A 112140-nucleotide genomic window follows, 5' to 3' on the forward strand; every position below is an offset into this window, starting at 1 on the left:
GCAACGGCACCACGACGAAGCCGCCGCCGAAGCCGAACAGCACGGCGGTGATGCCGGTCATGCAGCCGAAGAGTGTCAGTAAGAGGTAGAACATCGCGCATCGTCCAATGGTGGGGAGCGGTCGACGATAAAGCGGTGCCGCTTGGCCTGCTTCAGCAAGTCAGCCAATAATGCTCGCGTTTACGCCAACTGCTGGATATCGCCCGATGCGCAATGTTTCGATCAATCTGCTGGACGACACTCCACGACCGGTGGTGGCGATCGGTACGGATTATTCCCACGGTCATGTGTTGCCCCTTCATACACATCGACGGGCACAACTCCTGTATGGCGCCACTGGCGTGATGCAGGTCAGCACCCACGATGGCAGCTGGGTGGTGCCGCCGCAACGGGCGGTGTGGATCCCGGCCGGGGTGGCTCATGAGGTGTTGATGCTCGGGGTGAGTACGCGGAGTTTGTACATCGAGCCGGCAGCGGTTGATCTGGGGAGTCGTTGCCAGGTGATCAGTGTGTCGCCGTTGATGCGGCATCTATTGATGGAGGCTGTAGAGGTGCCGTTGGCCTACGATGAGTCCGGGCGCGACGGTGTGCTGATCGACTTGTTGCTGCACGAACTGGCCCGTAGCGCTCATCTGCCGCTGCATATTCCGCTGCCCGTCGAAGGACGATTGCTCGGGTTGTGTCAGACGTTTCTCCAGCAGCCCAACATCCATCAAGCGCCGCAGTACTGGGCCGATCAGTTGCACATCAGCCTGCGCACCTTTAACCGCCTGTTTCGCCAACAGACCGGCCTGAGTTTCAGCCAATGGCGCCAGCAAGCGTGCGTGGTGCTGGCCCTGGCGCGACTGGCGGTGGGGACGCCGGTGACGCGGATTGCCGTGGACTTCGGCTACGACAGCCCGGCGGCGTTCTCGACGATGTTTCGCCGGGTACTGGGGCAGGCACCGTCCGTCTGGATGGATGCGGCGAAATAGCACAAATCAAAAAATGCGTTTGATCCGGGATCAAAACAACTGTACAAAAACACAGTACATTTTGAATCAGCACTCTCGAGCCCGGAGAACACCATGGCCTCTCTTGCGATGAAAATCACCCTGGAACGTATCGCCCTCTTCCAATTCACCCCGGCCCACAGCGCCCAGGCCCGAGCGATGCTGGGTTGGAGCGTGGAAGAACTGTCTCGGGAATCCGGGGTGTCCGTGGACGCCATAGAACGATTCGAGGCCGGACGCGACGTGCTGGATGTCACCCGACTGGCGTTGGCGTATCGGTTTGAATCTGAAGGACTGGTGTTCTTCCCCGGGTTTGCGCCAGGCAGGGGGATGAATGTGAAGGGGGCGACACCCAATCCGGTGGCGCGGCCGGATTATGCGATGGTTGAGTGAGGTGTCCGCAGATGAGTGATATCGATGCAGGGGCCGCGCGAGCCAAAGCCGAATACGTGATGAAAATAGGCATGCTTCTGAAAGCCGGTGAACTAAGCAATGCCGAAGCGGCGCAGAAGCTTGGGCTGTCTCAGGCGGATCTCGATGAAGTGCTTCGAGGACAACGTCGCGATGTGACCATGGCAAAGATCTCGGGGCACCTGAATCAGCGACAGGATGAGCCTCGCTAACGGAGTGATGAGACCCGGGCCGCCTCCATGGCAGGCGGCTCGGTCCCACATCATCAAGCGCTCTACGCCGTCACCTGATCGCCAACGCTTTCCAGTTCCGACCACCACGGGCTGCCGCGCTGCGGATACATCACGTTGAACGCCTCGCCCATCTGCGGCGTGCTGATCGACACGTTCCGCTCCCAGGCCAGCGCCAGGATGCGATCGAAGGGTTCGTACCAGGCGTGCATCGACAGGTCGAAGGTGCCGTTGTGAATCGGCAGCAGCCAGCGCCCTTTGAGGTCGATGTGCGCTTGCAGGGTTTGTTCGGGTTGCATGTGCACGTGTGGCCATTCGACGTTGTAGGCACCGGTTTCCATCAGGGTCAGGTCGAACGGGCCGTACTGTTCGCCGATGCGTTTGAAGCCGTCGAAGTAGCCCGTGTCACCACTGAAGAAGATCCGGGTGTTGCCGTCGATCATCACCCACGAGGCCCACAGCGTGCTGTTGCCATCGAACAGGCCGCGACCGGAGAAGTGCTGCGACGGTGTGGCGATGAATTGAAGGCCATCGACTTCAGTGCCCTGCCACCAGTCCAGTTGGCGAACTTTGCTGGCATCGATGCCCCACTTGATCAGGGTATCGCCCACACCTAACGGCGTGAGGAAGTATTTGGTCTTGTCCGCCAGTTTGAGCACCGCGTTGTAATCAAGGTGGTCGTAGTGGTCATGGGACAGGATCACCGCTTCAATCGGCGGCAATTCTTCCAGGCTGATCGGCGGCTGGTGGAAACGCTTGGGGCCGGCCCATTGCACGGGGGAGGCGCGCTCGGCGAATACCGGGTCGGTGATCCAGAATTTGTCTCGCAGTTTGAGCAGTACCGTGGAGTGACCGAGGCGGTAGACGCTGTGGTTCGGAGCGGCGATCAGCGCGGCCTGGGTCAGGGTGTGCACCGGGATGGCAGCACTCGGGCGGGTGCTGCGTGGTTTGTGGAAGATCATGTTCCACATGATGCGCAGCATTTTGCGAAAGCCTTCGCGCTGGACCGGTTGGTGATTTCGGAAATGCCCTTCTACCTGACGAGAGGCTTCAGGTCGGATGGCGATTTGTGCAGAGGAATTTGTATTGGCCATGAAGGAATGACTCCAGAAAAACCGCGCGATTCACGGGTTTCCGCTTTGGGACGTTAAATGGCCAAGGCACGCACGCATCAGCCGAAGATCTGTTTTTAGCCGTGCAGGATTAACAGCGGATTACACTGCACAGTGTAGTTTCTAGGTTGCATCAATCCTGATGACAAGTAAACTGCCGAGTGTAATTCCCACCTTTTCCTGCCGAAGCGTACTTATGACAGCTCCACAACGCCTGACCGACCGAAAACGCGAAGCCATCATCCAAGCGGCGATTGCCGAATTCCGTACCAACGGTTTCGAGATCACCAGCATGGACAGGATCGCCGCCACGGCAGGTGTGTCGAAGCGCACGGTGTACAACCATTTCCCGAGCAAAGAAGAGCTGTTTGCCGAAATTCTCAACCAGTTATGGGCGCGGGTTACGGAAGAACAGGACACCTCGTACCGCCCTGACCTGCCCCTGCGCGATCAGCTTCGGCAGCTCCTGTTGGCGAAAATGCAGATGATGGGTGATAACAATTTTCTCGACCTGGCGCGGGTCGCCATAGCCGCGACCATCCATTCCCCCGAACGTGCGCAGAACATGATCACCCGCATGGGCGAACGCGAAGAGGGCCTGACCCTGTGGATTCGCGCCGCCCAGGCCGATGGCCGACTGAAACCGGTCGCCCCGGAATTTGCTGCACAGCAGGTTCAGGGTTTGCTCAAATCCTTCGGGTTCTGGCCGCAGATTTCCATGGGCCAGACCGGCCTTTCGCCCGAGGTACAAAGCACGGTCGTCGAGTCGGCCATGGACATGTTCCTGGCCTGCTACCAGCTCTAGAACAAGTCCTGCCACGCCTGCGCCCGTGTTAAATGGCTCCCAAGGACACTGATTATTCCCGTTGGAATAAATGACAATGTCAGCCGCTTTACCGATGAACGGTAACTCTGAATAAAACACGGCAAAGTGTTTCAGAATGAATCTGGCGCAGGGAATTATGGAAAACCAACGCGGCAAGGGCCTTTCGTTTGCCCGACGCATCTACATGCCCAGAACGGTCGGTCTGGGCATCGGCTGTATCTGTGTGACCGCCGCGCTTTATCCATTGAACCTGCCCGGCTGGGTCTGGGTGCTGATGCTGCTCAATGGCTTCGTCTGGCCACATCTCGCCTACCAGATGGCCACCCGGTCACCGTTTCCCTATCGCGCCGAACGCCGCAACATCATTTGCGACTCGCTGTTCGGCGGCTTCTGGGCGGCTGCCGCTCAGTTCAACCCGATCGTGACCGTCACCATTCTGTCCATGATGACGATGAACAACGTCGCCGCCGGTGGCCCGAGGTTGTTTCTGCACGGCGCCCTGGCGCAAATAGTCGGCGTCATTGTTGCCTGGCTCCTGTTCGGCATCGGCTTTACCCCGAGGGCCACACCGATTCAGGTGTGGGCTTGCCTGCCGTCGCTGACTCTTTACCCGTTGGCAGTGGGAATGGTGTGTTATCGACTGGCGTTCAAACTCGCCGAACACAAACGCACCTTGAGCGCGTTGAGCCGCACCGACAGCCTGACCGGCCTGCTCAACCACGGCGCCTGGAAAGACCTGTTGCACGTCAAGTTCGAGCAATGCCGGCAGAACCAGGTCGCGTCGGTGATTGCCCTGATCGACATCGATCATTTCAAGGCGATCAACGACACCTACGGGCATATCGTCGGCGATACGGTGCTGCGGCAATTGAGCGTGGAGCTCAAGCGCACCCTGCGTGACAGTGATCTGGCCGGCCGCTATGGCGGCGACGAGTTCTGCGTGATCCTGACGAACATGTCATTGCAGCAAGCCAGGGAAGCGATGGAACGTTTGCGCGAAGTGCTCAACGAATATCGCCACCCGCACGCGCCCGAACTGCGCATCAAGCTGAGCATTGGCCTGGCCGCGTACCAAACGCCTTTCGCCGACGCGATTGCCTGGCTCAACGACGCCGACAAAGCCCTCTACACCGCGAAAAACACCGGCCGTAACAAGATCAGCATGGCGTCGAGTCATTCAACATCGATTCAGCCAATCGACGCTTACGCAGGACTATAGTGATCCCAAGTCCCGATTCCCTGCCGAGCGCACCATGAATTCCACCAAGTCCGACACCCAACCAGCCGCCCCCGTAGATCACCTGCGCTTCCACCGCCCTCACGCTCATCTGGCGCCGACCTTCGGTAATGACAAATTCGCCCTGCGCGCCGAGGCGTTTGCACGGTTCTTCGGCACGCCGACGTTTCTCGGGGCGCAAACCCTGATCGTGGCTATCTGGATCGGCGTCAACCTGGCGGGCGTGACTCACTTCGATGTCTACCCGTTTATCCTGCTCAACCTGGCCTTCAGCCTGCAAGCAGCCTACGCCGCGCCGTTGATCCTGCTGGCCCAGACCCGTCAGGCCGCGCGAGACAAAGCCCAGTCTGACGCCGACGCGCAACACCGCGAAGCCTTGGCCGTCGCCAACAGCGAGCGCCAGGCGCAGGCTGCGCAGAACACCGCGCAATTGCTGGAACTGCTGGAACAGAACACCCGCCTCACGGAATTGACCAAGGCCTTGACCGAACGCATCGAAAACCTGACGTCGGAAATGCATCAGCACTTTGTGCGCAAGGTCGAACCCAAAACGTCGATCTAAGGCAAGCGCAGCGCTCGCCCCAGCTCGTCAAACAACGTCACCACCGAGCGCAAGGCGCGGCAGTCCGGACGCGTCAGCAACCATAGCGCCGTGTCGCAGCCCTGCAACGGCCCGGTCAACGGTTGCAAACCCTCGTCGATCAGAAAGTCCGGCAATGCCGCGACGCCAAGCCCCGCCCGCACCAACCCGGTCACCGACAACAAGCTGTTGCAGCGATAACCCGGCACCACGCCGGGCCATTGCTGGCGGCGCCAGGCGATGGTCGGGTGGTCCGGCAGGAAGTCGTCCGGGGCGATCCAGGTCAGCGCTGCCAGATCGGTGGGATCGACGGTGTTCAGATAGGCCGCACTGCCACAGACCCGGTACGACACCTGCGCCAGGCATCGGCCGACCAAGTGTTCGGGCGGTGTGCGAGTCAGGCGCAGGGCGATGTCGGCATCCCGGCGGCTGAGGTTGGCGAAGTCGTTGGAGGTGCTGAGTTCGATGTTCAGCGCCGGGTAGGCCGGCATGAACTGCGCCAGCGCCGGCAGCAGCAACTCTTGAAGGACGGAGTCGGTACAGGTCAGGCGCACGGTGCCACTGATGATTTCACCACCCTGCTCCACGCCGACACGCGCCGCGTCCAGTGCCTGTTCGGCGCGTTCCGCCTGTTCGGCCAGGGTCTGGGCCAAGGTCGTCGGCAGATAACCGGCGCGGCTCTTTTCGAACAATTGTTGACCTAGCGCGGCTTCCAAGCGGCGCACGGCCCGGAACACCGTCGAGACGTCGACCTTTAAGAGCAGGGAAGCCCGGGCCAGAGAGCCGCCGCGAACCAGGGCAAGGATCAGGGCCAGGTCCGGGTAGTCCAGCCGATAGTGCGTCGGTGCATTGATCAATTGGGGTAACGCCAATATTGAGTGCGCGAACGCCAATCTATAGTGACTGCCAGAAACGAACAACCTCGCCACAGGTTTGGTCGCCATTTTGCAGATCTCAGCCGACAAGGAAAATCACATGGACTCTGTTTCTCCTGACCATCCCATCCGCATCGCCCTGATCGGCGATTACGACCCGCAAGTCACCGCCCATCAAGCCATCCCCATTGCCCTCGGCATGGCCGCCGAACACTCGGGCCGGGACGTGCAATTCCAATGGCTGGCCACCGACCGCATCCATGCCGGTACGCCGCTGGAGCACTTCGATGGCTTCTGGTGTGTGCCTGCCAGCCCCTATCGCGACATGGACGGCGCATTACGCGCGATCCGTTTTGCCCGCGAACACCAACGCCCCTTCCTCGGCACCTGCGGTGGTTTTCAACACGCAGTGCTGGAATACGCGCGCAATGTGTTGGGCTGGGCCGATGCCGAGCACGGCGAGACATCCCCCGACGCCGCACGGGCGCTGCTCACGCCGCTGACCTGTTCGCTGGTGGAGGCCGTCGACAGCATTCACCTGGTTGAAGGTTCGTTGCTCGCCACGGCGTATGAAACGTCCGAGATTCACGAAGGCTATCGCTGCCGCTACGGTGTGAATCCGCAGTTCGAGCAGGCGCTGTTGAACGGGCAACTCAACGCCGTGGGTCACGATTCGAATGGCGATCTGCGGGCGCTGGAACTGCAAGGTCATCCATTCTTTGTCGCGACCCTGTTCCAGCCGGAACGTGCTGCGCTCAAAGGAACGTTGCCGCCATTGGTGGCAGCCCTGATCGATGCCTGCGCGAGGCAGAAAACATGATCGCCCCGCCCCCGTTATCTCGGTTTAACCGCGGAAAAGATCGCAGCCTTCGGGTGTACACATCCCCGGTAGGCGCTGCCGAACGCTGCGATCTTTTGACGTTACCCCCGAACCAAACTGCGCACCGCCGAAATCTCCGGCACTTCCAGCCGGTTCATATACACCCGCAACGGTTCGGTGATGTTGATCCGGTCATCGATATTCTGATCCAGCAACAGCTGAATCAGCTCGCGCTTGAGGGTCATCGCCTGCTCGGGCCCCGGTGCCCAGACGAATTCGCTGGTGGGGATGATGCCGTCATCCGCCACGTCCATGCCGAAGGCGTCTTCGCTGAAGCGCACGATGTACTGGCCGGTCTTGCGATTGAGGCCGACGAAGCCCTTGAGTTGGTCGGCGGCCTGGCAGATGAGCTGGGAAGTGATGCGCATATAAACCTCACAAAAGGTCGCAAAGGGACCGGTGATCGATGGTTTACACGCAAGGGCTGGGGAACGGGTTTCCCTCTGCCGGGGAAACTGCCGGGGCCAAGAGTACTGCAAAGAACCGCACAAAAGCGCTGAAAAAAATCGCTTTAAACACGTTTATGTCGGTCTGGCGATGGCGCTCCCGGCGCTCAGTTGTTAAAAGGTACGTCTTTGAAAACCTCTGCGAAAGGACCTCGACCATGCCTGCTACCTTCACCAAGAGCGCCTTGGTACTGAGCCTGTTGCTCGGCCTCGGCCAGGCACAGGCCGCCACCCAGCCCAGCCCCACCGCGCGTGCGACCACGCTGGGCATCCCGCATCCGGCCGTGATTGCCCACCGTGGCGCGTCCTTCGATGCCCCGGAATCCACCGCCGCGTCCTACAAACTGGCCCGCGACCTGGGCGCCGACTACCTGGAAATGGACCTGCAGCGCAGCAAGGACGGCGTGCTGTTTGCCCTGCACGACAACAACCTGCAGCGCACCACCGACGTCGCCACCAAGTTCCCCGAGCGCAAGGACGCCCCGGCCAATCAGTTCACCATCGCCGAGCTGAAAACCCTCGACGCTGGCAGCTGGTTCAACACCGCTTACCCGGATCGCGCGCGTCCTTCCTACGTCGGCCTGAAAATCCTGACCCTCGATGAAATCATCGACATCGCTCAGGGCAACCCGCTGCACAAACCCGGCCTGTACATCGAAACCAAAGAGCCGAAGCAATTCCCCGGCATCGAGCGCGACCTCAAGGAAAAACTCCAGGATCGCGGCTGGCTTAGCCCGGTCGGTTCGAAACTGGCGAAAAGCGAGATTGCGGTCGGCCAGGGCAAAGGCAAGGTCGTGCTGCAAACCTTCGAGAAGAGCAGCCTCGAACTGCTGCAAAAAGAAATGCCGAACGTGCCGAAGATCCTGTTGCTGTGGGTCGGTGACGGCAGCATCGAGCCGAAATCCAAAGTGACCTTCGCTGAGTCCGGCGACAAGGACAAAGCCACTTACTACGCCAAGCAAGAGCCGAAAAGCAAAGCCGAATTCCAGCAATGGGTCGAGTACGCCAAGGCCCAGGGCGCGATCGGCACCGGTCCTTCGGCCGCGTTGACCAAGGGCGGCGATCAGAGCTACTCGGACCTGGTCAAGCCATGGATGAACCAGTTCACCCACGATCAGGGCCTGCTGGTGCACGTCTACACCATCGACGATGCGGTGGATTATCAGAAAGTCATGGACGCCGGTGTCGACGGTATCTTCACCAACCGCGCCAGCGAATTGCTCAAGTTCTACAAACGCCCGGCGGCGGGCACCGTGGCGCAATTGCTGCAGAACAACGGCTACTGATCGGCGCACCGCATTAACGCCTTCGCGAGCTTGCTCGCGAAGGCCGTTTTTAAGGGTGAATTAAGTTGCGCCGGTTAACCTGAGCCCACTTAAACAGATCACCCCAAGGAAAGACTTTTATGAAAACCCTGACTGCCCTGTTCACCGCCGCTGCCCTGACCCTCACTGCCGGTATGGCCCAGGCTGACATCCGCGTCGACCAGATCCCTGAGCTGGTCAAAAGCGGCAAGATCAAGCCACTGGAAGAAATGAGCCAGGCAGCGCTGAAACTGCATCCGGGTGCGACCATCACCGACACCGATCTGGACAACCACTTCAACGGCTATGAATACGAAGTCGAGCTCAAAGATGCCAAAGGCGTTGAATGGGACGTGGATTTCGATGCCGCCACCGGCAAAGTCCTGAGCAACAAACAAGACACATAATCCCCCAATCCCTGTGGATCGCCGCCATCCCTGTAGGAGCGAAGCTTGCTCGCGAAGGCGGCAGCACATCCAGCATTGATGTGACTGACACACCCCAATCCCTGTAGGAGCAAAGCTTGCTCGCGATAGCGGTGAATCAGGCGACATCAATGTTGGCTGATCGTCCGCTTTCGCGAGCAAGCTTCGCTCCTACAGGGGTTATGCGAAATCCAAAAAAACGCACGATCATCCGGTCGTGCGTTTTTTTGTGCCTGCGCGCGCCAGGATCGCTAGAATCCGTCCACGGCGTTCAAGCAGAGAACAAGAAACATGCAAACAGCGGCAGCAGACATCACCACCATCGGCCGCATCAGCGCCGTGCCGGCGATTCTTCAGGTGATCCGGGAAATGACCGGCCTGCGCTTTGCCGCCGTGGCCCGTGTCACCGAGGATTCCTGGACGGCCTGTGCCGTGCTCGATCAACTGGACTTCGGCCTCAAGGTCGGCGGCGAACTGGATGTGGTCTCCACCCTGTGCCATGAAATTCGCCAGGCCCATGTGTCGGTAGTGATCGACAAGGCCAGTGAAGACCCGCTGTACCGCGATCATCACACCCCGCGCCTGTACCAGTTCGAAAGCTATATTTCGGTCCCGGTGTTCCGTACCGACGGGCGTTTCTTCGGCACCATCTGCGCCCTCGACCCTAACCCCGCCGAGCTCAAGAGCAGCGCGATCCAGACCACCATGGAGTCGTTCGCCAGGGTGCTGTCGCTGCAGATCGAGGCCGAAGAAAACCTGCAACAGACCGAAGCGGACTTGCAGCAGGAACGGCAAACCGCCGAACTGCGCGAACAGTTCATTGCCGTGCTCGGCCATGACTTGCGCAACCCGCTGTTCGCCATCAGCGCCGCCGCCGAAATGCTCCAGCGCAAATCCCCCAATCCGGCCAGCGACAAACTGGTGCAGCACATCCTCACCAGCGCCCGACGCGCCGCGCAATTGGTGGACGACGTGCTGGACTTCGCCCGTGGCCGCCTGGGCAATGGCATCCCGCTCGATATCGCGACCTGCCCGGACCTGGGCGATGCGCTACAGCATGTGATTTCAGAGATCCAGGGCGTGCACCCGCAACGGGTCATCCGCGCGTCGATCGGCGAGCTGCGAGACGTCCAATGCGATCGCGAGCGTGTCGCGCAATTGCTCTCCAACCTGCTGGCCAATGCTATTGCCCATGGCGATGTCCGAGGTGACATCGAAGTCATCGCGCAGGTGGATCAGGGCGCCTTGATGCTGGCGGTGAAAAATCAGGGGACGATCCCCGAAGCCGTGCTGCCCCATCTATTCCAGCCCTACTCGCGACCGACCCGCGACACGCCCCAGGCCGGCCTCGGGCTGGGCCTCTACATTGCCAGTCAGATTGCCCAGTCCCATGGCGGCCAACTGCACGTGGCGTCCACGGCGCAGAGCGGCACGCTGTTTACCTTCAGCCTGCCGGCCGCGAGTTAAGCCGACGTACTGACCATCGACCCGGACGTGCTGCTGCCTTCCTGCTGCAACGCCTGCAACAACGCCGCCGTAGCGGTCTGCAATGAACCCGAGGTGGTTGCGATCTGCGATTGCGCGGCGGCCACATCGGCGGCTTTGGCATCGGCGCTTTCCTGCTTGGCCTGAGCGGCTTGCAGTTGCTGTTGTTGTTCCTACAATTGCTTTTGCAGCTCGGCGATCTGCTTGCGCAAGTCCTTCACCGCGTCGGATTCCGTGCTGCTGCTCGAACTGCCGCCACCCGCCGCCGGCGCCGTACCGTTCGCGGAAGTCTTGGAGGTATCGCTGGAGGCAGCCGCCGTCACGGAGGTCGCGTCGTCGGTGCTGTCGCTGATCGCGGTTTTGCTGGTCTGTGTTGAAAGGGTCTGGTTGATGGAAACCGAGGTGATGCTAACCATGGGATTGATCCTAGGTGGGTTCAGGTTAAACCCATCATCGACATCCGCTGGCCGCACTTGAGATCGACTGTGTACCGGTTTGGTAAGCGAACCGGTACACAGTGTTTTTGCTTAAGCGCTCAGACGCGCCGTCACTTCATTCAACTGCCCCGACAAGCCGTGCAGGTTGTGGCTCGCCGCTTCGGTACGTTGCACGTTGTCCAGGTTAGTACTGGCGATGGTGGTGATCTCGGTCAGGTTGCGCGAGATGTCTTCGGCCACCGAAGTCTGTTCTTCGGCGGCGGTGGCGATCTGGCGGTTCATGTCGCGGATGGCTTCCACGGCATGGGTGATGCGCTCCAGCATCGCGCCGGCCTCGGTCACTTGCGCGACACTTTCTTCGCTGCGCGACTGACCGCTTTCAATCGCCTGGGCTGCGTCCACCGCACCGGTTTGCACGGTCTGGATGATCTGGTTGATCTCGATGATCGACGCCGCCGTGCGCTGGGCCAGGCTGCGCACTTCGTCGGCCACTACCGCAAAGCCGCGTCCGGCTTCACCGGCACGGGCCGCTTCGATGGCGGCGTTGAGCGCCAGCAAATTGGTCTGCTCGGCGATGCCGCGAATCACTTCCAGCACTTTGCCAATGCGGCCGCTGTCGGTTTCCAGACGACGGATCACCGTGGCCGTATTGGCGATTTCGCCGCGCATTTGGGTGATGGTGTGAATGGTGCCCTGCATGACCTTTTCGCCTTGCTGGGCGGACTGGTCGGCATCGTCGGCGGCGCGTGCCGCATCCGCGGCGTGACGCGCCACTTCCTGAGCCGTGGCGGACATTTCGTTCATCGCCGTGGCCACTTGGTCGGTGCGGTTGAACTGTTCGTTGGTGCCGCTGGCCATCAGGCCGGCGATGGCGTTCAACTCGCCGCTGGCGCTGTCCAGGTCCTTGGCGCTGCGCTGCAAACGGTTGAAGGTTTCGGCGAGGAAGTCGCGCAGTGTGTTGGCGGCCATGGCCAGTTTGCCCAGCTCATCCTGACGGGTGCTGGCCACGCGGTCGGCGAACTTGCCCTGGCTCAGTTGCGCCACGTAGTCGATCAGTTTGCGGATCGGGTCCACCAGGTTGCGGTTGATCAGCCACAGGCTCAACAGGCCGATCAACAGACCCGAGGCGAGCATCACGATAATCCCCAACATCACCGTGCGCTCGGCACCGGCGCTGATCAGCGCCGATTGCTCGCTGCCCTGCTTGCGCAGTTCGCCGACCAATTCGCTCATCTGATCGCTGGTGGCGCGGTCCACGCCTTTGACGGCGGTGTCGCCAGCGGTTGGGTCGGCACCGGCGGCGACGTAGGCATCGCGTCCTTTCTGGTAGGCGCTGCCCAACTGACGGTGTTCGTCACGCAGGCGTTCGATGCGGGTCTTGAGTTGGCCGTCCAGGCCTTTCTGGCTGGCCAGTTCGCCGAGGATGCCCTGCACGTCGCGCTGGCGGTCTTCGAATTGCTTCCAGTATTTATCCAGGTCCGCCGGCTGCTTGCCGCGCAGCAGGACGTTTTTCCACTCCTGAACCTGCACCTTGAATTGCAGGTTGGCCTCATCGATCAATTGCGAGGTGTGCAACGGCCCGTCGATCAGATTGGCGTAGCTTTGCACGCCGCTGGACAGGAAATGAAAGCAGGCCAAGGCGATCAGCAACATCGCCAGCAGGCTGCCGCCGAGCAATGCGAGGATTTGGGCTCTCAGGGATTTTTGCAGCATCGAGTGATACTCATGACAGGAGATAGGCACGCCTGGTTGGGCGTGAAAGACGTCCAAACTTCCCTGTCTGCGGTCCCGGCTCGTGGCCGAAGCCGCGCAACCTAACACCTGCGTCATCGGCGTGCCAGAGCGGTTCTTGAATCAATTCCGATCATCGGTAGCGCACACGTTTGCGCGCCACGCAACTGTCACAAAACCGTCAAGAGACCTTGCGATGATGCGGCTCAAGTGAACCTGTGAAACCCGCGACAGGCACTTCCTCCCAGCGAGACCTCATGAACCACAGCATCGATCACACTCACCGCGACACTGACTTGTTCGGCTTGCTGTACGGCTTCCGTTTTCGTCCGGGTGAGCGCGGCCGGGAGATCGATTCGGCTGAGGCGCTACGCTGTTTGCAACAGTCTGAAGACAGCGACGAATTCCTCTGGCTGCACCTGAACCTGGCCCACGCCGCGTGTGAGCGCTGGATGAAAAGTCATCTGGAATTGCCCGAGGAGTTTTTTGAGGCGCTGCACGAGGGCTCGCGTTCGACGCGGATCGAGCATGTGGATTCGGCATTGCTGGCGGTGGTCAACGATGTGGTGTTCAACCTCAGCAGCATGGTGTCCTCGGATGTCTCGACGCTGTGGGTCTGCGCCCGCAGCAAATTGATCATCAGCGCGCGCCTGCAACCGCTGCACTCGGTGGATAAGTTGCGTTCCTCGGTGAAGGCCGGCGAATGCTTTCGTTCGCCGCTGGAATTGCTCGTGCACCTGCTGCGCGATCAGGGCGAAGTGCTGACGCAGATCGTGCGCAAGACCAGCCAGAGCGTCGATCAGATCGAAGACGAATTACTCTCCTCGCGACTGTCGACCAACCGTGCCGAACTGGGCGCCAATCGTCGGGTGCTGGTGCGCTTGCAACGGCTGCTGGCGCTGGAGCCGGGGTCGTTGCTGCGTTTGCTCAATCGGCCGCCGCAATGGCTGCAGAAGGAGGACGTGAAGGAGTTGCGCAAGTCCACCGAGGAGTTTGCGCTGATCATCAACGACCTCACGGCCCTGGGTGAACGGATCAAGCTGTTGCAGGAAGAAATCGCCGCCAACCTCAACGAACAGAGCAACCGCACGCTGTTTACCCTGACCGTGGTCACGGTGCTGGCGTTGCCGATCAACATCATTGCCGGGTTTTTCGGGATGAACGTGGGTGGGATTCCGCTGGCGGGGGACCCGGAGGGGTTCTGGATCCTGGTGGCGCTGGTGGCGACGTTTACCGTGCTGGCCGGGCGTTGGGCGTTTCGCAAGCGCCAGGATTATTAACGCACCCCATTCCTCTGTAGGAGCGAGGCTTGCCCGCGAATGGAACGCCTCGGTCTATCTGAATGACCGCGTTATCGTTCTTCGCGGGCAAGCCTCGCTCCTACAGGACGTTGATCGTTCCCACGCTGTTGATCGTTCCCACGCTCCGCGTGGGAATGCAGCCAGGGACGCTCCGCGTCCCAAAGCGGACGCAGAGCGTCCGGGGAGGCATTCCCACGCGGAGCGTGGGAACGATCAGTAGGTAAAAAACCCCAAACACTGACCCACCGCAGTCTCTCTGTCACATTTTGAAACGATCATGGGCGACACTCCTTCCCTCATCAGGATTGTCCGTGATGGCTACTCCTTCCTATACCACTGCCCAGGCGCCCGTCAGCGGCAGCAGCGCCAGACCGCAGCTCAATAAAAAACCCGGCCTGTTCACCCTGGTAATTTTCTTCGGGGTACTGGCCAGCGGGTTGTTGTTCACCGCTTACAGCCTGATGCACGACATGCACGAACTCGGCACGGTGGTGACCACCTGGACCCCGTTTCTGCTGCTGGGTGTGGCGCTGCTGATCGCCCTGGGTTTTGAATTCGTCAACGGCTTCCACGACACCGCCAACGCCGTGGCCACGGTGATCTACACCAACTCGCTGCCACCGAACTTCGCGGTGGCCTGGTCCGGGTTCTTCAACTTCCTCGGCGTCTTGCTGTCCAGCGGCGCGGTGGCGTTCGGCATCATCGCGTTGCTGCCAGTGGAACTCATTCTGCAAGTCGGCTCCTCCGCCGGTTTCGCGATGATCTTCGCCCTGCTGATCGCCGCGATCCTGTGGAACCTCGGCACCTGGTGGCTGGGCTTGCCAGCCTCGTCGTCCCACACCCTGATCGGTTCGATCATCGGCGTCGGCGTGGCCAATGCCCTGATGCACGGCCGCGATGGCACCAGCGGTGTGGATTGGGCACAAGCGACCAAGATCGGTTACGCGCTGCTGCTCTCGCCCTTGGTCGGCTTCGGTTGTGCCGCGCTGTTGCTGCTGGCGTTGCGCGCCTTCGTCAAGAATCGCGCGCTGTACAAGGCACCGGAAGGCGACGCACCGCCGCCATGGTGGATTCGCGGCCTGTTGATCCTGACCTGCACCGGCGTGTCCTTCGCCCACGGTTCCAACGATGGCCAGAAAGGCATGGGCCTGATCATGTTGATCCTGGTCGGGACCCTGCCAATGGCCTACGCGCTGAACCGCACCATGCCCGCCGATCAGGCGTTGCAGTTCGCCGCCGTGGCCGAAGTCACCCAGCAAGCCTTGGTCAAAGCATCGCCGCAGCCGGCCCCGGCGGATCCACGGTCGATCCTTTCCGACTACGTACGCAGCAAGGAAGCCACGCCACAATTGGTCCCCGCCCTCGCCGAACTGACCGGCCGTATCGGCGCCGAGGTCAAGGGCTACGGTTCGCTGTCGAAAGTCCCGGCCGAGGCCGTGGGCAACGTGCGTAACGACATGTACCTGACCAGCGAAACCATTCGCCTGATGGACAAGAACAAGGTCGGCAACTTCGACGCCGACACCAGCGGCAAGCTGCAACTGTTCAAGCAACAGATCGACAACTCCACGCGCTTCATTCCGCTGTGGGTGAAGATCGCCGTGGCCATCGCGCTGGGGTTGGGCACCATGGTCGGCTGGAAGCGCATCGTGGTGACGGTCGGTGAAAAGATCGGCAAGACCCACCTGACCTACGCCCAGGGTGCATCGGCGGAAACCGTGGCCATGCTGACCATCGGCGCCGCTGACATGTTCGGTTTGCCGGTGTCGACCACCCACGTGTTGTCCTCGGGGGTGGCCGGTTCAATGGTCGCCAATGGCGGCGGCTTGCAGATGAAGACCATCCGCAACCTGCTGATGGCCTGGGTCCTGACCTTGCCGGCGGCGATCCTGTTGTCGGGCAGTTTGTACTGGTTGTTCACCAAACTGTTCTGACCCGCCCGGACCTGTGTAGGAGCGAGGCTTGCCCGCGAAGGCTGCTTAACATTCAACGTAAATGTTGACTGATAGACCGCTTTCGCGAGCAAGCTTCGCTCCTACAGGGGTCAGTGGGTTGCCTGGATAACGTGTTCCAGCCACTCCATGAAGGCCCGCACCCGCAACGGCAAATGCCGCTGCCGCGCATACAGCAGTGATACGTCCATCGACGGGGCTCGCCATTGCGGCAGCACCTCCACCAGCTCCCCCGTGAGCAGATACGGCCGCATGCCATGCAACGGCGCCTGGATCAAACCGAAACCACCCAGGCACGCCGATTCATAGCCATCGGAGTTGTTCACCGTGATGCTGCCGGCCATCGGCACGCGACGGGTTTGCCCCGCCGCCTCGTACACGAATCCTTCCGAACGTGAACCCAGCACACCGACGTAATGCACCAGCCGATGCCGGGCTAAATCATCGAGGTGTTCCGGCACGCCATAACGCTCCAGGTACGCCGGGCTGGCGCAGTTCACCATGGAAAACTCGCACACCCGGCGCGCCACCACCGAGTGATCCGGTTGCGCCCCGACCCGCACCACGCAATCAAACCCCTCGCTGAGCAAATCGACCCGGCGGTCGGTGCTGCTGATCTCCAGTTCCAGGTGCGGATGCTTGGCCATGAACTCCGGCAGGCGCGGCATTACGAAGCGCCGCGCCATGATGCTCGGCATGTCGATGCGAATCCGCCCCGCCAGCGAGGCCTCGTCCTGCTTGAACAGGCCTTCGATTTCATCCATGTGCGACAGCAGATCCTTGCTGCGCTCGTACAACGCCAAGCCATCTTGGGTCGACTGGACCTTGCGCGTGGTGCGTTGCAGCAGGCGTGTGCCGAGCAGGGTTTCCAGGGCCTGGATGTGCTCGGACACGGTTGAGCGAGGCAGGCCAAGGCTCTCGCCGGCGAGGGTAAAACTCGACATTTCGCTGACACGGACGAAGGTGCTCAGCAGTTCCAGCTTGTTCATGGGCCGACCTATATTGTTCGGATTAACCGACCAGTGATTCCGATTGACTCCTGTTTATCACTGCCAGGCGGATAAATACACTTCCTCACATCGCTCACCCACCGCTTGAGGAAATCCCATGAACCGTAAAATCGCATTGATCACTGGCGCCAGCCGCGGCCTGGGCAAAAGCACCGCGCTGCACCTGGCCACCCAAGGCATCGACGTCATCGGCACCTACCACAGCCGCGCCGATGAGGCCCAGGCACTGGTCGCGGAAATCGAAAGCCTCGGTGGCCGCGCCGCCATGCTGCAACTCGACGTCGGCCAGAGTGAAAGCTTCGCCGCCTTCAGCAGCGAAGTCGCCAAGGTGCTGAAGAACCACTTCGATCGTCAGCACTTCGACTTCCTGGTCAATAACGCAGGGATTGGTGTGCACGCCAATTTCGTCGACACCACCGTCGAGCAGTTCGACTTGCTGGTAAATATCCATTTCAAAGGCCCGTTTTTCCTGACCCAGAACTTGCTGCCGCTGATGAATGACGGCGGGCGCATCGTCAATATTTCCAGCGGTCTGGCGCGCTTCAGCCTGCCGGGTTACGGCGCTTATGCGGCGATGAAAGGCGCGATGGAAGTGCTGACCCGGTATCAGGCCAAGGAACTCGGCGAGCGCGGGATTGCGGTAAACATCCTGGCACCGGGGGCCATCGAGACTGATTTTGGCGGCGGCGCAGTGCGAGATATCGCTGTGGTGAATCAGATGGTGGCGAGCAACACAGCGCTGGGTCGTGCCGGTCAGCCGGATGATATTGGAGCGGCGATTGCGCTGTTGCTGTCGCCGGGCGGCCAGTGGATCAATGGCCAGCGCATTGAAGCGTCGGGTGGGATGTTTTTGTAGGAGCGAGGCTTGTCCGCGATGGCACTTGTTGACTGAATGACCGCCATCACTTGTAGGAGCGAGGCTTGCCCGCGAAGGCGTCGTCACAGCCACTATCAATGTCGGACGTGATGGCCTCTTCGCGGGCAAGCCTCGCTCCTACACGCGAATGCGGTGCGTCAGTCAACATAGATGTTGAATGTGCCGCCGCCTTCGCGGGCAAGCCTCGCTCCTACACGCGAAGGCGGTGTGTCAGTCAACATAGATGTTGAATGTGCTGACGCCTTCGCGGGCAAGCCTCGCTCCTACAGGTTTAACGCGCCAGCAGTTGTTTGAGCACGGTCAACAACTCGACCCGGCCTTTGCGCGGTTCGCCTTCAAACTCGATCCAGCCTTCATTGAAGCCATCGAGCATCTGCATCCGTGGCAATGGATGGCGCATCCCCTGACGTTCAAACAAGCCCTGCCAAGTCTGCCGTGGCACGACGTGCATGCGCACCGGTTTACCCAGCAATTCGCTGAACCCGGCACCCAGTTGCAGCGGCGTGATCCGTTGCGGGCCTTCCAGTTCGACGACCCGTTGACCGTGCCAATCCTCTTGCAACAGCTCGGCGGCGACGCGACCGACATCGGCGGTGGCGATCATCGGCACCGGTTTATCCAGCGGTTGCAGGAAGCTCGGTATCCCGCCCGAACCGACGGCGTGCTCGACATCCCATAACGCGTTTTCCATGAACCAGGCCGGCCGTAACAGGGTGACGGGCAAGGCCAGCTCACTCAACGCCAGCTCCAGCAAGCGCAATTGATTAAGCAGGTTTGGTTGGGAAGCCTGAGCGCCGATGGTCGAGAGGCCCACGACTTTACCCGGCTGTGTAGCTTCCAGCGCCGAACGGATGTTCTCCACCACTTGCCGGGTTTCCGGGAAACCTGGAGACGGGTCGAAATTCGACGGCATCATCACGAACACGCCTTTTACGCCGGTAAACGCCTTGATCATGGCGTTGCGGTCATCGACATCCGCCACCGCCACCTCACAGCCCTGCCGGACCCACACCGCACCTTTATCCAGACTGCGCACGACCGCGCGTACCGGATGCCCGGCGGCCAGCAACGTCCGGGCGACCGCGCCGCCCACTTTCCCGGTAATGCCCATGACTGCGTACATCAGCTGTTCTCCTGCGCGATGGCGACGGTTGTCGCGATGGACGCAATTATTGGGCGCAGGGCGGACATTCTCCGATAGCATGAATGTCATTGGACAAATGATCGGGGGTCATCAATGAGTTTTGATGCGAGCCTTGCCAGCGGCATGGGCGTGTTCAGCGCGGTAGTCGATGGCGGCAGTTTCGTGCGGGCGGCCGAGGCGCTGGAGCTGACGCCGTCGGGTGTCAGCCGCGCCATTGCCCGGTTGGAAAAGCGCTTGGGCATCCGGCTGTTCGACCGCACCACGCGCACGGTCACGCTGACCGATGAAGGCCGGCGCTTGCATGGCGAAATCGCGCCGCTGCTGGCCAGTCTGGAAGAAGCCGCCAACTCGGCCTCGACCAGCGCCACCCAGGTGCGCGGACGGTTGCGGGTGAACATGGACCCGTATTTTTCACGGCTGATTCTGGGGCCGAAGCTGGGGCAGTTCATGGCGCGCTATCCCGAGCTGTACCTGGAGCTGCAAACCCGCGATCAGCTCGGGGACATGGTGGCGGAAGGGTTTGATCTGGCCGTGCGGTTCGGCCATCCACAGTCGTCATCGCTGGTGGCGCGCAAATTGTTGGAGGTGCGCGTACTGACCCTGGCGTCGCCGGCGTATCTCAAGCGCCACGGCCGACCGCTGGCACCGCTGGACATGGAAGACGAGCGACACACCTGCGTGCAGTTCCGCGACCCGCAAACGGCGCGGCCGTTTGGCTGGGAATTCCATCGCCCAGGCCGCGCGGTGCTGCATGTGCAGCCGCATTGCCGGTTGCTGGTCAATGACGTCGGCACGTTGCACAGCGTGTGCGAAAGCGGCGAGGCGATCGCCCAGGTGCTGGATTTGGGGATCGCCCCGGCGTTGGCCGAAGGCCGCTTGGTGGAGTTGTTTCCCGATTGGCCGGACGAGCGATTTCCGTTGTATGCGCTGTACCCGTCGCGGCATTTGCCGGCGGCGAAGGTGCGGGCGTTTTTGGGGTTTGTGAGTGAGTTGTGTGCCGGATGATTCCTTTGTCGCCGCGATCCCTGTGGCGAGGGAGCTTGCTCCCGCCCGGCTGCGAAGCAGTCGTAAAACCATCAACGCGGTTCCTCCGATAAACCGCGTTTTGCCATTTTGGGACCGCTTCGCGCTCCAGCGGGAGCAAGCTCCCTCGCCACAAAAGCTACCCGGCGTCAGCGGATTGCCCGGCCCATCAACAACCGCTCCCGCACCACGTCATACCCCCAGTGGTAAACATAGGTGTACGGCAGGAAGAACAACAACACGCCAATGTCGAGCAAGAACGCCTGCCACAGGCTGATGCTCAGCCACCAGGCAATCAGCGGCACGCCCATCACGATCAGGCCGCCCTCGAACAGCAGCGCATGCACCACCCGCACCCAGGCGTTGCGCACGATGTCGTAGCGCTTGAGCAACCGGTCAAAGAACCCGTTGAACACCACGTTCCAGCCCAGGGCCAGGGCGGCGATGGCCACGGTGGCGACGCCCATTTCCAGCATCGGCTTATCCATGACCCAGGCCAGCAACGGGGTGCAGATCAGGACGGCCAGCAGTTCGAAACCGATGGCCTGGAAAATACGTTCAGTAATGGATTTGTTGGCATTCATGGCCAGACTCCCTGAGTGACTGTGGTTGCCATGTTCTGTCAGCACACCGATACTTCATAATCAATAACCATCGATCAAGGCGATAGTTCATGGCCTCTCACGAAGTGTTGCTGGCATTTGTCCAGGCCGCGACCCAAGGCTCGTTTTCCGCGGCGGCACGCAAACTCGGGCGCAGTCAGTCGACGATCAGCGCGGCGGTGGCGAGCCTGGAAATCGACCTCAACCTGACCCTCTTCGACCGTAGCAGTCGCAAACCGAGCCTGACCCCGGCCGGGCACGTGATGTTGCAACGGGCCGAAGACATCCTCGCCGCCACCAGTCGCCTGGAAATGACCGCCAGCCAATTGTCCCAAGGGGTCGAGCCGAAACTGACGGTGGCGATTTCCGACACCTATCAGTCGGATCGTTTCGAAGCGGCGCTCAGTGCCTTTGAACAGCGCTACCCGGACCTGGAGCTGGAATGCCTGATCGCCGAATGCGATGACCTGGTGGCACTGGTGCAACGGGGTCGAGCGCATGTTGCCTTCGCCGAAATGCAGGACAGCTATCCGCCGGACCTGGTCAGTTCGACCGTCGACGAACGCACGGAAATTGCGCTGTTCGTCGCGCAAACCCACCCGTTGGCAACGCAGCGCGGGATCGATCAGGACGTGCTGCAACAGCACCGGGAGTTGCGCCTGGCGACCATCGTCAACCCGTATGAAAGCCGGGCGAAGGGCCGGGTCTGGTCGGCGCCGAGTTACCTGATGCTGCTGGAAATGGCCCAGGGCGGCTTCGGCTGGGCGCCGCTGCCGCGCTGGCTGGTGGGACGGTTTGGCGCGGGGTCGCTGGTGGAGCTGGAGGTGCGCGGCTGGCCGAAACCTGTGTTTGTCGATGCGCTGTGGTCACGACTGCACCCGCCGGGGCCGGCGGGGAGTTGGTTGCTTAGCAAGATGTTGGAATAGATCGCCCCCCTGTAGCAGCTGTCGAGCACCGCGAGGCAGCTGCTACAGGGGATTCTTAGGCCATGATCGTTCCCACGCTCCGCGTGGGAATGCCGCCAGGGACGCTCCGCGTTCCGCTTCTGGAGGTGACGCAGAGCGTCACGGGATGCATTCCCACGCGGAGCGTGGGAACGATCGGTCATTTCAATTCTTGCAGGCGCCCCTCGATAAACCGCCGCTCCGGCGCTTGCTGCGTCAAATCCAACGCCCGCTGATACGCCGCCCGTGCCTCTTCCACCCGCCCCAACTGCCGACAAAACTGTCCCCGCGCCGAATGCGCCAGGTGGTAATCCTGCAACTCGCCCCGGGCCAGAATCCCTTCCACCACCCTCAACCCCGCCAACGGCCCATCGCGCATGGCCAACGCGACCGCACGGTTGAGTTCGATCACCGGCGACGGCACTGCCCGCAGCAGCAAGTCATACAGGCCGACAATCTGCGGCCAATCCGTCTCCCCCGCCGTCAAGGCTTCGGCATGCACCGCCGCAATCGCCGCTTGCAGGCAGTAAGGCCCGAAACGCCGCAGGGTCAGCGCGCGCTCCACCAGTGCACAGCCTTCGGCAATCATCTCGGTGTCCCACAACGAACGGTCCTGTTCATCCAGCAGGATCAACTCGCCGTTTTCAGTGCTCCGGGCCGGGCGCCGGGACTCGTGCAACAGCATCAACGCCAGCAACCCCATTACCTCCGGCTCGGGCAACAACTCCACCAACAAACGCCCGAGGCGAATCGCTTCGCGGGTCAAATCTTCCCGAGTCAGTTCCGCGCCGATGGACGCCGAGTAACCTTCGTTGAACACCAGGTAAATCACTCGCAACACGCTGTCGAGGCGCTCGGGCAATTCCGCCAGGGACGGCACTTGATAAGGGATTTTCGCATCACGGATTTTCGCCTTCGCCCGTACGATGCGCTGGGCGATGGTGGCCGGCGCCGAGAGGAAGGCGCGGGCGATTTCTTCCGTGGTCAGGTCGCAGACTTCCCGCAGGGTCAGCGGCACTTGGGCATCTGCCGCGAGGGCCGGGTGACAGCAGGTGAAGATCAGGCGCAGGCGATCGTCTTCCACGTCTTCGTCACTCCAATCGGCCTGTTCCAACTCTTCCAATTGAGCGATCAGCAGCGGCCGCGACGCCTTGAACCGAGCACGCCGGCGCAACACATCGATGGCCTTGAAGCGCCCGGTGGAGACCAGCCAGGTGCGCGGGTTGTCCGGCACACCGTCACGCTGCCAGCGCTCGACCGCGACGAAGAACGCCTCGTGCAAGGCCTCTTCGGCGAGGTCGAAATCGCCGAGCAAACGGATCAGTGTCGCGAGGATTCGCCGCGAGTCTTCGCGATAAACCTGCTCGACCCGCGCCTTGACCGACTCGGCGGACATCAGTCCGGCATGCCTTCGGTCACCAGTGTCACCAATCGATCGAGGCTCTGCCCCCAACCGTCATGGAAGCCCATGGCCTCGTGAGCCTGGCGATCCTCTTCGCTCCAGTGCATGGCGCGGGCGGTGTAGAGGGTTTTTCCGTCCCGGTCTTCGAGGGTCACTTCGGCGCTCATGAACGGTTTGCCTGACGGAATCCAGCCGGGGATAAACGCGTCGGTGAACACCAGCCGCTCCGGCGCGACGATCTCCAGGAACACGCCCATGGTCGGGTATTCGCTGCCGTCGGGGGCGCGCATCAGGGTGCGAAACTGGCCGCCGACCCACAGGTCCATTTCGCACTCTGGCGTGGTCATGCCGTGGGGTCCCCACCACTGCACCAGCAAGGCCGGCTCGGTCCAGGCGCGGAAAATCTTGCGGCGTGGCGCGTCGATCAAACGGCTGATGGACAGTTCGAATTCGGCAGGCTGTTTTTTAAAGGGTTGCGGGCTCATGCAGATCTCCTGTTTGTTTTGATTGTTCAGGGATTCAACTGGCGAACGGGACGCACCTCGACACAGCCGACCCGGGCCGCCGGGATGTCGCCGGCGACCTGGATGGCTTCGTTGAGGTCCTTGGCATCGATCAGGTAGAAGCCGGCCAACTGCTCCTTGGTTTCGGCGAACGGGCCGTCGGTGATCGACAATTTGCCGTTGCGCATGCGCACGGTGGTGGCGGTCTGCACCGACTCCAGCGCTTCGGCGGCGATCATCCGGCCACTGCCCTGGATCGACTCGGCATAGGCCATGCACTCGGCGTCTTCGGGGCTGTCGGGCAGCGAATGCAACGCCTGTTCGTTGCTGTAAACCAGGCATAGGTATTTCATGGGGCGCTCCGTGATCGGCTGATCAACTATGGCTGCTGTTGGGCGGGTTGGCCGGTTTTCCGACGAACAAGCCCGACGTTCAGGGTTCGAGGCCGAACAGGGCGGTGCCGCTGGCCATGTCGAACGGGGCCGACCAATGTTCATGGACGATCTGCCACAACCCCGCCTCTTGCCGGTAGCACTGGGTCACGCGCATCCAGCAGGCCTGGGTTTCGCCCTTGTCGTTGGTGCCGCCGCAATGGGCCAGCCAGTGGGCGAACGCGATGTCCTGCGAAGACACAATGTCGATCTGCGGGAATTCGAAAATGTGCGGGCCGGGGCACATTTCCATGCATTCCTGCCAATGCGCGCGGTAGGCCGCCTTGCCTTTGAATTGCAGGGCCTTGACCGCGTCGAAGGAGACGATGTCGTCGGCATACAGGGCCATGAATTTTTCCACGTCCTTGGCAATGACGGCCTGGCGGTAGCTTTCGATCAGGTTATGGATTTGGGGGTGCGCGTTCATGGTGGTTCTCCGTGGTTTTTGTTGTGAAGACACCTTTAGTCGTTCGGCGTAACGTTGAATCGACACCTGAAATAAAAATAATCCAGCCACGCAAACTCGCTAGAATCCGAAGCCCGTTTGCAGTGGAAAAAGGACACTCCAGTGACAGCCCTACTCGTGCCTTACGAAAGCCTGAACGCGCTCCAGCGCCAGCAGGTCGAGGCCATCGAAGTTCACAAAGAACAAATCAAGTTTTCCGGCGACATCCACGGCGCGTTGCACTCCCTGCTGTCCAAACCCGGTCCCGGCGTCAAAGGTTTTGCCTTGCTGGTCGAGGACATTCCCGTCGCCTTCCTGCTGCTCAAGCGCCCACCGGCATTACCGGCCTGGGCGAATGAACACAGCGCCACGTTGCACGCCTTGCAAGTCGATCAACGCGCCCAGGGCAAAGGGTATGGCAAGGCCTGCCTGCAAGCGTTGCCCGAAACCGCACGTCAGGCATTTCCGGAAATTAAGGGGATGGAGTTGTCGGTCGATGCCGACAATGAATCAGCCATCGCGCTGTACACAAAATACGGCTTCGTCGACAGCGGCGAGGCGTATAAGGGCCGCATCGGTTACGAGCGGCGGATGGGTCTGGTTTTCTGAATCGTTGAGGGAATAACGATGGTCAATTCAATCGAAGCACTGGAAGCAATTTACGGCCAACCCCACGACCGCGCCGTGCGCAAGCAGATTCCGTTTCTGAACGAGGACTATCAGGCGATGGTTCGCGCCTCGCCGCTGATCATCATCAGCTCGGTCGGCCCGGACGGCATGGATGGCTCACCCCGGGGCGATGCGCCGGGGTTTGTGCGGATCATCGATGAACGCACCCTGGCGATCCCGGATCGTCCGGGCAACAACCGCATCGACACCCTGCGCAACGTGGTGCTCGATTCGCGGGTGTCGCTGCTGTTCATCATCCCGGGGATCGGCGAGACCTTGCGCGTCAACGGCACCGCCCAGATCAGCGCCGAACCTGCGCTGCTGGAGAGTTTCGCCGTGAACGGCAAACCGGCGCGCACAGTGCTGCTGGTGACGGTGGAGGCGGCGTATTTCCACTGTTCCAAAGCGATTGTGCGTTCGCAACTGTGGAACCCGGAACGCTATCTGGACCGCTCTGCCCTGCCGACGGCGGGGGCGTTTCACAAGCGGCTGAACGATGGGCAATTTGATGCCGAGACATATGACCGGGAAGCGCCGGCGCGGGTGCGCGATAGTCTCTATTAGAGATTGAGATCTTCCGATCGCCTTCGCGGGCAAGCCTCGCTCCCACAGGTCCTGCGCGAATCCTGTAGGAGCGAGGCTTGCCGCGAAGGCAATTTCAGCCGCACCGAATCAATCAGAGCTCAAGCACCATCTCATGCCACGCCATCCCGCCATGGTCCGACGCCGATGGCTTGATGTAGGCGAACCCGAACCCGGCATACAGCGGAATATGCCGTTCCTTGCACATCAGATGAATGCTGGCCTTGCCCCTCCCGCGCATGCGCTCGATGAATTCGCCCATCAAGCGTTTCGCCAGACCCTGCCCCTGATAATCCGGGTGCACCACCACGGACATGATCACCACGTGCGGGCCTTTCGGGTCGTGGCCGATCAGTTCCTTGAACGCTTCGTCCGACATTTCCACTTCAAACGCCGCACCGGAATTGATGAAACCGGCTACAACGCCGTCGACGTCGGCCACGATGAACCCTTCGGGCCAGGTGGCGATGCGGGTGGCGATTTTTTCCCGGGTGGCGGCTTCGTCGCCTTCGTAGGCAACGGTTTCGATGGCGTAGCAGCGGTCCAGATCAGCAGGCGTGACGTGGCGGATGACGGTGTTCATGGCAGCTCGGATTCAGCGTTGGAAAGGTGGCCGATGATAGAGGAATAAGGTGTTCATATCGATCACCGCTGGCGCCGTAAAGCCTGCGTATAGACGCTGTCATTGCTCGTCCAAGCGGATTATTGATAGGCCCTGTCTCTGATCATCCATAGGGGAACACACCATGAGCAGCGTTCAGATCGGCCTTCTTATGCTGTTGGGCATCAGCGCGTTTGGCTTTATCACCTTGTCCATCGACCTGTTGCGGGCGCGACGGATGAAGCAAGGTAAATGACGAGTCGAGAGGCGGACCCGCGGTCCGCCTCTCGTTGCGATCATTCGGGTTTGAGTGGCAACCAGATTTCCAGCACACCGGTGTTGAGCTTCGGGTTGAAGTCCTCGCTGTAGCGTTCGAACTCCGGGGCGTCTGCCGCAGCGCGACCGGACTGTGGCAGCCAGGTTTTCCAGATGTATTGAAAGGTATGGGGCAAGGTGTCCAGCGAGCCCTGGTGTTCGAACACCGCGTAATGCTGGGGTTGGACCTCGACCCAGCGGTACTTGTCGGGCAGATCGTCGAGCTTGCTGATTTCCACGCCGGCGATGTATTCGAACCCGCCCATGCCGTCGGGATTGCAGCAGATGCCGTAGGTCACTTCGCTTTTCTGCCCGGGAATCTTGCCAATCTCGGGAATGAATTTATCCCAGAGGTCGGGGATCTGTTTCGACGTTTCCTGGGTAAATCGCCCGCCAAGCCCGGCAATGAGCAGGAAATGTCCGTTCTCAAAACGTGGCTCGGCCGGTTTGACGCCTGATTGCTCATCCATGACTCAACTCCTGGTACAAAAAAGTGGGTTCGGCTGGGAGTATAGAGGCCCTGCCCGATTCTCCCAGTCACAGGCCCGGAACCTGCCCGACGGCAGTCGCGCCGATAAACTCGTTGTAGCCCGATAGAATCACGTAAACCGCGAAATAGCAGAAGATCGCCGCCGATGCCATGTAGGAGTAGCGCAACAGCTTGTCGCCCAGCAACTTGCCGCCATGGCTCGCGGCGAAGCACAGCGCGACGCACCAGAGCACTCCGGCGCAGAGAAAACCGCCCAGGAACAACGCCGAACTGAGGGCGCCACCGCCACCGGAACGCGCGATCAGGGTACCGCCGACGGCAGCGAACCAGAGAATCGCGCTGGGCGAGGACATGGCGAGGAAGATCCCGCGAAAAAACTCACGCCGATGGGAGTTGTTTCCCACCTCCGCGCCTTGGGCCAGCACCGCTTCGTGGTGGATCGCCGAGTAAATCATCTTCGCCGCGAAGTACAGCAGCAACGCCGAACCGCCGATCCACAGCACCCAGCGCACGGTTTCGTATTGCAGCAAAACCGTCATCCCGGCCAGGGCCAGCACGGCGTAGATCAGGTCGCCGACGCAGGTCCCCAACCCCAGGGCAAAGCCTTGGAAATAGCCGCGTTGCATGGCCAAAGTGATCATCGCGATGTTGGCCACGCCAATGTCCAGGCACAGCGAAAGGCTCAGCAAGAAGCCACTGCTAAATTCCATCAACCCGTTTCCTTCGGAAAAATTTGTTTACAGAGTGGCTGGACAGTTTGCCACAACAGCCCTTACATTCCGCCACAGGCCACCGCAGTGGCCAGCGTCGCTCGGACGGTTCCGGGCGCTCACGTTATCCGAGGCACCAATGGCTAACCCAGGTTCGCCGCGCCGCTTTGCGCGCATAGATCGACTCCCCCCTTACGTTTTCAACATCACTGCCGAGCTGAAGATGGCCGCCCGTCGTCGTGGCGAAGACATCATCGACTTCAGCATGGGCAACCCTGATGGCCCGACCCCGCCGCACATCGTCGAAAAACTGGTGACCGTCGCCCAGCGCGAAGACACCCACGGTTATTCGACGTCCAAGGGCATTCCGCGCCTGCGCCGGGCGATTTCCAACTGGTACAAGGATCGCTACGCGGTCGACATCGACCCGGAAACCGAAGCCATTGTGACCATCGGTTCCAAGGAAGGCCTGGCGCATTTGATGCTGGCCACCCTCGACCAGGGCGACACCGTTTTGGTGCCGAACCCGAGCTACCCGATTCACATCTACGGTGCCGTGATTGCCGGCGCCCAGGTGCGTTCGGTGCCGCTGATTCCGGGCGTGGACTTCTTCGCCGAACTGGAAAGCGCGATTCGCGGCTCGATCCCGAAACCGAAGATGATGATCCTCGGCTTCCCGTCCAACCCGACCGCCCAGTGCGTGGAGCTGGATTTCTTCGAGCGCGTGATCGCCCTCGCCAAGCAGTACGACGTCTTGGTGGTGCACGACCTGGCCTACGCCGACATCGTCTATGACGGCTGGAAAGCCCCGTCGATCATGCAAGTGCCCGGCGCCAAGGACATTGCGGTGGAGTTTTTCACCCTGTCCAAGAGCTACAACATGGCCGGCTGGCGCATTGGTTTCATGGTCGGCAACGCCGAACTGGTCAACGCCCTGGCGCGGATCAAGAGTTATCACGACTACGGCACCTTCACCCCGTTGCAGGTCGCGGCGATTGCGGCGCTGGAAGGCGATCAGCAGTGTGTGAAAGACATCGCCGAGCAGTATCGCCAGCGGCGCAACGTGCTGGTCAAAGGCCTGCATGAACTGGGCTGGATGGTCGAGAATCCGAAGGCGGCGATGTACGTCTGGGCGAAGATTCCCGAAGCGTATGCGCACCTGGGCTCGCTGGAGTTCGCCAAGAAAATGCTCGCAGAGGCGAAGGTTTGCGTCTCGCCGGGCGTAGGATTCGGGGAATACGGGGATGATCATGTGCGCTTCGCGCTGATCGAAAACCAGGACCGGATTCGTCAGGCCGTGCGCGGGATTCGCGGGATGTTCAGGGCAGATGGGTTGGTCACCAAAACCAACGCCTGACACATCAAACACCCACAAAAAAACCGCATCGCTGCGGTTTTTTTGTGCCTGATCGTTCCCACGCTCCGCGTGGGAATGCATCCCGTGACGCTCCGCGTCACAGTGGACGCGGAGCGTCCATGGCGGCATTCCCACGCAGAGCGTGGGAACGATCAGGTAGGTTGGTGTAATCCCTGTAGGAGCGAGGCTTGCCCGCGAAGCTTTTAGACAACCAGCGACAACAGCAGGATAAAGCCCAGCGCGACCACAGACAGGATGGTTTCCATCGCCGTCCAGGTTTTGAACGTCTCGACCACGGTCATGTTGAAGTACTGCTTCACCAGCCAGAAACCCGCGTCATTGACGTGGGACAGCACCAGCGAACCGGCACCGGTGGCCAGCACCAGCAGCTCACGGTTCACGCCCGGAATCATCCCGACGACCGGCACCACGATGCCCGCGCCAGTAATGGTCGCCACGGTGGCCGAACCGGTCGCCACGCGAATCACTGCGGCTACCAGCCACGCCAGCAGGATCGGCGAGATCTGGGCGTTCACCGCCATGTGGCCGATTACGTCACCCACACCGCTGGTCACCAGCATCTGCTTGAAGCCACCACCGGCACCGATGATCAGGATGATCGCAGCGGTCGGCGCCAGGCTCGAGTCCAGCAGTTTCAGGATCTGCTTGGAGCCGATGCCCTGACGATGGCCAAAGGTGTACAGCGACAACAGCAACGCCAGCAGCAGCGCCGAAATCGGGTGACCGATCAGGTCCATCCAGCTGCGGAAGAAGTGCCCGTCCGGCAGTGCGACGTCGGCAAAGGTTTTGAGCAACATCAGGAACACCGGCAGCAGCACGGTAACCAGCGTAATGGTGAAGCTCGGCAGGGTCGTGGCTTCTGGCTCACGGGCCAGTTGATCCACCAGTTCCTGATTGGCATGGCCGGGAATGTACTTGGCGATGAACGTACCGAAGATCGGACCGGCAATGATGGCGGTCGGCAGCGCAACGATCAGGCCGTACAGGATTGTTTTACCGATGTCGGCACCGAACACGCCGATCGCCAGCAACGGACCCGGGTGCGGTGGCACCAGGCCGTGTACCGCCGACAGACCGGCCAGCAACGGGATACCGATCTTGATGATCGACACGCCGGTACGCCGGGCGACGATGAACACCAGCGGGATCAACAGCACGAAGCCGATTTCGAAGAACAGCGGAATGCCGACCAGGAACGCCGCGAACATCATCGCCCACTGCACGCGCTCTTTGCCGAACGCGCGAATCAGGGTTTGGGCAATCTGATCCGCCCCGCCCGACTCGGCCATCATTTTGCCGAGCATGGTGCCCAGCGCGAGGATGATCCCGACAAAACCGAGCACCCCGCCAAAGCCGTCCTGGAACGCTTTGAGAATGGTGCCCACCGGCATGCCGGAGGTCAGGCCGAGGAAGCCGGCGGCGATGATCAGGGCAATGAATGGATGCAGCTTGAACTTGGTGATCAGGACAATAAGTCCGATCACGGTAACCACCGCGTCTAGCAGCAGGAACGACTCGTGGGACATGCCAAACATTAGGGGTGTCTCCTGATTGTTGTTGTTATTAAAGCGGGTAATTCGCAAGGCATAAGGACAACGCTATCTCTTGGAGGAAGACTCATACCGCGAGCTTCAAGCCGTGTTCAAGCCACCAGACATGTGCCTGTTTGGCCAATTGCTCGACGCTGTGGTTCGAAGCGTCCAGGGCCAGGGTCAGCGGCTCGCCAACGGGGGATTCAAGGGTCGCGAACTGGCTGTCGATCAAGGTCGACGGCATGAAGTGGCCCGGGCGGTGGGACACACGCTCGGCAGCGACTTCAGGGGTCAGTTCAAGGAACACGAAGCCCAGGCCCGGCAAGGCACTGCGCAATACTTCGCGGTAACTGTGTTTGAGGGCCGAGCAAGTCAACACCGGGCGCTCGCCCTTGGCGTCAACGCGGCGCAATTCATCGCACAGGCTGTCGAGCCAGCCGGCACGGTCTTCGTCGTTCAGGGGGATTCCCGCGCTCATCTTTTCGATATTGGCGGCAGGGTGGAAAGTGTCGCCTTCAATGGCAGTCGCGCCGCTGAGCTGGCACAAGGCTTCGCTGACGCAAGTCTTGCCACAACCGGCAACGCCCATGATAACCAGGGCGGTGATGGGATGATTCATGAAACACCTCAGCGCGCAGACAGCGCTACCTTTGCTACGTGAAACTCTAGTGCAAAAGTAGAAGTTGCCGACGCCTTCTTGTCATTTTTGTGGGTTGCAGCATGTTCGCTCACGAGGCCAAAAAGCGAGGTTCAGGCAAAACTCGCTTACGCATTTGCAGCTGCTTCGGGACAGCGCTACCTTAGTGCCTTGAATTTTGTTTGGCAAGCCGCCCCGATGACCACCCCTAAAAACGATAAAAATCCACGCACCACTGGCCGCCCTACCCTCAACGAAGTCGCACGCCTGGCCGGCGTCAGCCCGATCACCGCCTCCCGGGCCTTGCGCGGGGTCAGCACCGTGGCCACCGAACTGGTGGAAAAAGTCCAGAAAGCCGCGGCTGAACTGAATTACGTGGTCAACCCCGCCGCTCGCGCCCTGGCCTCGGCCCAGAGCCATTCGGTGGTGGTGCTGGTGCCGTCGCTGTCCAACCTGCTGTTCATCGACACCCTGGAAGCCATTCATCAGGTTCTTCGCCCCAAGGGCTTTGAAGTGCTGATCGGCAACTTCCATTACTCGCGCGATGAAGAAGAAAACCTGCTGCGCAACTACATGGCCTATCAGCCGCGGGGCTTGTTGCTGACCGGCTTCGACCGCACCGAAAGTTCGCGACGGATGATCGAGGCGAGCAACATCCCCTGCGTGTACATGATGGAACTGGACAGCGCCGCGGGCCTTAATTGCGTGGGGTTTTCGCAACTGGCCGCCGGTGAAACGGCCGCCGAGCATTTGCTGTCCCGTGGACGTAAACGCCTGGCGTACATAGGCGCGCAACTGGATCAACGCACGTTGCTGCGTGGCGAAGGCTTTCGCAAAGCCCTGCAAAAGGCCGGTTTGTACGACCCGGATCTGGAAGTGCTGACGCCCCGTGCGTCCTCCGTCGGTTTGGGTGGCGAGTTGTTCTTGCAACTGCTGGCCACCCACCCCGAGGTCGATGCGATCTTCTTCGGCAACGACGACCTGGCCCAAGGCGCACTGCTGGAAGCCATGCGTTGCGGGATCAAGATCCCCGAGCAAGTGGCGATCCTCGGCTTCAACGACCTGCCGGCCTCGGCGCACATGGTCCCGCGCCTGAGCAGCATCAGCACCCCGCGCGAAGCCATTGGCCGGCGTGCGGCGGAACAGATGTTGACGTTGATGGCGGGCAACACCGTGGCTAAACCGGTGCAGGACATGGGGTTTGAGCTGAAGGTGCGGGAAAGCACCTGAGCAAAACCGCAGCCATTGTGGCGAGGGAGCTTGCTCCCGCTGGGCGGCGAAGCGGCCCCAATTCTGACGCTGCGGTTATCAGAAAAAACCAGTCGTCTGATATAGGGCTGCTACGCAGCCCAACGCGAGCAAGCTCGCTCGCCACAGGTCAGTGGTCAGTCTTGTGGGTCGAGGTTATCCAGCGCTCGATTCACCGCCATTTCCGCCGACAGGATGATCTGAGCAATGCCCAGCGCCGTGTTGCGATGAGGGTTGTCCAGTAAGGTCGCGAAGTCATTGATCATGACATTGGCCGAAGCCAGGGATTCGCAGGCGTGGGCCAGCAGGGTTTCGTTGTTGAGGTCAGTCGAGATGCTGAACATGGGACTGATTTTGCGCGGCGGGTTGGGAGTCGGTTTGAACATGGTGATGCTCCTAGAGTGATGGAGCTGCCACGATTCGCTGCTAGACGAATAAGGTGACAGCCGTGCGCGGGCTAGCAGACCAGGACTCTAGAACCCGGTAGATCCGAAGATCTTCCCACGCACAGCCGCCATAACGTGAACGGGCCACGAACGGTGAACGCATGCGTCTAAAGTACCCGGGCTGCTAGACCCGATCGCTGAATTGGCAGCGACACGGGAACAATAAAATCCGGGCACCAGACGCACAAGCCGGCGGATTCTGGCGTAGTTGTAGGCAATGGAGCAAGAAGCTGTAGCCTTTTGAAACCTGCCGAAACTGCTTTCCTACAGACCTTTCCTACACATCAAATCGACCACTATCACTGTGGCGAGGGAGCTTGCTCGCGCTGGGCTGCGAAGCGGCCCCAAAAAAGCAGAGGACTGCTGCGCAGTCCAGCGCGAGCAAGCTCGCTCGCCACAGGTTATGCGTCGGACATAAGGCCAACGAACGCCAACGCACCTTTCTGCAACGGCTGGCTCTTGAGCCACACCGCGTGCACCGGCAGGACCAATCCGTTTTCGATGTTGCGAAAACGCAGACGCTTGAGCCGTCCAGCATCGAGCAACGGCTGCACCACCGATAACGGAAAATTCCCCCAGCCCAGCCCCGCCTCGACCATTTCCAGCGCCGCCGCCAATGTATCCGTACGCCAGTAGGATTCGGCCACCAGCGGCCGGGTTTCGCTGATCGGCAAATCGCGGCTGGCGACGACGATTTGCCGCACATGCACCAGGTCTTCCAGAAACAGATCCTGCCCCTGAACCAGCGGATTGTCCGCCGCCAGCGTGGCGATCATCCGTTCCGTGCCGACGAACTGGAAACGCTCCAGCACGTTCATGCTCAACCCCGCAAACGCGAGGCACACGCTGACCCGGCCGCTGTGCAGCAGCGCCAGCACATCATCCTGCGGCGCGCTGAGCACTTCGATTTCCAGGAGCGGATGGCGCTCGGCAATGACTTTGATCGCCGTCATCAAACGGGACTTGTCGATGTCCGCGACAACGCCGATCGACAGCTTGCTCTCCAGCCCCAACGACAACTCGACCGCATGCACCTGCAACTGCTTGAGCTGTTCAAAAATCAGCCGGGCATGGGGCACCAGCGCGCTGGCCATCGCCGTCGGCACCGGTTCGCGATGGCTGCGGTCGAACAGCGGATAACCCAACTCGGCCTCGAGATTGCCGATGCCCATGCTCACCGCCGACGGCACTTTGCCCAGCGCCCGGGCAGCGGCGGAAAACGAGCCGCGCTCGATCACCGCGAGAAACAATTCGATGCTGTCGCTGTTGAAATTCATCCACTGTCCTATCAATAAAATTGAAAGCTTCTGACTTTTTCTGTCAGCCCTATTGAAGCTATCTTTCGCCGCCTTCGCCAGTGCTGCTGGCTCAAGTCCGCAAGAAAGAGGCAAACCCCATGCAAGGCGTTAAACGCAAACTGGTCTACGTGTCGCTGTATGAAGTGATCGGCATGACCTTCTCGGCCCTGGGCCTGGCGCTGTTGTCCGGTACGTCGCCAGGCAGTACCGGGCCGTTGGCGGTGATCATCACCACCCTTGCCGTGACCTGGAATTTCATCTACACCTCGCTGTTCGAACGCTGGGAAAGCCGCCAGCCTTCGCGCACCCGCACCGTCAGACGGCGCATCGCCCATGCCGTGGGTTTTCAACTAACCTTGATTGTGTTCCTCATTCCGTTGATCGCCTGGTGGATGAACATCAGCCTGGTGCAGGCATTTTTGCTCGACCTGGCGCTGATCATTTTCATCCCGTGCTACACCTTCGCCTTCAACTGGTTGTTTGATCGCACGTTTGGTTTGCCAGCGTCGGCGCTGCCGGATCCCGCTTAGTGGTAGATTCCCGAGGCGTCGATTCGCTAAAGGAGTAGCTCCATGGAACATGCACTGAAGATTCTCGGTAAGGCGTCGTCCATCAACGTCAGAAAAGTCCTGTGGACATGTGAGGAACTGGGCGTTGCCTACGAGCGTGAGGATTGGGGCAGCGGTTTTGCCTCGACCCACAGCCCCGAGTTCACCCGCCTCAACCCCAACGCCCAGGTGCCGGTGATCATCGATGACGCCGGGGTGTTGTGGGAATCCAACACCATTTGCCGCTACCTGGCCGGCAAGCATCACCACCACGAATTGCTGCCCACCGAACCGGCTGCACGGGCACGGGTAGAGCAATGGATGGATTGGCAGGCCACCGAGCTCAATCGGTCGTGGAGTTATGCGTTCACCGCGCTGGTGCGCAAGGATCCGGAGTTCCAGGACCCGCATCAGATTGCCGTCGGTGTGAACGACTGGAACCACAAGATGAGCATCCTTGAGCATCAGCTCGCGGCTACCAAAGCGTATGTCGCCGGGCCACGGTTCACCCTGGCCGATATCGTTATCGGTCTGTCGGTCAATCGCTGGCTGATGACGCCGATGGAGCGGCCGGACTTTCCTGGCGTCGATGAGTATTTTCAGCGGTTGGCACAGCGTCCGGGGTTTCTGAAACATGGGTGCAATGGGTTGCCATAGAATTAAAGAGATGAAACTGGCAATGAGTAACTGTGGCGAGGGAGCTTGCTCCCGCTGGGCTGCGAAGCGGCCCCAAAAAGAATGGGACTGCTGTGCGGTCTAGCGGGAGCAAGCTCCCTCGCCACAGGTTCAGTGTCGGGCCTGATTAAGCGGATCCCCCCTTCCCAAAAAAGAGAGATGCATGAACGGACTCAACGTACTGCTGACCGGTGCCTGCGGCAGAATCGGCAAAACCTTTTTCGAAGCGTCGAAGGATCGTTACACCTTCGTGCTGACTGATCGTATCAAGCCCGACTTCCCGGTCGAGGCGCCTCACCGCTTTGCAAGGGTAGACCTGACCGATCCCACCGCCATAAATCAAGCGCTAAAGGGCATCGATGTCATCATCCACCTCGCCGGCATCCCCCACGCCACGGCGACCTTCGATGAATTGCTGCCCAACAACATCCTGGCCACCACATACCTGTTCGAAGCGGCAGTCGCGGCCGGTTGCAAACGACTGGTGTTTGCCAGCAGCGCGCAGACCATCGAAGGCTATCCGGTGGACCGGCAGATCACCCCGGGCATGCAGGTGATGCCGGCCAATCTGTACGGCGTCAGCAAATGTTATGGCGAAGCGTTGTGCGGCTTCTACGCCGCCAAGCGCGGGCTCTCGACCATCGCCATCCGCATCGGCGCCTTCGAATTCCCGGACCGCCACGAACTGACCAACGCCCGGGACTTGAGCGCCTGGCTGAGCCCTCGGGATGCAGTGCAACTGCTGCAACGCGCGGTGGAAGTCGAAGGCGTGCAACACCTGATCGCCCACGGCATTTCCAACAATCGCTTCAAGCGCCTGGACCTCAGCGAAACCACGCGGGTGCTGGGTTACGAACCGCTGGATGATGCGTTTCGCGAGTTTGATATTCCGATTGCGCCATAAACCCTTAAAAGCAAAAGCGTTTTGGCAATAATTCAGCGAATCTCATCACAACAACGCAAAGATTAACAATCATTGATTTCCGATAGCAGGCTAAGCTTTCCCTTCAACAAGAATCGGATCAGCCCATGCCTGCTCACTCCCTCACCGCCGTTCAAGCAGACGGCATCGACCCCGTCCGCGCCGCTCAGATATCCGCCCGCATCGACCGTCTCCCAGCCGTTTCCACGATCTGGAAACTGGTGGCGTTGCTGTCGATTGGCGGTTTCTTCGAACTCTACGATTTGTTCCAGACCGCCTACATCAGCCCCGGCCTGATCCGCGACGGCATCTTCGCCACGGGCAGCCAAGGGGTGTTCGGCTTCTCCGATCAAGCGGCGTTTGCCTCGGCGACCTTTCTCGGATTGTTCCTCGGCGCGAGCCTGCTCAGTCCTTTGGCTGACCGCTTCGGTCGGCGGGCGATCTTCACCTTTGCGCTGATCTGGTACACCGTCGCCACCGTGGCCATGGGCGTACAGAGTTCGGCGCTGGGCATTATCTGCATGCGCTTTCTGGTCGGCATCGGCCTGGGTATCGAGCTGGTGACCATCGACGCCTACCTTTCGGAACTGGTGCCTAAACGCATGCGCAGTTCGGCGTTTGCTTTCGCGTTTTTCGTGCAGTTCCTGTCGGTGCCGGCGGTGGCGTTGATGTCCTGGTGGCTGGTGCCGCAGGACCCGTTCGGGGTGTCGGGCTGGCGCTGGGTGGTGCTGGCGAGCGCGGTGTTTGCGCTGTTTATCTGGTGGCTGCGCTCACGCTTGCCGGAGTCGCCGCGCTGGTTGGCGCAACATGGCCGTTTCGATGAGGCGAGCCGGATTCTCGACAGCATCGAAGCCCGTTGCGTGAAGGATCAGGGCAAGGCGCTGGACGAACCGGAACTGGCAGCGGTGGACATTCAGGGCACGGGCCGCTTCGCCGATATCTGGCAACCGCCCTATCGGCGCCGGGCGTTGATGCTGATCGTGTTCCATGTGTTCCAAGCCATTGGCTTCTTCGGTTTTGGCAACTGGTTGCCGGCGTTATTGTCCGGTCAGGGCGTGAGCGTGACCCACAGTTTGATGTACGCCTTCATCATCACCCTCGCCTATCCGCTGGGGCCGTTGCTGTTCGTCAAGTTCGCCAACCGTTTCGAGAACAAGTGGCAGATCGTCGGCTCGGCCCTCGGCGCCATGACCTTCGGCACGCTGTTCGCCCTGCAAACCAGCGCGCTCGGGTTGATTGTCTGCGGGGTGATGATCACGTTCTGCAACGCCTGGCTGAGTTTCGCCTATCACTCCTACCAGAGCGAACTGTTCCCCACCAACATCCGCGCCCGGGCGGTGGGCTTCTGCTATTCGTTCAGTCGTTTGTCGACGGTGTTCAGCAGTCTGCTGATCGGCATTTTCCTCGAACACTTCGGCACGCCGGGGGTACTGGCGTTTATTGTCAGCAGCATGTTGATCGTGATGATCACCATCGGCTACTTCGGGCCGCGCACCCGCAACCTGGCGCTGGAGAACATCGCCCACCGCTGAAGCGGTTGCCGTCTGCCGCCCAGCGGCAAGGATTGACCGCCGCCGCTGCCGAATCGCGCCAAAAACCGGGCGTTTCAGCAGCGGCACGCTAATTGCTCCGACAGACTCAACAGCAATTACCTACAGGTTTATCCATCATGTTGGTCAGTGCCCATCAAGCTTCCATCATTCAAAAAACCCAGCGCACGGACATGGACCCCACCACGGCCGCCGCGAGCGCGCTGTACAGTGGCTTGATCCAGAACGCGCAGAACACCGTGGCGCAAATCAAGCAGGACAGCACCAACGCGCAGTCCTCCGGACTGAACGCCGCCACCCAGCAAGTCAGCGCGGCGAGCACCATCAGCGACAATGTCGATGAAGCCTTCGCGAAAACCCGCGTGGGCCTGCAAGCGACCGTGCCGGATGACAACAAGGCCAAGTCCACCGACAGCACCGCCATGACCGACTTCAAGGACTACATGAGCAAAACGCCGGAACAGCGGCTGCGCGACAGTATCCTGAAAGACATGGGCATCACTGAAGAGCAGTTGCAAGCGATGCCGCCGGCGCAACAACTGGCCGTGAGCAAAGAGATCGCCGAGCGCCTCCAGGACAAGATGAAACTGGCCCAGGCTGACAAGGAAAACGGCAGCACCGAGAAGCAGGATGGGCCGCAGGTGGTCGATAAGTTCCTGGCTTCGCTGTAACGGCGTTCGCCTTAAAAAGGGTCCCTCAGCGGACCCTTTTTTTTTCTGGCGATATAACCGCCCATCGGCTTATAACGCCCACCTGTAAGTTCTGACAGTAGACAGCCTCCCCCACCTATCCAATGATGACTGCGCCGCGCAATCAGAAGATTCGCGCAACTATCAAGAGAATGGAGGCCGCCATGGCGACAAGCGCAACGGTATCAACCACATTGTCAGTTGACGATAACAGTTCCAGTCACTGTGAATCCGCCACTGTAACGTCCACAACAACATTGAGGAAAAACGAGTCAGCGCCTGTTAAAACGCGCAATGAATCAGGGAAAGGGACATTCACCGCAAAATTTGAACGCCCGCCCGGAGCCCCTTCACTGCCGGACTTTACAGGTCGCGACCTATACGCGGATCCGAATGCCCCCCCTCTTCCGACCACATCTATCGAAGCTACTTCCTATGAACATCATCTTAGTCGCTTCCTATTCACCTTCCCGGAAGGATTACCAAACGGCACTCACGACCTGACACTCAGTGCAACTAACGCCGTTATTCTCCATCAACTTATTAGCTACCCCGTCGATGGTGGCAAGTTAAACATTACCGTCGACAATGGTGCTTTCAAAGACAAAGGTGAATACGCCGGCACCTTTACCATACAGTCACACGATGGACCAGGAAGATTGGTGACTATCACCGGAGAGTTCAACTTCACCACTGTCCCAGAATGACAGGCATGGTCCATGTTCTAAAACTCAACACCACTCCCCGGCGGAGCGAGCACATCAAGGTCTGCCTGATTTAACCAACCCATAATGTTAGGTCGTGCTCAATAATGGGTTCAAACCCGTCAGTAATATCTAAGCCCCTCAACCTGTAGCAAGTGCCTGAGGGGCTGTTTTTCCTCTGCGCTAATTCAACTGCAACGTCGAATTAAACTGACTGATCGCATCCACCACATGCCGCGATCCCTGCTGAATCTCCAGAATCACCTCCCCCGCTTCGTTCGCCAGTTCCACACCCAGCCCGGTGCGACTCAGGCTCGACTGCATGCTCGACACCGCGCTTAGCGACAAGTCATGGTTCCTGCGCACCACGTCGACGATCTCCAGCGTCGCCTGACTGGTGCGCGCCGCGAGGCTGCGCACTTCATCCGCCACCACGGCAAACCCGCGCCCATGCTCCCCGGCCCGGGCCGCTTCGATGGCGGCGTTGAGCGCCAGCAGGTTGGTCTGGTCGGCAATGCCGCGAATGGTCTGGACGATGGTGCCGATGATGTCCGACTGTTTGCTTACCGCGTCGATGCTCAGGGCCGCCTCGTTGAGGTCCCGGGAAATGTCCTGGATGATCTGCACCGTCTGCTGGACCACTTGGGATCCTTTTTGCGCGCAGACGTCGTTTTGTACCGAGGTGCTGTGGGCCGATTCCGCGGCGGCTCGCAGGGTGGTGACTTGCTGGGTGATGTCGCTGGCGAACTTCACCACTTTGTACAACCGGCCTTTGCTGTCGAACAGCGGGTTGTAGGAGGCTTCCAGAAACACCGTATGACCGTGCTTATCCTTGCGCTCGAAACGGTGCGAGTGATATTCGCCGCGATTGAGTGAGGCCCAGAACGCCTTGTACTGCGGCGACTCGGCTTCGGCGCGGTGACAGAACAGGCTGTGATGCTGGCCAATCACTTCGTTGAGCGAGTAATGCATGGTTTTCAGGAAATTGTCGTTGGCAGTGATGACCCGGCCGTCCGGGGTGAATTCGATCACCGCCATGGAGCGCCCGATGGCCGCGAGCATGCTTTCTTCTTCGTGCTCTTTATGGATACGAGCGGAGATGTCCGAGGCCACTTTGATCACGCTACGCACCTGGCGATCCGGCCCGAACACCGGCATGTAACTGGCTTCGAGCCACACCTCGCGACCCGCCTTGTTCAAACGCAGGAAGGTACCGCTGACCGGTTCGCCACGGGCCAGGTCACGCCACAACTTGGCGTATTCCTCACTGCGATAAAACGCTTCTTCGCAGAAGATCCGGTGGTGTTTGCCGCGCACTTCTACGGCGCTATAGCCCATGACCGCGCAAAAGTTTTCATTGGCGTCGAGCACGATGCCCTCGGGGCTGAACTCGATCATCGCCATCGAGCGACTGACCGCCGCCAACTTGGCGTTGGCCTCGCTCAGCGCGCAGTTGAAGCGCTCGATCTCCAGCAGGTCAGCCTTGTGATGTAGGTTAAACATGGTTCTATCACCTTCAGCGCGATCTTTGATTGATGCAGGAGCAAAGCTTGCCCGCGATGCACGATGACGCGGTGTGTCAGGTCCGGCGCTATCGCGAGCAAGCGTTGCCCCTACAGGGGAAATGCCGGGAGAACGTTCTCGGTCATTTCAGATCCACCACTACGTTCCACGGAACAGGCACACGCATCCCGCCAAGGGCAGGATGTGTCAGGTGATAAATGATGTTCAATCGGAGTGTCCATGCAGCGACGCTCTTATCAAGACATCCTTCTCTTGATAGCCCGGTCGGGCCAACCCTAACGTTTTGGTAAGTAACTCCATTTACGGCACGGCTCCTGATTGTTGAGTGTCGGTGCTTTGGGTGCGCACTCTTCGGCTGATGTCACGGCGCTCACGCTCCCGGTCACGAACCATTCATTTTTGTGACTGAAAAAGTGAGCTATGGGTGAGCATAGCCAGTGAACTGACAGGCGCAATGCCATTAGTCGGCCAATAATCAGCACAAAATCGGTTCAGAGACACAGGCCGATCATTGATCGGCGAGCATGCTCAGCAGCGCTTGCACCGGGGCAGAAGGGGTCTTGTGCGGTGCCACCACCAGGGCAAATTCGCGAACGATCCGTGGTAGCAGCGCAATGACCCGCAACCCTTGGCGATTGGACGGCAGTGTCATTTCCGGCACCAGGGTCACGCCGATGTTTTCCCGCACCAGGGTGAAGGCGCTGCTCCACTCCCGGACCTCGGCCCGGACATCGCTCAGTTGCAAACCGGCGTCGGCCGCCAGGCTGCGGGCGTTGGTCGAACAGCCACCAGTGGCGAGCACAAAGGGTTGCGTCACCAATTGCGCCAGGCTGATGCCTTCTTCGTGTGCACCCCGTGCCAGGGGATGGCCGCCGGGCAGCACCGCCACCCAGGCATCGCGCCCCAACACCGCGGCATTGCGCTCGGGCGCCGGGTTCAGCACCACGCCGACATCCACCAGCCCGACGTCGAGCAGGGTTTCCACTTCGTCGTCGCTGACTTCCAGGGCCACCACCTGAACGCCGGGATAGAGCCGATTGAACTGACGCAACAGCGGCGGCAGAAACGTCGCCAGCACCATGGGAAAACTGGCCAGGCGAATGCTGCCGCGCTGGATGTCTTTTGCAGCGTCGACGGTGCTGCGAATGGCCTCCAACGCGCCAAGCATGGTCCGCGCCTGCTCGATCACCGGCAGGCCGATGGCGGTCGGCAGGGTCTGGCGGTTTTCCCGGCTGAACAGTTGAACGCCCAGGGTTTCCTCGATCAGCGCCAACGCCTGGCTGGCACCGGACTGGGTCATGCCGACCCGCTCGGCCGCCCGGGTAATGTTGCCGGTATCGGCCACCGCCACCACCATTCGCCAGTGCATCAGATTCATCATGGCAGTAGCTGTCCTTATGGCAGTGTTCTGGAAGATTAATTTTACGAAGACCGGCGCGCACTATGACACTGGCGCAAATCCTCAACCAGAGCCCTGCCCATGAAGCTGTATTACGCCCCGCAAGCCTGCTCGATGGCGCCGCACATTGTGTTGCGCGAACTCGATCTGCCGTTCGAATTGATCCGTGTCGATAACCGCACCAAGCAAACCGCTGCGGGTGAGGATTTCCTCGCCATCAACCCCAAGGGCTAAGTCGCGGCGCTGCAACTGGACAATGGCCAGGTGCTGACCGAAGGACCGGCGATCCTGCAATACCTGGCGGACCTGCGACCCGAGGCGAATCTGGCGCCGCAGAACGGGACGTTCGAACGGGTGCGGTTACAGGAATGGTTGAACTTCGTCTCGACCGAGATTCATGGCGGGCTTGGATGGCTGTTCAATGCGCAGTTTCCCGAAGAGGTGAAGCGGTTGATCAAGGAGAAATTGTTCAAGCGGTTTGCGGTGTTGGTTCGCACGCTGGAACAGCAGGACTATTTGATGCCGGAGGGGTTCAGCGTGGCGGATGCGTATTTGTTTACGGTGCTGCGTTGGGCGGCGGGGTTTGGGATTGAGTTGGAGCAGTGGCCGGCGTTGGTGCGGTTTCAGGCAAGGATTGATCAGCGCCCGGCGGTGAAGGCGACGTTGGCGGCGGAATGGGTGTAGGGCTGGAGGCCGCCTTCGCGGGCAAGCCTCGCTCCTACAGGATTCAATAAATCACAAACTCCCACTCACCTTGCTCGCCACTTCCCCCGGCACCCAGCCCTTCCACACCTGCGGCTGATCGCGCAAAAACGCCTCGGCGACCTGACGCGGTGGCTGACGTTTTTCGCTCATCTGCGCCAGGGTCTGGTTCAGCAGATCTATCGGCAAATCGACCTTTTCAAAGAAGGCCACCAAGTCCGGGTACTGCGCCTTGAACGGTGCGGAGACGCCAATCGCCAAGCTCGCCGGCATCGAGCGAGTGCCCTTCGGATGCGGATTGTTGGCGTCGGCCAGGGTCTTCCAGGCTTCGGCATCGAACGCCGGCTCTTCGAGTTTCACCAGTTTGAACCGCCCCAACAACGGCGTTGGCGACCAGTAGTAGAACAGCACCGGTTTGCCGCGACGGATCGACGACGCGACCTCGGCATCCAGCGCCGCGCCAGAGCCGGTGCGGAAGTTGACGTAATCGGCGGTCAGGTCGTAGGCCTTGAGTTTCTGGCTGTTGACGATCTCCGAGGTCCAGCCGGTGGGGCTGTTGAGGAAGCGGCCGCGGCTCGGGTCTTCGGGGTCGCGGAACACGTCTTTGTAGCGTGGCAGGTCAGCCACGGATTTCAGCTCCGGGGCCAGTGGCTTGATGCCGCGTTCCGGGTCGCCCTTGATCACGTATTCCGGCACCCACCAGCCTTCGGTGGCGCCTTTGACCGTGTCGCCGAGGCCGAACACTTTGCCCTCGTTCGAAGCCTTGACCCACGCAGGGCTGCGCCCGGCCCACTCTTCGCCGATCACCTGGATATCGTTCTTGGCCAGCGCCGCTTCAAGGCTGACGGTGCTGCCTGGCAAGGTATCGGTCGGGTAGCCGTAACCTTTCTCGACGATCAGGCGCAGGACTTCGGTGATGAAACTGCCGCTTTCCCAGGCGATGTCGCCGAAGTGGATCGGCGCGATTTTTTCGCTGGCGGGCGCCTGGGTGGCGACCAGGCTCAGGGCCAGCAGCGAACTGCCGAGCAGGGTTTTGATCGATCTCATGCGGACCTCTGGGTCGTTCTATTTAAGGGTTCATTGGCACTGTGCTGGGCGCACAAGGCTTGGGAGCGGGTCATGTAGACGCTGACCGAACGCTGGGAAATGCCCAGCTCGGCGGCGATTTGCGGGTAGGTCAGGCCATCGATGCGCGACAACAGGAACGTCGCCCGGACCTTGCCCGGCAAGCGGTCGAGGGTGCTGTCGAGCCGATGCAGGGCCTGGGTCAATTGCAGCAGTGCTTCCGGCGATTGCGCTTGACCGGCATCGGCATGTTGCAATTGATCGAGGTGCTGGCGCTCCAGATCGCGACGACGCCAGAGTTGATAGATCAGGCGTTGGGCGATGGTGGTCAGCAACGCGCGAGGTTCGCGGATCGGCGTCAACCCCGGGGATTCGAGCAATTGGGTGAAGGTTTCGGCGGCGATGTCTTCGACGCTGGCGCTGGCGCCCAACTGCCGGCGCAACCGGGTGCACAGCCAGGAGTAATGCGCGCGGAACAAGCCGCCCACGTGGTTGCGATGGGAAAGGTCGGCGCCGGACATAGGGGCTCCTGGGGTTAGGGGTCGCTGAATGTCCGGTGATCCGGTGGCGCGATTCTAGACGGGAGCCTTATTCTTTAATAATACTTAAAAGGCATTTTTATATTCGATTAAGGAATTTAAATGAATGGCGCCTGTGAGATTGCTTTCGCGGGCAATACCTCTTGCAGACCGAGGATTTCGGCGACGTCCGGCAGCTCGCGCAATGTTTCGTTCATCACCTGCCGAAGTTGCTCGACCTGCTCATCACTGGCACTCGCCGCCGTGATGTAGGGCAAGGTCGGGCTTAACGCGCTGCGGGCAACCACGCGCAAACCGGCCACTTCGGCTTCGGCGTGCCGCGCCAGGTAGGCGAAGGTCACGCTGTCGATGGCGGCCAGGTCGGCAAGGTTTTCACGCAGCCAGCGCAGGCTTTCACGGTGACCACCGCTGATGCCGACACGGGCGAAGAACTGACCGTCGCGGTGCAGTGGCGCCAGGCGATGGCGCAGCAGGTTCATGCCGCTGTTGGAGCCTTCGTCATTGATCACCCCGCGACAGTTGTAAAAGGCCGGCAAGTTGCGGCGAGGATCGTCGGCGCGGCTGAGCAGCAGGCTGCAATGGTTGCCGCCGTTGCTGTCCGGCAATTCATAGCGAGGACGACCGACAACCCGGACCTGACCACGTAACAAGGTCATCAGCGGATAGCCGCAGGTTTGCGTCAGCAGCAATTGCGCAGACAGCCAGAGGTCCGGCAGCGACAGGCCCTCGGCGCTTTGGCGGGAGGCGCCCAGGCGTTGCGCGATGCCAGTCAGCCAGCGTTCATTGGCGCGACGGATCGATTCCGGGGCGACGTACATCAGTAGTTCGGCGAGGTGCTGGGTCATCGAAATTCCTTCAGCCAATCAATGAAACGGATGTTGCGGGCTGTCGATCGCCCTGAGCCCATGCTGGCGCCACAACTGCCCATAACCCCGCACCAGAAACCCGCCGCTGCGTGCCTGCCATTGCTCACGACGGGTGCGATAAGCCTTGGGCAAGTCGTACCAGGGCAGGCTCGGTATGTCGTGATGCACCAGGTGCAGGTTGTTGTTCAGGAACAGCCAGCTCCACGGCCACGCCGCTTCGTTGAGCACGGTGCGTTGCTCGGGTCGGGCGTTGGGGCGGTGTTCATAGTAGGAGCGAATCATCGCAATCGACAGCGCCGGCACGCTGATCAGCAACAGGTAATGCCACACCGGGAGCACGCTGAAACGCGCGATGAACGCCAGCATCAACCCGGTGAGCGCGCCATGGGTGAGCCACATCAACCAGGCCTGCCGCTCACCCGCTTGCAGACGTCGCAGCTCTTTGCGCGCCAGCGCCAGTAACGCCAGGGGGGCGCCGACCATGACGCGCCCCAGCACGGTTTTGTTCAACCGGTGCAGGGCCTGCTTGAACACGGAACTGCGCTGCCAGTGCTCGGTGGTGAGGTAACGGCTTTCCGGATCACGGCCGGGGATGGTCAGGTCTTCATCGTGGTGATGCAGCAAATGGCTGTCGCGATACAGGGTGTACGGGAACCACACCGCAAACGGTGCATAACCGAGGACTTTGTTCAGGGCCAGCCAACGCGTGGGATGGCCGTGGAGCAGTTCGTGCTGCACCGACAGCCAGAGCACCACCAGTGGAATCAACAGCACGGTGCTCCACCAAAGGCCCAATCGGTCGCTGGCCAGGATCAGGCCGAACCAGCCCGCGTAGACGCCGGTCAGCAGCAACCAGGTCGGCCACTCGGTGCGAGCAGTCAGGCGTTGGCGCAGGGTTTCGATTTCTTCTCGATGGGCGGCGTCGAAGTAATGGGACATGGCTTTGCTCAGAACGGGACGTGTCCCTCTCTGTGCAATGGGGTGGGGAAATCTTGCAGATTATTTTCTGGTTTAACGATCGTTCCCACGCTCCGCGTGGGAATGCAGCCCGTGACGCTCCGCGTCACTGGACACGGAGCGTCCCTAGAGGCATTCCCACGCGGGAGCGTGGGAACGATCGGCACCGTGACTCAGGTTTTAGTGCCCGAACACATCCACCTTCTTGGCCTTCTTGTCCGCGCGCTTTTCATCGGCGGTTTTTGCCGGTTTTTTCTTCGCTGCTTTTTTTGAATCCATGCCTTTGGCCATGATACGTACTCCACTCATACGGGATGTGAAGTCAGGTATACACCTATCGCGCCGCTCGCGTTCTTTTATAATCGCCCACTTTGCCAACTGACAGCCAACGCCCATGCCAGACACTCAGTACGCCTTGCTCGACGAACCGTTATGGCCGTTGATGAACAAGTTTTACCGCGCCCACCAATCGCCGATGAAAGCCGTGCGCGAAGCTCAATTGTGGGTGGCCCGGCGCGGCGAAATTGTCGCGGCCTTGTGTTTGCGGCCGGTGGCGGGCGGGTACTGGTTGACGGGTTTGTTCGTCGATCCGGCGTGTCGTGAACAAGGCATCGCCGCCGCGCTGATCGCCGAAGCGGTGAAGGGCCTCGACAGCCCGGTCTGGCTGTATTGCCACCCGGATTTGCGCGGCTTTTATGAGCGTCGGGGTTTTATCTTCGACCCGCAAATGCCCTACGCCATGGTCGAGCGCCTGACCCGTTACGCGCGCAGCAAACCGATGATCGCCATGGGCTTAGAACCGTTGGTGAGGTCGTCCATCGATAATGTGTGATCAGCTCTTGATTGCTGCGTGCTAGCCTCGGGGTCGACTTCGAATCTGCCTGGATGCGCCATGAAATCTGCCCTGCTCGCCTTGACCCTGACCGCCCTGCTCACCCCTGTTCTGGCGCACGCCGCCGATACCCCGTCGATCTCCAGCGCGCAATACGCCGAGGTGCTCAAAGGCACCTGGCGCGCGCCGCAGAACATGGTGCGCGACGTCTACCGCCATCCGCAGCAGAGCCTGCAATTCTTCGGCTTGCGCGCCAACCAGACCGTCATCGAAATCACCCCCGGCAGCGGTTGGTACAGCGAACTGCTGGCGCCGCTGCTCAAGGAGCACGGCCACTACATTGCCGCCGTGCAAGCGCCGACGGTCAGCGACTATGCGCGCAAGAACGAAGAAACCCTCAAGGCCAAATTCGCCGCCGCCCCGGCGCAATATGCCAAGGCCCAGGTGGTCGAGTTTGATCCCAAGGCCCCGGTGCTCGGCAATCCCGGTTCGGCAGACACGGTGCTGACCTTTCGCAACGTGCACAACTGGGTGCTGGCCGACACGGCGCCGCTGATGTTCGAGTCGTTCTTCAAGGTGCTGAAACCGGGCGGCGTGCTCGGGGTGGTGGATCACCGGGCCAAGGACGGGGCGTCGCTGGACGACATCAAGCACAGCGGCTACCTGACCACCGCGTACGTGGTGAAACTGGCGACCGATGCGGGGTTCAAGCTGGAGGAGAAAAGCGAGATCAATGCCAATCCGAAGGACACCAAGGATTATCCCGAAGGCGTCTGGACCTTGCCGCCGGCGTTGACGTTGGGGGAGAAGGACAAGGCGAAGTACGTGGCGATCGGGGAGTCGGACCGAATGACGTTGCGGTTTGTTAAACCGGGGAAATAAAAAGCAGAATCAAAAGATCGCAGCCTTCGGCGGCGCCTACAGTCGCGTAGGCGCTGCCGAAGGCTGCGATCTTCGCTTTTGTCTTACTCGTCAGCGTTCGGATCAAGATCCGGAAACATCACTTCGATAAACCCGAACTTGGTGAAATCCGTGATCCGCGACGGGTACAACCGGCCGATCAAATGATCGCATTCGTGCTGCACCACCCGCGCATGAAAACCGGAGGCAATCCGCACAATCGGCTGGCCCTTCGGATCAAACCCTTCATAGCGTATGTCCTGATAACGATTCACCGCTCCACGCAATCCAGGCACCGACAGGCAACCTTCGAAGCCCTCTTCCAGGGTCGGGTTCAACGGTGTGATCAGCGGGTTGATCAGGATCGTCTGTGGCACGGCTTCGGCGTCAGGGTAGCGCTCGCTGTGCTCGAAACCGAAGATCACCAGTTGCAGGTCGACACCGATCTGCGGCGCGGCCAGGCCAACGCCGCCGACGCTTTCCATGGTCTGGAACATGTCATCGATCAGTTGCCACAACTCGGGGCTGTCGAACATCTCGGCCGGCACCGGTGGCGCGATACGCAGCAGGCGTTCATCGCCCATTTTCAGAATTTCACGGATCATGGTCAGGCTTCGTCAGTGTTCGGCTTGAGCGAGTGGTCTCGTCCCAGTCCCGATACGTGTTGTTTGGTTTCGTGGTCGTGCTCGCCGGGGACCTTTTCGCCAGGGTCCTTGCCTTCGGTCGACATGTGTTCGATCACCGCATTCATCTCCGCGCCGAGCAATAGCACCGCGGCGGAAATGTAGAAGTACAGCAACAGCACGATGATCGCGCCGATACTGCCATACATGGCGTTGTAGTTGGCGAAGGTCTTGACGTAAAACGCGAAACCCAACGAGGCGATGATCCACACCACCACCGCCAGCACCGAGCCGGGGGTGATGAAACGAAACTCCTGACGGACATCGGGCATGACGTAATAGATCAGCGCCACCGCGATCATCATCAGGATCACGATCACCGGCCAACGCGCAATGGTCCACACCGTGACGATGAAGTCTTCGAGCCCGACCTGCGCGGCAATCCAGCCCATCACCTGCGGCCCGAGCACCATCAGCGCGGCGGCGGCGAGCAGCATGCCGGCGATGCCAATGGTGTAGAAAATCGACAACGGAAAGCGCTTCCACACCGGGCGGCCTTCGACCACGTCGTAGGCAGCGTTCATCGCGCTCATCATCAGCCGCACGCCCGAAGAGGCGGTGTACAGGGCGATGACGATACCGATCGAGAGCAAACCACCCTTGGACTGCTGCAACTGGTCGATCACCGGGTTCACCTGCTCCAGGGCTTGGGGCGGCAGCACCAGCTCCGATTGCAAGCGCAGCCAGGAGAAGAAGTCCGGCAGGTGCAGGAAACCGATCAGGGCGATCAGGAACAGAATGAAGGGGAACAGCGAGAACAGCATTTGATAAGCCAGCGCCGAGGCGTAGGTCGACATCTCATCGTCAATGAATTCTTTGACCGTGCGCACCATCACGCGGTGGATGGGCAGGCCTCTCATGTCCGGGAAAATCATTAGCGTCTCCTTTCGCCGCAAAAGGTTGAAGTCGTGGCGACTCAGGGGCCGTTTTCTACATCAAAGTAGCCTACTTGGCGACTTTGAAACAATTTCGTTATTTAACCGGTGGGGCTGACACAAAAACGGCCATCCTCGGATGGCCGTTTCTTTAATGTCTTGAAAGGCCGAATCAAGCCTTGTCGACACCTTTCTTGATGGCGTCCTTGGCTTTGCCCACCGCTTGCTGGGCTTCGCCTTTCTTCTCCTGGATTTTGCCTTCGACTTGCAGTTTGGTGTTGTCAGTGGCCTTGCCGACGCCTTGCTTGACGTTGCCGACCGCTTCGTTTGCCATACCTTTAACTTTATCGCCAGTGCTGCTCATGGTGTTTCTCCTGTGAACAATTCAAGGGTAATAGTCGTTACACAAAGATTGACCGAAGGCGTTTGCACGGAGTTTCATTTATTTTCACTGCATCATTTCATCGCCGATTAAAGGTTGGGCTTTATGTTTGCCGTGCAACCCCCGAGAATGCGCAACGTATTCAGGCCTTGGCGCTGAAGATCCAACCCCGTAGGAATGTTATGAAACTCGATAAAAAGCAGGCCATTGCCCGCAGAAACCAGGAACTCGGCGGTGCTGTGCTTGGCGTCAACAACTGCCATTTCACCGAATTGAACCGCAATCGCAACATCTGGTGGTTCGACATCCCGGTGGCACGCCTGGCCGTGGGTCAGTACGAGTGGGTGCACTTGTTGATGCACACCCCGGATACCGACGAACTGCTGCACCTGAAAGTGCCGACGGTGTTTCTGCGTGAAAAACTCGAAGGCCTGGTGGTGCGCAATGAAGGCAAGCGCAAAGCGGCGTTGAGCCTGGAACTGAGCGCCGACAAGGACTCCTTCCTGCAAGACATGCGCCCGGCGGGTACCAACGTCAACTTCGCACCGTTTCGCCTGTAACACCGACCATTGTGGCGAGGGAGCTTGCTCCCGCTGGACTGCGCAGCAGTCCCCTGCTTTCAGGTAAAAAAAAGGGCCGCTTCGCGCCCCAGCGGGAGCAAGCTCCCTCGCCACAAAAAAGCAAAGCAGATTGATCGTTCCCACGCTCTGCGTGGGAATGCAGCCCGGGACGCTCCGCGTCCCAACAGCGGACGCAGAGCGTCCATTGAGGCATTCCCACGCAGAGCGTGGGAACGATCCGTCAGGCCAAAAAAAGCCCCGCATCTGCGGGGCTTTTGTTTAGGCGCCTACTTTCTTCACGCCCAGCTTCTTCAACTCTTCATCACGCAGTTCGCGACGCAGGATCTTGCCGACGTTAGTGGTCGGCAGCGCATCGCGAAATTCCACCGAACGCGGAACCTTGTAGCCGGTGACGTTGGCGCGCATGTGCTCCATCACCTGTTCCTTGGTCAGGGTCACGCCCGGTTTGGCGACGATGAAGATCTTGATCGCCTCGCCCGACTTCTCGTCCGGGATGCCGATGGCCGCGCATTGCAGCACGCCCGGCAGGGTCGCAAGCACGTCTTCCAACTCGTTCGGGTACACGTTGAAACCGGAGACCAGGATCATGTCTTTCTTGCGATCGACAATGCGCATGTAGCCATCGGGCTGGATCAGCGCGATGTCACCGGTCTTCAGCCAGCCTTCGCTGTCGAGCATTTCATCGGTGGCGTCCTGGCGCTGCCAGTAGCCCTTCATGACCTGCGGACCTTTCACACACAGCTCGCCGATCGCGCCCAGCGGCTGTTCAACGCCGGCATCGTCGATGACTTTGCACAGGGTCGACGGCACCGGAATACCGATGGTGCCGACCTGGATGTGCTGGATCGGGTTGACCGTGGCGACCGGGCTGGTTTCGGTCATGCCGTAGCCTTCGCAAATCGGGCAATTGGTCACTGCTTTCCAGCGCTCGGCGGCGGCCAGTTGCAGGGCCATGCCGCCGGACAGGGTGACTTTCAGCGCCGAGAAGTCGAGCTTGCGGAACGCTTCGTTGTTGCACAGGGCCACGAACAAGGTGTTCAGGCCAACGAAGCCGCTGAACTTCCACTTCGACAGTTCCTTGACCATCGCCGTCAAATCGCGCGGGTTGCTGATCAGGATGTTGTGGTTGCCGATCAGCATCATCGCCATGCAATGAAAGGTGAAGGCATAGATGTGGTACAGCGGCAGCGGCGTGATCAGGATCTCGCAACCTTCATTGAGGTTGGACCCCATCAGCGCCTTGCACTGCAGCATGTTGGCGACGAGGTTGCGGTGGGTCAGCATCGCGCCCTTGGCCACGCCGGTGGTGCCGCCGGTGTATTGCAGCACCGCGACATCGCCGCTGTCCGGGTTGGCTTCGGCCACGGGCTGGCCGTGGCCCTTGCTCAGCACGTCGTTGAACTTGACGGCCTTGGGCAAGTGATACGCCGGGACCATCTTCTTCACGTACTTGATGACGCTGTTGATCAGCAGGCGCTTGAGCGGCGGCAGCAGGTCGGCGACTTCGGTGACGATCACGTGCTTGACGCCGGTTTTCGGCACCACGGTCTGCGCCAAGTGAGCCATGTTGGCCAGGCAGACCAGGGCTTTGGCACCGGAGTCGTTGAATTGGTGTTCCATCTCCCGCGCGGTGTACAGCGGGTTGGTGTTGACCACGATCAGCCCGGCGCGGATCGCACCGAACACGGCTACCGGGTACTGCAACACGTTAGGCAGTTGCACGGCGATTCGATCACCGGGCTGCAAGTCGGTATGCTGTTGCAGGTAAGCGGCAAAGGCACCGGACAATTCGTACAGTTCACCGTAGGTGATTGTCTTGCCCAGGTTGCTGAAAGCCGGTTTGTCGGCGAAGCGTTGGCAGGATTGCTTCAACACTGCCTGAATATTCGGATACTCGTCTGGATTGATGTCGGCAGCAATCCCGGCAGGGTACTTATCCTTCCAAAAGTCTTCGTTCATGGAAGCCCACTCCTCAGCAACGCGAATTCATCACCGCATTTGATGCGATTATTATTGGTGTGTGTTTTTTATTGGTGAGTCTGGCTTTTATATAGGCCGAGAAGTCACAAAAGCGCGCCGAGAGTAGCAGCTTTGCCAAGGGCCGACTAGAGCCAAAAGCAGCCTCTACAGTCACATAAATGACTCAAGAATAACCGGCAGTCATTTTAGAGCAAAAATTCTATACAGCCTCTAAAAGCCCTTAAATCGGGCTTTTCAGCCCTTAAAAGCTTCGCGGGCAAGCCTCGCTCCTACGGGTATCGCGTCAATGTGAATGACGGTGAACCTGTAGGAGCGAGGCTTGCCCGCGAACGCGCGAAGCGCGGCCATTCAACGCTTACGCGATATCCCGCAACTCCCGCCGCAAGATCTTGCCCACCGGTGTCATCGGCAACGACTCACGCAACACAATGTGCTTGGGCACTTTGTACGCGGTGAAGTTTTCCTTGCAGTAAGCCTTCAACTCTTCAAGGCTGACACCGGATTCCCGGGCCACCACAAACAACTTCACCGCCTCTCCCGAACGTTCGTCCGGCACGCCGATCACGGCGCAGTTGGCGACTTTCGGGTGGGCCATGACCACGTCTTCGATTTCATTCGGGTACACGTTGAAACCCGAGACGATGATCATGTCTTTCTTGCGATCGACAATGCGCACAAAACCGTCCGGGTCGATCACTGCGATATCACCGGACTTGAACCAGCCCTCGGCATCCAGCACTTCGGCGGTGGCTTCGGGTTTCTGCCAGTAGCCCTTCATGATCTGCGGGCCCTTGATGCACAACTCGCCCCGCTCGCCCAGCGGCTGCTCGACGCCTTCGTCGTTGATCACTTTGAGCGTGGTGCCCGGCACCGGCAGGCCGACCGTGCCGATCCGCGACTTGTCGCCGTACGGGTTGGTGCAGGCCACCGGGGAGGTTTCGGTCAGGCCGTAACCCTCGGTGATCCGGCAACCGGTGAGCTGTTCCCAGCGCTCGGCGGTGGCCTTGACCAGCGCGGTGCCGCCGGAGTTGGTGAGCTTGAGGCTGGAGAAGTCCAGGGTCTTGAAGTCCGGGTGATCCATCAACGCCACGAACAGCGTGTTGAGCCCCAGCAACGCCGAGAACCGCCAGTTCTTCAGCTCCTTGATAAAGCCTTTGATGTCCCGCGGATTGCTGATCAGCACGTTGTGGTTGCCGGTCACCATCATGCACATGCAGTTCGCCGTGAAGGCATAGATATGGTAGAGCGGCAGCGGCGCGATCATCACTTCCTGGCCTTCGCGCAGCAGCGGCTGGCCGTCACTGCCGAACTGGCCCAGGCAGGCCCGCGCCTGCTGCATGTTCGCCACGAGATTGCCGTGGGTGAGCATCGCGCCCTTGGCCAGCCCGGTGGTGCCGCCGGTGTATTGCAGCACCGCGATATCGTCGAGGCCGACCTTCAGCGGCTTGATGCCCAGGCCCCGGCCTAGACGTAGCGCGCTCTTGAAGGAAACCGCCTGGGGTAAAGAGTAGTCGGGGACCAGTTTCTTGACCTTGCTCACCATTGTGTTGACCAGCCAGCCCTTGGCGGCGGGCATCAGGTCGCCCATCTTCGCTTCGATCAAATACTGGATATCGGTGTCGGCCAGCACTTCCTGGACCTTGGCCCCGAACATGTTCAGGTACACCAGCGCCCGGGCCCCGGAATCCTTGAATTGATGACGCATCTCCCGCGGGGTGTACAGCGGGTTGGTGTTGACCACGATCAGCCCGGCGCGCAACGCACCGAACACGGCAATCGGGTAATGCAGGACGTTGGGCATCTGCACCGCGATGCGATCCCCCGGCACCAGGTCGGTGTGGGCTTGCAGGTAGCCGGCGAACGCCGCGCTGTAGCGTTCCAGTTCGGCGTAGGTCAGGGTCACGCCCATATTGCTGAAGGCCGGGCGGTCCGCGAATTTCTTGCAGGAACGCTCGAACACCTCGATCACCGACTTGTAGGCCCCAAGATCAATGTCCAGGGGTACGCCGGCCGGGCGTTTGTCATTCCAGAAATCAGGTTGCATTGTTCTTGTCCTCTTTACCTGAATCTATCCGGGGCCACTTCTCTGTCACTTCTGTAAAGGAACGCGAAAAGCGGAGCTTCACGGACACTAGCAGTTATGGCCAATCAGGCAAATATGGCAAAAGCGTCATAGATCGTGTGAATCTTCCTAACGTGGTGTGGCCTGATCAGACGGCAAGCAAAGGATGCGCTATACAATGCAACCACATCGTGCAAAGGAATCGCCATGATCCACGACACTTTCTGGCTGACCGCGAGTGATCACAGCCGCCTCTTCGTCAACCAGTGGCTGCCCACCCCGCCGTTAAAAGCGGTGATCCTGCTGGCCCATGGCATGGCCGAGCACAGCGGTCGCTACGCCCGGCTCGCGGAAAAACTCTGCGCTCAGGGCTATGGCGTCTACGCCCCGGACCTGCGAGGACATGGCAAAACTTCCGAAAACGGCACGCTCGGCCATTTCGCCGATGACGATGGCTGGTGCAAAGTCGTCGGCGACCTCGCCAGCCTCAACCAGCACATCGGCCAGCACCACCCTGGCGTACCAATCGTATTGCTCGGCCACAGCATGGGCAGCTACATCGCCCAGGCCTACCTGCTGCACCACAGCGCCAGCCTGCACGGGGCGATTCTCAGTGGTTCGAACTTCCAGCCCGTGGCGCTTTATCGCGCGGCGCGGCAAATCGCCCGGCTCGAACGGCTGCGTCAGGGACCGAAGGGCCGCAGCGCGCTGATCGAGTTCCTGTCCTTCGGCTCATTCAACAAGCAATTCAAACCCGCGCGTACCAAATTCGATTGGCTGAGCCGCGATCCGACAGAAGTCGATCTGTACGCCAACGACCCGTTCTGCGGCTTTCGCTGCACCAATCAACTGTGGATCGACTTGCTCGGCGGGTTGCAGCAAATCAGCAAAGCGTCCAATCTCGCCCAGGTCGATCCGGGCCTGCCCTTGCTGGTAATGGGCGGCGAATGTGATCCGGTGAGCGAAGGCAAGCGTCTGAAAGATCTGGCCCATGCGCTGCGCGCGGCCGGCAGCCAGAACCTGCAATTGAATATTTACCCGCAGGCGCGCCACGAACTGTTCAACGAGAGCAACCGCGATGAAGTGACCGCCGATGTACTGAACTGGATCGCCCAGGCGCTCAGCCACCGCCGTCCGGCCAGAACCGAATAGTTTTTCGAACAGTTTTTTTGTGGATTTTTTTATTCGTCACAGGAATTGAGACAGATGACCCAGGTTACCAACACCCCTTACGAAGCCCTTGAAGTCGGCCAGACCGCCAGCTATAGCAAGACCGTCGAAGAGCGCGACATTCAGTTGTTCGCCGCGATGTCGGGCGATCACAACCCGGTGCACCTGGACGCCGAATTCGCGGCGGGCACCATGTTCAAGGAACGCATCGCCCACGGCATGTTCAGTGGCGCGCTGATCAGTGCCGCCGTGGCCTGCGAGTTGCCCGGGCCGGGGACTATTTATATCGGTCAGCAGATGAGCTTCCAGAAACCGGTAAAAATTGGCGACACCTTGACCGTGCGTCTGGAAATCCTCGAGAAACTGCCGAAGTTTCGCGTGCGCATTGCCACTCGCGTGTTCAACCAGCGCGATGAGTTGGTGGTGGATGGCGAGGCCGAGATTCTGGCACCGCGCAAGCAGCAGACCGTGACGTTGCCCGTGTTGCCAGCGATCAGCATTGGCTGACTGTGGCGAGGGGGCTTGTCCCCGTTGATCGTTCCCACGCTCCGCGTGGGAATGCATCCCGTGACGCTCCGCGTCACATCACAGCTGGACGCAGAGCGTCCGGGGCGGCATTCCCACGCAGAGCATGGGAACGATCAGACATAAAAAAACGCCAGTCAGACTGGCGTTTTTTATTACCGCGACAAGTGCTTAAGAACGAGCACGCGCCTGGTTACGCAGGGCTTTGACCTGATCGTGATTGCGTTGCACGCCGTGGTACTGACGTTCAACCAGGTCACGAATACCCACCAGGTTATGCTTGGTGATTTTTTCCAGCGCTTCTTTGTACGCCTTCAACGCATGGTCTTCACCGCGTTCGGCTTCGTTCAGCACGGCTTCTTCATCCTTGCCGGTGAACATTGCTTTCACGTCCACCCAGCGACGATGCAGATCACCGCTGACGCTGGTCGAGGTTTCCGGATCGCCGCCCAGCTTACGAACTTCCGCTTGCAGTTCGGCAGCTGCGGTGGCGCAATCGGCAGAACGGGTCACGAACAGCGTTTTGAGTTCTGGGTGCTTGATGTCTTCAGCGCAAGTCTTGAACCCTTCCTGACCGTCTTTGCTGGTTTCAATCAGGTCGTTGAGTACAGAGATGGCTTCTTTATTCACGTCGGTCATTTTCAATTCCTCGCGGTTTGATGAAAGATGCAATAGCTATTGCAGCCCGCATGCCAGCTTTGAATTGAACATTTATTCCTTATTTTTCAATAAGTTAACTTATAAGCAAAAATCTGTATCCGCTTTATTTGCATGATCTGTCATTTGGCCTGCATGCAGAATGCCTGTATTTTCGAAGCTGTTTGAATCAAGACGACTGATTGATGAATCCTGAAAAGCTCGAACTGCTGATTACCCGCGAAATGCCTTTCGGCAAATACAAGGGCCGCATCATCGCCGACCTGCCCGGCCAGTACCTGAACTGGTTCGCCCGCGAAGGATTTCCTCACGGCGAACTGGGCGGCTTATTGGCGCTGATGCAGGAAATCGACCACAACGGTTTATCGGAACTGCTCGACCCGCTGCGCGCCAAACATGGCAAGCCAGCCCCCCGCCACTGAACCGACTGAGTAGCCCATGCCCGATAACACCCGCCGTGCCCGTGATGAGTCCTTCTGGCAAACCTTTGCCGACCGTTACGCGGTCGAACCTGGCCCCATCAACCTGGAGAACGGTTACTTCGGGCGTATGTCACGCACGGTGGTCGAGGAGTATCAGCGCAATATCGAGCTGATCAACCGCAGTAACTCGGTGCATGTGCGCCAGCATTTCGAGCAGACCGAAAGCCTGGACATCCGGGCGCAGCTGGCCGAGATGATGGGCGTGCGGGCGCATTCCATTGCCCTCACCCGCAACGCCTCGGACGGCCTGCAATCGCTGATCCGCAACTACAACCGCTTGCAACCCGGCGATCAGGTGCTGCTCTGCGATCTGGAGTACGACACGGTCAAAGGCGCCATGCGTTGGCTAGCCCGTCATCGCGGCGTGGAAGTGATCGAAATCGACCACCAGCACCCTGCCACTTTCGACAGTTTGCTCGCCACCTACCGCGAAGCGTTCGTGCGTTATCCGCGCCTCAAGCTGATGGCCCTGACCCACGTCACCCACCGCACCGGCCTGGTGATGCCGGTGCAGGCGATTGCCGCGCTCGCCAAGGAGCATGGCGTCGATGTGATCCTCGACGGCGCCCACGCCCTGGGCCAGATGGAATTCGATCTGGAATCCCTGGGCATTGCCTTCGCCGGCTACAACCTGCACAAATGGATCGGCGCCCCGCTGACGCTGGGCTTCATTTACATCGCGCCCCAGCGTCTGGCCGACATCGACCCGGACATGGGCGAGATGCATTTCCCGATCAACGACATCCGCGCCCGCACGCCGTACAGCACACCGAACATCCCGGCATTGATGACCCTGCCACTGGTGCTCGAAGAGCATCAGGCCATGGGAGGTTCCGCCGCCAAGGGCGCACGGCTCAACTACCTGCGTAATCGCTGGGTCAACGCCGTGCGCGACCTGCCGGGCATCGAAGTCATGACCCCGGACGATCCCCGGCTGTATTGCGGCATCACCTCGATGCGCTTTACCCGCCACGCCGATCAGCACCTCATGGCCGAACGGCTGCTCAATGAGTACAACCTGTTCACCGTGGCCCGCAGCGGCGCCGCCAGCGGACCGTGCATCCGCATCACCCCGGGACTGACCACCACCGCCGCCGACGTGGAGCGGCTGGCCCAGGCGCTGACCGAGCTGCGTTGAGGCCTACACCGTGTACTTGTCGAAGTCCTCGGGCCTGATCTGCGTCGACACTGCAAAGGTGTCGATGCCAATGGTCAGGTGCCCGAAGAAACCGTCTTCATGGGTATCACGGCCGATGCTGTGAACGGTCAGGGTCGAGGCTTCACCGCCCATGTTGGCGTAGATCTCATCCTGAGCGTTGGTTGGCGCCGTCACTGTCCGGCCGCGATAGGCCTTGGCGTTCAGCACCGACCGTGAGGCGACCTCCGGAAAATAAAGCTGCCCGACCCAGGCAACGTGCCGCTCTTCCAGATAGTTGTTACCACCGGTGATCCGCACCGCCACATGAATATGCAGCGCACGGCCGGCATAGAAGCCCGGATAGACCGTGGTAAAGCGCACCACGCCCTTGTTGTCGCTGAACTGCCCGCCGCGCAGGTAAGTGTCGTCGTCGGTGCGTGGAATCGAACCGATGCTGTCAGCATCGACTTCCTGGTCCGGGTTGACCTTGCTCCAGCCCGAATACGCGCCCCTGGCATTGCAGTGCCAGATATCCACCAACGCCCCGGTTACCGGCTCGCCGGTCATGGCATCGACAATCACCAGCCGCAGCACCAGCGGAATGCCGTCCTGGCCTTCGCTGATGTTTCTTCGGATGAGCTTGGGGTTGCGAAAATACGGGCCGGCGATCTGTTCCGGGGTGAGCAGGCAAACCGGTTCGCGGGGAGTAGCTGAGGTGTAATCCATGAGGTTCTCTCTTCCATAAGATGCTGCCAAGGATAGAGAGAGAGGCCGTGCGGGAGGCGATAACTATGTATCGGAAAATGTTTTTTATGTCGGTGCGGAGGATCTTGTACGCAGGCAACCGATGCCCTCGTCGTACAGGACGTACACAATAAAAGTGCCGGACTTTGCCGGCACTTCCTTTTGTGTTTTATACGGTGTCTTTATAAAAGTCTTCTGGCGTAATGTGCGCGAAAAGAGCATCGGGGTCGACACCAATCACGACAGTTCCCAATAACCGCTCCTGCGCGGTGCCACGGTAGATCCATTCCATATCCATCAGTGTGCCGAAGCCGTGCATTTCGCTGTAGATTTCATCCTGTTCATTGGTCAGGCGAGTAATCTTTCGACCGGCGTAGCCTGGAAGTTCACTGATGTGCGAAGAGATGGATTCAGGAACATACAGTTGACCAACATAGGCTACATGCCGGTCATTATTGTGTTCATCCAACTTTCTGACGGCCACGTGAACATGGATGGACCGGCCCGCATAGAACCCGGGAAACACCGATCGAAAACTGCAATTACCAAGTACATTGGTAAAGCCACAACCTCTGAGATAACTGTCTTCGTCGGTACGGGGAATAGAGCCGATCTCACCGGACAGCGCTTCCTTATCAGGATCTACCTCGCTCCATCCCGAGTATCGGCCCTGGGCATTACAATGCCAGATGTCCACCAGCAGACCTTCAATCGGTTCACAGGTCTTCACATTGACGATACTCAGAATCAACTCCATCGGCACACCCTCGGCGCCCTCGGTAATATCATATCGATGAAGTCGGTCATTACGGAAATAAGGGCCCGCAATTTGCTCAGGCGAAAATACGCACATGGCAGCGCGGGTCTTTTCAAGTTCGCGAGAGCGTTCAGCGTCAATAACAGTTTCCATCAGAATATCCCTATTCATGTTTAATACCTGTTCAGTACAGGTGACCGACGCAGAATATACAAACACACTAACTAAAGGGACAACATTGTTGTTTAAAGTTATGACGTTCGCCCGAGCAATCAAATATCACGGGCAAAAAAAAAACGGTGCACCGACCAAGCGCACCGTAAAGCCGTAGAACACACAACGAGGTGTTTGGTAACTACTAATCAGTCCAGCAGCGCCAACGCCTCGGCGGTGCATTCCTGAATGCGGGCCCAGTCGCCGTTCTTGATCCATTCCGGATCAAGCATCCAGCTACCGCCCACGCACATCACGTTTTTCAACGCCATGTAGCTCTTGATGTTGGCCGGGCTCACGCCGCCAGTCGGGCAGAATTTCACTTCGCCGAACGGGCCACCCAAGGCCTTGATGGCCGCGACGCCGCCACTGACTTCCGCCGGGAACAGCTTGAAGCGGCGATAACCCAGGCCATAGCCTTCCATGATGCCGGAGGCGTTGCTGATGCCGGGCAACAGCGGGATCGGGCTGTCGACACTGGCTTCGAGCAGGTCACGGGTAATGCCTGGGGTGACGATGAATTGCGAACCGGCCCTTTCGGCGGCGGCGAGCATGGTGCGATCGAGCACGGTGCCGGCACCGGTCACCAGTTCCGGACGCTGCTCACGCAGAATCTGAATGGCTTTAAGGCCGAACTGCGAGCGCAGGGTCACTTCCAGGGCGGTCAGGCCACCGGCGGCCAGGGCGTCGGCCAGGGGCAGGACGTCCTGTTCGCGAGCGATGGTGATCACCGGCAAAATCCGCGCCTTGGCACAGAGGCTGTCGATCAGGGCAACTTTATCCGCCATGGAAACGGTCGGGGATGTCTTTGTCATAGCGGCTGATCCTTGGCTCATGGGCACCAGTAAATCTCTAACGTAGGTTGCAGAAACGCGCGAATCGGCATGGCAGCGACATCGTCACCGGCCAATGCGGCACTCAAAGTGGTCAGTTTGGACTGACCGGAAATCGATAGAACGGTGGTCTTGGCCGACGCCAGCAGCGCACGGCTCATGGTCAGGCGCTGATGGGGCACGGTGGGTGCCAGCATCGGATAGCAACGGCGCGTGCCGTCGATTTTCAAGGCCTCGGCCAGGTTCGGGCTGTTGGGAAACAGTGACGCGGTGTGACCGTCGTCGCCCATGCCCAAAATCAGCACGTCGATCGGCGGCAATTCCGCGAGCAAGCGATCCGCCTGCTCCGCTGCCAGTTCAAGGTTGGCGGTGGCGCTATAAAGGCTCAAAAACTGCGCCTTGGCCGCCGGGCCTTGCAGCAGGTAACGCTTGAGCAGGCCGGCATTGCTGTCGGCGTGTTCCACCGGCACCCAGCGCTCGTCGGCCAGCGTTACGACAACCTTGGACCAGTCCAGCGTCTGCTTGGCCAGGTGCTGGAAGAACGCCACCGGGCTACGGCCACCGGACACCACCAGCGTCGCGGCGCCGCGTGCGTCGATGGCATCGCTCAAATGCTTGGCGACATTCAGCGCCAAACCATCGGCCAGCAACACCGGGCTCTTGAACTCATGGGCGTTGACGCCCTGAGGCAGTTGCAAATTAGATATCGCCATACCACGACCTCCCATCCCGCGTGATCAGTGCAATGGAGCTCATCGGCCCCCAGGACCCGGCCGCGTACGGCTTGGGCGCATCACCGGATTTTTTCCACCCGGCGATCAACTGGTCACACCACTTCCACGCGGCTTCGATTTCATCTTTACGGACAAACAGGTTCTGATTGCCGCGCATTACTTCCAGCAACAACCGCTCGTAGGCATCGGGAATCCGTGCGCTGCGATAGGTGTCGGAAAAATTCAGCTGCAACGGACCGCTGCGCAGCTGCATGCCCTTGTCCAGGCCTTGTTCTTTGGTCATCACGCGCAAGGAAATGCCTTCGTCCGGTTGCAGGCGGATAATCAGCTTGTTGCTGATTTGCAGGCGCTGCTCGGGAGCGAAGATGTAGTGCGACGGTTCCTTGAAGTGAATGACGATCTGCGACAGCTTCTGCGGCATGCGCTTGCCGGTTCGCAGGTAAAACGGCACGCCGGCCCAACGCCAGTTGCGGATGTCGGCGCGCAGGGCGACGAAGGTTTCGGTGTCGCTCTGGGTGTTGGAATTCGGTTCTTCGAGGTAGCCCGGTACCGGTTTGCCTTCGCTGTAGCCGGCGATGTACTGGCCGCGTACCACTTGGGTGGTCAGGCCTTCGGGGCTGATTGGCGCCAGGGCCTTGAGCACTTTGACTTTCTCGTCACGGATGCTATCGGCGGAGAGGTCGGCCGGCGGGTCCATGGCGATCAGGCAGAGCAGTTGCAGCAGGTGATTCTGGATCATGTCCCGCAGCTGGCCAGCCTTGTCGAAGTAACCCCAGCGGCCTTCGATCCCGACCTTTTCGGCCACGGTTATTTCCACGTGGGAAATGTAATTCTGGTTCCACTGGGTTTCGAACAGGCTGTTGGCGAAACGCAGGGCGATCAGGTTCTGGACGGTTTCCTTGCCCAGGTAGTGGTCGATGCGGTAGGTGCGGTTCTCCGGAAAGAACTGCGCCACGGCATCGTTGACCTTGCGCGAGGATTCCAGGTCCGAACCGATGGGTTTTTCCAGCACGACACGCGTGTTTTCGGTCAGGCCGACCTTCGACAGGTTCTCGCAGATCGCACCGTAAACGGCAGCGGGTGTCGCGAAGTAGGCAATCACCCGCTGGGCGCTGCCGGCCTGTTCGGCCAGGGCAACGTAGTCTTCGGATTTGAGGAAGTCGACGTGCAGGTAGGTCAGGCGGGCGAGGAAGCGTTCGAGTACGGCCTCGTCCAGCTCCTTGGCATCGACGTAGCGGCGCAGCTCCGAGGCGATGAACGCCAGATGCTGTTGCTCGCTGCCGGGTTCACGGGCCAGCGCGATGATGCGCGAGTCCTCGTGCAACAGGCCGGCGCCGTCCAGCTGATAAAGGGCAGGAAACAGCTTGCGCAGGGCCAGATCGCCAAGGGCGCCGAACAAGGCAAAGGTGCACGGTTCTACCGTAATCGAAGGCATGATGTTTGTTCTTTTATCAAGTTAAGCTACAAATACCTTTTTTCAAGGCATCACTCAAGGGAAAATGTAGTAATAACCACAACATTTTCGCAAAATACAGATTGCGAGTGGTGGTCGGTCGGAGCCATCAGTAGGATAGGCCACCGTGACGGGCCGCATCAAAGGCCCTTTTTGCATAGCAGAGCGCATCTTTGCGCTGCTGACTCAAGGAACATCTATGGACCGCGTGCGAAATCTACTGGAACAAATCCAGAATCGCCTTGAAGACCTGAACAAGGCCGAACGCAAAGTCGCCGAAGTGATCCTGCTCAATCCACAGCAGGCCACCCGGTTCAGCATCGCTGCCCTCGCCCAGGCCTCGAAAGTCAGCGAGCCGACGGTCAACCGTTTCTGCCGTTCGTTCGGTGTCAGCGGTTACCCGGAACTGAAACTGCAACTGGCCCAGAGCCTGGCCAGTGGCGCGGCGTACGTCAGCCGTGCGGTCGAGGCCGATGACAATCCGGAAGCCTACACCCAGAAAATCTTCGGCAGTGCCATCGCCTCGCTGGACAGCGCTTGCCAGGCCCTGGACCCGAACCTGATCAGCCGCGCCGTCGATCTGTTGATCCAGGCCCGGCAGATCCACTTCTTCGGCCTCGGTGCTTCGGCCCCGGTGGCGCTGGATGCGCAGCACAAGTTCTTCCGCTTCAACCTGGCCGTCACCGCCCATGCCGATGTGCTGATGCAGCGCATGATTGCCTCGGTGGCGCACACCGGTGAGTTGTTCGTGATCATTTCCTACACCGGCCGCACCCGCGAACTGGTGGAGGTGGCGCGCATTGCCCGGGAGAACGGCGCGTCGGTGCTGGGCTTGACCGCTGAGAACTCACCGCTGGCCAAGGCCAGTACCTTGAGCCTGAACATTCCGTTGCCGGAAGACACCGACATCTATATGCCGATGACCTCGCGGATTATTCAGCTGACGGTGCTGGACGTGTTGGCGACCGGCATGACCTTGCGCCGCGGGGTGGATTTCCAGCCGCATTTGCGCAAGATCAAAGAGAGTTTGAACGCGAGCCGGTATCCGGTGGGGGACGAGTTTAATTAACCCGTAGCGATCGTTCCCACGCTCTGCGTGGGAATGCCTCAAGGGACGCTCCGCGTTCAGTGACGCGGAGCGTCACGGGCTGCATTCCTTTGCTGCGCGTGGGAACGATCAATATCTTCATCGGCTGTTCCGGCCTCTTCGCGGGCAAGCCTCGCTCCTACAGGGGGTGATGGTGGACGCGATAATGGCGACGAACCAAAAACCTGTAGGAGCGAGGCTTGCCCGCGAAGGCGTCAGCCGCAACACCGCAGGACTTGAGCTAAGCCCCCACCCACGCCTGCAAACTCAAATGCGCCCGCTCCCCCGGCGCCAGGCTCAGGCTGTCGGTGCCGCCACTCGCCGCTTCCACGCAGACAAACTCCAACACCTCATCCCAGCTCACTCCCAGCAACGGCCGCGACCCCGGATGCCAGACCACCGTGTCCGCCGCATCGCCGGTGTCGATGCACAACTCCCGCTGCCAGGCGTGGTCCTTGAGCTGCAATTCGCCGTCGTGCTGGAACACGCGCTGACAGCCGCCCTCGACCCGCAACTCCCCTTCTTGCTGACACGCCTGACGGTTCAACTGATCGTATCCTTGCGCCCCGTCGAGCCCAGACAGCGCTACCTCAGCCACGTCGCCAATACGCCAGTAGGCATGCAACGCCTGGCTCAATTGGCATGGCAGGGTGTCTTGGTGCTCGGTGCTCAGGCGCAAGTCCATGCGTTCACCCAGATGGGCGCGCAGGTCCACCGTCCAGTCGCACAGTTGCAATTGCCAGTGCAAGCGCACGCCATCGTCGTCGGTGCTGCTGTCGAGCAGCTTCCAGTCCAGCAGGCGCGCCCAACCGTGGGATGGCCAGGCATTCTCGCTTGGATGGCGGCCAAACCACGGCCAGCACACCGGAACGCCGCCACGGATGGCGCCCACGTGCGGCCACTTCGCCGCGCACCACAACCAGGGTTTCTGCCCTGCTGGCTGGAAGTGCAACAACTGCGCGCCCTGGCGACTGAACACCGCCTGGCACAGCGGATGATCGATCACCAGCACGTCGCGCATCTGATAGCGCTCCCACGCAAACACCGGTCGTTCGCGCAAGGATTTGAAGAAGCGTTGTAGCGGATGCTCATGCATGTGCCGCGGTCCTGGAAATTATGGGTGTACTCATACTTTTGCGCCCAGTGAACCACTGTGGCGAGGGGGCTTGCCCCCGTTCGGCTGCGAAGCAGTCGTAAACCTGGGGAATGCGGTTTGCCTGAAACACTGTGGTGGCTGGTGGCTGGTGTCTGGTTAAGGGCTGCTTCGCAGCCCGGCGGGAGCAAGCTCCCTCGCCACAGCAAGCCCCCTCGCCACAGGTCCTTCATTGACCCTGCACAAAAAAAAGCGGATAGCCTTGGCCATCCGCAAATATGCGCACTTGGAGAGGAGCTTATCGCAACAGCGTTAGAACACCGACTGAATTTTCAGACCGGCGACCAGCGCGTTGTCGACTTCATCAACACCGCCCGGGTGAGTGATGTATTGCAGGTTAGGACGCACGGTCAGCCAGTTGGTAACGTGGAAGCCGTAGTTGATTTCGTAGTTGTACTCGGTGCTGCGCAGGGGTGCGAACAGCGGATCCTGGTAGTCGCTGACACCATTGGAAGCGTTGACCAGTTCGGCGTTTTTCTTCACGTCGTCGTTGACATGGATACGGGCAGCGCCGATGCCGACGTCATCTTTGGGACGTGCATCAAACGGGCCTTTGTACACAAACATCAGCGACTGGTAGTTGTCGACGATGTTGGTGTCCTTGTCGTGGAACGTGGCGTTGGCGGCGATGTTCAGACCGCGGGACGCGTCACCGTTGTGGGTGGTGAGTTGTTGCTGCGCAACGAACCAGTAGCCGGATTTGCTGCTGTGGCTGCGATAGGCGTTACCGCTGGTGGCGGCATCATCACCGTTGACGTCTTCGCGAACGTCATCAGCCTTGGCGGTGCTTTTGTAGTAACCGACGCGGTATTCGCCCGGCAGGTTATTCGGGTTAGGCAACCAGACCAGTTCGACCGGGATAACGGTACCCGCTGTACCACTGCCGCTGAGCTTGAAGCCGTTACCGTGTTCCAGCTGCGACGGGTTCTGGTTGTACGCGCCGATCTGCGCATAGAACTCAGGCGAGATGTTGTACTTCACGCGCAGGGCGGCCTGGCTGATTGGCCAGTTGTACCAGATGTTGGTGGCCCAGTTACCCACTTGGGAACCGCAGAACGCCAGGTTCTGGAACTCGCACGGGAAGGTGTTGAAGTCTTCGCCTTCGCCGAAGTAACCGGCCTTGACGTCCAGTTTGCCGTCGAGGAACTGGTGTTTGATCCACAACTGGGTCAGACGGACCATGTGGCCACGACCGTAAACTTCTTGCGAAGAACTCAAGGTGCCGGCACGCGGGTCGCCAACACGGTCGTTGGAGATGTTTTCACCGTTACGGTTGGTGAACTGGATCTTCGCCTGGGTGTTATCCCAGCCCCAGAGCTTTTGCAGGTCCAACGCGACGCCCAGGCCAAACTGGTCGGCGTAACGCGCGGTCTTGTCGTTGTTGTAGCCACCGTGGAGGTTGCCGCCGACTTCGCCGACGTAGTCCATCTTGATGTCGATACCCTGCTCGATCAGCTTGGTCCGCTCACCACCCCAATCCCCGGTCATCCACTGGGAATCGGCGCTGAACGCGTCAGCCGCGTGAACGCTACCGACCAGGGTCATTGCCGCCGCAACAGCTGACAGTTGGCAGATAAGCTGAGCGTTGTTCTTCTTCTTCATCCCTACATCCTCGTTTTATTGTTATTAACTGTTTTTATCTAACGCGGTTTACATAGATTGCGGCGAATGTCCCCATTCGCCGCGTATCCCCTTTGATCTTTACCGGCCTTTGAATTGCGCGATGTTGCCGACCGATGCTTCGGTCTTCGCCACACCCGCAACCCCAAGGCGCTCCCCGGTCTTGGCATCGAACAGCAACACTTTCGATGGATCGAATTGCAGGGTCAGAGTCTCGCCCACGCCCGGCGCTACGTCTGGCGCCAAACGGCAGCAGACCTTGGTTTCATTCAGGCTGACGAACACCAGGGTGTCCGGGCCGGTCGGTTCGGTGACCTGGACTTCGGCGCGAATGGTCGGCAAACCATTCGGCTCGCCGTTGGCCAGTACGATCTGTTCCGGGCGCAGGCCGAGGATCACTTCGCGATCTTCGAGACCGGCGTCCTGCATGCCCATTGGCAATTCACAACGGGCCTGGCCGCTGTCGAGCAACGCCACCAGACGACCGTCCTTGCGCTGCAAGCGCAGCGGGATGAAGTTCATCGGCGGCGAGCCGATGAAGCTCGCCACGAACAGGTTGGCCGGGTTGTTGTAGATGTCTTTCGGCGTGCCGAACTGCTGAATGATCCCGTCCTTCATCACCGCCACTTTGTCGCCCAGGGTCATCGCTTCGATCTGGTCGTGGGTCACGTAGACCGTGGTGGTTTTCAGGCGCTGGTGCATCAGTTTCATTTCGGTACGCATCTCGACCCGCAGCTTGGCGTCGAGGTTGGACAGCGGTTCGTCGAACAGGTAGATCTTCGGCCGACGCGCCAGGGCACGGCCCATGGCCACGCGCTGTTGCTGGCCACCGGAGAGCTGGCCGGGCTTGCGGTTGAGCAGGTGTTCGATCTGCAGCAGCTTGGACACCCGCGCCACTTCCGTTTCGATGTCGGCAGCGGGCATTTTGCGGATCTTCAAGCCGAAGGCGATGTTCTCGCGCACGCTCATGGTCGGGTACAGCGCGTAGGACTGGAACACCATGGCGATGTCCCGGTCTTTCGGGCTCATGCCGCTGACGTCCTGGTCATCGATCATGATCGCGCCGCCGGTGATGGTTTCCAGGCCAGCGATGCAATTCATCAGGGTCGACTTGCCGCAACCCGAAGGTCCGACCAGGATCAGGAACTCACCGTCCTTGATCGACAGTTCGATGTTCTTCAGGGTGTCCGGCAGGCCGGGACCGTAAGTCTTGTTTACATTGCGAAGTTCGAGCGTAGCCATGATTACCCCTTGACTGCGCCGGCCGTCAGCCCGCGCACGAAATACTTGCCTGCGACCACATAGACCAGCAGGGTCGGCAGCCCGGCGATCATCGCCGCCGCCATATCAACGTTGTATTCCTTGGCCCCGGTACTGGTGTTGACCAAGTTGTTCAGCGCTACTGTGATGGGTTGCGAATCACCGCTGGAGAACACCACGCCGAACAGGAAGTCGTTCCAGATCTGAGTGAACTGCCAGATCAGGCAGACCATGATGATCGGGGTGGACATCGGCAGGATGATCAGCCGGAAGATGGTGAAGAAACCCGCGCCATCGAGCCGCGCGGCCTTCACCAGCGCATCGGGCACGCTGACGTAGTAGTTGCGGAAAAACAGCGTGGTGAACGCCAGGCCGTAGACCACGTGCACGAACACAAGGCCCGTGGTGGTACTCGCCAGGCCCATTTTGCCGAGGGTGAACGAGGCCGGCAGCAGCACGGTCTGGAACGGCAGGAAGCAACCGAACAACAGCAAACCGAAGAACAGTTGCGAGCCACGGAAGCGCCACATCGACAGCACGTAGCCGTTCAACGCACCGATGGCGGTGGAGATCAGTACCGCCGGAACGGTGATCTTGATCGAGTTCCAGAAGTACCCGTCAACCGTGCCCCAGGCCTTGACCCAGCCAATGCCGCTGACCACGGTCGGCCAGCTCAGCAGGTTGCCGGAGTTGATGTCTTCCGGGGTCTTGAAACTGGTCAACAGCATGACCACCAGCGGAATCAGGTACAGGAACACCGCGAGGATCAGCACGGCGTAGATCGCGATGCGACTCAGGCTGATGGAAGGTTTGGCGAAACTAGTCATGGCGCTTGGTCCTCAGCTCGGAGTACAGGTAAGGCACGATGATTGCGAGAATCGCACCGAGCATCAGGATTGCACTGGCCGAACCCATGCCCATCTGGCCGCGGCTGAAGGTGAAGGAATACATGAACATCGCTGGCAGGTCGGAGGAATACCCCGGGCCACCGGCGGTCATGGCCGCGACCAGGTCGAAGCTCTTGATCGCGATGTGAGCGAGGATCATCACGGCACTGAAGAACACCGGACGCAGGCTTGGCAACACCACTTTGAGGTAGATACGCGGCATGCTCGCGCCATCGATCTGGGCGGCACGGATGATCGATTGATCAACCCCACGCAGGCCGGCAAGGAACATCGCCATGATAAAACCCGAGGCTTGCCAGACAGCAGCGATCACCAGGCAATACACCACGCGATCCGGGTCGATCAGCCAGTCCAGGCGGAAGCCTTCCCAACCCCAGTCACGCAACAATTTGTCCAGGCCCATGCCCGGGTTGAGCAGCCATTTCCACGCGGTACCGGTCACGATCATCGAGAGCGCCATCGGGTACAGGTAAATGGTGCGGATGAAGCCTTCGCGACGAATGCGCTGGTCGAGGAACACCGCCAGCAGCACACCGATCACCAGCGTGATGCCGATAAACATGCCGCCGAATACCGCCAGGTTCTTGCTCGCTACCCACCAACGGTCGTTGTCGAACAGCCGCTGGTATTGCGCCAGGCCCGCCCACTTGTAAGTCGGCAGGAAGGTCGAAGTGGTGAACGACAGCACGAACGTCCAGAGGATATAGCCATAGAAGCCCACCAGGACGATGAACATGCTGGGCGCCAGCACCAGTTTAGGGAGCCAGCGCTGCAATGCATCGAACGGCGAGGCCTTGCTGAACACAGCAACAGAACTCATGGGAAGATCCAGTACGGGAAGAAAAGTTGAAGGCAGTTATGAGCTGCAAGCTGCAAGACAAGCAGACATCACTTGCAGCTTGTAGCTCGCAGCTTGCCGCTGATACCTACTTGGCAGACTTGACCGCTGCGCCGAGTTTCTTGGCGGCATCGGCCGGATCGGCTTTCGGATTGTTGATGAAGTTGGTCACGACATCAAAGAACGCACCCTGTACCGCCAGCGTGGTCGCCATGTTGTGCGCCATGCTCGGTTGCAGGCCGCCGGACTTGGCGTCCGCCAGGAAGTCCTTGGCCGCTGTCTGGGCGCAGGAGTCGAAGCCGAGCTTGTCCATTTCGTGGAGCATGTCGTTTCGAACCGGGATCGAGCCTTTGTTGATGCTGAAGACTTTCTGGAAGTTTTCACCCAGCACGACCTTGGCAATGTCCTGCTGCGCGGCAGCCGTGCCCTTGTCTTTCTGCTTGAACACCGCCAGGGAGTCGATGTTGTAGGTGAAGGCCTTTTCGGTGCCCGGGAAGGCTACGCACTGGTAGTCCTTGCCGGCGACTTTCTTGGCTGCGGTCCATTCGCTCTTGGCCCAGTCACCCATGATCTGCATGCCGGCCTTGCCGTTGATGACCTTGGCCGCTTCCAGGTTCCAGTCCTGGCCTTTGCCGTCGACGTCCATGTAGGTCGCGACTTTCTTCAGCTCGGTCAGCGACTTGACCATTTCAGGTCCGGTCAGGGCTGCGTTGTCCAGGTCGACCAGGGCTTTCTTGTAACCGTCGGCGCCCATGACCGAAAGCACCACGGCTTCGAACACGGTGCTGTCCTGCCAAGGCTGGCCGCCGTGGGCCAGGGCGATGAAGCCTGCTTTCTTGAGTTTGTCGCCCGCGGCGTAGAATTCGTCGAGGGTGGTCGGGGCTTTTTCGATCCCGGCTTTCTTGAAGACTTCCGGATTGATCCACAGCCAGTTCACGCGGTGAATGTTCACCGGCACGGCCACGTAGTCACCGTCGTACTTCACGGTATCGGAGACTTTCTTGTCGAGCAGGCTGTCCCACTTTTCCGACTTGGCGGTGTCTTTCAACACGTCGGTGTCGAGCAGGCCGGTGGATGCCCATTCCTGGATGTCCGGACCCTTGATCTGCGCGACGCCTGGCGGGTTACCGGCCACGGCGCGGCTTTTCAGCACGGTCATGGCGGTCGCACCGCCACCACCGGCGACGGCGCCGTCTTTCCAGGTGAAGCCGTCTTTTTCGACTTGGGCCTTGAGCACATCAACGGCCGCTTTTTCGCCACCGGAGGTCCACCAGTGAACGACTTCTACCGAACCTTTGGATTCGGCGGCAAGCGCACTGACAGGGAATGCAGAGACAGGAAGCAATGAGGCAAGAGAAATGACAGTAGCGAGGCGAGAAATCGCATTCATCTAGAATTACCTTTCTTGTTGTTATGCATGCAAGTCTGGTGCTTGCGCTGCATGGGATTTTAAACAGGAGTTATCCCTTCGCAGGTAACGAAGGGACGCTTGAATGTCACCACATGGTTACACAGGAACGCTCTGGGACAACTGCCCCAAGGCCGTTGCCATGCTCGGCGCCAAGGGCAGGCGCGGGATCAATACAGCTTGCCAAGCGTGATAAAGATCCGGCTTGCCGCCCCAGATATCGGCACTCGGGCGATTTTGCGGGTTGAGTTCATGGTGCCAACTGCCATCGCAACGGTCGATGAAATGGTTGTCACAAAATTCCCAGAACAGTCGGTACCAGGTTTCGTATTGCTCATCGCCGGTGCGTTTGAGTAGCGCACTGGCGGCGGCGCTGGCTTCGCAATGGGTCCAGTGCAGGCGATGGCGAACCACGGCGCGGTTGTCCCAATCCAGGGTGTAGACAATCCCCGGCAAGCCGTCGATAGCCCAGCCGTGACGGCAGTTGTGATCGAAGAGTTTTTGCGCATCGGTCGCCAGCCAACCCGGCGTGAGCATCCCGGCCTGCACCCGCGCCGCTTCGAGGTGCAGCAACAGCCGCGCCCATTCGAAACCGTGGCCCGGCGTGGTGCCGTAGGGGCGGAAACCGTCGGCCGGGTTGTCGTGGTTGTACTCGCGCAGCGGTTGCCAGTCGCGATCGAAATGCTCGACCACCAGGTAATCGTTAGCGGCGGCGTGACCGTGGATGACGCGCTCGACGATGCGTTGCGCGCGAACCAGCCAGCGGTGGTCATCGGTGACATCCGCCAGCGCGAGAAAGGCTTCGGTGGCGTGCATGTTGCTGTTGGCGCCGCGGTAAGCCTCTTCCTCACTCCAGTCGCGATTGAAGGATTCGCGCATCGCGCCCTCCTCCTCGCTCCAGAAATGCGTGTCGATGATGTGGATGGCATCGTCGAGCAAGGCTTGGGCGCCGGGGCGTTGGGCGACCACCGCAGAACTGGCAGCCAGGGCGACGAAGGCGTGCAGGTACGCGGCTTTGCCGGTGTTGTCGTCGCGATGCTGGGCTGTGGCGAACCAGCCGCCGTGTTTAGCATCTTTCAACGGGCCGTTGAGGGCCTGGACGCCGTGATCCACCAACTCGGCAAACCCCGGAAGGCCCTGGATATGCGCCATGGCGAAGCTGTGGGTCATGCGCGCGGTGTTCATGGTTTCGGCTTGCGCACTGGCCGGGAGCTGGCCTCTTTCATCGAGATTGCCGAAGCCTTCGGGAAGCTTCGAGGCCTTGGCGAACGCCAGCAGGCGCAGGCCTTCGGCGGCGAGCCATTGCTGGTGGGCAGGCGCGTTCAGCCAACTGCTGAAGGCCGGTTGGAAGGTGTCCATGGGGTACCTTTTTTGTTGTTATGACTGGAGGGCAGTCTAAACAACGGTCAAGGTGCGGCAGGTAACGAAGGGGGCGGGTTTTGTCACCGGGTTGTGACATTCATCCAACTCTGCGGAGAGTGATGACTGTGGCGAGGGGGCTTGCCCCCGTTCGGCTGCGAAGCAGTCGTAAAACTGCCACTTCATTTCTTCAGGTAAACCGCAGTGACTGTATTGGGAGCGCTTCGCACTCCAACGGGGGCAAGCCCCCTCGCCACAGGTTTAATCAATACTGCGCGGCAACTGCAACGTCACTCGCAATCCGCCTTCACGCAGATTTTGCAGGCTGACCTCACCGCCATGGCTATGCGCAATATTGCGCGCAATCCCAAGGCCCAACCCATACCCCTGCTGCTGGCCAGACAAGCGGAAGTGCGGTTCAAACACCTGCTCCATCCGCTGCTCCGGCACGCCCGGCCCTTCATCGTCCACGTGCAGGATGAATGCACTCTGGTCATCGTCGATATGCAGGTGCGCGTTCTGCCCGTACTTCAAGGCGTTGTCGATCAGGTTGCCGATGCAGCGCTTGAGCGCCAGGGGTTTGCCCGGATACGCGGCAAATGCCCGGCCCTGTTGGGTCACGCGACCATTGCCGTTGGGCGCCAGGTACGGCTCCACCAGGCAGTCGAGCACGTGATTGAGGTCCACCAGCTCGATGTTTTCGTGGATGTCAGTGTCTTTCACGCATTGCAGCGCGCCCTTGACCAGCAGCTCCAGCTCATCCAGATCGCGGCCGAACTTGGCTTGCAGCTTTTCGTCTTCGAGCAATTCGACCCGCAGCCGCAGCCGGGTAATCGGCGTGCGCAGGTCGTGGGAGATGGCGCTGAACAACTGGCTGCGCTCGGTCAGGTAGCGGCTGATCCGTTCGCGCATCGCGTTGAAGGCGCGACCCACTTCGACAACCTCGCTGCCGCCGCCCTCGGGCACCGGTTCGACTTCGGCACCGAGGGACATGTCCCGCGCCGCCCGGGCCAAACGCTTGAGCGGACGACTTTGCCAGTGCACCAGCAAGCCGATAAACAACAGCAAAAAGCCGCTGGTGAGCACGATAAACCACACCTGCTGCGCCGGCAGGCCCTGCTCTTCAAGGCTGGTGTAGGGCTCGGGCAGCAGCGAGGCGATGTACAGCCATTCCCCCGGCGCCATCTGGATTTGCGTGACCAGCACCGGCGGGTTCACCGGCTCCAGGGTCAACGCGTAATGCGCCCAGGAGCGCGGCAATTCATCGAGTTTCAACCCGCTGTTGAAGATCCGCAGGTCTTCGGGGCTGACGAAGGTCACCGAGATATCCGCGTCATGGCCCAGGGATTCGCGCAGCACTTCGTCCACCGCTTTGAGCACCGCCGCTTTGCGTGGGGTGATCGGCAGTACTTCCATACCCAGCGGTTTGTCATTGAGGGTCACCACGAACCGGGTGCCGCCCATGCTGCGCAACTGGTCGAGCACCAAGGGCCGAAAGGCGACGGGCAACGAGCGGAAATAGCTGACGCTGGCGGTCATTGAATGGGCCAGGCTGCGGGCGCTGGTGACCAGGCCTTCGAGCTGGGTCGCGCGCAGTTGCGAAACCCAGATCACGCTCGACAGCGCCTGGGCAAACAGCACCACCAACAGGGTCAGCAGCAACATCCGCCCGAGCAACGAGCGGGGCACCGGCACTTTGGCGGCAAGCCGACGCAGGAACTCAGTGGCCATTGCTGGCGACCACATTGGCGGCCAGTTGGTAGCCACTGCCCCGCACGGTACGAATCAATCGCGGCGGTTTTTCCGTGTCGCGCAGGCGCTGACGCAAACGGCTGACGGCCATGTCGACGATGCGATCCAGCGGCATCAAGTCGCGGCCACGGGTGGCGTTGCCGATGGTGTCGCGGTCGAGGATTTCCTGGGGATGATCGAGGAACAGTTTTAGCAGCGCGAAGTCGGCACCGGAGAGAATCACTTCCTCGCCGTCGATGTGAAACAGCCGATGGCTGACCATGTCCAGGCGCCAGTCATCGAAGGCCAGCACTTCACTGCCGGAACGTTCCTGACCGAACTGGGCGCGGCGTAACAAGGCCTTGATCCGCGCCTGCAATTCGCGGGGGCTGAAGGGTTTGCCCAGGTAGTCGTCAGCACCGAGTTCCAGGCCGATCACGCGGTCGGCTTCGTCGGAGCTGGCGGTGAGCATGATGATCGGCACCTGGGCCTGGCGCGGGTGCTGGCGAATCCAGCGGCAGAGGCTGAAGCCATCTTCGTCCGGCAGCATCACATCAAGGATCACCAGATCGCTCGGCGCGTCGTTCATCGCCTGGCGAAAGCCTGCGCCGTCCGGCGTGGTGCGCACCTGAAAACCTGCGCGGGTCAGGTAGGTGTCCAGCAACTCGCGTATCTCTTGATCGTCATCGACCAACAAAATCGACTTGTTGACTGAGCTCACAGGGGCGGCATCCTTGTTGTTTGAATTGGGCGGATTATGCCTGATCGTTCGATCGTTCCCACGCTCTGCGTGGGAATGCCTCTAGGGACGCTCCGCGTCCAGTGACGCGGAGCGTCACGGGCTGCATTCCCACGCAGAGCGTGGGAACGATGATTACTGTGCCTGGTCGAGCGCCACACCCGCGCCCATCAGCCCGGAATACGGCGCCGTCACCAGCCACACCGGGATGCCTTTGAAGTAATCGCTCATGCAACCCTTGTCGGCGAAGCACCGGGCGAAACCGCTTTCAACAAAGAAATCGGCAAACCGCGGAATCACGCCGCCGACGATGTACACGCCGCCACGCCCACCGGTGGTCAGCACGTTGTTACCCGCCACGCGACCGAGCCAGCAGCAGAACTGCTCCAGCACTTCCAACGCCACCGGGTCACCGGCCAAGCCTGCCGCCGTAATGGCTTCGGGGGTGTGGTACTGCGGCTCATGGCCATCCACCGCGCAGATCGCCCGATAGACCCGCGGCAAGCCGCTGCCACTCAACGCGGTTTCAGCGCTGACATGCCCGATCTCGTTGAAGATGTGTTGCCACAATTGCGTCTCGCGCGGGCTGCTCAGCGGCAGATCGACGTGACCGCCCTCCCCCGGCAACGCGGCAAACCGGCCTTCGCCCAGATCGAGCAAAGTGCCGACGCCCAGGCCTGTGCCAGGGCCGATCACCACCGCCGGGCGCAACGGCTCCGGCGTGCCTGCGCAGACCACCCGAAACTCGTCCGGCTGCAAACGGGTCATGCCCAGGGCCATGGCCGAGAAATCGTTGACCAGCAGCAGTCGATCCACTTGCAAGGTCTGGCAGAACGCCTTGCGGCTCAGGCGCCAATGGTTGTTGGTGAACTTGAATTCGTCGCCGCTCACGGGACCGGCCACCGACAGGCACACCGAACCGATGTCGCCGGCTTTCAAGCCCAGGCCGACGAGGTAGACGCCAATGGCCTCCTCCGGGCTGGCGTGATCTGCTGTCGCCAGCACCTGGATCGACTCCAGCTGCTGGTTTTTCCACAACGCGAAACGTGCGTTGGTCCCACCGATGTCACCGACCAAAGCCAGTTTCAATTAAGCGTCTCCAGGGCAGAAGTGAAGGCGCTGGCGCCCTGCTCTGCGGAGCTGAAGGCCATGCGCATGAAGCCAAACAGTTCGCGCCCGCTGCCGATGTTGTTACCCAACAATCCCTTGGCCGGGGTGCGCGCTGCGAATTCTTCGGCGTCCACCTTAAGCTCCAGGGTGCCTTTGACGCCATCGACGCGGATGATATCGCCCTCTTGCACCCGCGCCAAAGCGCCGCCCACAAATGCTTCGGGGCTGACGTGGATCGCCGCCGGGATTTTCCCCGAGGCGCCGGACATCCGCCCGTCGGTCACCAGCGCGACTTTGAAGCCGCGATCCTGCAGCACGCCGAGGAACGGCGTCATCTTGTGCAGTTCCGGCATGCCGTTGGAACGCGGGCCCTGGAAGCGCATCACCGCGACAAAATCCTTCTCCAGCAGACCGGCCTTGAACGCATCGGCCAGGTCCTGCTGATCCTGGAACACCATGGCCGGTGCTTCGACGATCTGGTTTTCCAACGCCACGGCCGAGACTTTCATCACGCCGCGCCCGAGGTTGCCTTCCATCACCCGCAAACCGCCCTCTTGCGAGAACGCACGGGCCACCGGACGCAGGATGGTTTCGTCGAGGCTCTCGATCGGGCCTTCGCGCCAGACCAGTTCGCCGTTATCGAGAAACGGTTCCACGGTGTAGCGGCTCAGGCCATGGCCGAGCACGGTGTTGACGTTTTCGTGGAGCAGCCCGGCTTCCAGCAGTTCGCGGATCAGGAACGACATGCCGCCCGCCGCCTGGAAGTGGTTGATGTCGGCCTTGCCGTTCGGGTAGACGTGGCTCAGGGTCGGCACCACCTCGGAGAGGTCGGCCATGTCCTGCCAGGTCAATTGAATGCCCGCGGCCATGGCGATGGCCGGCATGTGCAAGGTGTGGTTGGTCGAGCCGCCGGTGGCGTGCAGCGCCACGATGGAGTTGACCAGCGAACGCTCGTCGACGATTTCGCCGATCGGCATGAAGTCGCCGTTCTGCTTGGTCAGGCGCGTGACCTGATGCGCGGCTTCGCGGGTCAGGGCCTCGCGCAACGGGGTGTTCGGGTTGACGAAAGACGCGCCCGGCAAGTGCAGGCCCATGACTTCCATCAGCAGCTGGTTGGTGTTGGCGGTGCCGTAGAAGGTGCAGGTGCCAGGGCTGTGGTAGGAATTCATTTCCGATTCCAGCAGCTCTTCGCGGCTGGCCTTGCCTTCGGCGTAGCGCTGGCGCACATCGGCTTTCTGCTTGTTGGAAATGCCCGAGACCATCGGCCCGCCCGGCACAAAGATCGTCGGCAGATGACCGAAACGCAGCGCGCCCATCATCAGGCCCGGGACGATCTTGTCGCAGATGCCGAGCATCAGCGCGCCGTCGAACATGTTGTGGGACAGCGCCACGGCGGTGGACATCGCGATCACTTCACGGCTCGGCAGGCTCAGTTCCATGCCGGGCTCGCCCTGGGTCACGCCATCGCACATGGCAGGCGTTCCGCCAGCGAACTGGCCGACCGAGCCAATTTCACGCAGGGCTTTTTTGATTTGTTCAGGGAAGACTTCGTACGGCTGATGCGCCGAGAGCATGTCGTTATATGAAGAAACAATTGCGATGTTCGCGGAGTTCATCATCCGCAGGCTGTTCTTGTCGTCGGTGCCGCAACCGGCCACGCCATGGGCGAAGTTGGCGCATTGCAGCTTGCCGCGCATCGGACCGTCAGTGGCGGCGCCGCGAATCAGCGCAAGGTAAGCCTCACGAGTAGCTCGGCTACGGGCGATAAGTCGTTCGGTGACCTCAAGGACGCGGGGATGCATGTGTAGAACTCCAGGCTAACGGATGTGGCGACCTGATTGTCTATGCTGATCAAGGGCCGTTGTCGATGGGGTGACGGGCGGCTTTCTTGATCGATCGGACCAGTTGATTCAGGTCACTCGTTGTAGATTGAACAAAATATTGCCATTAAAAAGGCTTGTTTTCTATTTTTATGCGAATAATCTTGTAATTCCAACAACAAATCGACGGCGGCCCAGTTAAATGACTCTTCGAATCGCAATCAATGGTTTTGGCCGTATCGGCCGTAATGTCCTGCGCGCACTGTATACCCAAGGCTACCGCCAGGATTTGCAGATCGTCGCGATCAATGACCTGGGTGACAGCTCGATCAACGCTCATCTGCTCAAGTACGACACCGTTCACGGCACTTTCGACGCCGATGTCCAGCACGATAACGAAAGCCTGACCGTCAACGGCGACCGCATTTCGGTCAGCGCGATTCGCAACCCGGCCGAACTGCCATGGGCGGCCGAAAAAATCGACGTGGTCTTCGAATGCACCGGTCTGTTCACCGACCGGGCCAAAGCCGCCGCGCATATTACGGCCGGCGCACGCAAAGTGATCATCTCGGCCCCGGCCAAAGGCGCCGACGCCACCGTCGTTTATGGTGTTAACCACGACATTCTGCGCCAGTCGCACCAGATTATTTCCAACGCCTCGTGCACCACCAACTGCCTGGCCCCGGTGGCCCAGGTGCTGCACCGCGAGTTGGGCATCGAAAGCGGTCTGATGACCACGATCCACGCCTACACCAACGACCAGAACCTGACCGACGTCTACCACACCGACCCGTACCGCGCCCGTTCGGCCACCCAGAACATGATCCCGAGCAAGACCGGCGCCGCTGAAGCGGTTGGTCTGGTACTGCCGGAACTGGCGGGCAAGCTGACTGGCATGGCGGTGCGGGTTCCGGTGATCAACGTGTCGCTGGTGGACCTGACCGTGCAGCTCAAGCGCGAAGCGTCGGCCGATGAAGTGAATGCGCTGCTCAAAGAAGCCGCGCAGCACTCCAAGATCCTCGGCTACAACACCCTGCCGCTGGTCTCCAGCGACTTCAACCACAACCCGCTGTCGTCGATCTTTGACGCCAACCACACCAAGTCCAGCGGCAAGCTGCTCAAGGTCCTGGCCTGGTACGACAACGAATGGGGCTTCTCCAACCGCATGCTGGATAACTGCCTGGCGCTCTGCAACGCCGAGTAACCCCGCAATACCTGCAGAAGCGAGGCTTGCCCGCGAAGGCGGTGTATCAGTGACATCAACGTGCCTGACACACCGCTTTCGCGGGCAAGCCTCGCGCCTACAGTTTCTCTTCGCCTACAAATCAACACTTGACCACCCAGGCGGATGATAAGCATTATCATTCGCTCGAAATGGATCAGGTCCTCCCGTGAGTCAATCGCGTTTCAATCACGTCTTCATCGCCCAGCGGGTTTCCCTGCTGCGCACGCTGGAGCGGATGGTCAACAATCACAGCACCGCCGAAGACCTGCTGCAGGAAACCTACCTGCGCGTGACCCGGGCGCTCAGTGAGCGGGCCATCGATCACCTCGAACCCTTCGTCTTCCAGACCGCCCGCAACCTGGCGCTGGATCATTTGCGTGCGCGGCGCATCCAGTCGCGGACCATGCTCGATGACGTTCCGCTGGACGTGGTGGAAAGCATCGCCGCCCCCGCCAGCAGCGCCGAGGACGCCGCCCATGCCGAACAATTGCTGGAGCGTTTGAACGTGAGCCTCAGTGAACTCAGCAACCGTCAGCAACAGATCTTTATCCTCAGCCGCCTGCATGGGCACAGCTACCTGGAGATTTCCGAGAAGCTCGGCGTGTCGTTGAGCACCGTGCAGAAGGAACTGAAACTGATCATGGCGATCTGCATCGGCGTTGCAGAAAGGCACAGCAACAGCAGCAAGCTATAAGCTGCAAGCGACAAGCTAAACTCCAAACCGAGCTTGCAGCTTGCAGCTTGCAGCTTGCGGCTTGAAGCTTGAAGCTTGAAACTTCTCCACCCGCTGTTTCCGAGGAAACCCCGTGACGGACACCCACCGCTCCTCAGCGCCTTCCCCGGCGCGGGACCCTGCAAACGCGATGGACCAGGCCCTGGACTGGTTGATCGTGCTGGGCAGTCCGAGCGCGGAACAAACCCGCCAGTTCCACGATTGGCTCGCAGCCGATCCGTTGCATGCCGAAGCGTTCGCCAAGGCCCAAGCGATCTGGGACGGGCCGTTAGTCACCCAATGCGCGCAAAGCCTCGCCGCTCAACCACCGAAAATCACCGTGCTGTCGCGCCTGCGTCCGCACTGGAAACCCCTGGCCACGGCGGCGGTGTTGATCCTTGGTCTGTTCAGTTTCAGCAACCTGCCGATGCGCCTGCAGGCCGATCACCTGACCGTGGTCGGCGAGCGCCAGCGTCTGCAACTGGAGGACGGTTCCAAAGTCCTGCTCAATACCAACTCGGCGTTTTCCAGCACCATCAACGATCAGCAGCGCGTGGCCCGTTTGTATCAGGGCGAGGCGTTTTTCGAGGTGCCGGCCAATCGCGACCAGGCCCTGGAAATCGACGTCGGCCCGGTCAAGGCCAGCGTGCGCGATACCGCGTTTGCCGTGCGTTACCTCGACGGCGTGGCGCAGGTTCGGGTGCAGCGCGGCGATGTGGATTTGCGCGCCACCCGTGACGATGCACGGGTGCGGCTTACCGCTGGCGAAAGCATCCGCATCGGTCCCAACGGTTTCGACCGCCCGGCCAAACTCGACGCCGCCACGGATTTGGCCTGGGTCCAGGGCCGCCTGGTGTTCGAGAACTGCCCGATGAGCCAGGTGCTGGCGGAGCTGCGCCGCTACTACCCGGGCTGGATCATCAACAACAACGAACAGTTGGCCGACATTGCCGTCACTGGCAATTACCGCCTCGACCAACCGCTGGACGTGGTGCGTTCCCTTGCTCACATCACCTCGGCCCGGCTTCAGGAATTTCCCGCGCTGGTGATCTTGAACTAGGGGGCGTTCTCAATTAGTTTCCCCGCGGTGGGGAAACTAATTGAGAACGCCCCCTAGATGAGAATTATTTTTACTCGATAGCTGAAGCTCGTTCGTCTCGTTATAGCCAATGCAATTGATTCGCATCTAAAAATGCCAATCTGCACCTATAAAGATTCGTGCGACACGGAGCGCTATCGATGTCCTCTCGCCATACCCGCCAGTCCTCTTCACCTTCCCGCGTGCTGTCGCTGTTGACCGCCGCCATCCTCATGGCCGGCGCCGCGCCGCTGATGGCAGCCACTGCCGCCGAGCAGCCAAGCCGCAACATGGGTGATTATTCGTTCGCCATTGCACAGCAGTCGCTGGTCTCGGCCCTGAATGCCTTTACCAGCGTGACCGGCTGGCAGGTCGGTTTGCCGGCCGAACTGGCTGAAGGTGTGTCTTCGCCGGGTGTGCGCGGTTCCTTGCCGCCGGACAAAGCCCTGGATCGCCTGTTGGTGGGGACCAACCTCGGCTATCGCAAACTGGGCAATAACAACATCGTGCTGGAGAAACGCAGCAGCAGCGGCGCCCTCAACCTGCAACAGGTGACCATCAGCGCCACCCGCCAGGAACAGAGCATCGACAGCGTGCCAGCCACCGTCACCGTCCAGACCCGCGAAGAACTGGACCGCAACAACGTCAACACCATCAAGGATCTGGTGCGCTACGAACCGGGTGTTTCCGTGGGCGGTGCCGGCCAGCGCGCCGGGCTGACCGGCTACAACATCCGTGGCATCGACGGCGACCGCGTGCTGACGCAAGTCGACGGCGTGCAAGTGCCCGACAGTTTCTTCAACGGCCCGTACGCCCAGACCAACCGCAACTACGTCGACCCGGAAATCGTCAAACGCGTCGAAATCCTCCGTGGCCCGGCGTCGGTGCTCTACGGCAGCAACGCCATTGGCGGCGCCGTCAGCTACTACACCCTCGACCCGGACGACATCATCAAGCCCGGCAAGGATGTCGGTGCCCGTTTGAAAACCGGCTACAGCTCGGCCGATGACAGTTGGCTGACCTCCGGCACAGTCGCCGGCCGCACCGGCGACTTCGACGGCTTGCTGCACCTGAGCCAGCGCAATGGCCATGAAACCGAGTCTTACGGCGAACACGGCGGCACCGGCCTGAACCGCACCGAGGCCAACCCCGAAGACGTGCGCACCACCAACGTGCTGGCCAAGCTCGGTTGGAACTACGCCGACGACGCACGCCTGGGCCTGACCTACGAGAAATACAAAGATGACCGCGACACCAATCAGTTGAGCGCCGTCGGTGGTCCGTTCAACGCTGGACGCGGTTTTGGTTTCTACAAATCCCGCACCGGCAACGACACGGTCAGCCGCGAACGCTTCGGCCTGGAGCACAGCTTTGGCCTGGACAGCGCTTTGGCTGACAACATCAAGTGGTCGCTGAACTACCAGATCGCCAAGACCGACCAGAGCACCGAAGAAATCTACGCGCCGTCGCGTACCGTGCTGCGTGAACGCAACACCAACTACAAGGATCGCCAATGGGTGTTCGATGCCCAGGCTGACAAGTCCTTCGCCATTGCCGACACCGATCACACCGTCACTTACGGCACCACCATCAAGCAGGACAAAGTCACCGGCCTGCGTACCGGCACCGGCACCTGCCTGACCGTGGCCGTCGCTTGCCGGGTGATCGGTGCGCCAAGCGCCGCCGATACCCTGAAACCGGCCAGCGACTTCCCGGACCCGACCATCAACAGCTACAGCCTGTTCGCCCAGGATCAGATCAGCTGGGGCAACTGGACCTTCCTGCCGGGCGCGCGTTACGACTACACGCAACTCAAACCGCATATCACCGACGAGTTCCTGGCCACTGCCGACCAGAGCGGCAACGGCGTGGTCAGCGACAAGACCAAAACCTGGCATCGCCTGTCGCCGAAATTCGGCACCACCTACAGCTTCAACGATAACTACACCTGGTACGGCCAGTACGCTGAAGGCTTCCGCACGCCGACTGCCAAGGCTCTCTATGGTCGCTTCGAAAACCTGGCCGGTGGTTATCAGGTCGCGCCGAATCCGGACCTCGACCCGGAAAAGAGCAAGAGCTATGAAACCGGCCTGCGTGGCCAGTTCGAAGCGGGCAGCTTCGATGTGGCGGTGTTCTACAACAAATACCGCGACTTCATCGACGAGAATGCGATCACTCCGGGCTACACCGAGACCACGTTCCAGAGCAACAACATCAAGCACGCCACCATCAAGGGCCTGGAGCTCAAGGGTCGCCTGAACCTCGACACCTTCGGCGCCCCGACCGGCCTCTACAGCCAAGGCTCGGCGTCATACCTGTATGGCCGCAACGATGACAACGGCCAGCCGCTGAACAGCATCAACCCGCTGACCGGCGTGTTTGGCCTCGGTTACGACCGGGACAACTACGGCGCGCTGTTGAGCTGGACACTGGTCAAGCGCAAGGACCGCGTCGACAGCACCAGTTTCAAGACCCCGGACGGCACCAGCACCCAGTTCAAGACCCCGGGTTATGGCGTGCTCGACCTGGCCGGTTTCTACAAGGTCACGGACGACGTGACCGTCAACGCCGGTCTCTACAACCTGACCGACAAGAAATACTGGCAGTGGGATGACGTGCGCGGCTACGACAGCGTCGGCGAAGCCTCAGTCACGCAACCGGCCAACCTCGATCGCCTGACCCAGCCGGGTCGCAACTTCGCGATCAACCTGGTCTGGGATATCTGACCCTGAACACCTCGCTGCGACACATTTTTTAATGCGTCGCGGTGAGGTTTTTTTACGCTCGGGCATCTTCTTGTTCGTCTCGTTACCAAGCGCCTCTTTTTTCTCAAGGACTCCTTATGACCTCCCCGGACACTGCTCAACGCCCCGCCCTGCGTTCGCAACGTTTGAACCAGATCACCCACGAGCCGCACACCAAGCTCGATGCCTTGGTCAAGGCCCACGCGCCGTTCGAAACCCAGGCCAACTTCGCCCGGTTCGTGGTGGCGCAGTATTTGTTCCAGTCGGAACTGGTGTCGCTATACAACGACGCCGAGCTGACCGCCATCGTCCCGGACCTGCCGGCACGCTGCCGTGCTGACGCAGCCAAGGCTGACCTGACGGATCTGGACACTGAAGTTCCGGCGCCGGTGGCTGGCGCGGTGAAAAACCCAAGCAAAGCTGCAGCCCTGGGTTGGTTGTTCGTTTCTGAAGGCTCGAAACTGGGCGCAGCGTTTTTGATCAAGCGCGCCGTTGGCCTGGGCTTGAGCGAAACCTTCGGCGCCCGTCACCTGGGTGAGCCGGCCGGTGGTCGCGCGCAGGGCTGGAAAAGCTTCGTCAAAACCCTCGACTCGCTGGAATTCAGTGCGCAGGAAGAAGTTGAAATCGAGCAAGCGGCGGTCGATGCGTTCAACCGCTTCACCGTGCTGCTGGAACAGGCCTACACCCCGGAACTCGCCTGATCACACACCCCTTGTAGGAGCGAGCGGTGCGGCGATCCGACTTGCCCGCGAAGGCGGTGTGTCAGTCGACATCAATAGCGCCTGATACACCGTTTTCGCGGGCAAGTCGGATCGCCGCACCGCTCGCTCCTACAAGGTATAAACGTCGACCTTATGACCCGCAAACACCCCGCCTCCTCCAAACTCGCCCGATTCCTGTTCGGCCTGCTGGCCTACGTCAGCCTGGGCATCGGCCTGATCGCGATTGTCGTGCCGGGCCTGCCGACCACCGAGTTCATCCTCCTCGCCGCCTGGGCCGCGACCAAAAGTTCGCCGCGCCTGAGTGCCTGGCTGGAAAACCATCGGCTGTTCGGGCCGATCCTGTGCAACTGGCGCAACGGCAAAATCATCGCCCGCCGGGCCAAGGTCAGCGCCACGGTCAGCATGTTGCTGTGCGCGGGGTTGATGCTGGTGATGCTGGAGCATGGCTGGCCGATTTACCTGGCGATTGCCGGTATGGGTCTGGGCAATCTGTGGATCTGGTCGCGACCGGAATCCACACCGCAACCTTCCTGACCCACACCAAGCCCCTGTTGTGACACTTATTGTGGCGAGGGGGCTTGCCCCCGTTGGGCTGCGAAGCGGCCCCAAAACCCGCCAGCTCATTATTTCTGTTGTACCGAGTTGCCGGATTGGCGACTGCTTCGCAGTCGAGCGGGAGCAAGCTCCCTCGCCACAGTTAGCGCCCTTACCACCAAGCTCCCTCGCCACAGTTAGCGCCCTCACCACCAAGCTCCCTCACCATAAATCACCGGAAATCTCCTGAATCCCAGCCCATTTCAGGGGATTGTCCTGCGCAAACGTTCACCTGATACCGTTCGTCTGCTTGGCCCTCATGCAAGCCCGGCCCACGCCGATGTGCATTAAATGGCGCTGAATGGACTTGGCAAGCGGGACCACTCCCGTCTCTTGGCCAACACCTCATCCATTTGCGAGTTCGCCCTATGTTCGACTCTCTGTCCATCCGCCTGAAAATCGTCCTGTTATCCGGTCTGTGCCTGCTCGGCGTCGTCGCGCTGATCGTCGGTATGAACATCTACCAGACCAACCAGAACGACGAACTGGTCAACGCCTCCAGCAGCAAAATGCTCACCGGCAGTGTGCAGAACCTGCTGCAGGCCAAAGCCGCCGAGCAAGCGGCGCGGGTACAGAAGACCTTCGGTGAAAGTCTGACGGTGGTCACGGCCCTGGCCGATCAGATCAAGGACATGCGCACCATGGCTGCCAAGCGTTCCCTGGACGCCGGCGCCCTACGCGAAGAGTTGAACCAGAGCCTGAAAACCGCTTTCGAGCGCAACAGCAAGGTGCTGGGGATCTGGCTGGCGTTCGAGCCTAATGGCCTGGACGGCAAGGACAGCGAGTTCGCCAATGACGCGGCGCGCCAGTCCAACGAATCCGGGCGTTTCGCCAGTTACTGGAGCCGCGCGGGCGGGGCCGGGCTCAATACGATCATGGTCGAAGACGACATGACCAAAACCACCCTGAGCCTCAGCGGCACGCCGTACAACAGCTGGTACACCTGCCCTCGCGACAACAAGCGCACGTGCTTGCTGGACCCGTATGCCGACACCGTCGGTGGCAAGGAAATGCTGATGACCACCATTTCCGTGCCGCTGCTGGTGGACGGCAAGGCCATCGGCGTGGTCGGCGTGGACATTGCCCTCGACGCGCTGCAAGCAGCAGCCGTGGATTCCCAGCGTGACCTGTTCAACGGCGCCGGCCATATGCTGATCGTCTCCGGCAGCGGTGTGCTCGCCGGTTACAGCGTCGACGCCGGCAAAGTCGGTAAAAGTATCGGCGACACCCTGGGCGCCGACGGCAAGGAAGTCCTGCAATTGCTCGGCAGCGGCACGCCGAAGATTCTCGAACAAGGTGAGCTGATCCGCGCGGTGTACCCGGTCAGCCCGATCAGCGATTCGAAAGCCTGGGGCGTGGTGATCGACTTGCCCAAACAAGTGCTGCTGGCCGACTCGGTGAAGCTGCAAGCGGTGCTCGATGACGCGCAACAAAGCGGCACCATCAAGGCCTTGCTGGTGGCCATCGCGGCCGGCCTGGTCGGTTTGCTGCTGATCTGGCTCACCGCGTCCGGCGTGACCCGGCCGATCAACAGCGTGGCCGAAATGCTCAAGGCCATTGCCAGCGGCGACGGCGACCTGACCCAACGCCTGCACTACAGCAAGAAAGACGAACTCGGTGAACTGGTGAGCTGGTTCAACCGTTTCCTCGACAAGCTGCAACCGACCATCGCCCAGATCAAACAAAGCATCACCGACGCCCGTGGCACCGCCGACCAGTCTTCGGAAATCGCCCGCCAGACCAGCGAAGGCATGCAGGTGCAGTTCCGCGAAATCGACCAGGTCGCCACCGCGTCCAACGAAATGAGCGCCACCGCCCACGACGTGGCCAACAGCGCGTCGAACGCCGCGAACGCGGCCAAGGGTGCCGACCAGTCGGCGCGCGATGGCATGCAGATCATCGAGCGCAGTACCCGCGACATCAATCTGCTGGCCGACGAAGTCAGCAAGGCAGTGACCGAAGTCGAAGCCCTCGCGGTGAACAGCGAGCAGATCGGTTCGGTGCTGGAAGTGATCCGCAGCATCGCCGAACAGACCAACCTGCTGGCCCTCAACGCCGCGATTGAAGCGGCCCGCGCCGGGGAAAGCGGTCGTGGTTTTGCGGTGGTGGCCGATGAGGTGCGCAACCTCGCCAAGCGCACCCAGGATTCGGTGGAAGAAATCCGCCTCGTCATTGAACGCATCCAGACCGCGACTCGCGGTGTGGTCGCGACCATGCATTCGAGCCAGACCCAGGCCCACAGCAACGCCGGGCAGATCCAGCAAGCCGTCCAGGCCCTGGGCAAGATCAGCGACGCGGTCACGGTGATCAGCGACATGAACCTGCAAATCGCCAGCGCCGCCGAACAGCAAAGCGCCGTGGCCGAAGAGGTCAACCGCAACGTCTCGGCGATTCGTACCGTCACTGAAACCCTGACCGGGCAGGCTACCGAATCGGCGCAGATCAGCAGCCAGCTCAATGCCCTGGCGACTCACCAGATGAAATTGATGGATCAGTTCCGGGTTTAAAACCCCCGCCCCCCTGCTTGATCGTGCTTGATCGTTCCCACGCTCCGCGTGGGAACGATCATCCTCTGGCCTGTCATCTGATTTGATCTATGATCGATCCCTCGTTCCGGAGGGCCTTCGATGACTGATTTACTCACGTCCATTCAAGCCGCACTCGGCTTGCCGCACACCCCGATTCCATTCACGTCGAGCGGCGCCCTGCCCTCGGCGTTTGCCGTCACCGACCTGGCTTGCGCCAGCATTGCCGCTGCCGGCCAGGCAGTCAGCGAATGGCTGCAGCAACACACCGGTCGCTTGCCCGGCCTTGAAGTCGACCGGCGTCTCGCCTCGTTCTGGTTCGCCACCTCGATCCGCCCCGTGGGCTGGAGCGTGCCGCCGCTGTGGGACCCGGTCGCCGGTGACTACGCGACGAAGGACGGCTGGATCCGCCTGCACACCAACGCCCCGCATCACCGCGCCGCCGCTGAAAACGTGCTCGGTACCTGTGCCGACCGCGCAGCGATGGCAAGTCAGGTGGCGAAGTGGGCCAAGACTGATCTGGAGCAGGCCGTGGTCGAGGCCGGTGGCTGCGCCGCCGAGATGCGCAGTTGGGCGCAATGGCAGGCTCATCCTCAGGGGATTGCGGTAAACGCCGAGCCGTTGATTCAGTTCAGCGCCAAGGGCAACGCCAAACCGTGGCAAGGCTCGGTGGCGCGACCGCTGGCCGGGATCAAGGTGCTGGATTTGACGCGTGTCCTTGCCGGTCCCGTCGCCAGTCGCTTCCTCGCCGGCCTCGGCGCCGATGTCTTGCGTATCGATCCGCCGACCTGGAATGAACCGGGCGTGGTGCCGGAAGTCACCCTCGGCAAACGCTGTGCGCGCCTGGATCTGCACGACAAGGCTGATCGCGCGGTGTTCGAAAGCCTGCTCAAGGACGCCGACATCCTGCTCCACGGCTACCGCGCCGATGCCCTGGAACGCCTGGGGTACGGGGTTGCCGAACGTCAACGCCTGGCCCCCGGCCTGATCGATGTCAGCCTCAACGCCTACGGCTGGAGCGGCCCGTGGCAGAACCGCCGGGGTTTCGACAGCCTGGTGCAGATGAGCAGCGGGATTGCCGAAGCCGGGATGCAGTGGAAGAAAGCGGACAAGCCGACGCCGTTACCGGTGCAGGCGCTGGATCACGCGACCGGGTATTTGATGGCGGCAGCAGCGATCAAGTTGTTGGGACAGGGCGGATCGGCGCGGTTGTCGTTGGCGCGGACGGCGAAGTTGTTGATTGAGCAGGGCGCCGGGACGGATGAAGCGTTGCGGGCCGAGGATGAGCATGACCAGGGGTTGTTGATCGAGCAGACACCTTGGGGACCGGCGCATCGGTTGCATGTGCCACTGAAAATCACCGGGACGCCGTTGCAATGGGCCATTGCGGCCTCGGAATTGGGTTCCCATCGGGCGCAGTGGTGGTGACCTGATCGTTCCCACGCTCTGCGTGGGCATGCAGCCCGGGACGCTCCGCATCCCATTGGAACGCGGAGCGTCCCTTGAGGCATTCCCACGCAGGAGTGTGGGAACGATCATCACGCCGATCGCCTGTAGGAGCAAAGCTTGCTCGCGATGAGGCCCGTCCAGTCGCCACACCCCCTCAGTCAACCCGACTCAGCGATGTCCAAAGCACCTGCGCCGCATACCCCCGAAACGGCCGCCACACCTGCGCCCGCTGCAACAACTCCCGCGCCGTCACCGGCCCGCCTTCCAGCGCTGCCAACGCATTGATCAACCCCACATCGCCGCTTGGAAACCCATCCATATCCCGCAACTGCCGCAACGCAATGTACTGCGCCGTCCAGTCGCCAATCCCGTGCAACGCCAGTAACCGCGCCACGCCACCTTCGCGCCCCGGCTCAAACAACAACGGATCATCGAGCAACGCCTGGGCCACGCCAGACAGCGTCCGCCCACGGCTTTTCGGCAGGCCCAATCTCGCCAGGTCCGCCGCCGCCAACACCCCGGCCTCAGGAAACACATGGGTCAGCCCCGACAGCGGGGAACGCAACGGCGCGCCATAGTGCGCCACCAGTTTCCCCGCCAACTTGATCGCTGCCACCACCGTAATCTGCTGCCCCAACACCGCGCGAATCGCCAACTCCAAGCCATCCCACGCCCCCGGCACCCGCAGCCCTGGACGCTCGGCCATCAAGCGCGCCATCAACGGATCTGTCGCCAAGTGCCGGTGAATCGAAGGCAGATCCGCATCCAGATCAAACATCCGCCGCAACCGCGCCACGATCTCGGGCACGGCGGTGGAGTCAGGAAAATCCAGCGTCACCTCCAGCGCATCGGCGCCCGCCGGTTTGATCGAAAACGTGCCGTGCACACCGTTCAAACCGATGCTGCGCGAGTACACGCCATTGACCACCGTCTCCATCCCGGTAATCGCCCGCGCCGACAAAAACCCGAGCATCGCCGCCCAGTCATAGGGTGGCTGATACGCCAGCAACACCCTCACAACGCCAGCAACCCGCTGTACAACCCATACGCCGCCAGCCCCGCCACGCCGACAACACAGGTGAAGATCCCCTTCTCGACATGCGTAAACAAGGGCTGCCCCTGCTCACGTTTGGCCTTGGCAAACAGAATCACCCCTGGGGCATACAGCAGCGCCGACAACAGCAAATACTTGACCCCGCTGGCATACAACAACCACACCGCATAACTCAGAGCGATACCGCCGATCAGCAGGTCTTTGGTGCGCTCGGCCGAGGCATGTTCGTAGGTTTCGCCGCGCCCGCTCAATAGCACCGCGTAGGCCGCCGACCACAGGTACGGCACCAGGATCATCGACGAGGCGAGGTAGATCAGGCTGGTGTAAGTCCCGGCAGAGACCAGCGTGATCAACAAGAAAATCTGGATCATCACGTTGGTCAGCCACAACGCATTGATCGGCACATGGTTGGCGTTTTCCTTGGTCAGGAATGCCGGCATGGTCTTGTCTTTCGCCGTGGCGAAGAGGATTTCGGCGCAGAGCAACGCCCACGACAACAGGGCCCCGAGCAGCGAAACCGCGAGGCCGATGCTGATCAGCAACGCGCCCCAGGGGCCGACGATATGTTCCAGCACCGCCGCCAGCGACGGGTTCTGCAGGGTGGCCAATTCGGGTTGGCTCATGATTCCCAGCGACAACACATTCACCAGCACCAGCAGCGCCAGCACCCCGAGGAAGCCGATCACCGTGGCCCGACCGACATCCGCACGCTTCTCGGCCCGGGCCGAGTAAACACTGGCGCCTTCGATGCCGATAAACACGAACACCGTCACCAGCATCATGTTGCGCACCTGGTCCATCACCCCGCCGAAGCTCGGGTTGCTCTGCCCCCAGATGTCCCGGGTGAAAATATCAGCCTTGAACGCTACGGCAGCAATGACGATGAACATAATCAGCGGCACGATTTTGGCCACGGCAGTCAGTTGATTGATGAACGCCGCCTCTTTGATACCGCGCATCACCAGAAAATGCACCGACCACAGCAACACCGAGGCGCAGCCAATGGCGATCGGCGTGTTGCCTTGGCCAAAGATCGGGAAAAAATAACCGAGGGTGCTGAACAGCAACACGAAGTAACCGACGCTGCCCATCCAGGCGCTGATCCAGTACCCCCACGCCGAGGAAAACCCCATGTAGTCGCCGAACCCGGCCTTGGCGTAGGCGTACACCCCGGAATCCAGTTCCGGTTTGCGATTGGCCAAGGTCTGGAACACGAACGCCAGGGTCAGCATGCCCACGGCGGTGATCGCCCAACCGATCAGGATCGCCCCGGCATCGGCCCGGGCTGCCATGTTTTGCGGCAGGGAAAAAATCCCGCCACCGATCATCGACCCCACCACCAGGGCGATCAACGCGCTCAGACGCAGCTTTTGTGTCGGTTGCGACATTCCTGAAACTCCGCTGGTCTCGATGTTTTAACTAAATAGATAAAGCGCAATAACGTTTAATAATTAACGCCCCTTGACGTCTTTTATTTATAACCGATCAATCTATGACATCGGCGTATAGCAGTTTTGTGCGTCAATCGTAATAAATCAATTCTGTACTGAAAACAGACGTCAAAAGTTGCTAATTCGTAAAAACGAACTAACTTCAAAAACTCAACGCGATACGCGTTATGCCTGCCCCCTCTCCGGAAGCCTCTGAACCGGGCTTTTCCAGCAATACAGTTATGCACGCGAAAAGTTCATAAGTCTTTCATTAACAATGGAATGTGCCCATGCACTGATCTATGTCAGCTGATTCAACAGTTAACAGATTTAATCTGTTGTCTCTCTTCTCCTGCATTGGAGTCATGCAATGTCTGCAACCCCCGGAAAACTAAGACTCGGTGCACTGGTCGCGCTGGTTGTCGGCTCAATGATTGGTGGCGGGATCTTCTCTTTGCCACAAAACATGGCCGCCAGTGCCGACGTCGGCGCGGTGCTGATTGGCTGGGCAATTACCGCCGTCGGTATGCTGACCCTCGCGTTCGTCTTTCAAACCCTGGCCAATCGCAAACCGAACCTGGACGGCGGGGTCTACGCCTACGCCAAGGCCGGTTTCGGCGACTACATGGGTTTCTCGTCGGCCTGGGGTTACTGGATCAGTGCCTGGCTGGGCAACGTCGGTTACTTCGTGTTGCTGTTCAGCACCCTCGGTTATTTCTTCCCGGTCTTCGGTGAAGGCAATACCGTTGCTGCGGTGATCGGTGCTTCGGTACTGCTCTGGGCCGTGCACTTCCTGGTATTGCGCGGGATCAAAGAAGCGGCGTTCATCAACCTGGTGACCACCGTCGCCAAGGTCGTGCCGCTGCTGCTGTTTGTGCTGATTGCGGTGTTCGCGTTCAAACTGGACATCTTCACCGCTGACATCTGGGGCACGAAAAACACCAGCCTGGGCAGCGTGATGAACCAGGTGCGCAACATGATGCTGGTCACCGTCTGGGTGTTCATCGGCATCGAAGGCGCGAGCATCTTCTCGGCCCGGGCGGAAAAACGCAGCGACGTCGGTAAAGCCACCGTGATCGGCTTCATCACCGTACTGTTGTTTCTGGTGCTGGTGAATGTGTTGTCGCTGGGGATCATGACCCAACCGGAACTGGCCAAGTTGCAGAACCCGTCGATGGCGGCGGTGCTGGAACACGTGGTCGGCCATTGGGGCGCGGTGCTGATCAGCGTCGGCCTGATCATCTCCTTGCTCGGTGCGCTGCTGTCGTGGGTGCTGCTGTGTGCGGAGATCATGTTCGCCGCCGCCAAGGACCACACCATGCCGGCGTTCCTGCGCAAGGAAAACGCCAACCACGTGCCGGTCAACGCGCTGTGGCTGACCAACGCGATGGTGCAGATATTCCTGATCATCACGCTGTTTTCGGCCAGCACTTACCTGTCGCTGATCTACCTCGCCACTTCGATGATCCTGGTGCCGTACCTGTGGTCGGCAGCCTATGCGCTGCTGCTGGCGGTGCGTGGCGAAACCTATGAAAAAGCCCTGGCCGAACGCAAGAAAGACCTGCTCATCGCGGGCATCGCGGTGATCTACGCGGTCTGGTTGCTGTACGCCGGCGGCATCAAATACCTGCTGCTCTCCGCGTTGCTCTACGCCCCCGGCGCGATCCTGTTCGCCAAGGCCAAGATCGAAGTGGGCAAACCGGTTTTCACCAACGTCGAGAAGCTGATTTTCGCCGCCGTCGTCGTGGGCGCCCTGGTGGCGGCCTACGGGCTGTATGACGGCTTCCTGACTCTGTAAGAGCTGATTGTTTCAATCTGGAGGATCACTGTAATGACCACGGAAAAAGTGAAGTACGGCGTACATTCCGAAGCCGGCAAACTGCGCAAAGTCATGGTTTGCTCCCCAGGCCTGGCCCACCAGCGGCTGACCCCGAACAACTGCGACGAACTGCTGTTCGACGACGTGCTGTGGGTCGCCCAGGCCAAGCGTGACCATTTCGATTTCGTCACCAAGATGCGTGAACGCAATGTCGACGTGCTGGAAATGCACAACCTGCTGACCGACATCGTCGCGATCCCGGAAGCGCTGGACTGGATTCTGGAACGCAAGATCACCGCCAACTCGGTCGGCCTCGGTCTGGTCAATGAAGTGGGTTCGTGGCTGCGTAGCCTGGAGCCGCGCAAGATCGCCGAGTTCCTGATCGGCGGCGTGTCTGCCGATGATCTGCCGAACAGTTTCGGTGGCAAGACCATCGAAATGTTCCGCGATTTCCTCGGCCACTCCAGCTTCATTCTGCCGCCGCTGCCCAACACCCAGTTCACCCGCGACACCACCTGCTGGATCTTCGGTGGCGTGACCCTGAACCCGATGTACTGGCCGGCGCGCCGCCAGGAAACCCTGCTGGCCAGCGCCATCTACAAATTCCACCCCGAGTTCACCAACGCCGACTTCCAGGTCTGGTACGGCGACCCGGATCAGGAACACGGCAACGCCACGCTCGAAGGCGGCGACGTGATGCCGCTCGGCAACGGCGTGGTCTTGATCGGCATGGGCGAACGCTCGTCCCGCCAGGCCATCGGCCAACTGGCGCTGAACCTGTTCAAGCACAACGCCGTGGAGCGGGTGATCGTTGCCGGCCTGCCGAAGTCCCGCGCAGCGATGCACCTGGACACCGTGTTCAGCTTCTGCGACCGCGACCTCGTGACCATCTTCCCGGAAGTGGTCAACCAGATCGTCGCCTTCACCCTGCGCCCTGACGACAGCAAACCGGGCGGCATCGACATCCGCCGCGAAGAAACCAACTTCCTCGACACCGTGGCCGCTGCCCTCAATCTCAAGACCCTGCGCGTGGTGGAAACCGGTGGCAACAGCTTCGCCGCCGAGCGCGAGCAATGGGATGACGGCAACAACGTGGTGGCCCTGGAGCCCGGCGTGGTGATCGGTTACGACCGCAACACCTACACCAACACCTTGCTGCGCAAGGCTGGCGTGGAAGTCATCACCATCAGCGCCGGCGAACTCGGACGCGGCCGTGGCGGCGGCCACTGCATGACCTGCCCGATCATTCGCGACCCCATCGACTATTAATTCGTATGGCCTGCTTCGCGCTTATAAAGCGTGGAGCCGGCGGATAACCGAAACCCAAGGAGATCCAAATCATGGCTTTTAACATGCGCAACCGCAGCCTGCTGAGCTTGATGCACCACACCACTCGCGAGCTCAACTACCTGATCGACCTGTCCCGTGACCTCAAACGCGCCAAGTACACCGGCACCGAACGAGCGCACCTCAAAGGCAAGAACATCGCGCTGATCTTCGAAAAAACCTCGACCCGCACCCGTTGCGCGTTCGAAGTCGCGGCCCATGACCAAGGCGCCCACGTCACCTACATCGACCCGGTGTCGTCGCAGATCGGCCATAAAGAAAGCATGAAAGACACCGCCCGCGTGCTGGGGCGGATGTTCGACGCCATCGAGTACCGTGGCTTCGAACAGGAAATCGTCGAAGAGCTGGCCAAGTTTGCCGGCGTGCCGGTGTTCAACGGCCTGACCGCTGAATTCCACCCGACGCAAATGATCGCCGACACCCTGACCATGCGCGAGCACAGCGACAAGCCGCTGCATGAAATCAGCTACGCGTACCTTGGCGATGCGCGCTACAACATGGGCAACTCGTTGCTGATGATCGGCGCCAAACTCGGCATGGACGTGCGCATCGGCGCGCCGAAAGCGCTGTGGCCGCATCAGGACTTCATCGACCAGTGCCAAGCCTTCGCTATCGAGAGCGGCGCACGTATCACCATCACCGAAGACCCGAAAGAAGCGGTCAAGGGCGTGGACTTCATCCACACCGACATCTGGGTGTCGATGGGTGAACCGGTAGAAGCGTGGGACGAGCGCATCGAGCAACTGCTGCCGTACCAGGTCAACACCGCGATGATGAAAGCCTCGGGCAACCCGCGCGTGAAGTTCATGCACTGCCTGCCGGCGTTCCACAACAGTGAAACCAAGGTCGGCAAGGACATCGCCGCACGTTATCCGCACCTGGCCAATGGCGTTGAGGTGACTGAAGAAGTCTTCGAATCGCCAGCCAACATCGCCTTCGAGCAAGCGGAAAACCGCATGCACACGATCAAGGCAATATTGGTGTCGGCGCTGGCGGATATCTAAGGACCGACGCGCTGATCGTTCCCACGGTCCCCGTGGGAATGCAGCCCGGGACGCTCCGCGTCCCCTGTGACGCAGAGCGTCACCGGATGCATTCCCGCGCAGAGCGTGGGAACGATCATCGTGTTGCTCGCTCCCTCTTTGAAAGGACTGCATTATGCGTATCGTCGTTGCCCTGGGCGGTAACGCCCTGCTCCGCCGTGGTGAACCCATGACCGCGGACAATCAACGCGCCAACATCCGCGTCGCCACCGAACAGATCGCCAGGATCTACCCCGGCAACCAACTGGTCATCGCCCACGGCAATGGCCCGCAAGTCGGCCTGCTGTCGTTGCAAGCGGCGGCCTACACCTCGGTTTCGCCTTACCCGCTGGACGTGCTCGGTGCCGAAACCGAAGGCATGATCGGCTACATCATCGAACAGGAACTGGGCAACCTGCTGGACTTCGAAGTGCCGTTCGCCACCCTGCTGACCCAGGTTGAAGTCGACGCCAAGGACCCCGCGTTCCAGAACCCGACCAAACCCATCGGCCCGGTCTACGCGAAAGCCGAAGCGGAAAAACTCGCCGCCGAGAAAGGCTGGGCAATCGCCCCGGACGGCGACAAATATCGCCGCGTGGTGGCCAGCCCACGGCCGAAACGCATCTTCGAAATCCGCCCGATCAAGTGGTTGCTGGACAAGGGCAGCATCGTGATCTGCGCTGGCGGTGGCGGCATTCCGACGATGTACGGCGCCAGCGGCAAGCTTGAAGGCGTGGAAGCGGTGATCGACAAGGACCTGTGCTCGGCGCTGCTGGCCGAACAGCTGGAAAGTGATTTATTGGTGATCGCCACCGACGTCAACGCCGCGTTCATCGACTTCGGCAAACCGACCCAGAAAGCCATCGCCCAGGCCCACCCCGACGCCATGGAAAAACTCGGCTTCGCCGCCGGCTCCATGGGACCGAAGGTCCAGGCTGCCTGCGAGTTCGCCCGCCATACTGGCAAAGTCGCGGTCATCGGTTCACTCTCGGACATCGAAGCGATCGTCCAGGGCACAGCCGGCACCCGCATCAGCACGGCGACGCCCGGCATTACTTACCGCTGAAAAGAAACTCCGCGGCAGGCCCGGGGTCTGCCGTTCTCCAATGCCTTCGAAGGAGAGATGTTTATGGCTACGTTCGAACCCGGTCACTTGCATATCGAGCGCCACGCGCTGAATGACGACGATGTCAGCTACAACCTGTGCATTGACTATGAAGTCACCCAGGATCCGGAAAAAGGCATGCAGTTCACCATGCACGGCAACATCCTGGGCAAGGACATGGAAGAGTCATTTTTCCTGCCCAAGGATCAGGCCTATAACTTTGCCAGCAACGTGACGAAAATCGCCGAGAAATACGGGGTTCCCAAGACCCACAGCGGCATTGGCGCGGTGCACAAGCATTACGATGCGATGTTTGAAGACGTGCGGGTGCAACTGGATATGAAATCCGGTGATCCGGTGAACCCCGAACACCTCGAATAACCCCCGAATCCTGTCGCTGATCGTTCCCACGCTCTGCGTGGGAATGCCGCAACGGACGCTCCGCGTTCGGCTCTGAAGGGACGCGGAGCGTCCCGGGCTGCATTCCTTTGCTGCGCGTGGGAACGATCATCCGCCCGGGATTTCACCTAACCCCCTCCTCCAAGGCATACTTGCCACCCTCCGCACGTCAGAACCAAAAACCGCCCCATGCGTATCCACGTCAGCTTCATCGACCGCGTCGGCATTACCCAGGAAGTCCTGGCCTTGCTCGGTGGGCGCAATCTCAATCTGGATGCGGTGGAAATGGTCCCGCCCAACGTCTACATCGACGCCCCGACCCTGAGTCCGGAAGTCCTTGAAGAGCTGCGCGATGCGTTGCTCAGCGTGCGCGGCGTGCAGGCGATGACGGTGGTCGACATCCTGCCCGGCCAACGCCGGCACTTGCAGCTCGACGCCTTGCTCGCGGCCATGACCGACCCGGTGCTGGCCCTCGACAGCGCCGGCAAGGTCCTGCTGGCCAACCCGGCACTGATTGCCCTGTACGGTCGCGAACCGGCAGGAGAAAGCATCGCCGACTTGTTTGCCGATCCAGCCTTGCTCGATACCTTGCTGGAAAACGGCTTCCGCCTGCCGCTGCGGGAAATCACCGTCAACGGCCAGACCTTGCTGCTGGACGCCACGCCGATCACCGACGCCGGCGCCTTGCTGACCCTGTACCAACCGAACCGTATCGGCGAACGCCTGTCGGCCCTGCACCACGACCACGCCGAAGGTTTCGATGCGTTGCTCGGCGAATCCCCGGCCATCCGCACGCTCAAGGCTCGCGCTCAACGTGTCGCGGCTCTCGATGCGCCGCTGTTGATCCAGGGCGAAACCGGCACCGGCAAAGAACTGGTGGCCCGGGCTTGCCACGCCATCAGTGCGCGGCACAGTGCGCCGTTCCTGGCGTTGAACTGCGCGGCATTGCCGGAGAACCTCGCCGAAAGCGAACTGTTCGGCTACGCCCCTGGCGCTTTCACAGGCGCGCAACGGGGCGGTAAACCGGGGCTGATGGAACTGGCGAACCAGGGCACGGTGTTTCTCGATGAGATTGGCGAGATGTCGCCGTACTTGCAGGCGAAGTTGCTGCGATTCTTGAACGACGGCAGCTTCCGTCGGGTCGGCGGTGATCGCGAGGTGAAGGTCAACGTGCGCATCCTCAGCGCCACCCACCGCGACCTGGAAAAAATGGTCAGCGAAGGCACCTTCCGCGAAGACCTGTTCTACCGCCTCAATGTCCTCAACGTCGAAGTCCCGCCCCTGCGCGAACGCGGCCAGGACATTCTGCTGCTGGCCCGCTACTTCATGCAGCAGGCCTGCGCGCAGATCCAGCGCCCGGTCTGTCGCCTGGCGCCGGGCACCTATCCGGCGCTGCTGGGCAACCGCTGGCCGGGCAACGTGCGGCAATTGCAGAACGTGATCTTCCGCGCCGCGGCGATTTGCGAGAGCAGCCTGGTGGACATCGGCGACCTCGACATCGCCGGCACCTCGGTGGCGCGCCAAAGCGACAGCGAAGTGGATAGCCTCGAACAGGCCATGGAAGAGTTCGAGAAAACCCTGCTGGAAAAACTCTACGTCAGCTACCCCTCGACCCGGCAACTGGCGAGCAGACTGCAAACCTCCCACACCGCGATCGCCCACCGGTTGCGCAAGTACGGCATTCCCAACAAGCCCTGAGACTTGATCGTTCCCACGCTCTGCGTGGGAATGCAGCCCGGGACGCTCTGCGTCCCAAAGCGGACGCGACGCGTCGATTGAGGCATTCCCACGCGGAGCATGGGAACGATCCAAGCTTCTAACCTGTTTAAAAGCGACCTTCATCTGTACTGAAAGCGCTACAGCGGAACGATATCGATACACCCTCCTTAGATCACCGCTGTGCAAGGCTTTGATCCCATTACGCTTTTTTCTTTGCTTTGAGCTGTAGCGATTTCGCTACAGACATTTCAATCACTCGTTCACCAAAAACTCCTAACCCGTTGATATTTAAAGACTTAATAACCTTGGCCGCGTTCTTGCTTAGTAACCATCTATAAAGAAGGGCTTTAGCCCAAGCATTCAATCGCGTCCACCAGACGAGTCTGGCCCCCTTAGGAGTTTCCATGAGCGAGTTGCGTTTTACTGAAGATCACGAATGGCTGCGCACTGAAGCTGACGGCAGCGTCACAGTCGGCATCACCGCTTTCGCGCAGAACGCCTTGGGCGACGTGGTTTTCGTACAACTGCCTGAGCTGCAGTCCTACGACAAAGGCGCTGAAGCCGCCACCGTGGAATCGGTTAAAGCCGCCAGCGGCGTGTACATGCCCCTCGACGGTGAAGTGCTGGAAGTGAACCCGGCGCTCGACAGCAGCCCTGAACTGGTCAACGAAGATCCGCTGGGCGAAGGCTGGTTCTTCCGCTTCCAGCCAACCGACGCCTCGGCCGTTGCCAAATTGCTCGATCAGGACGCCTACGACCGTCTGATCAAAGCCAACGCCGAAGCCTGAGGAACCGACATGACTCAAGTAAATCTCAGCACCGCCAACGAATTCATCGCCCGCCACATCGGCCCGCGTTCCGGCGATGAGCAAGCCATGCTCAACAGCCTCGGTTTCGACTCCCTGGAAGCCCTGAGCGCCAGCGTCATCCCCGAAAGCATCAAAGGCACCAGCGTCCTCGGCCTGGACGATGGCCTGAGCGAAGCCGACGCCTTGGCGTTGATCAAAGGCATCGCCGCCAAGAACCAGCTGTTCAAGACCTACATCGGCCAGGGCTACTACGGCACCCACACGCCGTCGCCGATCCTGCGCAACCTGCTGGAAAACCCGGCCTGGTACACCGCTTACACCCCGTACCAACCGGAGATTTCCCAGGGCCGTCTCGAAGCGCTGCTGAACTTCCAGACCCTGATCAGCGACCTCACCGGCCTGCCGATCGCCAACGCTTCCCTGCTCGACGAAGCCACCGCCGCTGCCGAAGCCATGACCTTCTGCAAACGCCTGAGCAAGAACAAGGGCAGCCACGCCTTCTTCGCTTCCGTGCATTGCCACCCGCAAACCCTCGACGTGCTGCGCACCCGTGCCGAGCCGTTGGGCATCGACGTGGTGGTCGGCGACGAACTGGAACTGACCGACGTAACGCCGTTCTTCGGCGCGCTGCTGCAATACCCGGCGAGCAACGGTGATGTCTTCGACTACCGCGAACTGACCGAACGCTTCCATGCTGCCAACGCGTTGGTCGCCGTCGCGGCTGACCTGCTGGCCCTGACCGTACTGACGCCACCGGGCGAATTCGGTGCCGACGTGGCCATCGGCAGCGCCCAACGCTTCGGCGTGCCGCTGGGTTTTGGTGGCCCGCACGCGGCTTACTTCTCGACGAAAGATGCGTTCAAACGTGACATGCCGGGCCGTCTGGTCGGCGTCTCCGTGGACCGTTTCGGCAAGCCGGCCCTGCGCCTGGCCATGCAGACCCGCGAGCAACATATTCGTCGCGAGAAGGCTACGTCGAACATCTGCACCGCCCAGGTGCTGTTGGCCAACATCGCCAGCATGTACGCCGTTTACCACGGCCCCAAAGGCCTGACCCAGATTGCCAACCGCATTCATCACCTGACGGCGATTCTGGCCAAAGGCTTGAGCGCAATCGGTCTGACGGTTGAGCAAGCAAACTTCTTCGACACGCTGACTCTGAACACTGGCGCTAACACTGCCGCATTGCACGACAAGGCTCGCGCCCAGCAGATCAACCTGCGCGTCGTCGATGCTCAACGCCTGGGCCTGTCCCTCGACGAAACCACCTCGCAAGCCGACGTGGAAACCCTGTGGGCCCTGCTGTCCGACGGCAAAACCCTGCCGGACTTCGCCGCCCTCGCCGCCTCCGTTCAAAGCACCATCCCGGCCGCGCTGGTTCGCCAATCGCCGATCCTCAGCCACCCGGTGTTCAACCGTTACCACTCGGAAACCGAGCTGATGCGCTACCTGCGCAAACTCGCCGACAAGGACCTGGCCCTGGATCGCACCATGATCCCGCTGGGTTCGTGCACCATGAAACTCAACGCCGCCAGCGAAATGATCCCGGTGACCTGGGCTGAATTCGGGGCCCTGCACCCGTTCGCCCCAGCCGAACAAAGCGCCGGTTATCAGCAACTGACCGATGAACTGGAAGCGATGCTCTGCGCCGCCACCGGTTACGACTCGATCTCGCTGCAACCGAACGCCGGTTCCCAAGGTGAATACGCTGGCCTGTTGGCGATCCGTGCCTATCACCAGAGCCGTGGCGAAGACCGTCGCGACATCTGCCTGATCCCGTCGTCCGCCCACGGCACCAACCCGGCCACCGCCAACATGGCCGGCATGCGCGTGGTTGTGACCGCGTGCGATGCCCGTGGCAACGTCGACATCGAAGACCTGCGCGCCAAGGCCATCGAGCACCGTGAACACCTCGCGGCATTGATGATCACGTACCCGTCGACCCACGGCGTGTTCGAAGAAGGCATCCGCGAAATCTGCGGCATCATTCATGACCACGGCGGCCAGGTGTACATCGACGGCGCGAACATGAACGCAATGGTCGGCCTCTGCGCGCCGGGCAAGTTCGGCGGCGACGTGTCGCACCTGAACCTGCACAAAACCTTCTGCATTCCCCACGGCGGTGGCGGCCCGGGCGTTGGTCCGATTGGCGTGAAATCGCACCTGACGCCGTTCCTGCCGGGTCACGGCACCATGGAGCGCAAGGAAGGCGCGGTCTGCGCGGCACCGTTCGGCAGCGCGAGCATTTTGCCGATCACCTGGATGTACATCCGGATGATGGGTGGCGCGGGTCTCAAGCGCGCTTCGCAACTGGCGATCCTGAATGCCAACTACATTTCCCGTCGCCTGGAAGAGCATTACCCAGTGCTGTACACCGGCAGCAACGGCCTGGTGGCGCACGAATGCATCCTCGACCTGCGTCCGCTGAAAGACAGCAGCGGCATCAGCGTCGATGACGTGGCCAAGCGCCTGATCGACTTCGGTTTCCACGCGCCAACCATGTCGTTCCCGGTGGCTGGCACGTTGATGATCGAGCCGACCGAAAGCGAATCCAAGGAAGAACTGGACCGCTTCTGCGACGCCATGATCCGCATCCGCGAAGAAATCCGCGCGGTGGAAAACGGCACGCTGGACAAGGAAGACAACCCGCTGAAAAACGCCCCGCATACGGCGGCGGAGATTGTTGGCGAGTGGACGCATCCGTACAGCCGTGAGCAAGCGGTGTACCCGGTTGCATCGTTGATCGACGGCAAATACTGGCCACCGGTCGGTCGCGTCGACAACGTGTTTGGCGATCGCAACCTGGTGTGCGCCTGCCCGTCGATCGAAAGCTACGCTTAAGAAAAGCAGCTTCAAGTCGCAAGCTTCAAGCTGCAAGAAAGAGCTGATCAGCTTCTAACTTGCCGCTTGTAGCTTGCTGCTTGCCGCTACTCCACTGGAGTTCACCATGTCATTAAGCGTGTTCGACCTGTTCAAGATTGGCATCGGCCCCTCCAGCTCCCACACCGTCGGCCCGATGCGTGCCGCTGCGCGTTTCGCCGAAGGTCTGCGCCGTGAAGGGCTACTGGCCGCGACCACCTGCGTCAAAGTCGAGCTCTACGGCTCGCTCGGCGCCACGGGTAAAGGACACGGCAGCGACAAGGCTGTGCTGCTCGGCCTGGAAGGCGAACACCCGGACACCGTGAACACCGAAACCGTCGCCGCCCGCCTGCAAGAAATTCGCGGCAACGGTCGTTTGAACCTGCTCGGCGAACACAGCATTGCGTTCAACGAGAAAGAACACCTGGCGATGATCCGCAAACCATTGCCCTATCACCCCAATGGCATGATCTTTCGTGCCTTTGACGCCGCAGGCCTGCAAGTGCGCAGCCGCGAGTACTACTCGGTGGGCGGCGGGTTTGTCGTCGATGAAGACGCCGCCGGCGCCGACCGCATCGTCGAAGACGCCACGCCGCTGACCTTTCCGTTCAAAAGCGCCAAGGATCTGCTCACTCACTGCACCACCTACGGCTTGTCGATCAGCCAGGTGATGCTGACCAACGAAAGCGCCTGGCGCCCGGAAGCGGAAACCCGCGCCGGCCTGCTGAATATCTGGCAAGTGATGCAGGACTGCGTCGCCGCCGGTTGCCGCAACGAAGGCATCCTGCCCGGCGGCTTGAAGGTCAAGCGTCGGGCGGCGGCGTTGCATCGGCAACTGTGCAAGAACCCGGAATCGGCCCTGCGCGATCCACTGTCGGTGCTGGACTGGGTCAACCTCTATGCGCTGGCAGTCAACGAAGAAAACGCCAATGGCGGGCGCGTGGTGACGGCGCCCACTAACGGTGCAGCGGGGATCGTCCCGGCGGTGTTGCATTACTACATGCGCTTCATCCCCGGCGCCAACGAAGACGGCGTGGTGCGGTTTCTGCTGACGGCTGCGGCCATTGGCATTCTCTATAAGGAAAACGCCTCGATCTCCGGCGCCGAAGTCGGCTGTCAGGGTGAAGTCGGCGTCGCTTGCTCGATGGCGGCCGGGGCGTTGTGCGAAGTCCTCGGCGGCAGCGTGCAACAAGTGGAAAACGCCGCTGAAATCGGCATGGAACACAACCTCGGCCTGACCTGCGACCCGATTGGCGGCCTCGTTCAGGTGCCGTGCATCGAGCGCAACGCCATGGGCTCGGTGAAAGCCATCAACGCGGTGCGCATGGCATTGCGCGGTGACGGGCAACACTTCGTCTCGCTGGATAAGGTCATCCGCACCATGCGCCAGACCGGCGCCGACATGAAAAGCAAATACAAGGAAACCGCCCGTGGCGGTTTGGCGGTCAACATCATCGAGTGCTGATGCAGGCATCCGCACTATTTTCAGGAGCTGAATATGTCCACCGAACAATTGCTGAAAACCCCGCTGCACGCTTTGCACATCGAACTCGGCGCGCGCATGGTGCCGTTCGCCGGCTACGACATGCCGGTGCAATACCCGCTGGGCGTGATGAAAGAACACCAACACACCCGTGATCAGGCCGGGCTGTTCGATGTGTCGCACATGGGCCAGATCCGCCTGACCGGCGCCAATGCCGCCAAGGCCCTGGAAACCCTGGTGCCGGTGGACATCATCGACTTGCCGGTGGGCATGCAGCGTTACGCGATGTTCACCAACGAGACGGGCGGCATTCTTGACGACCTGATGGTTGCCAACCTGGGTAACGATGAACTGTTCCTGGTGGTCAACGCCGCTTGCAAGGATCAGGACCTGGCGCACTTGCGCAAGCATATTGGTGATCAGTGCACCATTGAGCCGTTGTTCGAAGAGCGCGCGTTGCTGGCCTTGCAAGGTCCGGCCGCCGTGACCGTACTTGCACGCTTTGCCCCTGAAGTGGCGAAGATGACCTTCATGCAGTTCGCCCGCGTGAAACTGCTGGGTGTGGATTGCTTTGTCAGCCGTTCGGGCTACACCGGCGAAGACGGTTTCGAAATCTCCGTGCCGGCCGCCAATGCCGAAGCCCTGGCCCGTGCTCTGCTCGCAGAACCTGAAGTCGCCGCCATCGGCCTCGGCGCGCGCGACTCGCTGCGCCTGGAAGCCGGCCTGTGCCTCTACGGCCATGACATGAACACCGAGACTACGCCGATCGAAGCCAGCCTGCTGTGGGCCATCTCCAAGCCACGGCGTGCCGATGGTGCGCGGGCTGGCGGCTTCCCGGGCGCTGAAACTGTATTCGCTCAACAGCAAGGCGGGGTCAGCCGCAAGCGCGTTGGTCTGCTGCCGCAGGAACGTACGCCAGTGCGCGAAGGCGCAGAGATCGAAAACGAAGCCGGCGAGATCATCGGCAGCGTCTGCAGCGGCGGCTTCGGACCGACCCTGGGTGGCCCGCTGGCCATGGGTTACGTCGACAGCGCTTACATCGCGCTGGAAACACCGGTTTGGGCAATTGTTCGTGGGAAAAAGGTGCCTTTGCTTGTAAGCAAAATGCCATTTGTTCCACAACGCTACTACCGCGGTTGATTGACTGTTTCTATAAGTAACGCGATTGCGTTAACAGTGCACTACTCTGTAACGCAACCGCCATAAAACAGTGCATGCTTTCGCTTATGAACTTGGCTTATAACGATCGAAAACAATTGAACACCTGTTTCGAATAAGCCGCACTAGTGGACCGACTAACAGCCACCAACCTGAGCAAAACCGGGCCCCTCACAGGGGCTTGTTTTTTATTGGCTAGTTGGCGTAGAGTTTGTTCACTGTGTTTGCATGGGTCGCTTGGAATCGTGACCTGGGCAGTAGCCTACAAGTTAGCTACATCCCGTTCGACGTCTTCTTACTCTCCTGCAACCAGCCCCAGTACTCTTTCATGAGAAAGAGACTGTCATTAATTTTTGCGTCAAAGGAAATAAGAAATGTCCCAACGTCAGAGCGGTACCGTCAAGTGGTTTAACGACGAGAAAGGTTTTGGTTTTATCACTCCTGAAAGCGGTCCGGATCTGTTTGTGCATTTCCGCGCCATCCAGGGCAACGGCTTCAAGAGCCTCAAAGAAGGCCAGAAAGTGACTTTCGTCGCTGTGCAAGGCCAGAAAGGCATGCAGGCTGACGAAGTACAAGCAGAAGCCTAACCTTCTGTAACGAAAAAGCCCCTGATGCTGACATCAGGGGCTTTTTTGTGCGCGTAAATCCGTAAAATGGCTTTCTTTTTTCACCCAGAGGCTGCCATGTCGAAACACCTGCTCAAACCCCAGGGCGACTTCCCCGCCGCCACGTTGGGTCGTCGCCTGGCAGCGATGTTCTATGACTTCCTGTTGTGCACCGCCCTGTTGATCGTCACCAGCGGCCTCTACAAGATGATCCAGATGGCGATCATCGGCGAAGACAAGATGCGCACCCTGACCGAAGCCGGCGCCCTGGACGGCGATCCCTTACTGTCAACGGTGTTGTTGTTCGTGCTGTTCGGCTTCTTCGCCAAGTTCTGGACCTGGTCCGGCCAGACCCTGGGCATGCAGGTGTGGTGCATCCGGGTGCAGAACGCCGATGGTTCATCCATCAGCTTGTGGCAGGCGTTGTTGCGGTTTGTGGTGTCGATTGCATCGTGGCTGTGTGTGGGCCTGGGGTTTCTCTGGCCGCTGTTTGATAAGCAGAAGCGCAGTTGGCATGACATGTATTCCGATTCGCAGCTTGTACGCATTCCAAAGAAACAGAAGTAGCGCCCACAAAAAAGATCGCAGCCTTCGGCAACCCCTGTAGGAGCCGAAGGCTGCGATCTTTTGATCTTGCCCTTAGATATGACGCTTAAGCGTTCCCAGCCAACTTCATCCGCGCCGCCTGGGTAAAGTCCAGCATCCGCTTCAACGGCCGAATCGCCTGCGGAATCAACGCCGGATCGACAAAGATCTCGTTCGTCCCTTCCTTCAAGCTCTTGAGCGTGCGCTCAAGGGTGTTCATCGCCATCCACGGGCAGTGCGCGCAACTGCGGCACGCGGCACCGTTACCGGCCGTTGGGGCCTCGATGAAGACCTTGTCCGGGCACAGCTGCTGCATTTTGTAGAAAATGCCGCGGTCGGTGGCGACGATGAAGGTCTTGTTCGGCAGGCTTTGCGCCGCAGCGATCAGCTGACTGGTAGAACCGACGGCGTCCGCCAGTTCGATTACCGCTGTCGGCGACTCTGGGTGCACCAGAATGGCCGCGTCCGGGTACAGCGCTTTCATGTCTTCGAGCTGCTTGGACTTGAACTCCTCGTGAACGATGCAGGCACCGTCCCACAGCAACATGTCCGCTCCGGTCTTACGCTGAATATAAGTGCCCAAATGTTTATCCGGGCCCCAGATGATGGTCTCGCCGTTATCCATCAGGCTTTCGACGATCTCCAGCGCGCAGCTTGAAGTCACCACCCAGTCCGCCCGAGCCTTGACCGCCGCCGAAGTGTTGGCATACACCACCACCGTGCGTTCCGGGTGCTGATCGCAGAACGCCGAGAACTCGTCCACCGGGCATCCCAGGTCCAGCGAGCAGGTCGCGTCCAGGGTCGGCATCAGCACGCGTTTTTCAGGGTTGAGGATCTTCGCGGTCTCGCCCATGAACTTCACCCCGGCGACCACCACGGTCTTGGCCGGGTGGGCATTGCCGAAGCGTGCCATTTCCAGGGAGTCGGAGACGCAGCCACCGGTTTCTTCGGCCAAGGCCTGAATCACCGGATCGCAATAGAAGTGAGCCACCAGCACCGCGTCCTGAGCCTTGAGCTCGGCAGCGATGGCAGAACGGTAATAGGCCTCTTCCTCGGCGGTCAGCGGCTTGGGCTGCTTGGCGTCGAGGTGAGCTTGAACCAGTAGGCGTTCGGAAATTTGCGTCATGATCGCAAGACCTGCGGGCGCTTTCGCGCGAAAGTCGAGTATACACCCGGCTCCGGACCCCTTACGGGTACCGCCGGGAGAGTGAGTATTCATCAGGCACAGCGTTGGAGCCGGGCAAGGCTACAGAATATCCCGTGGATGCAAAAGATGATTCTGACCTGCGTCACGCGGTGTAGCACCGCGTGGAGTCGAACTCAAATCGCAGGCAAAAAAAAATCCGGAAATCCTCACTTGCGTGGGCCTTCCAGACTTTTAAAACTGCTACAAAAAATGGTGGGTCGTGTGGGATTCGAACCTACGACCAATTGGTTAAAAGCCAACTGCTCTACCAACTGAGCTAACGACCCGCTGTGTGGTGGCGCGTATAATACTGATTTTTAAGGACTATTCAACACCTAATTTGAAATAAATCAAAAATAAGGTGTTGGGTCGCTGATTCCGGCTGCTGCGAAGCCTTCTGCACGCAGGCGGCAGCTGTCGCATTTGCCGCAGGCATAGCCTTTATCGTCGGCCTGATAGCAGGAAACCGTCAGCCCGTAATCAACGCCCAGCTTCACGCCGGCCTGGACGATCTGCGCCTTGCTCAGGTTTTGCAGCGGGGCCTGGATACGGAAACCGTTGCCTTCGACACCGGCCTTGGTCGCCAGATTGGCCATGCGCTCGAAGGACTCGATGAACTCGGGACGGCAGTCCGGGTAACCCGAATAGTCCACGGCGTTCACACCAATAAAAATGTCACGCGCGCCGAGCACTTCAGCCCAGCCCAACGCCAGCGACAGAAACACCGTGTTGCGCGCAGGCACGTACGTTACTGGGATACCTTCACCTGGCGTTTCTGGAATATCGATGCTGCTGTCGGTCAGTGCCGAGCCGCCCATACCGTTCAGGTTCAGACCGATCACCTTGTGCTCGATCACACCCAGGTCGCGAGCAACACGGGCGGCGGCGTGCAACTCAGCGTGGGAGCGTTGGCCGTAGTCGAAGCTCATGGTGTAGCAGGCGTAGCCTTCAGCCCGGGCCATGGCCACGACTGTTGCCGAGTCCAGGCCGCCGGACAGCAGGATCACCGCACGTTTCTCGGTAGTGTTCAGTTGTTCAGTCATATCAGCGCCCCGGCTCGTCATTCCAAAGATATTTATGCAGCTGCAATTGCAAACGCACTGGCAGATTGTCCGCCACCACCCAGTCAGCCAGGTCCCGTGCATTGAGGTCATGGTGACTTGGCGAGAACAGCACTTCGCCGGCTCGTCGGTCCAGACCGTACTGGATCAACTTGGACACAGCCCAGTCGTAGTCCTCCCGCGAGCAGATGACAAACTTCACCTGGTCGTTGGGCGTCAGCAGTTCGATGTTCTCATAGCGGTTGCGGTGCGCTTCTTTCGAACCCGGAGTTTTCAGATCGACGACGCGACTGACCCGGGAATCTACCGCCGAGATGTCGAGCGCACCACTGGTTTCCAGAGACACTTCGTAACCGGCGTCGCACAACTGCTTGAGCAATGGGATGGCGTTGGGTTGCGCCAACGGCTCGCCGCCGGTGACACACACGTAACGCGGACGAAAACCGGCCACTTGCGCGAGGATGTCGTCGAGGGGGCGAATGGTCCCGCCGGTGAATGCGTAGGCGCTGTCGCAGTATTGGCAACGCAATGGGCAACCGGTCAGGCGCACAAAAACAGTGGGCAGCCCGGCAGTCCGCGTTTCACCCTGCAACGAGTAAAAAACTTCGGTAATTCTCAATGTGTCTTGCATAGTCGCCACGGGCGTAACAGCTAAACAGGCTGTCCGCCTCCGTCAGGCTCTTCAAGGAACCCCGCCAACGCGCGAATCCCAAAAAGCGTGTTTCAGAAAAAGGGCGTGAATTCTAACGAAAAAACCCGCAACGAGTGCGGGTTTCTTCAAAACGGCTCAAACAGGCTTACATGCGCTGCAGATCGCGTTGAGCCAGCTGTGCGGCGGAAGTGCCCGGATATTGCGACACCACCTGTTGCAGAATGCCTTTGACCTTGTCGGTATGACCCAGGCGGCGCTCTACATCAGCGAGCTTGTACAGCGAGTCAGGCACTTTGGCGTGCTTGGGGTACAGCTGCGAAACCTTGGCAAACGCCTGACCTGCACCTTGCAGATCGCCTTTGGCCAAATTGACTTCGCCCAACCAGTACTGGGCATTGCCCGCGTATTGGCTGTTCGGGTATTTGCGCAGGAAAGCGGCGAAAGCCTGGCTGGCCTTGTCGAAATCCTTGGCTTTGATCAGGTCGAAGGCCGCATCGTAATACAGTTTTTCCTTCGCCGGATCACCCGGTTCACTGCTGGCGGCAGGGGCTTGAGCGGCGGCCGCTCCTGCACCTGCGCCTGCAGCGGCTGCTGCGCCGGGGGCATTCAGAGTGCCACCGGTGGAAGAATTATCAGGAGTCGCGGCCGGTGCAGCGCCGGTTCCTATGCGCCGATCAAGATCCTGGTATCGCTCCAGGCTTTCTTGCTTCATGCGCGATACATCATTTTGCAGAACTTCGATCACACCCTGTTGGCGTGAGATCTGCTCCTGCATGGATTGCAGTTGGTTGAACAGCTCGCCCTGTGCCGAGACAGGGGCCGAAACCCCTCCCCCGGCATAGGCGCCGTTCGTACCGTAACCCGCAGGCGGATAACTGCTCCCGCTGTTAGAACCGGAGTTGTTATCGACCACAGGAACCGCAGCCCACACCGCAAGCGGTGCGAGACTGAGAGCCAAAACAGTTACAGCACGACGGCACGTTCGCATGACGAATTACTTACGCAGTTCGACGCGACGGTTTTGAGCCCAGGACTGCTCGTCGTTGCCGGTAGCAACTGGACGCTCTTCGCCGTAGGAAACCAGTTCCAGCTGAGCTGGGGAAACACCTTGCAGTACCAGGTAGCGCTGAACGGCTTTCGCACGACGCTCGCCCAGTGCCATGTTGTACTCACGAGTACCACGTTCGTCGGTGTTGCCTTCCAGAACAACGCGAGCGCCGTTTGCTTTCAGGTCTTTAGCGTGAACATCCAGAGCGCGCATGGCTTCTGGCTTCAGGTCCGAGCTGTCGTATTCGAAGTAGAAAGTGGTGATTGCGCGCAGAGCAGCTTCTTCGCTCAGGGAGCCGTCAACTGCACCAGTGTTAGCGCCGTAACCAGCGTTTGGATCAACAGCGCCTTCACCGGCATTGTCGCCGCCTTTGGACGAGCAACCTACAGCTACAGCCATGGCCAGAGCCAGCGCAGCAAATTTACCAAACTTCAGCATTTCCATCGTGAAACTCCTAATGAACCCCAGTGTGTTAAGTAAAACGTGTAGCGCCGCGTCAGTTCAGGTAAGGGGACCAGGAAGGTTCTCTGACTTCGCCTTGTGCGGTAGGAAGCGGGAGCCTTACGCGTCCATTGATGGACACGAGCATCAAGACTCCCCGGCCCTGCTGGCGGGTGGCGTAGATTACCATGGTGCCGTTGGGCGCAACAGTAGGCGACTCGTCCAGAGTGCTATCAGTGAGGATTTTTACGCTTCCGCGCTGCAAATCCTGGGCCGCCACCTTGAAATTAGTGAAGCCGTCCTGGCGGTGAATCATCACCAGGGTCTTTTCATCGGCCGAAAGTTTCGGGTTTGCGTTGTAGTTACCGATGAAAGTCACGCGTTCCGCACCGCCGCCACCAACGCTGGTCTTGTAGATTTGCGGCTTGCCGCCACGGTCGGAGGTGAAGTAGATGGTCGAACCATCCTTGCCCCAGAACGGTTCGGTGTTGATGCCGGGACCGTTGGTGACACGAGTGATCTGACGCGAACCCAGGTTCATCACGTAGATGTCCGGGTTACCGTCTTTCGACAACACGAATGCCAGGCGATTGCCATCCGGCGACCAGGCTGGCGCGCCATTCA

The 112140-nt window shown here is 60.3% G+C and carries 109 protein-coding genes, 1 tRNA gene and 3 pseudogenes (2 of these 113 only partly in view); 54 read left to right on the plus strand and 59 right to left on the minus strand.

What is annotated here, in order from left to right:
* A protein-coding gene (locus ACY4LX_RS25865) for a sulfite exporter TauE/SafE family protein (protein WP_463258232.1) crosses the window boundary here: on the minus strand, positions 1 to 94 show its 5' portion. It extends 716 nt beyond the left edge of the window; 94 of the gene's 810 nt are visible here — the first part of the coding sequence; its start codon is at positions 92 to 94; the stop codon falls past the left edge of the window.
* Between the two features lie 112 nt (positions 95 to 206).
* On the opposite strand from ACY4LX_RS25865, the gene ACY4LX_RS25870 reads away from it, so the two are divergent.
* The 3 genes from ACY4LX_RS25870 to ACY4LX_RS25880 all read left to right on the plus strand — a co-directional run bounded on the left by ACY4LX_RS25870 (position 207) and on the right by ACY4LX_RS25880 (position 1615).
* Complete coding sequence (locus tag ACY4LX_RS25870) at positions 207 to 974, plus strand: AraC family transcriptional regulator (RefSeq protein ID WP_463258233.1); 768 nt, start codon at positions 207 to 209, stop codon at positions 972 to 974.
* A 93-nt stretch (positions 975 to 1067) separates the two neighbouring features.
* Positions 1068 to 1385 (plus strand): helix-turn-helix domain-containing protein, encoded by a 318-nt coding sequence (locus ACY4LX_RS25875; RefSeq protein ID WP_463258234.1) that lies wholly within the window; start codon positions 1068 to 1070, stop codon positions 1383 to 1385.
* Positions 1386 to 1396: 11 nt separating this feature from the next.
* Positions 1397 to 1615, plus strand: coding sequence for an XRE family transcriptional regulator (locus ACY4LX_RS25880; RefSeq protein ID WP_463258235.1), 219 nt, complete (start codon positions 1397 to 1399; stop codon positions 1613 to 1615).
* 62 nt (positions 1616 to 1677) lie between these two features.
* On the opposite strand, the gene ACY4LX_RS25885 is transcribed toward ACY4LX_RS25880, so the two are convergent.
* Entirely contained in the window at positions 1678 to 2727 is a 1050-nt protein-coding gene (locus tag ACY4LX_RS25885; protein ID WP_149657794.1) for an MBL fold metallo-hydrolase, read from the minus strand.
* Between the two features lie 214 nt (positions 2728 to 2941).
* Here ACY4LX_RS25885 and ACY4LX_RS25890 point away from each other — a divergent pair, with 214 nt between their 5' ends.
* From ACY4LX_RS25890 to ACY4LX_RS25900, 3 genes are all read left to right on the plus strand, one after another.
* Positions 2942 to 3550 (plus strand): TetR/AcrR family transcriptional regulator, encoded by a 609-nt coding sequence (locus ACY4LX_RS25890; protein WP_149657795.1) that lies wholly within the window; start codon positions 2942 to 2944, stop codon positions 3548 to 3550.
* A gap of 157 nt (positions 3551 to 3707) precedes the next feature.
* Entirely contained in the window at positions 3708 to 4790 is a 1083-nt protein-coding gene (locus ACY4LX_RS25895; RefSeq protein WP_149657796.1) for a diguanylate cyclase, read from the plus strand.
* 34 nt (positions 4791 to 4824) lie between these two features.
* On the plus strand, positions 4825 to 5370 hold the full coding sequence (locus ACY4LX_RS25900) for a DUF1003 domain-containing protein (RefSeq protein WP_463258236.1): 546 nt from the start codon (positions 4825 to 4827) through the stop codon (positions 5368 to 5370).
* Here the strand turns inward: ACY4LX_RS25900 and ACY4LX_RS25905 are convergent.
* A complete protein-coding gene (locus ACY4LX_RS25905; protein WP_463258237.1) occupies positions 5367 to 6332 on the minus strand; it encodes a LysR family transcriptional regulator in 966 nt (321 codons plus the stop codon). The genes ACY4LX_RS25900 and ACY4LX_RS25905 overlap by 4 nt on opposite strands.
* Positions 6333 to 6363: 31 nt before the next feature.
* Here ACY4LX_RS25905 and ACY4LX_RS25910 point away from each other — a divergent pair, with 31 nt between their 5' ends.
* Positions 6364 to 7083, plus strand: coding sequence for a CTP synthase C-terminal region-related (seleno)protein (locus ACY4LX_RS25910; protein WP_463258238.1), 720 nt, complete (start codon positions 6364 to 6366; stop codon positions 7081 to 7083).
* Between the two features lie 101 nt (positions 7084 to 7184).
* Here ACY4LX_RS25910 and ACY4LX_RS25915 read toward each other — a convergent pair whose 3' ends face one another.
* Positions 7185 to 7511: a DUF2025 family protein gene (locus ACY4LX_RS25915; RefSeq protein ID WP_149657799.1), complete on the minus strand. Its 327-nt coding sequence runs from the start codon at positions 7509 to 7511 to the stop codon at positions 7185 to 7187.
* A 236-nt stretch (positions 7512 to 7747) separates the two neighbouring features.
* Between ACY4LX_RS25915 and ACY4LX_RS25920 the strand changes: the two genes are divergently transcribed.
* The 3 genes from ACY4LX_RS25920 to ACY4LX_RS25930 all read left to right on the plus strand — a co-directional run bounded on the left by ACY4LX_RS25920 (position 7748) and on the right by ACY4LX_RS25930 (position 10785).
* Positions 7748 to 8875, plus strand: a complete 1128-nt coding sequence (locus ACY4LX_RS25920; RefSeq protein ID WP_463258239.1) for a glycerophosphodiester phosphodiesterase — start codon at positions 7748 to 7750, stop codon at positions 8873 to 8875.
* Between the two features lie 119 nt (positions 8876 to 8994).
* Complete coding sequence (locus ACY4LX_RS25925) at positions 8995 to 9300, plus strand: PepSY domain-containing protein (protein ID WP_149657801.1); 306 nt, start codon at positions 8995 to 8997, stop codon at positions 9298 to 9300.
* Positions 9301 to 9609: 309 nt separating this feature from the next.
* Complete coding sequence (locus tag ACY4LX_RS25930; RefSeq protein ID WP_463258240.1) at positions 9610 to 10785, plus strand: GAF domain-containing sensor histidine kinase; 1176 nt, start codon at positions 9610 to 9612, stop codon at positions 10783 to 10785.
* Here ACY4LX_RS25930 and ACY4LX_RS25935 read toward each other — a convergent pair.
* Both ACY4LX_RS25935 and ACY4LX_RS25940 read right to left on the minus strand, forming a co-directional pair.
* Positions 10782 to 11219, minus strand: a pseudogene (locus tag ACY4LX_RS25935) (hypothetical protein). The gene ACY4LX_RS25930 and the pseudogene ACY4LX_RS25935 sit on opposite strands and share 4 nt — an antisense overlap.
* A gap of 111 nt (positions 11220 to 11330) precedes the next feature.
* Positions 11331 to 12953 carry a methyl-accepting chemotaxis protein gene (locus ACY4LX_RS25940; protein WP_463258241.1) on the minus strand — a complete coding sequence of 541 codons (1623 nt, stop codon included), beginning with the start codon at positions 12951 to 12953 and terminating at the stop codon, positions 11331 to 11333.
* Between the two features lie 275 nt (positions 12954 to 13228).
* On the opposite strand from ACY4LX_RS25940, the gene ACY4LX_RS25945 reads away from it, so the two are divergent.
* On the plus strand, positions 13229 to 14251 hold the full coding sequence (locus ACY4LX_RS25945) for a transporter (RefSeq protein ID WP_463258242.1): 1023 nt from the start codon (positions 13229 to 13231) through the stop codon (positions 14249 to 14251).
* Positions 14252 to 14586: 335 nt separating this feature from the next.
* The gene (locus ACY4LX_RS25950; RefSeq protein WP_463258243.1) at positions 14587 to 16206 is read left to right on the plus strand and encodes an inorganic phosphate transporter; all 1620 of its coding nucleotides are present in this window, start codon (positions 14587 to 14589) and stop codon (positions 16204 to 16206) included.
* A 110-nt stretch (positions 16207 to 16316) separates the two neighbouring features.
* On the opposite strand, the gene ACY4LX_RS25955 is transcribed toward ACY4LX_RS25950, so the two are convergent.
* A complete protein-coding gene (locus tag ACY4LX_RS25955) occupies positions 16317 to 17213 on the minus strand; it encodes a LysR family transcriptional regulator (protein WP_463258244.1) in 897 nt (298 codons plus the stop codon).
* 118 nt (positions 17214 to 17331) lie between these two features.
* Here ACY4LX_RS25955 and ACY4LX_RS25960 point away from each other — a divergent pair, with 118 nt between their 5' ends.
* Complete coding sequence (locus ACY4LX_RS25960; protein WP_149657808.1) at positions 17332 to 18090, plus strand: SDR family NAD(P)-dependent oxidoreductase; 759 nt, start codon at positions 17332 to 17334, stop codon at positions 18088 to 18090.
* A gap of 292 nt (positions 18091 to 18382) precedes the next feature.
* On the opposite strand, the gene ACY4LX_RS25965 is transcribed toward ACY4LX_RS25960, so the two are convergent.
* Positions 18383 to 19234 (minus strand): NmrA family NAD(P)-binding protein, encoded by an 852-nt coding sequence (locus ACY4LX_RS25965; protein ID WP_463258245.1) that lies wholly within the window; start codon positions 19232 to 19234, stop codon positions 18383 to 18385.
* Positions 19235 to 19348: 114 nt separating this feature from the next.
* On the opposite strand from ACY4LX_RS25965, the gene ACY4LX_RS25970 reads away from it, so the two are divergent.
* On the plus strand, positions 19349 to 20260 hold the full coding sequence (locus tag ACY4LX_RS25970; RefSeq protein WP_149657810.1) for a LysR family transcriptional regulator: 912 nt from the start codon (positions 19349 to 19351) through the stop codon (positions 20258 to 20260).
* A gap of 167 nt (positions 20261 to 20427) precedes the next feature.
* On the opposite strand, the gene ACY4LX_RS25975 is transcribed toward ACY4LX_RS25970, so the two are convergent.
* The gene (locus ACY4LX_RS25975; protein WP_149657811.1) at positions 20428 to 20862 is read right to left on the minus strand and encodes a multidrug/biocide efflux PACE transporter; all 435 of its coding nucleotides are present in this window, start codon (positions 20860 to 20862) and stop codon (positions 20428 to 20430) included.
* An 89-nt stretch (positions 20863 to 20951) separates the two neighbouring features.
* Between ACY4LX_RS25975 and ACY4LX_RS25980 the strand changes: the two genes are divergently transcribed.
* Entirely contained in the window at positions 20952 to 21806 is an 855-nt protein-coding gene (locus ACY4LX_RS25980) for a LysR family transcriptional regulator (RefSeq protein ID WP_463258246.1), read from the plus strand.
* Positions 21807 to 21984: 178 nt separating this feature from the next.
* Here ACY4LX_RS25980 and ACY4LX_RS25985 read toward each other — a convergent pair whose 3' ends face one another.
* The 4 genes from ACY4LX_RS25985 to ACY4LX_RS26000 form a co-directional block, all read right to left on the minus strand.
* The gene (locus tag ACY4LX_RS25985) at positions 21985 to 23220 is read right to left on the minus strand and encodes an RNA polymerase sigma factor (RefSeq protein ID WP_463258247.1); all 1236 of its coding nucleotides are present in this window, start codon (positions 23218 to 23220) and stop codon (positions 21985 to 21987) included.
* A complete protein-coding gene (locus ACY4LX_RS25990; RefSeq protein WP_149657815.1) occupies positions 23220 to 23711 on the minus strand; it encodes an SRPBCC family protein in 492 nt (163 codons plus the stop codon). Before ACY4LX_RS25990 ends, ACY4LX_RS25985 begins: the two co-directional genes overlap by 1 nt.
* 26 nt (positions 23712 to 23737) lie before the next feature.
* The gene (locus ACY4LX_RS25995; protein ID WP_054044847.1) at positions 23738 to 24082 is read right to left on the minus strand and encodes a YciI family protein; all 345 of its coding nucleotides are present in this window, start codon (positions 24080 to 24082) and stop codon (positions 23738 to 23740) included.
* Between the two features lie 79 nt (positions 24083 to 24161).
* Complete coding sequence (locus ACY4LX_RS26000; protein ID WP_463258248.1) at positions 24162 to 24587, minus strand: YybH family protein; 426 nt, start codon at positions 24585 to 24587, stop codon at positions 24162 to 24164.
* Between the two features lie 141 nt (positions 24588 to 24728).
* On the opposite strand from ACY4LX_RS26000, the gene ACY4LX_RS26005 reads away from it, so the two are divergent.
* Both ACY4LX_RS26005 and ACY4LX_RS26010 read left to right on the plus strand, forming a co-directional pair.
* On the plus strand, positions 24729 to 25214 hold the full coding sequence (locus tag ACY4LX_RS26005) for a GNAT family N-acetyltransferase (RefSeq protein WP_463258249.1): 486 nt from the start codon (positions 24729 to 24731) through the stop codon (positions 25212 to 25214).
* 18 nt (positions 25215 to 25232) lie between these two features.
* Positions 25233 to 25838 (plus strand): pyridoxamine 5'-phosphate oxidase family protein, encoded by a 606-nt coding sequence (locus ACY4LX_RS26010; protein WP_133838025.1) that lies wholly within the window; start codon positions 25233 to 25235, stop codon positions 25836 to 25838.
* Between the two features lie 112 nt (positions 25839 to 25950).
* On the opposite strand, the gene ACY4LX_RS26015 is transcribed toward ACY4LX_RS26010, so the two are convergent.
* From ACY4LX_RS26015 to ACY4LX_RS26025, 3 genes are all read right to left on the minus strand, one after another.
* Positions 25951 to 26439 (minus strand): GNAT family N-acetyltransferase, encoded by a 489-nt coding sequence (locus ACY4LX_RS26015; RefSeq protein WP_463258250.1) that lies wholly within the window; start codon positions 26437 to 26439, stop codon positions 25951 to 25953.
* Positions 26440 to 26753: 314 nt separating this feature from the next.
* The gene (locus ACY4LX_RS26020) at positions 26754 to 27242 is read right to left on the minus strand and encodes a GyrI-like domain-containing protein (RefSeq protein WP_463258251.1); all 489 of its coding nucleotides are present in this window, start codon (positions 27240 to 27242) and stop codon (positions 26754 to 26756) included.
* Between the two features lie 67 nt (positions 27243 to 27309).
* Positions 27310 to 27972: a LysE family translocator gene (locus tag ACY4LX_RS26025; protein ID WP_463258252.1), complete on the minus strand. Its 663-nt coding sequence runs from the start codon at positions 27970 to 27972 to the stop codon at positions 27310 to 27312.
* 139 nt (positions 27973 to 28111) lie between these two features.
* Between ACY4LX_RS26025 and alaC the strand changes: the two genes are divergently transcribed.
* The gene (alaC, locus tag ACY4LX_RS26030) at positions 28112 to 29329 is read left to right on the plus strand and encodes an alanine transaminase (RefSeq protein WP_149657822.1); all 1218 of its coding nucleotides are present in this window, start codon (positions 28112 to 28114) and stop codon (positions 29327 to 29329) included.
* Positions 29330 to 29532: 203 nt separating this feature from the next.
* Here alaC and ACY4LX_RS26035 read toward each other — a convergent pair whose 3' ends face one another.
* Positions 29533 to 30885, minus strand: a complete 1353-nt coding sequence (locus ACY4LX_RS26035; protein ID WP_149657823.1) for a GntP family permease — start codon at positions 30883 to 30885, stop codon at positions 29533 to 29535.
* An 82-nt stretch (positions 30886 to 30967) separates the two neighbouring features.
* Complete coding sequence (locus tag ACY4LX_RS26040; RefSeq protein WP_149657824.1) at positions 30968 to 31501, minus strand: gluconokinase; 534 nt, start codon at positions 31499 to 31501, stop codon at positions 30968 to 30970.
* A gap of 216 nt (positions 31502 to 31717) precedes the next feature.
* Here ACY4LX_RS26040 and gntR point away from each other — a divergent pair, with 216 nt between their 5' ends.
* On the plus strand, positions 31718 to 32749 hold the full coding sequence (gene gntR, locus ACY4LX_RS26045; protein ID WP_463258253.1) for an HTH-type transcriptional regulator GntR: 1032 nt from the start codon (positions 31718 to 31720) through the stop codon (positions 32747 to 32749).
* Between the two features lie 155 nt (positions 32750 to 32904).
* Here gntR and ACY4LX_RS26050 read toward each other — a convergent pair whose 3' ends face one another.
* Positions 32905 to 33153 (minus strand): DUF6124 family protein, encoded by a 249-nt coding sequence (locus ACY4LX_RS26050; protein ID WP_123407210.1) that lies wholly within the window; start codon positions 33151 to 33153, stop codon positions 32905 to 32907.
* 461 nt (positions 33154 to 33614) lie between these two features.
* The gene (locus ACY4LX_RS26055; protein WP_463258254.1) at positions 33615 to 34490 is read right to left on the minus strand and encodes a LysR family transcriptional regulator; all 876 of its coding nucleotides are present in this window, start codon (positions 34488 to 34490) and stop codon (positions 33615 to 33617) included.
* A gap of 119 nt (positions 34491 to 34609) precedes the next feature.
* On the opposite strand from ACY4LX_RS26055, the gene ACY4LX_RS26060 reads away from it, so the two are divergent.
* The 6 genes from ACY4LX_RS26060 (at position 34610) to ACY4LX_RS26085 (ending at position 39602) form a co-directional block, all read left to right on the plus strand.
* On the plus strand, positions 34610 to 35041 hold the full coding sequence (locus ACY4LX_RS26060) for a PACE efflux transporter (protein ID WP_463258255.1): 432 nt from the start codon (positions 34610 to 34612) through the stop codon (positions 35039 to 35041).
* Positions 35042 to 35083: 42 nt separating this feature from the next.
* Positions 35084 to 35716 carry a glutathione S-transferase family protein gene (locus ACY4LX_RS26065; RefSeq protein WP_149657829.1) on the plus strand — a complete coding sequence of 211 codons (633 nt, stop codon included), beginning with the start codon at positions 35084 to 35086 and terminating at the stop codon, positions 35714 to 35716.
* Between the two features lie 181 nt (positions 35717 to 35897).
* On the plus strand, positions 35898 to 36638 hold the full coding sequence (locus ACY4LX_RS26070) for an NAD-dependent epimerase/dehydratase family protein (protein WP_463258256.1): 741 nt from the start codon (positions 35898 to 35900) through the stop codon (positions 36636 to 36638).
* Between the two features lie 125 nt (positions 36639 to 36763).
* Positions 36764 to 38188, plus strand: a complete 1425-nt coding sequence (locus ACY4LX_RS26075) for an MFS transporter (RefSeq protein ID WP_463258257.1) — start codon at positions 36764 to 36766, stop codon at positions 38186 to 38188.
* Positions 38189 to 38325: 137 nt separating this feature from the next.
* Positions 38326 to 38877: a hypothetical protein gene (locus ACY4LX_RS26080; RefSeq protein WP_149657831.1), complete on the plus strand. Its 552-nt coding sequence runs from the start codon at positions 38326 to 38328 to the stop codon at positions 38875 to 38877.
* Between the two features lie 182 nt (positions 38878 to 39059).
* On the plus strand, positions 39060 to 39602 hold the full coding sequence (locus ACY4LX_RS26085; RefSeq protein WP_149657832.1) for a hypothetical protein: 543 nt from the start codon (positions 39060 to 39062) through the stop codon (positions 39600 to 39602).
* Between the two features lie 180 nt (positions 39603 to 39782).
* Here the strand turns inward: ACY4LX_RS26085 and ACY4LX_RS26090 are convergent, their stop codons facing one another.
* The 3 genes and pseudogenes from ACY4LX_RS26090 to ACY4LX_RS26100 form a co-directional block, all read right to left on the minus strand.
* Positions 39783 to 40352 carry a methyl-accepting chemotaxis protein gene (locus ACY4LX_RS26090; protein ID WP_372242328.1) on the minus strand — a complete coding sequence of 190 codons (570 nt, stop codon included), beginning with the start codon at positions 40350 to 40352 and terminating at the stop codon, positions 39783 to 39785.
* Positions 40326 to 41102: pseudogene (locus ACY4LX_RS26095) on the minus strand (PAS domain-containing protein); the annotation flags it as partial. The gene ACY4LX_RS26090 and the pseudogene ACY4LX_RS26095, both read right to left, overlap by 27 nt.
* 529 nt (positions 41103 to 41631) lie before the next feature.
* Entirely contained in the window at positions 41632 to 42504 is an 873-nt protein-coding gene (locus ACY4LX_RS26100; protein WP_463258258.1) for a LysR family transcriptional regulator, read from the minus strand.
* A 99-nt stretch (positions 42505 to 42603) separates the two neighbouring features.
* On the opposite strand from ACY4LX_RS26100, the pseudogene gstA reads away from it, so the two are divergent.
* A pseudogene (gene gstA / locus ACY4LX_RS26105) lies at positions 42604 to 43206 on the plus strand (glutathione transferase GstA).
* 51 nt (positions 43207 to 43257) lie between these two features.
* Here gstA and ACY4LX_RS26110 read toward each other — a convergent pair.
* The 4 genes from ACY4LX_RS26110 to ACY4LX_RS26125 form a co-directional block, all read right to left on the minus strand.
* Positions 43258 to 44271, minus strand: a complete 1014-nt coding sequence (locus ACY4LX_RS26110; protein ID WP_149657836.1) for an ABC transporter substrate-binding protein — start codon at positions 44269 to 44271, stop codon at positions 43258 to 43260.
* Entirely contained in the window at positions 44268 to 44810 is a 543-nt protein-coding gene (locus tag ACY4LX_RS26115) for a sigma-70 family RNA polymerase sigma factor (protein WP_149657837.1), read from the minus strand. Before ACY4LX_RS26115 ends, ACY4LX_RS26110 begins: the two co-directional genes overlap by 4 nt.
* Before the next feature lie 116 nt (positions 44811 to 44926).
* Positions 44927 to 45673, minus strand: a complete 747-nt coding sequence (locus ACY4LX_RS26120; protein WP_463258259.1) for a phosphate/phosphite/phosphonate ABC transporter substrate-binding protein — start codon at positions 45671 to 45673, stop codon at positions 44927 to 44929.
* Between the two features lie 18 nt (positions 45674 to 45691).
* Positions 45692 to 46633 (minus strand): fatty acid desaturase, encoded by a 942-nt coding sequence (locus ACY4LX_RS26125; protein WP_463258260.1) that lies wholly within the window; start codon positions 46631 to 46633, stop codon positions 45692 to 45694.
* Between the two features lie 412 nt (positions 46634 to 47045).
* Here ACY4LX_RS26125 and ACY4LX_RS26130 point away from each other — a divergent pair, with 412 nt between their 5' ends.
* Both ACY4LX_RS26130 and ACY4LX_RS26135 read left to right on the plus strand, forming a co-directional pair.
* Positions 47046 to 47483, plus strand: coding sequence for a GNAT family N-acetyltransferase (locus ACY4LX_RS26130; RefSeq protein WP_149657840.1), 438 nt, complete (start codon positions 47046 to 47048; stop codon positions 47481 to 47483).
* A 60-nt stretch (positions 47484 to 47543) separates the two neighbouring features.
* On the plus strand, positions 47544 to 48365 hold the full coding sequence (locus tag ACY4LX_RS26135; RefSeq protein WP_463258261.1) for a class I SAM-dependent methyltransferase: 822 nt from the start codon (positions 47544 to 47546) through the stop codon (positions 48363 to 48365).
* Positions 48366 to 48448: 83 nt separating this feature from the next.
* On the opposite strand, the gene def is transcribed toward ACY4LX_RS26135, so the two are convergent.
* From def to ACY4LX_RS26150, 3 genes are all read right to left on the minus strand, one after another.
* On the minus strand, positions 48449 to 48988 hold the full coding sequence (def, locus tag ACY4LX_RS26140) for a peptide deformylase (protein ID WP_149657842.1): 540 nt from the start codon (positions 48986 to 48988) through the stop codon (positions 48449 to 48451).
* Positions 48989 to 48990: 2 nt separating this feature from the next.
* The gene (locus tag ACY4LX_RS26145) at positions 48991 to 49941 is read right to left on the minus strand and encodes a YihY/virulence factor BrkB family protein (RefSeq protein ID WP_149657843.1); all 951 of its coding nucleotides are present in this window, start codon (positions 49939 to 49941) and stop codon (positions 48991 to 48993) included.
* Positions 49942 to 50113: 172 nt separating this feature from the next.
* Entirely contained in the window at positions 50114 to 50305 is a 192-nt protein-coding gene (locus tag ACY4LX_RS26150) for a CsbD family protein (RefSeq protein ID WP_149657844.1), read from the minus strand.
* A gap of 200 nt (positions 50306 to 50505) precedes the next feature.
* On the opposite strand from ACY4LX_RS26150, the gene ACY4LX_RS26155 reads away from it, so the two are divergent.
* Entirely contained in the window at positions 50506 to 50883 is a 378-nt protein-coding gene (locus ACY4LX_RS26155) for a hypothetical protein (protein ID WP_123599147.1), read from the plus strand.
* A 279-nt stretch (positions 50884 to 51162) separates the two neighbouring features.
* Here the strand turns inward: ACY4LX_RS26155 and fadD1 are convergent, their stop codons facing one another.
* Positions 51163 to 52863, minus strand: a complete 1701-nt coding sequence (gene fadD1 / locus ACY4LX_RS26160) for a long-chain-fatty-acid--CoA ligase FadD1 (RefSeq protein WP_149657845.1) — start codon at positions 52861 to 52863, stop codon at positions 51163 to 51165.
* A 376-nt stretch (positions 52864 to 53239) separates the two neighbouring features.
* Positions 53240 to 54928, minus strand: a complete 1689-nt coding sequence (gene fadD2, locus ACY4LX_RS26165; protein WP_463258262.1) for a long-chain-fatty-acid--CoA ligase FadD2 — start codon at positions 54926 to 54928, stop codon at positions 53240 to 53242.
* Positions 54929 to 55153: 225 nt separating this feature from the next.
* Here fadD2 and ACY4LX_RS26170 point away from each other — a divergent pair, with 225 nt between their 5' ends.
* Positions 55154 to 56098 carry an alpha/beta hydrolase gene (locus ACY4LX_RS26170; protein ID WP_149657847.1) on the plus strand — a complete coding sequence of 315 codons (945 nt, stop codon included), beginning with the start codon at positions 55154 to 55156 and terminating at the stop codon, positions 56096 to 56098.
* Positions 56099 to 56152: 54 nt separating this feature from the next.
* The gene (locus ACY4LX_RS26175) at positions 56153 to 56623 is read left to right on the plus strand and encodes a MaoC family dehydratase (RefSeq protein WP_054044906.1); all 471 of its coding nucleotides are present in this window, start codon (positions 56153 to 56155) and stop codon (positions 56621 to 56623) included.
* 189 nt (positions 56624 to 56812) lie between these two features.
* Here the strand turns inward: ACY4LX_RS26175 and ACY4LX_RS26180 are convergent, their stop codons facing one another.
* Positions 56813 to 57280 carry a ferritin-like domain-containing protein gene (locus ACY4LX_RS26180; RefSeq protein ID WP_277758972.1) on the minus strand — a complete coding sequence of 156 codons (468 nt, stop codon included), beginning with the start codon at positions 57278 to 57280 and terminating at the stop codon, positions 56813 to 56815.
* Between the two features lie 203 nt (positions 57281 to 57483).
* On the opposite strand from ACY4LX_RS26180, the gene ACY4LX_RS26185 reads away from it, so the two are divergent.
* Positions 57484 to 57720 (plus strand): DUF3820 family protein, encoded by a 237-nt coding sequence (locus ACY4LX_RS26185; RefSeq protein ID WP_092278897.1) that lies wholly within the window; start codon positions 57484 to 57486, stop codon positions 57718 to 57720.
* 16 nt (positions 57721 to 57736) lie between these two features.
* A complete protein-coding gene (locus ACY4LX_RS26190; RefSeq protein ID WP_463258263.1) occupies positions 57737 to 58918 on the plus strand; it encodes an aminotransferase class V-fold PLP-dependent enzyme in 1182 nt (393 codons plus the stop codon).
* Between the two features lie 3 nt (positions 58919 to 58921).
* Here the strand turns inward: ACY4LX_RS26190 and ACY4LX_RS26195 are convergent, their stop codons facing one another.
* From ACY4LX_RS26195 to zwf, 5 genes are all read right to left on the minus strand, one after another.
* Positions 58922 to 59644, minus strand: coding sequence for an intradiol ring-cleavage dioxygenase (locus tag ACY4LX_RS26195; RefSeq protein ID WP_463258264.1), 723 nt, complete (start codon positions 59642 to 59644; stop codon positions 58922 to 58924).
* Between the two features lie 187 nt (positions 59645 to 59831).
* On the minus strand, positions 59832 to 60572 hold the full coding sequence (locus ACY4LX_RS26200; RefSeq protein ID WP_463258265.1) for a peptidase associated/transthyretin-like domain-containing protein: 741 nt from the start codon (positions 60570 to 60572) through the stop codon (positions 59832 to 59834).
* Positions 60573 to 60781: 209 nt separating this feature from the next.
* Positions 60782 to 61447: a bifunctional 4-hydroxy-2-oxoglutarate aldolase/2-dehydro-3-deoxy-phosphogluconate aldolase gene (locus ACY4LX_RS26205; protein ID WP_133838056.1), complete on the minus strand. Its 666-nt coding sequence runs from the start codon at positions 61445 to 61447 to the stop codon at positions 60782 to 60784.
* 17 nt (positions 61448 to 61464) lie between these two features.
* Complete coding sequence (gene pgl / locus ACY4LX_RS26210) at positions 61465 to 62178, minus strand: 6-phosphogluconolactonase (protein WP_463258266.1); 714 nt, start codon at positions 62176 to 62178, stop codon at positions 61465 to 61467.
* Positions 62165 to 63634 (minus strand): glucose-6-phosphate dehydrogenase, encoded by a 1470-nt coding sequence (gene zwf / locus ACY4LX_RS26215; protein ID WP_133838058.1) that lies wholly within the window; start codon positions 63632 to 63634, stop codon positions 62165 to 62167. The genes pgl and zwf overlap by 14 nt, the downstream gene beginning before the upstream one ends.
* A gap of 226 nt (positions 63635 to 63860) precedes the next feature.
* Here zwf and ACY4LX_RS26220 point away from each other — a divergent pair, with 226 nt between their 5' ends.
* Positions 63861 to 64721, plus strand: coding sequence for a MurR/RpiR family transcriptional regulator (locus ACY4LX_RS26220; protein WP_178129043.1), 861 nt, complete (start codon positions 63861 to 63863; stop codon positions 64719 to 64721).
* A gap of 259 nt (positions 64722 to 64980) precedes the next feature.
* On the opposite strand, the gene ACY4LX_RS26225 is transcribed toward ACY4LX_RS26220, so the two are convergent.
* From ACY4LX_RS26225 to edd, 11 genes are all read right to left on the minus strand, one after another.
* Positions 64981 to 65835 (minus strand): D-hexose-6-phosphate mutarotase, encoded by an 855-nt coding sequence (locus ACY4LX_RS26225; protein WP_463258267.1) that lies wholly within the window; start codon positions 65833 to 65835, stop codon positions 64981 to 64983.
* Positions 65836 to 66144: 309 nt separating this feature from the next.
* The gene (locus ACY4LX_RS26230) at positions 66145 to 67494 is read right to left on the minus strand and encodes a carbohydrate porin (protein ID WP_463258268.1); all 1350 of its coding nucleotides are present in this window, start codon (positions 67492 to 67494) and stop codon (positions 66145 to 66147) included.
* A gap of 99 nt (positions 67495 to 67593) precedes the next feature.
* Positions 67594 to 68754 carry an ABC transporter ATP-binding protein gene (locus ACY4LX_RS26235; RefSeq protein ID WP_149657855.1) on the minus strand — a complete coding sequence of 387 codons (1161 nt, stop codon included), beginning with the start codon at positions 68752 to 68754 and terminating at the stop codon, positions 67594 to 67596.
* 2 nt (positions 68755 to 68756) lie between these two features.
* The gene (locus ACY4LX_RS26240; RefSeq protein ID WP_133838062.1) at positions 68757 to 69599 is read right to left on the minus strand and encodes a carbohydrate ABC transporter permease; all 843 of its coding nucleotides are present in this window, start codon (positions 69597 to 69599) and stop codon (positions 68757 to 68759) included.
* Positions 69592 to 70500 (minus strand): carbohydrate ABC transporter permease, encoded by a 909-nt coding sequence (locus tag ACY4LX_RS26245; protein WP_054044927.1) that lies wholly within the window; start codon positions 70498 to 70500, stop codon positions 69592 to 69594. Before ACY4LX_RS26245 ends, ACY4LX_RS26240 begins: the two co-directional genes overlap by 8 nt.
* A 106-nt stretch (positions 70501 to 70606) precedes the next feature.
* Positions 70607 to 71908 carry an ABC transporter substrate-binding protein gene (locus ACY4LX_RS26250; RefSeq protein ID WP_463258269.1) on the minus strand — a complete coding sequence of 434 codons (1302 nt, stop codon included), beginning with the start codon at positions 71906 to 71908 and terminating at the stop codon, positions 70607 to 70609.
* Between the two features lie 117 nt (positions 71909 to 72025).
* Positions 72026 to 73285, minus strand: coding sequence for a D-mannose isomerase (locus ACY4LX_RS26255; protein WP_463258270.1), 1260 nt, complete (start codon positions 73283 to 73285; stop codon positions 72026 to 72028).
* A 261-nt stretch (positions 73286 to 73546) separates the two neighbouring features.
* Positions 73547 to 75016, minus strand: coding sequence for an ATP-binding protein (locus ACY4LX_RS26260; RefSeq protein ID WP_149657858.1), 1470 nt, complete (start codon positions 75014 to 75016; stop codon positions 73547 to 73549).
* A complete protein-coding gene (locus ACY4LX_RS26265; RefSeq protein ID WP_123409256.1) occupies positions 75006 to 75737 on the minus strand; it encodes a response regulator in 732 nt (243 codons plus the stop codon). The genes ACY4LX_RS26260 and ACY4LX_RS26265 overlap by 11 nt, the downstream gene beginning before the upstream one ends.
* Before the next feature lie 153 nt (positions 75738 to 75890).
* A complete protein-coding gene (locus tag ACY4LX_RS26270) occupies positions 75891 to 76844 on the minus strand; it encodes a glucokinase (protein WP_463258271.1) in 954 nt (317 codons plus the stop codon).
* Positions 76841 to 78667, minus strand: a complete 1827-nt coding sequence (edd, locus tag ACY4LX_RS26275) for a phosphogluconate dehydratase (protein ID WP_123409258.1) — start codon at positions 78665 to 78667, stop codon at positions 76841 to 76843. Before edd ends, ACY4LX_RS26270 begins: the two co-directional genes overlap by 4 nt.
* 220 nt (positions 78668 to 78887) lie before the next feature.
* Between edd and gap the strand changes: the two genes are divergently transcribed.
* The 8 genes from gap (at position 78888) to ACY4LX_RS26315 (ending at position 89713) form a co-directional block, all read left to right on the plus strand.
* On the plus strand, positions 78888 to 79889 hold the full coding sequence (gap, locus tag ACY4LX_RS26280) for a type I glyceraldehyde-3-phosphate dehydrogenase (protein WP_054044940.1): 1002 nt from the start codon (positions 78888 to 78890) through the stop codon (positions 79887 to 79889).
* A 187-nt stretch (positions 79890 to 80076) separates the two neighbouring features.
* A complete protein-coding gene (locus ACY4LX_RS26285) occupies positions 80077 to 80604 on the plus strand; it encodes an RNA polymerase sigma factor (protein WP_463258272.1) in 528 nt (175 codons plus the stop codon).
* A gap of 112 nt (positions 80605 to 80716) precedes the next feature.
* A complete protein-coding gene (locus ACY4LX_RS26290) occupies positions 80717 to 81682 on the plus strand; it encodes a FecR family protein (RefSeq protein ID WP_463258273.1) in 966 nt (321 codons plus the stop codon).
* Between the two features lie 179 nt (positions 81683 to 81861).
* Complete coding sequence (locus ACY4LX_RS26295) at positions 81862 to 84426, plus strand: TonB-dependent receptor (RefSeq protein ID WP_463258274.1); 2565 nt, start codon at positions 81862 to 81864, stop codon at positions 84424 to 84426.
* Between the two features lie 116 nt (positions 84427 to 84542).
* Complete coding sequence (locus ACY4LX_RS26300) at positions 84543 to 85145, plus strand: biliverdin-producing heme oxygenase (protein WP_463258275.1); 603 nt, start codon at positions 84543 to 84545, stop codon at positions 85143 to 85145.
* A 153-nt stretch (positions 85146 to 85298) separates the two neighbouring features.
* Positions 85299 to 85700: a YbaN family protein gene (locus ACY4LX_RS26305; protein WP_463258276.1), complete on the plus strand. Its 402-nt coding sequence runs from the start codon at positions 85299 to 85301 to the stop codon at positions 85698 to 85700.
* A gap of 428 nt (positions 85701 to 86128) precedes the next feature.
* Positions 86129 to 88267: a methyl-accepting chemotaxis protein gene (locus tag ACY4LX_RS26310; RefSeq protein WP_463258277.1), complete on the plus strand. Its 2139-nt coding sequence runs from the start codon at positions 86129 to 86131 to the stop codon at positions 88265 to 88267.
* A gap of 120 nt (positions 88268 to 88387) precedes the next feature.
* Complete coding sequence (locus ACY4LX_RS26315; protein ID WP_463258278.1) at positions 88388 to 89713, plus strand: CoA transferase; 1326 nt, start codon at positions 88388 to 88390, stop codon at positions 89711 to 89713.
* 175 nt (positions 89714 to 89888) lie between these two features.
* On the opposite strand, the gene ACY4LX_RS26320 is transcribed toward ACY4LX_RS26315, so the two are convergent.
* Both ACY4LX_RS26320 and arcD (ACY4LX_RS26325) read right to left on the minus strand, forming a co-directional pair.
* On the minus strand, positions 89889 to 90752 hold the full coding sequence (locus ACY4LX_RS26320) for a DNA-3-methyladenine glycosylase family protein (RefSeq protein ID WP_463258279.1): 864 nt from the start codon (positions 90750 to 90752) through the stop codon (positions 89889 to 89891).
* On the minus strand, positions 90749 to 92176 hold the full coding sequence (arcD, locus tag ACY4LX_RS26325; RefSeq protein WP_149657869.1) for an arginine-ornithine antiporter: 1428 nt from the start codon (positions 92174 to 92176) through the stop codon (positions 90749 to 90751). The genes ACY4LX_RS26320 and arcD (ACY4LX_RS26325) overlap by 4 nt, the downstream gene beginning before the upstream one ends.
* Positions 92177 to 92588: 412 nt before the next feature.
* On the opposite strand from arcD (ACY4LX_RS26325), the gene arcD (ACY4LX_RS26330) reads away from it, so the two are divergent.
* From arcD (ACY4LX_RS26330) to ACY4LX_RS26355, 6 genes are all read left to right on the plus strand, one after another.
* A complete protein-coding gene (gene arcD / locus ACY4LX_RS26330; protein WP_463258280.1) occupies positions 92589 to 94016 on the plus strand; it encodes an arginine-ornithine antiporter in 1428 nt (475 codons plus the stop codon).
* Positions 94017 to 94049: 33 nt separating this feature from the next.
* On the plus strand, positions 94050 to 95306 hold the full coding sequence (gene arcA / locus ACY4LX_RS26335; protein WP_149657871.1) for an arginine deiminase: 1257 nt from the start codon (positions 94050 to 94052) through the stop codon (positions 95304 to 95306).
* A gap of 71 nt (positions 95307 to 95377) precedes the next feature.
* Positions 95378 to 96388 (plus strand): ornithine carbamoyltransferase, encoded by a 1011-nt coding sequence (locus ACY4LX_RS26340; protein WP_123409270.1) that lies wholly within the window; start codon positions 95378 to 95380, stop codon positions 96386 to 96388.
* 154 nt (positions 96389 to 96542) lie between these two features.
* Positions 96543 to 97472 carry a carbamate kinase gene (gene arcC, locus ACY4LX_RS26345; protein WP_149657872.1) on the plus strand — a complete coding sequence of 310 codons (930 nt, stop codon included), beginning with the start codon at positions 96543 to 96545 and terminating at the stop codon, positions 97470 to 97472.
* A 63-nt stretch (positions 97473 to 97535) separates the two neighbouring features.
* On the plus strand, positions 97536 to 97892 hold the full coding sequence (locus tag ACY4LX_RS26350; RefSeq protein ID WP_463258281.1) for a DUF5064 family protein: 357 nt from the start codon (positions 97536 to 97538) through the stop codon (positions 97890 to 97892).
* A 207-nt stretch (positions 97893 to 98099) separates the two neighbouring features.
* Complete coding sequence (locus ACY4LX_RS26355; RefSeq protein ID WP_149657874.1) at positions 98100 to 99608, plus strand: sigma-54-dependent transcriptional regulator; 1509 nt, start codon at positions 98100 to 98102, stop codon at positions 99606 to 99608.
* A 220-nt stretch (positions 99609 to 99828) separates the two neighbouring features.
* Here the strand turns inward: ACY4LX_RS26355 and ACY4LX_RS26360 are convergent, their stop codons facing one another.
* Entirely contained in the window at positions 99829 to 100035 is a 207-nt protein-coding gene (locus ACY4LX_RS26360) for a hypothetical protein (protein ID WP_149657876.1), read from the minus strand.
* Here ACY4LX_RS26360 and gcvH point away from each other — a divergent pair.
* The 6 genes from gcvH (at position 100034) to ACY4LX_RS26390 (ending at position 107110) form a co-directional block, all read left to right on the plus strand.
* Positions 100034 to 100417 carry a glycine cleavage system protein GcvH gene (gene gcvH, locus ACY4LX_RS26365; protein ID WP_008027813.1) on the plus strand — a complete coding sequence of 128 codons (384 nt, stop codon included), beginning with the start codon at positions 100034 to 100036 and terminating at the stop codon, positions 100415 to 100417. The genes ACY4LX_RS26360 and gcvH overlap by 2 nt on opposite strands.
* A gap of 9 nt (positions 100418 to 100426) precedes the next feature.
* Complete coding sequence (gcvP, locus tag ACY4LX_RS26370) at positions 100427 to 103279, plus strand: aminomethyl-transferring glycine dehydrogenase (protein WP_463258282.1); 2853 nt, start codon at positions 100427 to 100429, stop codon at positions 103277 to 103279.
* A gap of 106 nt (positions 103280 to 103385) precedes the next feature.
* Positions 103386 to 104762: an L-serine ammonia-lyase gene (locus tag ACY4LX_RS26375; protein ID WP_463258283.1), complete on the plus strand. Its 1377-nt coding sequence runs from the start codon at positions 103386 to 103388 to the stop codon at positions 104760 to 104762.
* Positions 104763 to 104795: 33 nt separating this feature from the next.
* Positions 104796 to 105920: a glycine cleavage system aminomethyltransferase GcvT gene (gene gcvT, locus ACY4LX_RS26380; protein WP_463258284.1), complete on the plus strand. Its 1125-nt coding sequence runs from the start codon at positions 104796 to 104798 to the stop codon at positions 105918 to 105920.
* Positions 105921 to 106312: 392 nt separating this feature from the next.
* Positions 106313 to 106525, plus strand: coding sequence for a cold-shock protein (locus ACY4LX_RS26385; RefSeq protein WP_003175786.1), 213 nt, complete (start codon positions 106313 to 106315; stop codon positions 106523 to 106525).
* Between the two features lie 96 nt (positions 106526 to 106621).
* Positions 106622 to 107110 (plus strand): RDD family protein, encoded by a 489-nt coding sequence (locus tag ACY4LX_RS26390; RefSeq protein ID WP_463258285.1) that lies wholly within the window; start codon positions 106622 to 106624, stop codon positions 107108 to 107110.
* Between the two features lie 85 nt (positions 107111 to 107195).
* On the opposite strand, the gene nadA is transcribed toward ACY4LX_RS26390, so the two are convergent.
* From nadA to tolB, 7 genes are all read right to left on the minus strand, one after another.
* Positions 107196 to 108254: a quinolinate synthase NadA gene (gene nadA, locus ACY4LX_RS26395; protein ID WP_149657881.1), complete on the minus strand. Its 1059-nt coding sequence runs from the start codon at positions 108252 to 108254 to the stop codon at positions 107196 to 107198.
* A 271-nt stretch (positions 108255 to 108525) separates the two neighbouring features.
* A tRNA-Lys gene (locus ACY4LX_RS26400) sits at positions 108526 to 108601 on the minus strand.
* A gap of 63 nt (positions 108602 to 108664) precedes the next feature.
* Positions 108665 to 109357: a 7-cyano-7-deazaguanine synthase QueC gene (gene queC, locus ACY4LX_RS26405; RefSeq protein ID WP_149657882.1), complete on the minus strand. Its 693-nt coding sequence runs from the start codon at positions 109355 to 109357 to the stop codon at positions 108665 to 108667.
* 1 nt (position 109358) lies between these two features.
* Positions 109359 to 110006, minus strand: a complete 648-nt coding sequence (gene queE / locus ACY4LX_RS26410) for a 7-carboxy-7-deazaguanine synthase QueE (protein WP_149657883.1) — start codon at positions 110004 to 110006, stop codon at positions 109359 to 109361.
* Between the two features lie 166 nt (positions 110007 to 110172).
* Positions 110173 to 111015, minus strand: coding sequence for a tol-pal system protein YbgF (gene ybgF / locus ACY4LX_RS26415; protein ID WP_149657884.1), 843 nt, complete (start codon positions 111013 to 111015; stop codon positions 110173 to 110175).
* Positions 111016 to 111021: 6 nt separating this feature from the next.
* Positions 111022 to 111519: a peptidoglycan-associated lipoprotein Pal gene (pal, locus tag ACY4LX_RS26420; protein WP_003178634.1), complete on the minus strand. Its 498-nt coding sequence runs from the start codon at positions 111517 to 111519 to the stop codon at positions 111022 to 111024.
* A gap of 52 nt (positions 111520 to 111571) precedes the next feature.
* Positions 111572 to 112140 carry the 3' portion of a Tol-Pal system beta propeller repeat protein TolB gene (gene tolB / locus ACY4LX_RS26425; RefSeq protein WP_218585736.1) on the minus strand. The gene runs 700 nt beyond the window's last position, so 569 of the gene's 1269 nt are visible here — the last part of the coding sequence; its start codon lies beyond the right edge, outside the window; the stop codon is at positions 111572 to 111574.

The organism is Pseudomonas sp. Emmai (assembly GCF_055179735.1).

What these genes read in the sequence shown, in the direction of transcription:
- ACY4LX_RS25870 (WP_463258233.1), top strand. Translation starts at nt 207, where the DNA reads ATGCGCAATGTTTCGATCAATCTGCTGGACGACACTCCACGACCGGTG.
- ACY4LX_RS25875 (WP_463258234.1), top strand. Translation starts at nt 1,068, where the DNA reads ATGGCCTCTCTTGCGATGAAAATCACCCTGGAACGTATCGCCCTCTTC.
- ACY4LX_RS25880 (WP_463258235.1), top strand. Translation starts at nt 1,397, where the DNA reads ATGAGTGATATCGATGCAGGGGCCGCGCGAGCCAAAGCCGAATACGTG.
- ACY4LX_RS25885 (WP_149657794.1), bottom strand. Translation starts at nt 2,727, where the DNA reads ATGGCCAATACAAATTCCTCTGCACAAATCGCCATCCGACCTGAAGCC.
- ACY4LX_RS25890 (WP_149657795.1), top strand. Translation starts at nt 2,942, where the DNA reads ATGACAGCTCCACAACGCCTGACCGACCGAAAACGCGAAGCCATCATC.
- ACY4LX_RS25895 (WP_149657796.1), top strand. Translation starts at nt 3,708, where the DNA reads ATGGAAAACCAACGCGGCAAGGGCCTTTCGTTTGCCCGACGCATCTAC.
- ACY4LX_RS25900 (WP_463258236.1), top strand. Translation starts at nt 4,825, where the DNA reads ATGAATTCCACCAAGTCCGACACCCAACCAGCCGCCCCCGTAGATCAC.
- ACY4LX_RS25905 (WP_463258237.1), bottom strand. Translation starts at nt 6,332, where the DNA reads ATGGCGACCAAACCTGTGGCGAGGTTGTTCGTTTCTGGCAGTCACTAT.
- ACY4LX_RS25910 (WP_463258238.1), top strand. Translation starts at nt 6,364, where the DNA reads ATGGACTCTGTTTCTCCTGACCATCCCATCCGCATCGCCCTGATCGGC.
- ACY4LX_RS25915 (WP_149657799.1), bottom strand. Translation starts at nt 7,511, where the DNA reads ATGCGCATCACTTCCCAGCTCATCTGCCAGGCCGCCGACCAACTCAAG.
- ACY4LX_RS25920 (WP_463258239.1), top strand. Translation starts at nt 7,748, where the DNA reads ATGCCTGCTACCTTCACCAAGAGCGCCTTGGTACTGAGCCTGTTGCTC.
- ACY4LX_RS25925 (WP_149657801.1), top strand. Translation starts at nt 8,995, where the DNA reads ATGAAAACCCTGACTGCCCTGTTCACCGCCGCTGCCCTGACCCTCACT.
- ACY4LX_RS25930 (WP_463258240.1), top strand. Translation starts at nt 9,610, where the DNA reads ATGCAAACAGCGGCAGCAGACATCACCACCATCGGCCGCATCAGCGCC.
- ACY4LX_RS25940 (WP_463258241.1), bottom strand. Translation starts at nt 12,953, where the DNA reads ATGCTGCAAAAATCCCTGAGAGCCCAAATCCTCGCATTGCTCGGCGGC.
- ACY4LX_RS25945 (WP_463258242.1), top strand. Translation starts at nt 13,229, where the DNA reads ATGAACCACAGCATCGATCACACTCACCGCGACACTGACTTGTTCGGC.
- ACY4LX_RS25950 (WP_463258243.1), top strand. Translation starts at nt 14,587, where the DNA reads ATGGCTACTCCTTCCTATACCACTGCCCAGGCGCCCGTCAGCGGCAGC.
- ACY4LX_RS25955 (WP_463258244.1), bottom strand. Translation starts at nt 17,213, where the DNA reads ATGAACAAGCTGGAACTGCTGAGCACCTTCGTCCGTGTCAGCGAAATG.
- ACY4LX_RS25960 (WP_149657808.1), top strand. Translation starts at nt 17,332, where the DNA reads ATGAACCGTAAAATCGCATTGATCACTGGCGCCAGCCGCGGCCTGGGC.
- ACY4LX_RS25965 (WP_463258245.1), bottom strand. Translation starts at nt 19,234, where the DNA reads ATGTACGCAGTCATGGGCATTACCGGGAAAGTGGGCGGCGCGGTCGCC.
- ACY4LX_RS25970 (WP_149657810.1), top strand. Translation starts at nt 19,349, where the DNA reads ATGAGTTTTGATGCGAGCCTTGCCAGCGGCATGGGCGTGTTCAGCGCG.
- ACY4LX_RS25975 (WP_149657811.1), bottom strand. Translation starts at nt 20,862, where the DNA reads ATGAATGCCAACAAATCCATTACTGAACGTATTTTCCAGGCCATCGGT.
- ACY4LX_RS25980 (WP_463258246.1), top strand. Translation starts at nt 20,952, where the DNA reads ATGGCCTCTCACGAAGTGTTGCTGGCATTTGTCCAGGCCGCGACCCAA.
- ACY4LX_RS25985 (WP_463258247.1), bottom strand. Translation starts at nt 23,220, where the DNA reads ATGTCCGCCGAGTCGGTCAAGGCGCGGGTCGAGCAGGTTTATCGCGAA.
- ACY4LX_RS25990 (WP_149657815.1), bottom strand. Translation starts at nt 23,711, where the DNA reads ATGAGCCCGCAACCCTTTAAAAAACAGCCTGCCGAATTCGAACTGTCC.
- ACY4LX_RS25995 (WP_054044847.1), bottom strand. Translation starts at nt 24,082, where the DNA reads ATGAAATACCTATGCCTGGTTTACAGCAACGAACAGGCGTTGCATTCG.
- ACY4LX_RS26000 (WP_463258248.1), bottom strand. Translation starts at nt 24,587, where the DNA reads ATGAACGCGCACCCCCAAATCCATAACCTGATCGAAAGCTACCGCCAG.
- ACY4LX_RS26010 (WP_133838025.1), top strand. Translation starts at nt 25,233, where the DNA reads ATGGTCAATTCAATCGAAGCACTGGAAGCAATTTACGGCCAACCCCAC.
- ACY4LX_RS26015 (WP_463258250.1), bottom strand. Translation starts at nt 26,439, where the DNA reads ATGAACACCGTCATCCGCCACGTCACGCCTGCTGATCTGGACCGCTGC.
- ACY4LX_RS26020 (WP_463258251.1), bottom strand. Translation starts at nt 27,242, where the DNA reads ATGGATGAGCAATCAGGCGTCAAACCGGCCGAGCCACGTTTTGAGAAC.
- ACY4LX_RS26025 (WP_463258252.1), bottom strand. Translation starts at nt 27,972, where the DNA reads ATGGAATTTAGCAGTGGCTTCTTGCTGAGCCTTTCGCTGTGCCTGGAC.
- alaC (WP_149657822.1), top strand. Translation starts at nt 28,112, where the DNA reads ATGGCTAACCCAGGTTCGCCGCGCCGCTTTGCGCGCATAGATCGACTC.
- ACY4LX_RS26035 (WP_149657823.1), bottom strand. Translation starts at nt 30,885, where the DNA reads ATGTTTGGCATGTCCCACGAGTCGTTCCTGCTGCTAGACGCGGTGGTT.
- ACY4LX_RS26040 (WP_149657824.1), bottom strand. Translation starts at nt 31,501, where the DNA reads ATGAATCATCCCATCACCGCCCTGGTTATCATGGGCGTTGCCGGTTGT.
- gntR (WP_463258253.1), top strand. Translation starts at nt 31,718, where the DNA reads ATGACCACCCCTAAAAACGATAAAAATCCACGCACCACTGGCCGCCCT.
- ACY4LX_RS26050 (WP_123407210.1), bottom strand. Translation starts at nt 33,153, where the DNA reads ATGTTCAAACCGACTCCCAACCCGCCGCGCAAAATCAGTCCCATGTTC.
- ACY4LX_RS26055 (WP_463258254.1), bottom strand. Translation starts at nt 34,490, where the DNA reads ATGAATTTCAACAGCGACAGCATCGAATTGTTTCTCGCGGTGATCGAG.
- ACY4LX_RS26060 (WP_463258255.1), top strand. Translation starts at nt 34,610, where the DNA reads ATGCAAGGCGTTAAACGCAAACTGGTCTACGTGTCGCTGTATGAAGTG.
- ACY4LX_RS26065 (WP_149657829.1), top strand. Translation starts at nt 35,084, where the DNA reads ATGGAACATGCACTGAAGATTCTCGGTAAGGCGTCGTCCATCAACGTC.
- ACY4LX_RS26070 (WP_463258256.1), top strand. Translation starts at nt 35,898, where the DNA reads ATGAACGGACTCAACGTACTGCTGACCGGTGCCTGCGGCAGAATCGGC.
- ACY4LX_RS26075 (WP_463258257.1), top strand. Translation starts at nt 36,764, where the DNA reads ATGCCTGCTCACTCCCTCACCGCCGTTCAAGCAGACGGCATCGACCCC.
- ACY4LX_RS26080 (WP_149657831.1), top strand. Translation starts at nt 38,326, where the DNA reads ATGTTGGTCAGTGCCCATCAAGCTTCCATCATTCAAAAAACCCAGCGC.
- ACY4LX_RS26085 (WP_149657832.1), top strand. Translation starts at nt 39,060, where the DNA reads ATGGCGACAAGCGCAACGGTATCAACCACATTGTCAGTTGACGATAAC.
- ACY4LX_RS26100 (WP_463258258.1), bottom strand. Translation starts at nt 42,504, where the DNA reads ATGATGAATCTGATGCACTGGCGAATGGTGGTGGCGGTGGCCGATACC.
- ACY4LX_RS26110 (WP_149657836.1), bottom strand. Translation starts at nt 44,271, where the DNA reads ATGAGATCGATCAAAACCCTGCTCGGCAGTTCGCTGCTGGCCCTGAGC.
- ACY4LX_RS26115 (WP_149657837.1), bottom strand. Translation starts at nt 44,810, where the DNA reads ATGTCCGGCGCCGACCTTTCCCATCGCAACCACGTGGGCGGCTTGTTC.
- ACY4LX_RS26120 (WP_463258259.1), bottom strand. Translation starts at nt 45,673, where the DNA reads ATGACCCAGCACCTCGCCGAACTACTGATGTACGTCGCCCCGGAATCG.
- ACY4LX_RS26125 (WP_463258260.1), bottom strand. Translation starts at nt 46,633, where the DNA reads ATGTCCCATTACTTCGACGCCGCCCATCGAGAAGAAATCGAAACCCTG.
- ACY4LX_RS26130 (WP_149657840.1), top strand. Translation starts at nt 47,046, where the DNA reads ATGCCAGACACTCAGTACGCCTTGCTCGACGAACCGTTATGGCCGTTG.
- ACY4LX_RS26135 (WP_463258261.1), top strand. Translation starts at nt 47,544, where the DNA reads ATGAAATCTGCCCTGCTCGCCTTGACCCTGACCGCCCTGCTCACCCCT.
- def (WP_149657842.1), bottom strand. Translation starts at nt 48,988, where the DNA reads ATGATCCGTGAAATTCTGAAAATGGGCGATGAACGCCTGCTGCGTATC.
- ACY4LX_RS26145 (WP_149657843.1), bottom strand. Translation starts at nt 49,941, where the DNA reads ATGATTTTCCCGGACATGAGAGGCCTGCCCATCCACCGCGTGATGGTG.
- ACY4LX_RS26150 (WP_149657844.1), bottom strand. Translation starts at nt 50,305, where the DNA reads ATGAGCAGCACTGGCGATAAAGTTAAAGGTATGGCAAACGAAGCGGTC.
- ACY4LX_RS26155 (WP_123599147.1), top strand. Translation starts at nt 50,506, where the DNA reads ATGAAACTCGATAAAAAGCAGGCCATTGCCCGCAGAAACCAGGAACTC.
- fadD1 (WP_149657845.1), bottom strand. Translation starts at nt 52,863, where the DNA reads ATGAACGAAGACTTTTGGAAGGATAAGTACCCTGCCGGGATTGCTGCC.
- fadD2 (WP_463258262.1), bottom strand. Translation starts at nt 54,928, where the DNA reads ATGCAACCTGATTTCTGGAATGACAAACGCCCGGCCGGCGTACCCCTG.
- ACY4LX_RS26170 (WP_149657847.1), top strand. Translation starts at nt 55,154, where the DNA reads ATGATCCACGACACTTTCTGGCTGACCGCGAGTGATCACAGCCGCCTC.
- ACY4LX_RS26175 (WP_054044906.1), top strand. Translation starts at nt 56,153, where the DNA reads ATGACCCAGGTTACCAACACCCCTTACGAAGCCCTTGAAGTCGGCCAG.
- ACY4LX_RS26180 (WP_277758972.1), bottom strand. Translation starts at nt 57,280, where the DNA reads ATGACCGACGTGAATAAAGAAGCCATCTCTGTACTCAACGACCTGATT.
- ACY4LX_RS26185 (WP_092278897.1), top strand. Translation starts at nt 57,484, where the DNA reads ATGAATCCTGAAAAGCTCGAACTGCTGATTACCCGCGAAATGCCTTTC.
- ACY4LX_RS26190 (WP_463258263.1), top strand. Translation starts at nt 57,737, where the DNA reads ATGCCCGATAACACCCGCCGTGCCCGTGATGAGTCCTTCTGGCAAACC.
- ACY4LX_RS26195 (WP_463258264.1), bottom strand. Translation starts at nt 59,644, where the DNA reads ATGGATTACACCTCAGCTACTCCCCGCGAACCGGTTTGCCTGCTCACC.
- ACY4LX_RS26200 (WP_463258265.1), bottom strand. Translation starts at nt 60,572, where the DNA reads ATGGAAACTGTTATTGACGCTGAACGCTCTCGCGAACTTGAAAAGACC.
- ACY4LX_RS26205 (WP_133838056.1), bottom strand. Translation starts at nt 61,447, where the DNA reads ATGACAAAGACATCCCCGACCGTTTCCATGGCGGATAAAGTTGCCCTG.
- pgl (WP_463258266.1), bottom strand. Translation starts at nt 62,178, where the DNA reads ATGGCGATATCTAATTTGCAACTGCCTCAGGGCGTCAACGCCCATGAG.
- zwf (WP_133838058.1), bottom strand. Translation starts at nt 63,634, where the DNA reads ATGCCTTCGATTACGGTAGAACCGTGCACCTTTGCCTTGTTCGGCGCC.
- ACY4LX_RS26225 (WP_463258267.1), bottom strand. Translation starts at nt 65,835, where the DNA reads ATGCATGAGCATCCGCTACAACGCTTCTTCAAATCCTTGCGCGAACGA.
- ACY4LX_RS26230 (WP_463258268.1), bottom strand. Translation starts at nt 67,494, where the DNA reads ATGAAGAAGAAGAACAACGCTCAGCTTATCTGCCAACTGTCAGCTGTT.
- ACY4LX_RS26235 (WP_149657855.1), bottom strand. Translation starts at nt 68,754, where the DNA reads ATGGCTACGCTCGAACTTCGCAATGTAAACAAGACTTACGGTCCCGGC.
- ACY4LX_RS26240 (WP_133838062.1), bottom strand. Translation starts at nt 69,599, where the DNA reads ATGACTAGTTTCGCCAAACCTTCCATCAGCCTGAGTCGCATCGCGATC.
- ACY4LX_RS26245 (WP_054044927.1), bottom strand. Translation starts at nt 70,500, where the DNA reads ATGAGTTCTGTTGCTGTGTTCAGCAAGGCCTCGCCGTTCGATGCATTG.
- ACY4LX_RS26250 (WP_463258269.1), bottom strand. Translation starts at nt 71,908, where the DNA reads ATGAATGCGATTTCTCGCCTCGCTACTGTCATTTCTCTTGCCTCATTG.
- ACY4LX_RS26255 (WP_463258270.1), bottom strand. Translation starts at nt 73,285, where the DNA reads ATGGACACCTTCCAACCGGCCTTCAGCAGTTGGCTGAACGCGCCTGCC.
- ACY4LX_RS26260 (WP_149657858.1), bottom strand. Translation starts at nt 75,016, where the DNA reads ATGGCCACTGAGTTCCTGCGTCGGCTTGCCGCCAAAGTGCCGGTGCCC.
- edd (WP_123409258.1), bottom strand. Translation starts at nt 78,667, where the DNA reads ATGCATCCCCGCGTCCTTGAGGTCACCGAACGACTTATCGCCCGTAGC.
- gap (WP_054044940.1), top strand. Translation starts at nt 78,888, where the DNA reads ATGACTCTTCGAATCGCAATCAATGGTTTTGGCCGTATCGGCCGTAAT.
- ACY4LX_RS26295 (WP_463258274.1), top strand. Translation starts at nt 81,862, where the DNA reads ATGTCCTCTCGCCATACCCGCCAGTCCTCTTCACCTTCCCGCGTGCTG.
- ACY4LX_RS26300 (WP_463258275.1), top strand. Translation starts at nt 84,543, where the DNA reads ATGACCTCCCCGGACACTGCTCAACGCCCCGCCCTGCGTTCGCAACGT.
- ACY4LX_RS26305 (WP_463258276.1), top strand. Translation starts at nt 85,299, where the DNA reads ATGACCCGCAAACACCCCGCCTCCTCCAAACTCGCCCGATTCCTGTTC.
- ACY4LX_RS26310 (WP_463258277.1), top strand. Translation starts at nt 86,129, where the DNA reads ATGTTCGACTCTCTGTCCATCCGCCTGAAAATCGTCCTGTTATCCGGT.
- ACY4LX_RS26315 (WP_463258278.1), top strand. Translation starts at nt 88,388, where the DNA reads ATGACTGATTTACTCACGTCCATTCAAGCCGCACTCGGCTTGCCGCAC.
- arcD (WP_149657869.1), bottom strand. Translation starts at nt 92,176, where the DNA reads ATGTCGCAACCGACACAAAAGCTGCGTCTGAGCGCGTTGATCGCCCTG.
- arcD (WP_463258280.1), top strand. Translation starts at nt 92,589, where the DNA reads ATGTCTGCAACCCCCGGAAAACTAAGACTCGGTGCACTGGTCGCGCTG.
- arcA (WP_149657871.1), top strand. Translation starts at nt 94,050, where the DNA reads ATGACCACGGAAAAAGTGAAGTACGGCGTACATTCCGAAGCCGGCAAA.
- ACY4LX_RS26340 (WP_123409270.1), top strand. Translation starts at nt 95,378, where the DNA reads ATGGCTTTTAACATGCGCAACCGCAGCCTGCTGAGCTTGATGCACCAC.
- arcC (WP_149657872.1), top strand. Translation starts at nt 96,543, where the DNA reads ATGCGTATCGTCGTTGCCCTGGGCGGTAACGCCCTGCTCCGCCGTGGT.
- ACY4LX_RS26350 (WP_463258281.1), top strand. Translation starts at nt 97,536, where the DNA reads ATGGCTACGTTCGAACCCGGTCACTTGCATATCGAGCGCCACGCGCTG.
- ACY4LX_RS26355 (WP_149657874.1), top strand. Translation starts at nt 98,100, where the DNA reads ATGCGTATCCACGTCAGCTTCATCGACCGCGTCGGCATTACCCAGGAA.
- gcvH (WP_008027813.1), top strand. Translation starts at nt 100,034, where the DNA reads ATGAGCGAGTTGCGTTTTACTGAAGATCACGAATGGCTGCGCACTGAA.
- ACY4LX_RS26360 (WP_149657876.1), bottom strand. Translation starts at nt 100,035, where the DNA reads ATGGAAACTCCTAAGGGGGCCAGACTCGTCTGGTGGACGCGATTGAAT.
- gcvP (WP_463258282.1), top strand. Translation starts at nt 100,427, where the DNA reads ATGACTCAAGTAAATCTCAGCACCGCCAACGAATTCATCGCCCGCCAC.
- ACY4LX_RS26375 (WP_463258283.1), top strand. Translation starts at nt 103,386, where the DNA reads ATGTCATTAAGCGTGTTCGACCTGTTCAAGATTGGCATCGGCCCCTCC.
- gcvT (WP_463258284.1), top strand. Translation starts at nt 104,796, where the DNA reads ATGTCCACCGAACAATTGCTGAAAACCCCGCTGCACGCTTTGCACATC.
- ACY4LX_RS26385 (WP_003175786.1), top strand. Translation starts at nt 106,313, where the DNA reads ATGTCCCAACGTCAGAGCGGTACCGTCAAGTGGTTTAACGACGAGAAA.
- ACY4LX_RS26390 (WP_463258285.1), top strand. Translation starts at nt 106,622, where the DNA reads ATGTCGAAACACCTGCTCAAACCCCAGGGCGACTTCCCCGCCGCCACG.
- nadA (WP_149657881.1), bottom strand. Translation starts at nt 108,254, where the DNA reads ATGACGCAAATTTCCGAACGCCTACTGGTTCAAGCTCACCTCGACGCC.
- queC (WP_149657882.1), bottom strand. Translation starts at nt 109,357, where the DNA reads ATGACTGAACAACTGAACACTACCGAGAAACGTGCGGTGATCCTGCTG.
- queE (WP_149657883.1), bottom strand. Translation starts at nt 110,006, where the DNA reads ATGCAAGACACATTGAGAATTACCGAAGTTTTTTACTCGTTGCAGGGT.
- ybgF (WP_149657884.1), bottom strand. Translation starts at nt 111,015, where the DNA reads ATGCGAACGTGCCGTCGTGCTGTAACTGTTTTGGCTCTCAGTCTCGCA.
- pal (WP_003178634.1), bottom strand. Translation starts at nt 111,519, where the DNA reads ATGGAAATGCTGAAGTTTGGTAAATTTGCTGCGCTGGCTCTGGCCATG.